This is a genomic window from Mucilaginibacter sp. 5C4 (genome assembly GCF_034345625.1).
GTDB classification, from domain to species: domain Bacteria; phylum Bacteroidota; class Bacteroidia; order Sphingobacteriales; family Sphingobacteriaceae; genus Mucilaginibacter; species Mucilaginibacter aurantiaciroseus.
The window spans coordinates 2,989,811-3,105,153 of the sequence record NZ_CP133775.1; the positions used below are offsets into that span (position 1 = coordinate 2,989,811).

At 40.1% G+C, this 115,343-nt stretch carries 116 protein-coding genes and 5 pseudogenes (2 of these 121 running past the window's edge); 59 read left to right on the forward strand and 62 right to left on the reverse strand.

Annotated elements, in window-relative coordinates:
• The 18 genes and pseudogenes from RHM67_RS13990 to RHM67_RS14070 form a co-directional block, all read right to left on the reverse strand.
• Positions 1 to 801, reverse strand: the start of a protein-coding gene (locus RHM67_RS13990; RefSeq protein WP_322227413.1) for an aconitate hydratase. 1,173 nt of this gene lie to the left of the window's left edge; 801 of the gene's 1,974 nt are visible here — the first part of the coding sequence; its start codon is at positions 799 to 801; its stop codon lies off the left edge, out of view.
• 64 nt (positions 802 to 865) lie between these two features.
• Positions 866 to 1,087 (reverse strand): CDGSH iron-sulfur domain-containing protein, encoded by a 222-nt coding sequence (locus tag RHM67_RS13995; RefSeq protein ID WP_322227415.1) that lies wholly within the window; start codon positions 1,085 to 1,087, stop codon positions 866 to 868.
• A gap of 39 nt (positions 1,088 to 1,126) precedes the next feature.
• Positions 1,127 to 1,993: a lipoyl synthase gene (lipA, locus tag RHM67_RS14000; protein ID WP_322227416.1), complete on the reverse strand. Its 867-nt coding sequence runs from the start codon at positions 1,991 to 1,993 to the stop codon at positions 1,127 to 1,129.
• Positions 1,994 to 2,014: 21 nt separating this feature from the next.
• Positions 2,015 to 3,100 (reverse strand): tRNA 2-thiouridine(34) synthase MnmA, encoded by a 1,086-nt coding sequence (gene mnmA / locus RHM67_RS14005; RefSeq protein ID WP_322227417.1) that lies wholly within the window; start codon positions 3,098 to 3,100, stop codon positions 2,015 to 2,017.
• Between the two features lie 69 nt (positions 3,101 to 3,169).
• Positions 3,170 to 3,790 carry a NifU family protein gene (locus RHM67_RS14010; RefSeq protein WP_322227418.1) on the reverse strand — a complete coding sequence of 207 codons (621 nt, stop codon included), beginning with the start codon at positions 3,788 to 3,790 and terminating at the stop codon, positions 3,170 to 3,172.
• A complete protein-coding gene (locus RHM67_RS14015) occupies positions 3,787 to 5,034 on the reverse strand; it encodes an NAD(P)/FAD-dependent oxidoreductase (protein ID WP_322227419.1) in 1,248 nt (415 codons plus the stop codon). The genes RHM67_RS14010 and RHM67_RS14015 overlap by 4 nt, the downstream gene beginning before the upstream one ends.
• Positions 5,035 to 5,150: 116 nt before the next feature.
• Positions 5,151 to 6,080, reverse strand: coding sequence for a WD40 repeat domain-containing protein (locus RHM67_RS14020; RefSeq protein ID WP_322227420.1), 930 nt, complete (start codon positions 6,078 to 6,080; stop codon positions 5,151 to 5,153).
• On the reverse strand, positions 6,077 to 6,427 hold the full coding sequence (locus RHM67_RS14025; protein ID WP_322227421.1) for a 4Fe-4S dicluster domain-containing protein: 351 nt from the start codon (positions 6,425 to 6,427) through the stop codon (positions 6,077 to 6,079). Before RHM67_RS14025 ends, RHM67_RS14020 begins: the two co-directional genes overlap by 4 nt.
• A gap of 11 nt (positions 6,428 to 6,438) precedes the next feature.
• Positions 6,439 to 6,903, reverse strand: coding sequence for an Rrf2 family transcriptional regulator (locus RHM67_RS14030; RefSeq protein ID WP_322227423.1), 465 nt, complete (start codon positions 6,901 to 6,903; stop codon positions 6,439 to 6,441).
• 113 nt (positions 6,904 to 7,016) lie between these two features.
• Positions 7,017 to 7,568 carry a BrxA/BrxB family bacilliredoxin gene (locus RHM67_RS14035; protein WP_322227424.1) on the reverse strand — a complete coding sequence of 184 codons (552 nt, stop codon included), beginning with the start codon at positions 7,566 to 7,568 and terminating at the stop codon, positions 7,017 to 7,019.
• A gap of 23 nt (positions 7,569 to 7,591) precedes the next feature.
• The gene (locus tag RHM67_RS14040; RefSeq protein ID WP_322227426.1) at positions 7,592 to 7,912 is read right to left on the reverse strand and encodes an iron-sulfur cluster assembly protein; all 321 of its coding nucleotides are present in this window, start codon (positions 7,910 to 7,912) and stop codon (positions 7,592 to 7,594) included.
• 61 nt (positions 7,913 to 7,973) lie between these two features.
• Positions 7,974 to 9,074, reverse strand: a complete 1,101-nt coding sequence (locus tag RHM67_RS14045; protein WP_322227427.1) for an Mrp/NBP35 family ATP-binding protein — start codon at positions 9,072 to 9,074, stop codon at positions 7,974 to 7,976.
• An 8-nt stretch (positions 9,075 to 9,082) separates the two neighbouring features.
• A complete protein-coding gene (gene sufD, locus RHM67_RS14050) occupies positions 9,083 to 10,459 on the reverse strand; it encodes a Fe-S cluster assembly protein SufD (protein WP_322227428.1) in 1,377 nt (458 codons plus the stop codon).
• A gap of 66 nt (positions 10,460 to 10,525) precedes the next feature.
• Positions 10,526 to 11,290, reverse strand: a complete 765-nt coding sequence (gene sufC, locus RHM67_RS14055; protein ID WP_322227429.1) for a Fe-S cluster assembly ATPase SufC — start codon at positions 11,288 to 11,290, stop codon at positions 10,526 to 10,528.
• Positions 11,291 to 11,314: 24 nt separating this feature from the next.
• Positions 11,315 to 12,766, reverse strand: a complete 1,452-nt coding sequence (gene sufB / locus RHM67_RS14060) for a Fe-S cluster assembly protein SufB (RefSeq protein ID WP_322227430.1) — start codon at positions 12,764 to 12,766, stop codon at positions 11,315 to 11,317.
• 349 nt (positions 12,767 to 13,115) lie between these two features.
• A pseudogene (locus RHM67_RS14065) lies at positions 13,116 to 13,339 on the reverse strand (single-stranded DNA-binding protein); the annotation flags it as partial.
• A pseudogene (locus RHM67_RS20645) lies at positions 13,326 to 13,499 on the reverse strand (sigma factor); the annotation flags it as partial. The pseudogenes RHM67_RS20645 and RHM67_RS14065, both read right to left, overlap by 14 nt.
• A 15-nt stretch (positions 13,500 to 13,514) precedes the next feature.
• Positions 13,515 to 13,655 (reverse strand): hypothetical protein, encoded by a 141-nt coding sequence (locus tag RHM67_RS14070; RefSeq protein ID WP_322227431.1) that lies wholly within the window; start codon positions 13,653 to 13,655, stop codon positions 13,515 to 13,517.
• A 384-nt stretch (positions 13,656 to 14,039) separates the two neighbouring features.
• Between RHM67_RS14070 and RHM67_RS14075 the strand changes: the two genes are divergently transcribed.
• Genes RHM67_RS14075 through RHM67_RS14085 form a run of 3 tightly spaced genes read left to right on the forward strand, consistent with a single transcriptional unit; the run spans position 14,040 to position 18,190 of the window.
• Positions 14,040 to 16,199, forward strand: coding sequence for an ATP-binding protein (locus tag RHM67_RS14075; protein WP_322227432.1), 2,160 nt, complete (start codon positions 14,040 to 14,042; stop codon positions 16,197 to 16,199).
• 9 nt (positions 16,200 to 16,208) lie between these two features.
• On the forward strand, positions 16,209 to 16,649 hold the full coding sequence (locus tag RHM67_RS14080; RefSeq protein ID WP_322227434.1) for a response regulator: 441 nt from the start codon (positions 16,209 to 16,211) through the stop codon (positions 16,647 to 16,649).
• A gap of 5 nt (positions 16,650 to 16,654) precedes the next feature.
• Positions 16,655 to 18,190 carry an ATP-binding protein gene (locus RHM67_RS14085; RefSeq protein WP_322227436.1) on the forward strand — a complete coding sequence of 512 codons (1,536 nt, stop codon included), beginning with the start codon at positions 16,655 to 16,657 and terminating at the stop codon, positions 18,188 to 18,190.
• Between the two features lie 93 nt (positions 18,191 to 18,283).
• On the opposite strand, the gene RHM67_RS14090 is transcribed toward RHM67_RS14085, so the two are convergent.
• From RHM67_RS14090 to RHM67_RS14105, 4 genes are all read right to left on the reverse strand, one after another.
• On the reverse strand, positions 18,284 to 18,613 hold the full coding sequence (locus RHM67_RS14090; protein ID WP_322227438.1) for an NAD(P)H-binding protein: 330 nt from the start codon (positions 18,611 to 18,613) through the stop codon (positions 18,284 to 18,286).
• Complete coding sequence (locus tag RHM67_RS14095; protein WP_322227439.1) at positions 18,561 to 18,842, reverse strand: Arm DNA-binding domain-containing protein; 282 nt, start codon at positions 18,840 to 18,842, stop codon at positions 18,561 to 18,563. The genes RHM67_RS14090 and RHM67_RS14095 overlap by 53 nt, the downstream gene beginning before the upstream one ends.
• Before the next feature lie 73 nt (positions 18,843 to 18,915).
• The gene (locus tag RHM67_RS14100) at positions 18,916 to 19,413 is read right to left on the reverse strand and encodes a nucleotidyl transferase AbiEii/AbiGii toxin family protein (RefSeq protein WP_322227440.1); all 498 of its coding nucleotides are present in this window, start codon (positions 19,411 to 19,413) and stop codon (positions 18,916 to 18,918) included.
• A gap of 1 nt (position 19,414) precedes the next feature.
• On the reverse strand, positions 19,415 to 20,215 hold the full coding sequence (locus RHM67_RS14105) for a hypothetical protein (protein WP_322227441.1): 801 nt from the start codon (positions 20,213 to 20,215) through the stop codon (positions 19,415 to 19,417).
• Between the two features lie 365 nt (positions 20,216 to 20,580).
• Here RHM67_RS14105 and RHM67_RS14110 point away from each other — a divergent pair, with 365 nt between their 5' ends.
• Together RHM67_RS14110 and RHM67_RS14115 are read left to right on the forward strand one after the other, a co-directional pair.
• Entirely contained in the window at positions 20,581 to 20,919 is a 339-nt protein-coding gene (locus RHM67_RS14110) for a zinc ribbon domain-containing protein YjdM (RefSeq protein ID WP_322227443.1), read from the forward strand.
• A 203-nt stretch (positions 20,920 to 21,122) separates the two neighbouring features.
• Positions 21,123 to 21,875, forward strand: coding sequence for a YoaK family protein (locus RHM67_RS14115; RefSeq protein ID WP_322227444.1), 753 nt, complete (start codon positions 21,123 to 21,125; stop codon positions 21,873 to 21,875).
• A gap of 3 nt (positions 21,876 to 21,878) precedes the next feature.
• Here the strand turns inward: RHM67_RS14115 and RHM67_RS14120 are convergent, their stop codons facing one another.
• Positions 21,879 to 22,586: a Crp/Fnr family transcriptional regulator gene (locus RHM67_RS14120; protein WP_322227446.1), complete on the reverse strand. Its 708-nt coding sequence runs from the start codon at positions 22,584 to 22,586 to the stop codon at positions 21,879 to 21,881.
• A gap of 162 nt (positions 22,587 to 22,748) precedes the next feature.
• Between RHM67_RS14120 and RHM67_RS14125 the strand changes: the two genes are divergently transcribed.
• From RHM67_RS14125 to RHM67_RS14175, 11 genes are all read left to right on the forward strand, one after another.
• Positions 22,749 to 23,354 carry a class I SAM-dependent methyltransferase gene (locus RHM67_RS14125; RefSeq protein WP_322227447.1) on the forward strand — a complete coding sequence of 202 codons (606 nt, stop codon included), beginning with the start codon at positions 22,749 to 22,751 and terminating at the stop codon, positions 23,352 to 23,354.
• Positions 23,355 to 23,394: 40 nt separating this feature from the next.
• Positions 23,395 to 23,988, forward strand: a complete 594-nt coding sequence (locus RHM67_RS14130) for a class I SAM-dependent methyltransferase (protein WP_322227448.1) — start codon at positions 23,395 to 23,397, stop codon at positions 23,986 to 23,988.
• On the forward strand, positions 23,988 to 24,449 hold the full coding sequence (locus tag RHM67_RS14135) for a DUF983 domain-containing protein (RefSeq protein WP_322227449.1): 462 nt from the start codon (positions 23,988 to 23,990) through the stop codon (positions 24,447 to 24,449). The genes RHM67_RS14130 and RHM67_RS14135 overlap by 1 nt, the downstream gene beginning before the upstream one ends.
• Entirely contained in the window at positions 24,446 to 24,751 is a 306-nt protein-coding gene (locus tag RHM67_RS14140; protein ID WP_322227451.1) for a hypothetical protein, read from the forward strand. The genes RHM67_RS14135 and RHM67_RS14140 overlap by 4 nt, the downstream gene beginning before the upstream one ends.
• A complete protein-coding gene (locus RHM67_RS14145) occupies positions 24,736 to 25,722 on the forward strand; it encodes an aminotransferase class I/II-fold pyridoxal phosphate-dependent enzyme (RefSeq protein WP_322227452.1) in 987 nt (328 codons plus the stop codon). Before RHM67_RS14140 ends, RHM67_RS14145 begins: the two co-directional genes overlap by 16 nt.
• Entirely contained in the window at positions 25,713 to 27,320 is a 1,608-nt protein-coding gene (gene pckA, locus RHM67_RS14150) for a phosphoenolpyruvate carboxykinase (ATP) (RefSeq protein ID WP_322227454.1), read from the forward strand. Before RHM67_RS14145 ends, pckA begins: the two co-directional genes overlap by 10 nt.
• Before the next feature lie 16 nt (positions 27,321 to 27,336).
• A complete protein-coding gene (gene gcvH, locus RHM67_RS14155; RefSeq protein WP_322227455.1) occupies positions 27,337 to 27,711 on the forward strand; it encodes a glycine cleavage system protein GcvH in 375 nt (124 codons plus the stop codon).
• Positions 27,712 to 27,730: 19 nt separating this feature from the next.
• Complete coding sequence (gcvT, locus tag RHM67_RS14160; protein WP_322227456.1) at positions 27,731 to 28,825, forward strand: glycine cleavage system aminomethyltransferase GcvT; 1,095 nt, start codon at positions 27,731 to 27,733, stop codon at positions 28,823 to 28,825.
• 7 nt (positions 28,826 to 28,832) lie between these two features.
• Positions 28,833 to 31,709: an aminomethyl-transferring glycine dehydrogenase gene (gcvP, locus tag RHM67_RS14165; protein ID WP_322227457.1), complete on the forward strand. Its 2,877-nt coding sequence runs from the start codon at positions 28,833 to 28,835 to the stop codon at positions 31,707 to 31,709.
• Positions 31,710 to 31,738: 29 nt separating this feature from the next.
• The gene (gene spt / locus RHM67_RS14170) at positions 31,739 to 32,956 is read left to right on the forward strand and encodes a serine palmitoyltransferase (protein WP_322227458.1); all 1,218 of its coding nucleotides are present in this window, start codon (positions 31,739 to 31,741) and stop codon (positions 32,954 to 32,956) included.
• Between the two features lie 67 nt (positions 32,957 to 33,023).
• Complete coding sequence (locus RHM67_RS14175) at positions 33,024 to 33,995, forward strand: beta-ketoacyl-ACP synthase 3 (RefSeq protein ID WP_322227459.1); 972 nt, start codon at positions 33,024 to 33,026, stop codon at positions 33,993 to 33,995.
• A gap of 311 nt (positions 33,996 to 34,306) precedes the next feature.
• Here the strand turns inward: RHM67_RS14175 and RHM67_RS14180 are convergent, their stop codons facing one another.
• Positions 34,307 to 34,630: a hypothetical protein gene (locus RHM67_RS14180; RefSeq protein WP_322227460.1), complete on the reverse strand. Its 324-nt coding sequence runs from the start codon at positions 34,628 to 34,630 to the stop codon at positions 34,307 to 34,309.
• A gap of 351 nt (positions 34,631 to 34,981) precedes the next feature.
• Here RHM67_RS14180 and RHM67_RS14185 point away from each other — a divergent pair, with 351 nt between their 5' ends.
• Positions 34,982 to 35,296, forward strand: a complete 315-nt coding sequence (locus RHM67_RS14185) for a hypothetical protein (protein WP_322227461.1) — start codon at positions 34,982 to 34,984, stop codon at positions 35,294 to 35,296.
• Here RHM67_RS14185 and fabF read toward each other — a convergent pair.
• Positions 35,293 to 36,543 (reverse strand): beta-ketoacyl-ACP synthase II, encoded by a 1,251-nt coding sequence (gene fabF / locus RHM67_RS14190; RefSeq protein WP_322227462.1) that lies wholly within the window; start codon positions 36,541 to 36,543, stop codon positions 35,293 to 35,295. The genes RHM67_RS14185 and fabF overlap by 4 nt on opposite strands.
• A gap of 253 nt (positions 36,544 to 36,796) precedes the next feature.
• Between fabF and RHM67_RS14195 the strand changes: the two genes are divergently transcribed.
• The 4 genes from RHM67_RS14195 to RHM67_RS14210 are packed head-to-tail and all read left to right on the forward strand — an operon-like array spanning position 36,797 to position 41,445.
• Positions 36,797 to 37,129: a DUF3732 domain-containing protein gene (locus tag RHM67_RS14195; RefSeq protein WP_322232192.1), complete on the forward strand. Its 333-nt coding sequence runs from the start codon at positions 36,797 to 36,799 to the stop codon at positions 37,127 to 37,129.
• 9 nt (positions 37,130 to 37,138) lie between these two features.
• The gene (locus RHM67_RS14200) at positions 37,139 to 38,065 is read left to right on the forward strand and encodes a restriction endonuclease (RefSeq protein ID WP_322227464.1); all 927 of its coding nucleotides are present in this window, start codon (positions 37,139 to 37,141) and stop codon (positions 38,063 to 38,065) included.
• Positions 38,065 to 39,729, forward strand: coding sequence for a DUF6035 family protein (locus RHM67_RS14205; protein WP_322227465.1), 1,665 nt, complete (start codon positions 38,065 to 38,067; stop codon positions 39,727 to 39,729). Before RHM67_RS14200 ends, RHM67_RS14205 begins: the two co-directional genes overlap by 1 nt.
• 33 nt (positions 39,730 to 39,762) lie before the next feature.
• A complete protein-coding gene (locus tag RHM67_RS14210) occupies positions 39,763 to 41,445 on the forward strand; it encodes an SIR2 family protein (RefSeq protein ID WP_322227466.1) in 1,683 nt (560 codons plus the stop codon).
• Between the two features lie 279 nt (positions 41,446 to 41,724).
• On the opposite strand, the gene istB (RHM67_RS14215) is transcribed toward RHM67_RS14210, so the two are convergent.
• From istB (RHM67_RS14215) to RHM67_RS14225, 3 genes are read right to left on the reverse strand one after another with little or no spacing between them, the layout of a single operon-like run.
• Positions 41,725 to 42,471, reverse strand: a complete 747-nt coding sequence (gene istB, locus RHM67_RS14215) for an IS21-like element helper ATPase IstB (protein WP_322227467.1) — start codon at positions 42,469 to 42,471, stop codon at positions 41,725 to 41,727.
• A gap of 19 nt (positions 42,472 to 42,490) precedes the next feature.
• Positions 42,491 to 43,261, reverse strand: coding sequence for a Mu transposase domain-containing protein (locus RHM67_RS14220; RefSeq protein ID WP_322227468.1), 771 nt, complete (start codon positions 43,259 to 43,261; stop codon positions 42,491 to 42,493).
• Entirely contained in the window at positions 43,261 to 44,013 is a 753-nt protein-coding gene (locus RHM67_RS14225; protein WP_322227469.1) for an IS21 family transposase, read from the reverse strand. Before RHM67_RS14225 ends, RHM67_RS14220 begins: the two co-directional genes overlap by 1 nt.
• A 239-nt stretch (positions 44,014 to 44,252) precedes the next feature.
• On the opposite strand from RHM67_RS14225, the gene RHM67_RS14230 reads away from it, so the two are divergent.
• Both RHM67_RS14230 and RHM67_RS14235 read left to right on the forward strand, forming a co-directional pair.
• Entirely contained in the window at positions 44,253 to 44,750 is a 498-nt protein-coding gene (locus RHM67_RS14230) for an integrase core domain-containing protein (protein ID WP_322232193.1), read from the forward strand.
• 571 nt (positions 44,751 to 45,321) lie between these two features.
• On the forward strand, positions 45,322 to 45,462 hold the full coding sequence (locus RHM67_RS14235; protein ID WP_322227470.1) for a hypothetical protein: 141 nt from the start codon (positions 45,322 to 45,324) through the stop codon (positions 45,460 to 45,462).
• Here RHM67_RS14235 and RHM67_RS14240 read toward each other — a convergent pair.
• Complete coding sequence (locus RHM67_RS14240; RefSeq protein ID WP_322227471.1) at positions 45,445 to 45,609, reverse strand: hypothetical protein; 165 nt, start codon at positions 45,607 to 45,609, stop codon at positions 45,445 to 45,447. The genes RHM67_RS14235 and RHM67_RS14240 overlap by 18 nt on opposite strands.
• A 49-nt stretch (positions 45,610 to 45,658) precedes the next feature.
• Here RHM67_RS14240 and RHM67_RS14245 point away from each other — a divergent pair, with 49 nt between their 5' ends.
• From RHM67_RS14245 to RHM67_RS14260, 4 genes are all read left to right on the forward strand, one after another.
• A complete protein-coding gene (locus RHM67_RS14245; protein ID WP_322227472.1) occupies positions 45,659 to 46,768 on the forward strand; it encodes a HAMP domain-containing sensor histidine kinase in 1,110 nt (369 codons plus the stop codon).
• Between the two features lie 146 nt (positions 46,769 to 46,914).
• The gene (locus tag RHM67_RS14250) at positions 46,915 to 48,048 is read left to right on the forward strand and encodes a PAS domain-containing sensor histidine kinase (protein WP_322227474.1); all 1,134 of its coding nucleotides are present in this window, start codon (positions 46,915 to 46,917) and stop codon (positions 48,046 to 48,048) included.
• Between the two features lie 48 nt (positions 48,049 to 48,096).
• Positions 48,097 to 48,291, forward strand: a complete 195-nt coding sequence (locus RHM67_RS14255; protein ID WP_322227475.1) for a hypothetical protein — start codon at positions 48,097 to 48,099, stop codon at positions 48,289 to 48,291.
• 55 nt (positions 48,292 to 48,346) lie between these two features.
• Positions 48,347 to 48,640 (forward strand): hypothetical protein, encoded by a 294-nt coding sequence (locus RHM67_RS14260; protein ID WP_322227476.1) that lies wholly within the window; start codon positions 48,347 to 48,349, stop codon positions 48,638 to 48,640.
• A gap of 1,018 nt (positions 48,641 to 49,658) precedes the next feature.
• Here RHM67_RS14260 and RHM67_RS14265 read toward each other — a convergent pair.
• Positions 49,659 to 51,329 (reverse strand): molybdopterin-dependent oxidoreductase, encoded by a 1,671-nt coding sequence (locus tag RHM67_RS14265; RefSeq protein ID WP_322227477.1) that lies wholly within the window; start codon positions 51,327 to 51,329, stop codon positions 49,659 to 49,661.
• A gap of 547 nt (positions 51,330 to 51,876) precedes the next feature.
• Between RHM67_RS14265 and RHM67_RS14270 the strand changes: the two genes are divergently transcribed.
• The 3 genes from RHM67_RS14270 to RHM67_RS14280 all read left to right on the forward strand — a co-directional run bounded on the left by RHM67_RS14270 (position 51,877) and on the right by RHM67_RS14280 (position 53,186).
• Positions 51,877 to 52,008 (forward strand): hypothetical protein, encoded by a 132-nt coding sequence (locus tag RHM67_RS14270; RefSeq protein WP_322227479.1) that lies wholly within the window; start codon positions 51,877 to 51,879, stop codon positions 52,006 to 52,008.
• Positions 52,009 to 52,230: 222 nt separating this feature from the next.
• Positions 52,231 to 52,500 (forward strand): hypothetical protein, encoded by a 270-nt coding sequence (locus RHM67_RS14275; protein WP_322227480.1) that lies wholly within the window; start codon positions 52,231 to 52,233, stop codon positions 52,498 to 52,500.
• 80 nt (positions 52,501 to 52,580) lie between these two features.
• Entirely contained in the window at positions 52,581 to 53,186 is a 606-nt protein-coding gene (locus RHM67_RS14280; RefSeq protein WP_322227482.1) for a hypothetical protein, read from the forward strand.
• A 235-nt stretch (positions 53,187 to 53,421) separates the two neighbouring features.
• Here RHM67_RS14280 and RHM67_RS20650 read toward each other — a convergent pair.
• Positions 53,422 to 53,781: pseudogene (locus tag RHM67_RS20650) on the reverse strand (ATP-binding protein); the annotation flags it as partial.
• Between the two features lie 248 nt (positions 53,782 to 54,029).
• On the opposite strand from RHM67_RS20650, the gene RHM67_RS14285 reads away from it, so the two are divergent.
• Genes RHM67_RS14285 through istB (RHM67_RS14295) form a run of 3 tightly spaced genes read left to right on the forward strand, consistent with a single transcriptional unit; the run spans position 54,030 to position 56,318 of the window.
• Positions 54,030 to 54,782, forward strand: coding sequence for an IS21 family transposase (locus RHM67_RS14285; RefSeq protein ID WP_322227469.1), 753 nt, complete (start codon positions 54,030 to 54,032; stop codon positions 54,780 to 54,782).
• Entirely contained in the window at positions 54,782 to 55,552 is a 771-nt protein-coding gene (locus RHM67_RS14290) for a Mu transposase domain-containing protein (protein ID WP_322227468.1), read from the forward strand. The genes RHM67_RS14285 and RHM67_RS14290 overlap by 1 nt, the downstream gene beginning before the upstream one ends.
• A gap of 19 nt (positions 55,553 to 55,571) precedes the next feature.
• Positions 55,572 to 56,318: an IS21-like element helper ATPase IstB gene (istB, locus tag RHM67_RS14295; protein ID WP_322227467.1), complete on the forward strand. Its 747-nt coding sequence runs from the start codon at positions 55,572 to 55,574 to the stop codon at positions 56,316 to 56,318.
• 117 nt (positions 56,319 to 56,435) lie between these two features.
• Here the strand turns inward: istB (RHM67_RS14295) and RHM67_RS14300 are convergent, their stop codons facing one another.
• Positions 56,436 to 58,043: a PAS domain-containing protein gene (locus RHM67_RS14300; RefSeq protein WP_322227484.1), complete on the reverse strand. Its 1,608-nt coding sequence runs from the start codon at positions 58,041 to 58,043 to the stop codon at positions 56,436 to 56,438.
• Between the two features lie 570 nt (positions 58,044 to 58,613).
• Between RHM67_RS14300 and RHM67_RS14305 the strand changes: the two genes are divergently transcribed.
• The gene (locus tag RHM67_RS14305; protein ID WP_322227486.1) at positions 58,614 to 59,024 is read left to right on the forward strand and encodes a winged helix-turn-helix domain-containing protein; all 411 of its coding nucleotides are present in this window, start codon (positions 58,614 to 58,616) and stop codon (positions 59,022 to 59,024) included.
• Here the strand turns inward: RHM67_RS14305 and RHM67_RS14310 are convergent.
• From RHM67_RS14310 to dinB, 9 genes are all read right to left on the reverse strand, one after another.
• Positions 59,021 to 59,329 carry a glycosyltransferase gene (locus RHM67_RS14310; RefSeq protein ID WP_322227488.1) on the reverse strand — a complete coding sequence of 103 codons (309 nt, stop codon included), beginning with the start codon at positions 59,327 to 59,329 and terminating at the stop codon, positions 59,021 to 59,023. The two genes, RHM67_RS14305 and RHM67_RS14310, sit on opposite strands and share 4 nt — an antisense overlap.
• Before the next feature lie 40 nt (positions 59,330 to 59,369).
• Positions 59,370 to 59,549 carry a hypothetical protein gene (locus tag RHM67_RS14315; protein ID WP_322227489.1) on the reverse strand — a complete coding sequence of 60 codons (180 nt, stop codon included), beginning with the start codon at positions 59,547 to 59,549 and terminating at the stop codon, positions 59,370 to 59,372.
• A 545-nt stretch (positions 59,550 to 60,094) separates the two neighbouring features.
• Positions 60,095 to 60,790, reverse strand: a complete 696-nt coding sequence (locus RHM67_RS14320) for a type 1 glutamine amidotransferase domain-containing protein (RefSeq protein WP_322227490.1) — start codon at positions 60,788 to 60,790, stop codon at positions 60,095 to 60,097.
• Positions 60,791 to 60,803: 13 nt separating this feature from the next.
• Entirely contained in the window at positions 60,804 to 61,799 is a 996-nt protein-coding gene (locus tag RHM67_RS14325; RefSeq protein WP_322227492.1) for an NADP-dependent oxidoreductase, read from the reverse strand.
• Positions 61,800 to 61,853: 54 nt separating this feature from the next.
• Positions 61,854 to 62,099, reverse strand: a complete 246-nt coding sequence (locus tag RHM67_RS14330) for a hypothetical protein (protein ID WP_322227493.1) — start codon at positions 62,097 to 62,099, stop codon at positions 61,854 to 61,856.
• A gap of 391 nt (positions 62,100 to 62,490) precedes the next feature.
• A complete protein-coding gene (locus tag RHM67_RS14335) occupies positions 62,491 to 62,703 on the reverse strand; it encodes a cupin domain-containing protein (protein ID WP_322232194.1) in 213 nt (70 codons plus the stop codon).
• 687 nt (positions 62,704 to 63,390) lie between these two features.
• Positions 63,391 to 65,580, reverse strand: coding sequence for a DNA polymerase III subunit alpha (dnaE, locus tag RHM67_RS14340; RefSeq protein WP_322227495.1), 2,190 nt, complete (start codon positions 65,578 to 65,580; stop codon positions 63,391 to 63,393).
• Positions 65,581 to 65,582: 2 nt separating this feature from the next.
• On the reverse strand, positions 65,583 to 66,332 hold the full coding sequence (locus RHM67_RS14345; RefSeq protein WP_322227496.1) for a PHP domain-containing protein: 750 nt from the start codon (positions 66,330 to 66,332) through the stop codon (positions 65,583 to 65,585).
• Between the two features lie 4 nt (positions 66,333 to 66,336).
• Positions 66,337 to 67,494, reverse strand: a complete 1,158-nt coding sequence (gene dinB / locus RHM67_RS14350) for a DNA polymerase IV (RefSeq protein ID WP_322227497.1) — start codon at positions 67,492 to 67,494, stop codon at positions 66,337 to 66,339.
• 199 nt (positions 67,495 to 67,693) lie between these two features.
• Here dinB and RHM67_RS14355 point away from each other — a divergent pair, with 199 nt between their 5' ends.
• On the forward strand, positions 67,694 to 68,149 hold the full coding sequence (locus RHM67_RS14355; RefSeq protein WP_322227498.1) for a hypothetical protein: 456 nt from the start codon (positions 67,694 to 67,696) through the stop codon (positions 68,147 to 68,149).
• On the opposite strand, the gene RHM67_RS14360 is transcribed toward RHM67_RS14355, so the two are convergent.
• Both RHM67_RS14360 and glf read right to left on the reverse strand, forming a co-directional pair.
• On the reverse strand, positions 68,133 to 69,032 hold the full coding sequence (locus tag RHM67_RS14360; RefSeq protein ID WP_322227500.1) for a glycosyltransferase family 2 protein: 900 nt from the start codon (positions 69,030 to 69,032) through the stop codon (positions 68,133 to 68,135). The genes RHM67_RS14355 and RHM67_RS14360 overlap by 17 nt on opposite strands.
• Before the next feature lie 43 nt (positions 69,033 to 69,075).
• The gene (gene glf / locus RHM67_RS14365; RefSeq protein WP_322227501.1) at positions 69,076 to 70,203 is read right to left on the reverse strand and encodes a UDP-galactopyranose mutase; all 1,128 of its coding nucleotides are present in this window, start codon (positions 70,201 to 70,203) and stop codon (positions 69,076 to 69,078) included.
• Between the two features lie 57 nt (positions 70,204 to 70,260).
• Here glf and RHM67_RS14370 point away from each other — a divergent pair, with 57 nt between their 5' ends.
• Positions 70,261 to 71,214 carry a beta-1,6-N-acetylglucosaminyltransferase gene (locus tag RHM67_RS14370; RefSeq protein WP_322227503.1) on the forward strand — a complete coding sequence of 318 codons (954 nt, stop codon included), beginning with the start codon at positions 70,261 to 70,263 and terminating at the stop codon, positions 71,212 to 71,214.
• A 70-nt stretch (positions 71,215 to 71,284) separates the two neighbouring features.
• Here RHM67_RS14370 and RHM67_RS14375 read toward each other — a convergent pair whose 3' ends face one another.
• The 3 genes from RHM67_RS14375 to RHM67_RS14385 form a co-directional block, all read right to left on the reverse strand.
• A complete protein-coding gene (locus tag RHM67_RS14375; protein ID WP_322232195.1) occupies positions 71,285 to 71,665 on the reverse strand; it encodes a sensor histidine kinase in 381 nt (126 codons plus the stop codon).
• Positions 71,666 to 71,701: 36 nt separating this feature from the next.
• Positions 71,702 to 72,052, reverse strand: coding sequence for a hypothetical protein (locus RHM67_RS14380; RefSeq protein ID WP_322227505.1), 351 nt, complete (start codon positions 72,050 to 72,052; stop codon positions 71,702 to 71,704).
• 530 nt (positions 72,053 to 72,582) lie between these two features.
• Complete coding sequence (locus tag RHM67_RS14385) at positions 72,583 to 73,302, reverse strand: porin family protein (protein WP_322227507.1); 720 nt, start codon at positions 73,300 to 73,302, stop codon at positions 72,583 to 72,585.
• Positions 73,303 to 73,591: 289 nt separating this feature from the next.
• Here RHM67_RS14385 and gmd point away from each other — a divergent pair, with 289 nt between their 5' ends.
• The 12 genes from gmd to RHM67_RS14445 all read left to right on the forward strand — a co-directional run bounded on the left by gmd (position 73,592) and on the right by RHM67_RS14445 (position 87,610).
• Positions 73,592 to 74,707, forward strand: coding sequence for a GDP-mannose 4,6-dehydratase (gene gmd / locus RHM67_RS14390; protein WP_322227509.1), 1,116 nt, complete (start codon positions 73,592 to 73,594; stop codon positions 74,705 to 74,707).
• On the forward strand, positions 74,700 to 75,647 hold the full coding sequence (locus RHM67_RS14395) for a GDP-L-fucose synthase (RefSeq protein ID WP_322227510.1): 948 nt from the start codon (positions 74,700 to 74,702) through the stop codon (positions 75,645 to 75,647). Before gmd ends, RHM67_RS14395 begins: the two co-directional genes overlap by 8 nt.
• Before the next feature lie 136 nt (positions 75,648 to 75,783).
• Positions 75,784 to 76,146 carry a helix-turn-helix transcriptional regulator gene (locus RHM67_RS14400; protein WP_322227511.1) on the forward strand — a complete coding sequence of 121 codons (363 nt, stop codon included), beginning with the start codon at positions 75,784 to 75,786 and terminating at the stop codon, positions 76,144 to 76,146.
• Between the two features lie 426 nt (positions 76,147 to 76,572).
• On the forward strand, positions 76,573 to 77,367 hold the full coding sequence (locus tag RHM67_RS14405) for a polysaccharide biosynthesis/export family protein (RefSeq protein ID WP_322227512.1): 795 nt from the start codon (positions 76,573 to 76,575) through the stop codon (positions 77,365 to 77,367).
• A 28-nt stretch (positions 77,368 to 77,395) separates the two neighbouring features.
• Positions 77,396 to 79,720: a GumC family protein gene (locus RHM67_RS14410; RefSeq protein ID WP_322227513.1), complete on the forward strand. Its 2,325-nt coding sequence runs from the start codon at positions 77,396 to 77,398 to the stop codon at positions 79,718 to 79,720.
• A 135-nt stretch (positions 79,721 to 79,855) separates the two neighbouring features.
• A complete protein-coding gene (locus RHM67_RS14415) occupies positions 79,856 to 81,376 on the forward strand; it encodes an MATE family efflux transporter (RefSeq protein WP_322227514.1) in 1,521 nt (506 codons plus the stop codon).
• A gap of 32 nt (positions 81,377 to 81,408) precedes the next feature.
• Positions 81,409 to 82,185 carry a glycosyltransferase family 2 protein gene (locus tag RHM67_RS14420; RefSeq protein WP_322227516.1) on the forward strand — a complete coding sequence of 259 codons (777 nt, stop codon included), beginning with the start codon at positions 81,409 to 81,411 and terminating at the stop codon, positions 82,183 to 82,185.
• A gap of 39 nt (positions 82,186 to 82,224) precedes the next feature.
• Complete coding sequence (locus RHM67_RS14425) at positions 82,225 to 83,520, forward strand: O-antigen ligase family protein (RefSeq protein WP_322227517.1); 1,296 nt, start codon at positions 82,225 to 82,227, stop codon at positions 83,518 to 83,520.
• Positions 83,521 to 83,538: 18 nt separating this feature from the next.
• A complete protein-coding gene (locus RHM67_RS14430; RefSeq protein WP_322227518.1) occupies positions 83,539 to 84,606 on the forward strand; it encodes a hypothetical protein in 1,068 nt (355 codons plus the stop codon).
• A gap of 27 nt (positions 84,607 to 84,633) precedes the next feature.
• Positions 84,634 to 85,479 carry a glycosyltransferase family 2 protein gene (locus RHM67_RS14435; RefSeq protein ID WP_322227519.1) on the forward strand — a complete coding sequence of 282 codons (846 nt, stop codon included), beginning with the start codon at positions 84,634 to 84,636 and terminating at the stop codon, positions 85,477 to 85,479.
• 5 nt (positions 85,480 to 85,484) lie between these two features.
• A complete protein-coding gene (locus tag RHM67_RS14440; RefSeq protein WP_322227520.1) occupies positions 85,485 to 86,417 on the forward strand; it encodes a hypothetical protein in 933 nt (310 codons plus the stop codon).
• A gap of 14 nt (positions 86,418 to 86,431) precedes the next feature.
• Complete coding sequence (locus tag RHM67_RS14445) at positions 86,432 to 87,610, forward strand: glycosyltransferase (protein WP_322227521.1); 1,179 nt, start codon at positions 86,432 to 86,434, stop codon at positions 87,608 to 87,610.
• 119 nt (positions 87,611 to 87,729) lie between these two features.
• Here RHM67_RS14445 and RHM67_RS14450 read toward each other — a convergent pair whose 3' ends face one another.
• Both RHM67_RS14450 and RHM67_RS14455 read right to left on the reverse strand, forming a co-directional pair.
• Complete coding sequence (locus RHM67_RS14450; RefSeq protein ID WP_322227523.1) at positions 87,730 to 89,109, reverse strand: exopolysaccharide biosynthesis polyprenyl glycosylphosphotransferase; 1,380 nt, start codon at positions 89,107 to 89,109, stop codon at positions 87,730 to 87,732.
• A gap of 36 nt (positions 89,110 to 89,145) precedes the next feature.
• Positions 89,146 to 89,844: a WecB/TagA/CpsF family glycosyltransferase gene (locus RHM67_RS14455; protein WP_322227524.1), complete on the reverse strand. Its 699-nt coding sequence runs from the start codon at positions 89,842 to 89,844 to the stop codon at positions 89,146 to 89,148.
• Positions 89,845 to 90,808: 964 nt separating this feature from the next.
• Here RHM67_RS14455 and RHM67_RS14460 point away from each other — a divergent pair.
• From RHM67_RS14460 to RHM67_RS14475, 4 genes are all read left to right on the forward strand, one after another.
• Positions 90,809 to 91,414 carry a response regulator gene (locus RHM67_RS14460; protein ID WP_322227525.1) on the forward strand — a complete coding sequence of 202 codons (606 nt, stop codon included), beginning with the start codon at positions 90,809 to 90,811 and terminating at the stop codon, positions 91,412 to 91,414.
• Positions 91,415 to 91,486: 72 nt separating this feature from the next.
• Positions 91,487 to 94,672 (forward strand): CheR family methyltransferase, encoded by a 3,186-nt coding sequence (locus RHM67_RS14465; protein WP_322227526.1) that lies wholly within the window; start codon positions 91,487 to 91,489, stop codon positions 94,670 to 94,672.
• Positions 94,673 to 95,291: 619 nt separating this feature from the next.
• A complete protein-coding gene (locus tag RHM67_RS14470) occupies positions 95,292 to 96,674 on the forward strand; it encodes a PA14 domain-containing protein (RefSeq protein ID WP_322227527.1) in 1,383 nt (460 codons plus the stop codon).
• Positions 96,675 to 96,808: 134 nt separating this feature from the next.
• Positions 96,809 to 98,800: a PA14 domain-containing protein gene (locus RHM67_RS14475; protein ID WP_322227528.1), complete on the forward strand. Its 1,992-nt coding sequence runs from the start codon at positions 96,809 to 96,811 to the stop codon at positions 98,798 to 98,800.
• Positions 98,801 to 98,942: 142 nt separating this feature from the next.
• Here the strand turns inward: RHM67_RS14475 and RHM67_RS14480 are convergent, their stop codons facing one another.
• Complete coding sequence (locus RHM67_RS14480) at positions 98,943 to 99,245, reverse strand: DUF4142 domain-containing protein (RefSeq protein WP_322227530.1); 303 nt, start codon at positions 99,243 to 99,245, stop codon at positions 98,943 to 98,945.
• Here RHM67_RS14480 and RHM67_RS20655 point away from each other — a divergent pair.
• Positions 99,244 to 99,405: an ATP-binding protein gene (locus tag RHM67_RS20655; protein ID WP_369124768.1), complete on the forward strand. Its 162-nt coding sequence runs from the start codon at positions 99,244 to 99,246 to the stop codon at positions 99,403 to 99,405. The two genes, RHM67_RS14480 and RHM67_RS20655, sit on opposite strands and share 2 nt — an antisense overlap.
• Before the next feature lie 192 nt (positions 99,406 to 99,597).
• Here RHM67_RS20655 and RHM67_RS14485 read toward each other — a convergent pair whose 3' ends face one another.
• The 11 genes and pseudogenes from RHM67_RS14485 to RHM67_RS14525 form a co-directional block, all read right to left on the reverse strand.
• Complete coding sequence (locus RHM67_RS14485; protein ID WP_322227532.1) at positions 99,598 to 99,759, reverse strand: hypothetical protein; 162 nt, start codon at positions 99,757 to 99,759, stop codon at positions 99,598 to 99,600.
• Between the two features lie 166 nt (positions 99,760 to 99,925).
• Positions 99,926 to 100,678 (reverse strand): transposase, encoded by a 753-nt coding sequence (locus tag RHM67_RS14490; RefSeq protein WP_322227534.1) that lies wholly within the window; start codon positions 100,676 to 100,678, stop codon positions 99,926 to 99,928.
• Positions 100,679 to 101,255: 577 nt separating this feature from the next.
• Entirely contained in the window at positions 101,256 to 101,972 is a 717-nt protein-coding gene (locus RHM67_RS14495) for a DUF3307 domain-containing protein (protein ID WP_322227535.1), read from the reverse strand.
• Positions 101,972 to 102,649 (reverse strand): hypothetical protein, encoded by a 678-nt coding sequence (locus RHM67_RS14500; protein ID WP_322227536.1) that lies wholly within the window; start codon positions 102,647 to 102,649, stop codon positions 101,972 to 101,974. The genes RHM67_RS14495 and RHM67_RS14500 overlap by 1 nt, the downstream gene beginning before the upstream one ends.
• Before the next feature lie 130 nt (positions 102,650 to 102,779).
• Positions 102,780 to 102,947 (reverse strand): annotated as a pseudogene (locus RHM67_RS20660) (lantibiotic dehydratase C-terminal domain-containing protein); the annotation flags it as partial.
• Positions 102,890 to 103,087 (reverse strand): annotated as a pseudogene (locus tag RHM67_RS20665) (ATPase domain-containing protein); the annotation flags it as partial. The pseudogenes RHM67_RS20665 and RHM67_RS20660, both read right to left, overlap by 58 nt.
• Positions 103,088 to 103,208: 121 nt before the next feature.
• Positions 103,209 to 103,592, reverse strand: a complete 384-nt coding sequence (locus RHM67_RS14505) for a class I fructose-bisphosphate aldolase (protein ID WP_322227537.1) — start codon at positions 103,590 to 103,592, stop codon at positions 103,209 to 103,211.
• 10 nt (positions 103,593 to 103,602) lie between these two features.
• Complete coding sequence (gene mgtA, locus RHM67_RS14510; RefSeq protein ID WP_322227538.1) at positions 103,603 to 106,167, reverse strand: magnesium-translocating P-type ATPase; 2,565 nt, start codon at positions 106,165 to 106,167, stop codon at positions 103,603 to 103,605.
• Entirely contained in the window at positions 106,155 to 108,524 is a 2,370-nt protein-coding gene (locus RHM67_RS14515; protein WP_322227539.1) for a phosphoketolase family protein, read from the reverse strand. Before RHM67_RS14515 ends, mgtA begins: the two co-directional genes overlap by 13 nt.
• Before the next feature lie 2 nt (positions 108,525 to 108,526).
• Positions 108,527 to 109,729, reverse strand: coding sequence for an acetate/propionate family kinase (locus tag RHM67_RS14520; RefSeq protein ID WP_322227540.1), 1,203 nt, complete (start codon positions 109,727 to 109,729; stop codon positions 108,527 to 108,529).
• A 186-nt stretch (positions 109,730 to 109,915) separates the two neighbouring features.
• On the reverse strand, positions 109,916 to 110,050 hold the full coding sequence (locus RHM67_RS14525) for a hypothetical protein (RefSeq protein ID WP_322227542.1): 135 nt from the start codon (positions 110,048 to 110,050) through the stop codon (positions 109,916 to 109,918).
• A gap of 219 nt (positions 110,051 to 110,269) precedes the next feature.
• On the opposite strand from RHM67_RS14525, the gene RHM67_RS14530 reads away from it, so the two are divergent.
• Positions 110,270 to 111,073, forward strand: a complete 804-nt coding sequence (locus RHM67_RS14530) for a DUF2252 family protein (protein ID WP_322232196.1) — start codon at positions 110,270 to 110,272, stop codon at positions 111,071 to 111,073.
• A 69-nt stretch (positions 111,074 to 111,142) separates the two neighbouring features.
• Here RHM67_RS14530 and RHM67_RS14535 read toward each other — a convergent pair whose 3' ends face one another.
• A complete protein-coding gene (locus RHM67_RS14535) occupies positions 111,143 to 111,358 on the reverse strand; it encodes a hypothetical protein (RefSeq protein ID WP_322227543.1) in 216 nt (71 codons plus the stop codon).
• 413 nt (positions 111,359 to 111,771) lie between these two features.
• On the opposite strand from RHM67_RS14535, the gene RHM67_RS14540 reads away from it, so the two are divergent.
• The 3 genes from RHM67_RS14540 (at position 111,772) to RHM67_RS20670 (ending at position 113,523) form a co-directional block, all read left to right on the forward strand.
• On the forward strand, positions 111,772 to 112,323 hold the full coding sequence (locus RHM67_RS14540; RefSeq protein ID WP_416182858.1) for a KUP/HAK/KT family potassium transporter: 552 nt from the start codon (positions 111,772 to 111,774) through the stop codon (positions 112,321 to 112,323).
• Positions 112,324 to 112,528: 205 nt separating this feature from the next.
• Positions 112,529 to 112,963, forward strand: coding sequence for a TlpA disulfide reductase family protein (locus RHM67_RS14545; protein WP_322232197.1), 435 nt, complete (start codon positions 112,529 to 112,531; stop codon positions 112,961 to 112,963).
• A 350-nt stretch (positions 112,964 to 113,313) separates the two neighbouring features.
• Positions 113,314 to 113,523 (forward strand): HipA domain-containing protein, encoded by a 210-nt coding sequence (locus RHM67_RS20670; protein WP_323514199.1) that lies wholly within the window; start codon positions 113,314 to 113,316, stop codon positions 113,521 to 113,523.
• Between the two features lie 429 nt (positions 113,524 to 113,952).
• Here the strand turns inward: RHM67_RS20670 and RHM67_RS14555 are convergent, their stop codons facing one another.
• Positions 113,953 to 114,660 (reverse strand): Crp/Fnr family transcriptional regulator, encoded by a 708-nt coding sequence (locus RHM67_RS14555; protein ID WP_322232198.1) that lies wholly within the window; start codon positions 114,658 to 114,660, stop codon positions 113,953 to 113,955.
• A 98-nt stretch (positions 114,661 to 114,758) separates the two neighbouring features.
• Between RHM67_RS14555 and RHM67_RS14560 the strand changes: the two genes are divergently transcribed.
• Positions 114,759 to 115,064 (forward strand): hypothetical protein, encoded by a 306-nt coding sequence (locus RHM67_RS14560; protein ID WP_322227545.1) that lies wholly within the window; start codon positions 114,759 to 114,761, stop codon positions 115,062 to 115,064.
• Positions 115,018 to 115,343: the 5' portion of a hypothetical protein gene (locus tag RHM67_RS14565; RefSeq protein ID WP_322227546.1), read on the forward strand. 76 nt of this gene lie beyond the right edge of the window; 326 of the gene's 402 nt are visible here — the first part of the coding sequence; it begins with the start codon at positions 115,018 to 115,020; its stop codon lies off the right edge, out of view. The genes RHM67_RS14560 and RHM67_RS14565 overlap by 47 nt, the downstream gene beginning before the upstream one ends.

Consider the following 115,343-nt stretch of genomic DNA (forward strand, 5'->3'; position numbering starts at 1 on the left):
CAATTCGGATAAATTAATTACATCATAAAGGTCATATTTTGCTTCTTCATCTGCTTTTAACTCTCTCCAATCCTGTTCCCGCTCTTGTTGTCGTAGAAATTTCAGTACCTGGTCATCTGATGGAAAAACGGTAGTGGTTGCTCCCAACTCAGTACCCATATTTGCGATTACATGCCTGTCCATTGCACTAAGTTCTTTGAGCCCCTCACCGTAATACTCTACTATCATACCTTTACATCCATGGACATCATACTTTCTTAGCATTTCAAGTATCACATCTTTTGCACTTACCCAATCAGGCAGTTTTCCTGTTAAGTTTACACCAAGAATTTTCGGCATTTTAAAATACAAAGGTTCTCCTGCAATAGCGAAAGTAACATCGAGCCCACCTGCTCCAAGCGCTAACATTCCTAAAGCTCCGGCGGCAGGGGTATGGCTATCTGAGCCTACGAGAGTTTTTCCAGGAATCCCAATTCTTTCCATATGCACAGGATGGCTTACCCCATTGCCAGCCCTGCTGTACCAAAAGCCGAATTTTTGAGCAGCAGATTTTAAAAAAAGATGGTCATCAGCATTCTTGTGATCTTCCTGCAATAAATTATGATCTACATACTGCACAGATATTTCTGTTTTAACCTTGTCAAGCCCCATCGCTTCTAATTCAAGCATTACCATTGTTCCCGTAGCATCCTGCGTTAATGTTTGGTCAATTTTTAATCCTATTTCTTTTCCTGGATTCATTTCACCATAAACCAAATGAGATTTTATAAGTTTCTGCGATACATTTAATGGTAGGTTCATGTTTTTATCGTATTGATGTTCGCCTTTATTATTGTTCCACGCGATTGGTTTTGAAAACTAATGCCTATTTTTTGGGAGGTAGGTCAAATGCAACAGCAACATGTTCAAAATGTCCGTTATGAGAACCGTCACAAAAAGGTTTATTTTTAGAATGACCACAACGGCAAAGAGAAACGACCTCCCTTCCTGCTAAATTATATACATTTCCGTTTTTATCTACAATCTCAAAATCACTTTCTATTCTCAGAGACCCATTGTTATTTACTGTAATTGTTGTTTTAGCCATAATGATTTGTTTTTAAAATGAATACCAAATAAATTTTATTTAAAATAAATGTCTTTCTGCGTGATAAGATGATCTTATTAATGGTCCGCTTTCAACAAATCGAAACCCCTTATTCAATCCTGTTTCTTTATACTTTGCAAATATTTCAGGCTTGATAAATTCTATGATAAGTAAATGGTTTTTAGTGGGCTGCAGATACTGGCCTATAGTTAATATATCAACACCCACATTTCGCAAATCGTCCATAGTTTCATATACTTCTTCTTCTTTTTCACCTAAACCCAACATGATACCTGATTTTGTTTTCATCCCGGCTTCCTTTAATCTTTGGAGAACTTCAAGACTTCTGTCATACTTTGCCTGTACTCTAACTTGTTTCGTTAATCTGCGAACGGTTTCAAGATTATGCGAAACTATTTCGGGGTGCACATTAATAACTCGTTGGAGGTTTTCCCATTTACCCTGAAAATCTCCAATAAGCGTTTCCTGGGTAATTCCTGGGCTTGCCTTTCTTACTTCATTTACGGTTTCTTCCCATATCATAGAACCACCATCTTTTAAATCATCTCTATCAACTGAAGTTATTACAGCATGTTTCAACTTCATTAGTCGAATTGATTCGGCAACCATTTTAGGTTCATCCTGGTCAACTGGCAACGGTTTACCGGTATCTACATTGCAAAATCCGCAGGATCGTGTACAAACATTTCCTAATATCATAAATGTAGCAGTTCCGGCTCCCCAGCATTCGCCCATGTTAGGACAATTGCCGCTCTCACATATTGTATGTAATTTGTGTTCGGTTACTATCTGTCTTACTTGGGTATACTCTTTTCCTATGGGTAGTTTTACACGAAGCCAATCCGGTTTTTTATAATTTTTTTCTGCCGCAATTTTTTCTGACATAAATCTATTTTTTGAGCTATTTTAAACAATGTATCCCCCACCAATTAAATCGTTTCCTTCATAAAATACAGCGGATTGACCCGGGGCAATTGCAGAAACTTTATTATGAAACAATACCTTAATCATTCCATTTACCTCTTTAACAGAACTCATTGTACCGGCATCCTTATATCTGATTTTCGTTAATAGTTCTTTATTTATTGGAAAAGACGGATACTTAATCAGATTATAGTTACGAACCCACATCTCTTGTTGCTTTAAATCTTCTTTTGTTCCCAGTACAACGGTATTGGTTTCGGGGATTATCTTAGTTACATATCTCGGTTCGCCCATAGCTATATCCAATCCTTTACGCTGTCCTACGGTATAAAATGGGTATCCTTTGTGTCTGCCTATTACCGTTCCATCTGTCAATATAAAGGCTCCACCATTTACTTTTTCTTGTAATCCTTCTGTTTTTCTTTTTAAGACCCCCCTGTAATCATTATCTGGAATAAAGCATATTTCATAACTTTCACTTTTATAGGCAAGCTCAGGGTATCCGCTTTCTATTGCTATTTTTTTTATTTCACTTTTATGAAACTTACCTAACGGATATTTGGTGCGTTTAAGGCTTTCCTGGCTCAATCCCCACAACACATACGATTGATCTTTTTTTTCATCTACCCCCTTCGAAACAACATACCTGTTGTTTTCATAACGCACTTGAGCATAATGCCCCGTTGCAATAAATTCGCAATCTAACCGATCTGCTCTTTTCAAGAGGGCGTCCCATTTTATATGTGTATTGCATAAGACACAAGGGTTCGGTGTCCGTCCAGCAACGTATTCATCAACAAAATTGTCGATAACATAATTGCCGAATTCCTTTCTAATGTCAAGAACCAAATGAGGAAAACCACATTTAACGGCGAGCATGAGTGCATCATTAATTGAATCTAAGCTACAGCATCCTGTTTCCTTTTTTGAACCACCTGCGGTAGCATAATCCCATGTCTTCATGGTAATTCCAATCACTTCATATCCTTCTTCATGTAGCATTATAGCAGCAATGGAGCTATCAATTCCACTGCTCATTGCTACCACTATCTTTCCATGTTTACTCATTTTTATTTTTTATCCTTATTGCCTTTTTATGGCTTTGCTTGAACGGAAATTAAAGAAATGCCGAATATTTCAAGCAGTCTCAGCAATCACTTCTTCCACTTCTGGAACCATTCTACGCAGAAGATTTTCAACAGCCTGTTTCAAAGTTGTTTTGGTAGAGGGGCATCCATTGCACGCACCTTTCAGCACGAGCGTTACCTTGCCGTTGAGGAATGATTTGAAGTGAATAGTTCCACCATCGCCTTCCACCGAAGGACGGATAAACTCGTCCAACAGATCCATTATTTTTTTATCGAGATTACCCGAAATTGTTTCAGGAGCAACCTCCGAACCAACCTGTGTAATCATTTCCTCACTAAAAATTTCTTCGCCTGATGCAATATGTAACTTGATGAGTTCTTTCAGTTCGGGAATAATTTCATGCCACTCTGTGCTTTCGTCCTGAGTTACTGTTACAAAATTTGCAGCGATGAAAACCCCTTTGACATAAGGAAATTCAAATAATTTTTTTGCCAATGGTGATGCTTCTGCCCTTTCGATGGTACGGAATTCCACGCTCTTACCTTCTTCCTTAATCAACAAAGAATTGAGAATAAATTTCATCGAAGCAGGATTTGGGGTCATCTGGGCATAAATAGTATGTGGTAACTGCACGCTTGCGTTCATCTCGTGAATTGTTGGAATGGTCATCTGTTATTTTCTTTTAGTATTAATCTTAATGACGAGTCTTTTGTAAAATAACTCCAGACCCAATTAATGAAAATTATTAATTTATTTTTTACACTTAGTATCAACGCCAGATGTACAAACATCCATGTTAACCAGGCAAAATATCCCTTGAATTTAATGAAGGGTAAATCAACCACGGCTTTATTTTTACCGATCGTAGCCATTGAAGCCAGATTTGTATATTCGTATTGCCGCAAGGGTTTATTTTGCAATAAAGAGGTAAAATTTTTTGCCAGATTTTTTGCTTGATTGATAGCTACATTAGCAACCTGAGGATGGCCTTTTAGGTAAGTGGGGGTTTCCATATAAGCAATGTCGCCTATTGCATAAATATTTGAATAGCCTTGTGCTAAATTATATCTGTCAACTTTAATTCGATTGTTCACAATTATTTTTTCATCAATGCCGCTGATTATATTTCCGGTAACTCCGGCTGTCCAAATTACATGCTTGCTTTTAATACATTCGCCATTATTAAGTGTTACAATTCTACCATCGTAGTTTTTTACAATTACATTTGTTTTTACTTCCACTCCTAATGTTTTTAAATAACTTTCTGAAGCTTTTTGTGCCATTTTACTCATGTTACTAAGTGTATGCGAGCCCCCTTCCAATAAAATGATTTTAAGATTTTTGAAATCAATTAATGGAAAATCTTTTGGAAGGATGTTTTTTTTCATTTCCGCATAAGCACCGGCTAATTCAACACCCGTTGGCCCTGCACCAACAATAACAATGTTTAGCAGATATTCTTTTTCACTTTCATCAACGGATAGCAAGTATTCAAAATTGTACAGAATTTTGTTCCTTATTTTGATAGCATCATAAGTTGTTTTAAGCCCATAAGCATATTTTTCGATCTCCCGGTTGCCGAAAAAATTCGTTTTACAACCGGTTGCTATTACCATATAATCGTAATTAAAACTTCCTGTTGTTGTGCTAATACTATTTGTGCCTGGTTCAATACTCAATACTTCAGTCATTCTAATTTGAGTGTTTTTTCTGTTTTGAAAAATTTTACGAAGTGGAAACGAAATACTACTTGGCTCTAATTGTGAAGTGGCAACTTGATAGAATAAAGGTTGAAACTGGTGATGGTTGAGTTTGTCAATAAGTAATACCTCAAATAAATTCTGGTCAAGATGTTCAATGAATTGAATGCCTGCAAAACCCCCACCGACAATCACTATTTTTTTTCTGTTCATAATAAAATTGACTGTTTTGTAATTTTATCTACACAAGGGGGGATCCGCCCATAAGTTATTTTAATTACCCCGACTTTACGTTGCATCAGCAGTAAATCAGGAATAATCGAGCTAATTCAGGCAATTTTCCATACCATGATCGCTTTGTCATCACCGGTTGAAACCAGGTAATTATTAAAATCACTCCATAAAAGCTTGTTCACTGAATGGGTATGACTTCCATGATGTGACTTATCAATGCGTAACAACAGCTCGAATTTTCCTGCATCCCATATTTTAATGGTTTTATCCCTGCTTCCAGAAGCAAAAAGGGTTTTATCCGGACTGAAAACAATGCTGTAAATAGCATAATTATGGGCAGGAATATGATGAATCAAGGTATAATCATTTTCACTATCCCATACATTTAAGAAGGCATCCCTTGAACCAGATAAAAGGTATCTTCCATTTGGATGATAGCGTACTGTATTTACCGAAAAGTCATCACAGTGGCCTTTAAGAATTCTCTTTTCGACAAACGTTTCAAAATCAAAAATCCGAATAGTTCCATCCCCACATCCCATAGCTGCCTCATTCAAAATAATATTGAAGTCTATACTTCGTATCTTTTTGTCACAAATTTTCAATGCTGTAATAAGTGAGAAATCGTTGATTGACCAAACTGAAAACGTACCATCGCCAGCTAATGCCCAAAAGCATTCTTTTTCCGGAAGATATTGGATATCATAAATGGATTGTCGATGAAGCTGTAAAAGCCTTATTTCTTCATTCTTGTTTAGGTCAATAACATGGATACCCCCTAATGACTGGCCAACAAGCAATAAGTTTCTATCTGGAATATATTTCAATGCCATTGCTTTGGCAGGCAACTTGGCAACAACTTTGTTTTGCTTTTGATCTTTAATATTCCATTCTACTACCAAGTTATCACCACTTCCAGAATAAAAATGGTGATCATGTGCAGGTTCTAAAGTAAAAATGGCTCCGCCATGCCCCATAAATTGACCAACCTTTTCTATTTGTATTTTTTCAAGTATAGTACTCATACGATATGCATAAACTCTTTCTTGTTTAGTAATTCTTCTTTTGTTTCTCTATGGTCTGGATCATCCACACAGCAATCTACAGGACAAACTGCGGCACATTGGGGTTCATCATGGAAACCAACACACTCGGTACACTTATCGGGTACTATATAATATATCTCATCTGATAATGCAGCCTGTGTTTCTTCGGTATTAAGGGTATCCCCATCACCTAAATCAATGATGCCAATTAATTCAGTACCGTCCGAAAATCTCCAGGCTGCTCCCGGATCATAAATTGCATTATTCGGACATTCGGGCTCGCATGCTCCGCAGTTAATACACTCTTCTGTTATTATTATAGCCATAGTAAAAAAATCTAAACTAAATTCCCAACAATAATATTCCGCAAAACAACAGTAACATCATTTTCATTTTTCACCATGTCTTCAAGAGTTACCTTATCCAACAACTTATCAAGCGAAGCCTGCATCATTGACCAGAGCGACCGGATGGAGCAATCAACTGAATTGGTGCATAACGTCAGCATTCCTGTATGGCTTTCACAGAATTTTTTATCGAAAAAGCTTCCGCCCAATGCTTTCAACGTATCGTTAACTGTTATAGCAGCAGGTGGCTTTGATAATATATACCCTCCCACATGCCCTCTTGTGCTGTTAATCAATCCCTTCATACGAAGGACTCTCGTTAATTTAGCAACATAGTTTGTAGATAATCCTTCTGCTTCACTGAGTTGCCGGATACTCAATCCTTTCTCATCCCTGCACGCTGTTATCCTCAACATTATTCTTAAACCGTACTCAACTTGGGCTGTTATTTTCATAATTATATTTATTTTTGCATCTAATTTACTATTTCAAGCAAATTCTCCAGAGAAAAACTTAGCTAATTTGACAGCTGTTGATGGTTTATACAAACTAAATAAACAATGTCAATTTATTCTTTAACCTTCGAGCGGTCAGTATAACAACCATATTTACCTTTTGTAACATTTTCAAAATCTTTCGCAGAAATTGATGGCCCTGTATTATTGCACTCTTGATTAAAAATAGATACCAATTCCTTTGAAATGCTATCTGCTGTATGTTTCTCAATGTCAGAACGTTGAAAAATGGCCACAGGCTCGCCATTTCGAAAAAGGGCAATTCCGGGCGAAGAAGGAATGTAATTTGGAAGATATTTGCTTCTGTAAAGATCGACCGCATCTTTTTCCATTCCGCCAAATAGCGTGTATAGCTCATCCGGAATAATGCCATTTTGCAATGCTACCATTACAGCAGGCCGTGCGCTACCCGCAGAACAACCACACACGGAGTTTAATACAACAAATACCGTTTTATCGTCCTGTCTTCCTAAGGCCTTATCCACGTCTTCCGGTGTTAATAATTCCTTGCAGCCTACAGCGGTCAGTTCATCTCTCATAGGTTGAACACTAACAGCATCATAAGTAGGTTGCTGGGTCATTTTTGTTACATTAAATAGTTCCATTTTTTCGGTTTTAGTTATTAAATTTATAGCATTCCAAGCTCAAATTGAGCAGTCTCGTTCATCATGTCTTTTGACCAGGGCGGTTCCCAGGTTACTTCTACCTTAGAACTGCTCACTCCAATAATATTCCTGATCTTATCTTCCACTTCTGGCGGAAGAATCCCTGCTACCGGACAGGAAGGTGACGTTAGTGTCATTATGGTGTGCACATTGGCTTCCTTATCAATCTTTATTTCATATATCAATCCTAAATCATAAATATTAGTAGGTATTTCCGGGTCAAAACAAGTTTTTAGAACATCTATGACCATTGTTTCTAATGCTATTTTATCTGCTACTTCCATTTTGTGTTTTTATAACCTTAATTATTTTTATTTTCTATGTCTTATGGTCCTTTTATGACCTTTAAACTCCGATTTTTTCTTTCGATGGAGCCGCACTCAAATTTTTTATGCACTCAATTACATTTCGGGCTAAGTCTTTAAACATTTTACCTTCTATGGAATTTTCATTCAATGCTGCCGGTATTCCAACATCGCCCGCTTCTCGTATTCGTGTTATTAAAGGTATTTGACCTAATAAGGGAACTTTCATTTGATCTGCTAATTTTTTTGCGCCATCTTGTCCGAATATGTAATCTTTTTTATCAGGATTACCCTCTGGTACATAATATGCCATATTTTCAACTAAGCCAAGCACCGCTACATTAACCGTAGGCATCTGGAACATGCTAATGCCCTTCCTGGCATCAGCCAAAGCTACTTCTTGTGGCGTACTGACTACAATAGCCCCTGTAAGAGGAATTTTATCTACCAGGGTCAGGTGAATATCGCCGGTGCCTGGTGGAAGATCCACAAGTAAATAATCTAAACTACCCCAATCTGCATCCTGAAATAATTGCATAAGGGCTTTAGAGACCATAGGTCCTCGCCAGGGAACTGCCTGTGATGCTTCAGCAAAAAAACCAATAGATAAAATTCCCACTCCATGGGATTGGATCGGTTCCATCATATTGCGGCCAGATGTATTATCAAAAATTGGCTTTCTATTCACTAAATTAAACATAAGCGGCATTGAAGGGCCATAGATATCAGCATCCAATAACCCTACCCTTGCACCTGAAAGGCTTAATGCCACTGCAAGATTCGCGGCAACTGTAGATTTCCCCACACCACCTTTGCCAGAGGCGATTGCAATAATATGTTTAACACCTGGTAATAATGAGCGCAGTTCTGGATTTCTATGTTTAACACCGGGGAGGGCTTTTATATCTATATTTAGCTGAATATGCTCACCTAATGATTGTCTGACAGCATTAGTACAGTCATCGTTCACTTGCTTTTTACTATGCATGGTGGGACTACTTATCATAACGCTGAAAGTGACTATATCTCCTTCGATATGAATACCGCTCACTAATCCTAACTCAATAATACTTCTTTTGAGGTCGGGCTCAATAATGGGAGTCAGTATTTTTATAATATCATCTTCGGTTATTTCAGACATATTGTTTATCAGTTTAATGGTTTATTAATTGTGTCCGCTAATAGCTTGAATTTATTAAGAAGCATCTGTTCTATTTTTTCCCTTACAGGTTCAATTTGAATCAACTCAGTTAACTCTGTTAAAAAAGCTTGTTTTAAAACTGATATAGCTTCTTTTTTAGAAAGCCCCCTGGAACGCATATAATACAACGCTTCTTCATTTAATTGTCCAATAGTTGCACCGTGACTGCATTTAACATCGTCCGCAAAAATTTCCAGCTGGGGCTTGCTATTCATCGAAGCGGCTTTTGACAACACGAGGGTATGGTTTTTCTGAAAAGCATTTGTCTTCTGAGCATCCGGCCGTACCATAATTTTACCATTAAATACCCCTTTAGCACTATCCGTAAGGATTCCTTTATACAACTCGTTACTGTTACAATTTGGATATGCGTGATCTATAAAGGTTTGATTATCTATATGTTGCTTATCCCTGCCAACATAAATACCATAAAAATTGGTAGTTGTCCCGCTACCCATTAAAATGGAACTAAGGTTGTTCCTTACTAATTGTCCGCCCAAATCGACGACATAAGAGCTGTATATACTTTCACGCATTTGCTCAACTTCTGTGTTATTAATAAAAAATGCATGCTCTCCTTCATCCTGTATCCTATAATGATCAACTACCGCATTTCTTTTTAGAACCATCTGGCTCACTGTGTTTGTGAAATAAGTTTGTTGTGGATTATTTAAATGGTGATAGGTTTCAATAACTGTAAGCTTACTATTTTCTCCAACTGCAATTATTTTCTGCGGGCTAATAATTATTGGTTCATCTTTTGTAAAATTTATATTGAGTATATGAATCGGCCGATCCAAAACAAGCCCGTCGGGTACATAAATAAAAGTTCCGTTTTGAGCAAAAGCAGTATTCAATACAATGAAAGGATTTTTTTCTTTTTTGGCCCATTTAGACAAATATTCAAACGATATTGCTTTTGTCAGGCCATCTTCTTTCAAACCCGAGGAAATATCCTGTACTATAATACTTTTCGGTAATTCGTCTTTTGCCGAAAGTGTTTTATTATATTTACCATTCACAAAAACCAGCAAGAATACATCCAGCCCTTTAAAAAGAAAAGGCCTGATATCTTCCATTGTCATATCAACAAGTTTAGGCTGCCGGTATTGCTGCTCAAGTACTTCAGCAACACTGGTGTATTTCCAATCCTCATTTTTTCTGGTCGGAAAATCTACGTCATTGCTCAATCGTTGAATAGCCGATTTTTGTATAGCATGCCCTACATAATCCTTCTGTCCATTTAACGTATTTTCGTATATACGGAATAGTTCAATAAACTTTGTCCTTCTATCTTCTTTATCTGGTGTATGTGGAGTTATCATAGTTATATTTTACCTTTTTAAGATGTTGCTTGTTCTTTTATTTTTAGACAGTAGCACATTTTAAAATCAATTTATTGTTAGCGCTTCTACTTCTTCTTTAATCCAATCATAACCTTTTTCTTCCAGCTTCAATGCTAAATTTTTATCGCCCGATTTCACGATTTGCCCATTATATAGCACATGTACAAAATCTGGGATAATATAATCGAGTAATCGTTGATAGTGGGTAATCACTATAAAAGCGTTGTCCTTTGTTTTTAATTGGTTAACGCCATTGGCAACTATTTTCAATGCGTCAATATCAAGCCCGGAATCAGTTTCATCCAATACGGCAAGCCTGGGCTCCAATACAGCCATTTGTAATATCTCGTTGCGTTTTTTTTCTCCACCCGAAAATCCCTGATTTAGGGAACGGCTCAAAAAATCATCCTCCATCTCCACCATTTTTGCCATCTTTTTAATAAAAGTGATCATTTCCTTGGCGCTCAGTTCTTTCTTTTGTTGATGCTTCCTAACCGCGGTAATGGTATGTTTAAGAAAGTTTGCAGTGCTTACACCCGGTATTTCTATGGGATATTGAAATGCCTGGAATATACCTTCCCTGGCACGTTCATCAACCGATAATTCAAGCAAGTCTTTACCCATATAGCTAACGCTACCCTCTGTAATCTTATAGCCTTCACGCCCTGCCAAAACATGTGCCAGCGTACTTTTACCACCTCCGTTTGGACCCATAATGGCATGCACTTCACCAGCATTTACTTGAAGGTTAATGCCATTTAATATTTTTTTTCCTTCTATTTCGGCGTGTAAATTTTTTATTTTTAACATTTGTTCTTTTTTATTTAATATTTATTATCCAACACTACCCTCTAAACTTACCGCCAGCAATTTTTGTGCTTCCACTGCAAATTCCATAGGTAATTCTCTAAATACATCCTTGCAATAACCATTAACAATAAGGTTAATGGCATCTTCCTGTTTCAATCCTCTTTGCATACAATAATATAACTGGTCTTCACCCACTTTAGAAGTAGTGGCTTCGTGTTCAATCTGAGCTGTTTCATTATCTATTTCGAGATAAGGGAAAGTATTTGCACCACATTTATCTCCCATTAATAAGGAATCACATTGTGAAAAATTCTTTGCATTTTCAGCATTTTTACCGACTTTAACCAATCCCCTATACGAGTTATTGCTTCGGCCAGCGGAAATGCCTTTGGAAATAATAGTACTACTAGTGTTTTTACCAATATGCCACATCTTAGTTCCTGTGTCGGCCTGTTGTAAATTATTAGTAACAGCAACAGAATAAAACTCGCCGGTTGAATAGTCTCCTTTTAAAATACAACTCGGGTACTTCCAGGTAATGGCAGAACCAGCTTCAACCTGTGTCCAACTTATTTTTGATCTCACTCCGGCACACAATCCTCTTTTAGTGACAAAGTTATAGATGCCCCCCTTCCCGTCTTTATCACCCGGATACCAGTTCTGAATGGTGGAATATTTAATTTGAGCGTCATCAAGCGCTATGAGCTCAACTACTGCCGCATGCAATTGATTTTCATCTCTCACCGGGGCGGTGCACCCTTCGAGATAGCTAACATAACTACCTGCTTCGGCTACAATTAATGTTCTTTCAAATTGCCCGGATCCTTCGGCATTGATACGGAAATAAGTAGATAGCTCCATCGGGCAACGAACGCCTTTGGGGATGTAACAAAAAGAACCGTCAGTGAACACTGCAGAATTAAGCGCGGCATAAAAATTATCAGTAGCCGGAACAACCATCCCCATATATTTTTTTACTAATTCCGGATGTTCTTTTACTGCATCCCCAAACGAGCAAAAGATGATGCCTAATTGAGATAATGCTTCTTTAAAGGTAGTAATAACAGATACGCTGTCGATTACGATATCAACCGCAACTCCTGTCAATCGTTTTTGTTCATCTATTGAAATGCCCAGTTTTTCAAATGTCTTCAAAAGTTCAGGATCTGCTTCATCCAGGCTATTGAGTATATTTTTCTTTTTCGGGGCGGCATAATAAATGATCTCTTGATAATTTATTGGTGGATATTTTACGTTGGGCCATTTAGGTTCAGTCATTTTCTCCCAGTGGTTAAAGGCTTTTAAGCGCCAGTCAAGTAACCATTGAGGTTCTTCTTTTTTAGAAGATATTAATCGGACGATGTCCTCATTTAAACCTTTTGGAATGAGTTCAGTATCAATATTACTAGTAAATCCATATTTATAATCACTTCTTGTATAATTTTCAAGGGTTGTTGTGGATGATTCTTTGCTCATAATTTATAGAATTTTATAATGGTAATTCAAATTACTATTACAAAGATAGATAAATAATAAATATATACAAAAAAGTATAAATTAATTTATACTAAAATATATATTTATAATCCTATAAGAGTTTATGTCATAGGATTGATCAAACAATGCATTTGATTCTCACTTCAGATATATTTTTTTCTACCAATTCTTTTAGTTTTTGAACCGCACCATCCGAGAAATTTTGCGTATTCCCTAAAAACACTTCACCTTATTTAAAAACGGAAAAGTCGCCCTGCTCTACGCTAAGGTCGGTTTTGGAGCCAACGGGCTGAAGCGGATATACAACCTGGTTATAGTCAGGGTAGCCGTAAACGAGGCTTCCTTTTTTTAACAACAGATAAGCACTTTCCGCTAGTCCCCGCCACATAACAATATTGTGCCATTCAGTGATTTCCGCACTCACGCCATTCTTGTTCAATTTTTCGGAGGTTGCCAGCGGAAAACTCAAGACCGCAACTTCATCAGCTATTTTTTTAAATCCGGTTCTTTTCCTGCGTGACCTACTAAAATCACTTTATTAATCCCTGACATTAGCTTCAGTTAGGTGTATGGTTTTCAAGATACTATTAGCCTCACAATGATTTATCACCTGATTTCTAGCAATCGTCATCATCCAGCTGAGCAAGGTGCTTTCATCTCTCCGATAGGAATTAATGCTCTGCCAGGCACAACGATAAGTTTCAAGAAGAACATCATTTGCTGAATATTAGTTGGGCACACGGCGCAGGATAGCCAACAAAAGAGCTTTCGCATAGCGGTCATACAGTGCTTCCGCATCTTCCCGGCTTTGGGCACGGACCTTGGCAAGCAGCTCATGATCAGTGAGCCGCGGATTTTTAATAATCATTGTAAGTCAGCCATATACGTTGTCGGTCTATAATGATGCCACGTTTTATTTAAAATAAGAAGCTTCTGCCGATACCGATCAACAGGGTTGGGTGTTTAGAAAAACAGCCCCTGCACAAACGCGAGTCGTTATGGTGTGTTCATTTTATCAGTCGGCTCAACAGGTGTAAAATACAGCTGCTCCTTAAAGTTATCGGCACCTCCTATACTGCTACACAACAGGATCATGAATGCTATCCGCATTGGAGACGTGATACATTAAATCCTAACGATTCTTTGTTATCGTTTTTAAAGGTTAACTTTAGGAACTTCTAAAAAAAAGCGACTGCGTTTAGGTCAGCATAAAGCAGCCATTTCCTCACCCATACTACTTCTTTACCAAGCTATGAAAAAAAACGATTCGGATGAATTGATGATCGCTAATGAACGTTTGGCTTTACAAAATCGTGAAAAGGAAAGCCGTGCGGCAGAATTAGTTATCGCCAATAAGGAACTGGATTACCAAAACGAAGAGAAGGAGAACCGCGCCGCGGAATTAGTTATCGCGAATAAGGAACTGAATTATCAGAATGAGGAGAAGGAAAACCGCGCGGCTGAGCTGGTCATTGCCAAAAAAGAACTGAAGTTTCAAAATGCGGAGAAAGAAGACCGGGCAGCCGAACTGATCATCGCTAATAAGGAACTGGATTATCAAAATGAAGAAAAAGAGAACCGGGCGGCTGAACTGATCATTGCTAATAAGGAACTGAAGTTCCAGAACGCGGAGAAGGAAGACCGCGCAGCCGAATTGATTATTGCCAATAAGGAACTTGTTTTTCAAAATGAAGAGAAGGAAAAGCGGGCAGCAGAATTAATTATTGCAAATGCGGAACTGGTTTTTCAAAATGAGGAAAAGGAAAAACGGGCGAACGAACTGATCATCGCCAATAAAGAGCTGGCTTTTCAAAACGAAGAAAAGGAGAACCGGGCGGCAGAACTGGCCGTAGCCAATAAGGAACTGGCGTTCCAAAATGAGGAAAAAGAGAAGCGGGCCAATGAATTGATCATCGCCAATAAAGAACTGGCTTTCCAAAACGAAGAAAAGGAAAAACGCGCCAATGAGCTGGCCTTTCAAAATGAAGAAAAAGAAAAGCGGGCAGACGAATTGATCATCGCCAATAAAGAACTGGCTTTCCAAAACGAAGAAAAGGAAAAACGCGCCAATGAGCTGGCCTTTCAAAATGAAGAAAAAGAAAAGCGGGCCAATGAATTGATCATTGCCAATAAAGAACTGGCCTTCCAAAACGAAGAAAAGGAAAAACGCGCCAATGAGCTGGCCTTTCAAAATGAAGAAAAAGAAAAGCGGGCCAATGAATTGATCATTGCCAATAAAGAACTGGCCTTCCAAAACGAAGAAAAGGAAAAACGCGCCAATGAGCTGGCCTTTCAAAATGAAGAAAAAGAAAAGCGGGCCAATGAATTGATCATTGCCAATAAAGAACTGGCCTTCCAAAACGAAGAAAAGGAAAAACGCGCCAATGAGCTGGCCTTTCAAAATGAAGAAAAAGAAAAGCGGGCAGACGAACTGATCATCGCCAATAAAGAGCTGGCGTTCCAAAATGAGGAGAAAGAAAAGCGTGCCAATGAATTGATCATCGCCAATAAAGAGCTGGCTTTTCAAAACGAAGAGAAAGAAAACCGCGCGGCAGAATTAGTCATTGCCAATAAAGAGCTGGCATTTCAAAATGAAGAAAAGGAAAAACGGGCGGAAGAATTGATCACGGCCAACCGGGAATTAAAAAACGCGGAAGAAGATATCCGGAAATTAAACGATGAACTGGAGCAAAAAGTGGTGGAACGTACAGCGCAGCTGGAATCGGTCAACAAAGAACTGGGTTCATTCTCCTATTCCGTTTCACATGACCTCCGGGCTCCGATCAGGGCCATTAATGGTTACACAAAGATCCTGGTAGAAGATTATGGGGACAAAATTGATGCGGACGGCACCACCATCCTGCAGTCGATCATCCATAACTCAAAAAGAATGGGTAACCTTATCGATGATCTGCTGGCATTCTCCAAACTGGGTAGAAAACAAGTGGCTATTTCCGCCATTGATATGGAAAGCCTCGTGGCTGCCGTCATCGATGAATTGATCACCGAGGAGGGTGAAAATATGCCGGTATATCAGATCGGCAGCCTATTACCGGCTAATGGCGATAAATCGCTCATCAAACAGGTTTGGATTAACCTGATCTCCAATGCGATCAAATATTCAAAGTACAAAGAAACAACAACGATAGAGATAGGCTCCAAATTACAGGGACATCAGGTCGTTTATAGTGTTAAAGATCACGGGGCGGGCTTTGATATGCAATATTACGATAAGCTGTTTGGCGTTTTCCAACGACTGCATTCCCAGGAAGAATTTGAAGGTACAGGGATCGGGCTGGCCATTGTGCAAAAAATTGTCAGCCGTCACCAGGGCGCGGTATGGGCAGAATCTTTATTAGATCAGGGAACAACCTTTTATTTCAGCCTGCCGGAGAGCAAGCACGAACTATAACCATTAATTATGAATTACAACAACGTGGAGATTTTATTTGCCGAAGACAGTAAGGATGATGCGATATTAACTATCCGAGCGCTAACCAAAAGTGGTTTTACGAATAAGCTACACCATGTGCTTGACGGCGCTGAAGCGCTTGATTTCATTTTTTGCCGGGGTGATTATGCCTCCAGAGATCCTAAGGAGTTCCCAAAACTCATCTTGCTCGACCTGAAAATGCCCAAAGTATCGGGAATGGAGGTATTGGAACAGGTCAAATCTAATCTCGAAACCAAATCTATACCGGTCGTGATGCTGACCTCTTCCAATGAGGGACCGGACATTGAAAAATGCTTTGCGCTCGGCGCGAACAGCTATATCGTAAAGCCCGTGGACAGTGATAATTTTTTCCAGGCGATCAAAGAAATTGGTTTATACTGGATGGTACTTAGCCAACCGCCGCACTAATAGCCATGATAGCCGATACCCGGATACTTATTGTTGAAGACAATCAAAGCGACGCAGACCTGCTCCGTCGTGAGCTGAAAAAGTCCGGCCTGCTTTTTATTGCAGAGGTAGTTCAAACCCGTATGGGCTTTGAAAAGGCACTGCTTGACTTCAAACCTGACATCATTTTATCTGATTATTCACTCCCGGCTTTTGATGCTGTCACTGCTTTCCGTATCAAACAAGCCAGCCATCCCCATACGCCTTTTATTATCGTTTCGGGGATTATCGGCGAGGAGAATGCAGTTGAACTGATCAAAGACGGGGTGACAGATTACGCTTCCAAGTCTAAGTTATTCAGCTTATCCGTAAAGATCACCCGGGCGTTGAACGATGCCAACGTAAAGAAAGAAAAGCAGGTGACAGATGAAAAGTTAAAGACCCTAAACAGCGAGCTTGTGCAATTAAACCTGGAACTGGAGGATAGGGTAAGCCGTCGTACCCAGGCTTTAACAGAAAGTGAGCACCGGTTCAGAAATATGATGGAAACCATTCCACAGATCGCCTGGACAAATACGACCGAGGGCAAATTTATTTTTTTCAATGTGCGTTGGTATGATTATACGGGCTTAAGCGCAAACAGGAATAATATAACCGGATTAAAAACAGTTGTTCATCCCGACGATTTGCCCAAGGGCTCAGCCAGGTTCAGCCTCATCCGGCAAAATGGCGACGGCGGGGAGTTTCAGCTCCGGCTTAAACGGGCGGACGGGTCATACCGCTGGCATTTATTACGGGTCATGCCGATCAAAAACGAAAATGGCGAATTGCAATTGTGGGTAGGGACTGCCACTGATATTGAAGAGCTGAGGTTACTGCAGCAACAAAAGGACGATTTCATCAGCATTGCCAGCCATGAATTAAAGACGCCGCTCACCAGCCTGAAAGCGGCGCTGCAGTTATTGGACCGGATGAAAGATAATCCTTCGCCTAAGATGTTGCCGATGATCGTCCAGGCCAATAAAAGCCTGGCCAAGGTAAATTTGCTGGTCGAAGACCTGCTCAATGCCAGTAAATTAAATGAGGGACAATTGAATATCAGTCCAAAAGATGTGGTTTTGGCCCATGTGATCATGGAATCTTGCCAGTATATTCGGTCAGAGGGTATCTATACCATCGCTACCGCGGGGGATATGGGCGTGGAAGTTTACGCAGATGCGGTAAGGATCGACCAGGTCATCACTAATTTTATTACCAATGCCATTAAATATGCGCCTGATTCTAAACTGATCAATATAGCTATTGAAAAAGCCAATGGCATGGTCAAGGTTTCCGTGAGTGATCAAGGTGCGGGTATCCCGTTCGAAAAGCAGCGTTTTATTTTTGACCGTTATTACAGGGTGGACAATAGTGGCAGCCAATATACAGGATTAGGGCTCGGGCTATTTATTTGCGCGGAAATCATTAAAGTCCATCATGGCGAAATCGGGGTGATCAGCGAAAAAGGGACAGGCAGCACTTTTTGGTTCTCTCTGCCTGTCGCCGCACGTTCTGTCGCTTAAATAAGGAAGGCCGAATTCAAATGGCGGTTAATTTCTGATTAACACCCAGGTTCGCACGGCTGTATTTTTCAGGGGATAGAATGATCGCTGTAATTAATGCAGCCAAGCTTTTCCGTGATATGGTTCCGCCTTTTCGGGGGCGCTTTTAGGAGTGGTCTCGTAATTGATCTGGTCGTCATTACTGAACCATTCCGGTCTGAGAATCATATAATCAAGCCCGGAGTCTTCAATGACATCAGCGCTTTTGCGGTAAGCGTTAAGTACCGGTTTTAGCGGCATACAGTATATGCCGATAGAACTGATGAAGATCACTTTGTTTACGCCTTTCTCTTTCATCGCAGCTACAATGTTTTTGGTCATGGCTTCGAGGTCACCGGCCAGGTTGATATAGACGATATCCTGTCCTTTTACGGCGGCTTTCATGTGCCAATTTAACTTCGTCGAGATAGCTGTTCAGTACTTTTACTTGTTCACGGTTTCCTTTGGGTATCCCTTTTTCAGCATCCCAGTTATTGAGGTCAATACTTTGCTTTAACCCGATCAGGCATTTTTCCTTATTAACGGTTACGCTGACATAAAGCGGCGCTTTTCCATTTTTGGCTAAATACGCCCTTAAGACAAAGTGAATTCGAAACGATTGTGCAGTTTTCATAAAATATTCTTTTAATTTGATCCTTTGTTTGTTATGGCCGCGCTGTATTGCGATGGCTATAATTTGCAATCATTCAGCAATAGCCATGCGTAACAGGTCGCACTATTACCGGGAACAGTAATTTTTCATATTGTATCATCTCAATTTTAATGCTGGTCGTCCATCGTTCTGGTGGCGGTACAGCCTGATCTTTAGAATGATCCGCTCCCCAAAACTTGACTATTGCCGCATAGCCCGTGGGGGTGTTCTTATGCCGTAGTTGGGTAAGCTGTTCAACATATAAGGGTAATTCCGTCCGTTCGGTAACTAATGTTGTGATCTCCGTCAGTAATGCCTTATCCAGTATAAAATCAGGACTGGTTACTGTAAAATCAAGATCCTCAGAAAACCGGTAATCATTGATGTAGCACTTTCTCAAACAGGTTCCGCCTTTAAACACGATACTGTTTCTGCACCGATGTATGGAAAAAATGGCGTCTATAAAATGGCCTAATACCCAATCCTTATCAATGGTACTCCTGGAAACCAGGTGTTCTTTGGCTTTATTATCTATTTCTCTTTTTAGTATCACACTAATATTCCTTTTGGGCGATGCCCTCCAATTGTTGTCTGCTGATATTTAATCTTAATCTCCAGGCTGATACAAAGTCGCCTGTTTCGCTACCTAAAGGATCAACCAGGCTGTACTTTTCATTGACCTGCGTTTGGGCATAATCCACAAATGCACTAAGTGACTTCTTTTCAAAAAATTCCGTCAGAAAGCCGATACGCTTTGTTACCGCAATGTTTGCCGCTGCTCTGCAATAAGCGATCATTTTGTCGGCCTTTAAATCAGCTTGTACGAATGCCCGTAAAAGTTCAGCATAGCCGCCGGAGTACTGTGGCTGATCAAAACAATCAATGACCGTCTTTTCTACGTCGGTTATGGGATACTTAAAATTTCCTTGTCCGTTCCACATAATTCCAATGCGCTTTGTGGGAATGATCTTCACGAACTTATAGGAGGTGCCAAAAATAACTTTGTCCTCTTTTTCCTTGGTCGTCTGTATAAAGACGGTATTGGAAAACTGTTCCGTTAATCCATGTTGATTTAATGCCGACCAGTAGGCGACCGCGCTATTCGTTACTACAAATGTCCCGATCACGTTTTCATCCGTAAAATTCGGGCGGCAAAACTTACCGCGCTCAATCCTGGCCAGCAACCCCTTGTGAACGAGATTTTCAAGCACTTCGTTCAGGTTGTCAAATTGTTGCGCAATTTGCTTTTCAATTTCATCAAACCTAAATAGCTGAATTTCATACTCATCCAGCAACTTCAGAAATGCTACCTGAGTTTCTGTTAAATTCTTCGATATGTACACACTGGCAGCCATTTTACCTCTTGTTCGGAGATAAGACCTAAAAAATGGGTCTTATCCTTGTTGTAAAGGTAATAACTATTTATCACAATTAGAAATTGAATAAATCATGCCTCCTATCAGTGCTGTTAAGCCTAACACATCGCATTATCAGAATTAAATTATCTAAAGGAGCTTGATCTGGATATTACCCTAAACTACGAAATCATAAAGTCATTTCAAATAACCCAATTTCAAATTGGATCAGATTGACTTCTTTGATATTTATAGTAGCAACCTAAATTGTAAGTGAATAAAATTACTTTAAGTCGTTAGCCGCTTCCATTGGCGCTTAGACACGAACTATTGTTACCTTTGCGCTCTCAATAAATTTAATCACCATGAGTAAACTTGTCCCTTGTCCCATTTGCCAATCCCCTTATACTTATGAATTGGAAAGCTTATTAGTTTGTCCTGAATGCGGTCATGAGTGGAGTCTGGGTGAAGAAACCGCAAATGAGGAGGGCTTCCTGGTGAAAGACAGCAATGGCAATAAGCTTAAGAATGGTGATACAGTGATCATGATCAAAAGTCTCCCGGTAAAAGGCAGCCCGCAGCCAATCAAAGCCGGCACCAAGGTAAAAAACATCCGCTTAGTGGATAGCGACCACAATATTGACTGTAAGATCGAAGGTTTTGGTGCTATGGCGCTTAAATCAGAATTCGTTAAAAAAGGTTGATCGGAAATCTGATAGATTTTGCACTGTAAGTTAGTGCTCGGGACTTTTTATTTTACCTGAATTTATACTTTGTACTGCAATTGAATTTAATGCGTGCATCTGATTTATTTTTTCTAAAGTTTACAATCAATAAATAGCTCTATCTTCACAAATGATTTTTGTATGTAACAGGTTTGCTTATTATATAAATTAAAAAACAAAAGATGCTAAGGCACTTAGGAGCAAAACGAACCTCGCAGCATAATTTAAAGTTAGCAACACTCCTGGGATTAACAGCAGGTTTTGTTAATGCAGAGGGGTTTTTAGGATTCTCCGTACTGACTACTAATGTCACCGGCCATGCCGCTTTATTTGCGGAAAGGATTGCATTTCAGGATTGGAAAACAGCGGTGGTTATTGCTCTTTGGATGTTTCTTTTTTTAGCGGGTGCTTTTTTTACCAGCATCGTTCTTTCCTTTACTGGCGAAAATCAGCGTTTTTCTTATTTTATCCCTGTGATCATTGAAATTTTAATTCTTTTAGTTTCTGCATTATATGGTTATAAATACAACGGAACGCTATCATCAAAAGAGTTTTTTGCGGGAAGTTTGCTTTTTGCAATGGGACTTCAAAACGCTTTGGTTTCCATGGTATCGGGATCGGTGGTCAGGACTACGCACCTCACCGGGACATTCACCGATCTTGGTATAGACCTTGCACAAATAGTACATGGCGATAAATCAAAGCGGCCAAATCTGAAATCCAAGATTAAACTCCGGCTGTATATTATTTTCTTTTTTATGACCGGAGCTGTAATAGGTGCTTACCTGTTTCACCGTTATGGTTTTCCATCATTTTTTGCGCCAATAACAATACTGCTCTTCGCATTGTTATATGACCTGCTAAGGATTAAGGCTAAGCGATATTATCGTACGGGCGTAAATGCCGTTAAGCGCACGATCAAACACACGGAATAAAGACTATTTATAATTTGCTCTTTTAACCAGTAATTTGATGTCTTTGATAACGATCTTACGGCCTTCTGTTTCTAAAATCCCTTCTGATTTAAATTCTTTCAAAAGCCTGATCACATTTTCCTGCGCTATACCTGCGATGTTAGCCAGGTCAGTACGGGATATATTGAGTACGATTTCTTCATTAGCCGGGCCGTCGTCCTTATATTTCTCTCTTAAAACTATAAGTGCGATAGCAAGGCGCTCTGAGGCTGTCCTTTGAGCGAATACGGAAATGCTGTTTGCAAGTACCGTAAATTCATGGCTCAGGGCTTTTAAAAGCCGTCCGCTGAAAGTGGGTGAACGGTGAATGACCTCAAAAAAATCTTCTTTAGGAATAAAGCTTAATGAACTGGCCTCTAAAGCTGATGCGGAATCAGGATACCTTTCCTCTGATAAAACAGCGTGATAGCCGATCAGTTCGCCCTGGTTGGCAACGTAAATGATCTGCTCTTTTCCGATCTGGTCAACTTTGTACTTTTTTATCTTTCCGCTTCTTACCAAAAAGATGCCGGACGGAACAGAACCCTCCCTGAAGATCACATCACCTTTCTGATATTTCTGCTCGCTTTGATTAGCCACCAGTAGCTGGTAGTCCTCCTCCGATAAAATATTTAAAATGGATTGCGTTGTAAAATTCCACCGGTCAATCGGAAAGATTCCTGATAAACTCATGCTGCAAAGATACGATAATATAAAAAACTGATAAATATCGTATTATGGGTTGATTTTATTCGGCAAATCGGCTATCTGAAGCGGGTAGATTTGCTTTCAATGGAAGCTTACCCTTTTTCTTATTTTCCGCCTATATATAAAGAGCAGGTTAAAACCGGTGTGATGGTACCTTTTAAAGCGGAACATATCAATTATTCTATTTTCAGAACGGATGCAGATTTTGACTGGCTTTATCCCGAACATTTCCAATTGATGTCACAAAAGCAATGGACACCGTTAGCTATTGCACGTAAGGCCGCGGAGTTTTTAGCAGAACCTGGCTCTAAAGTATTGGATATTGGCAGCGGCATAGGTAAATTTTGTCTCACCGGAGCCTTTTTTAATCCCGAAGCAACCTTTTTTGGTGTCGAACAAAGGCATGAATTACACCATTACGCAAAAGTCGCGAAAAATTACACACAACTGGATAATGTAGGGTTTATCCATGCCAATATTACCCAAATTGATTTTAAGGAGTTCGACCATTTTTATTTTTTTAACGCTTTTTATGAAAACATTGATCGTAAGAATGCGATAGATGATACCATAGAAACATCCTTCAGCCTCTACACCTACTATACGGAATATCTTTTATCTGCTTTAAAGGACCTCAAAGCCGGAACACGTCTGGTTACATACCAGGGTTTGGAAGAAGTAGAACAGATCAACTTCAAATTGGCTTGGGTTTCTGAAACGGGTTTGCTTCGAATGTGGATCAAAGAAAAATGATTTTTCTTACCCTATACAATTATCTTACTAATACTAAAAAATGGAAACTGATACCCTGAATTTCTACCTTTTCAGAAAAGACGCCTCTTTCGATTATCTGTACCCTGACCACATTAAGGAACTATCCCAAATGCACTGGACACCGATAGATATTGCAAAGAAAGCCGCATTCTTTTTGGCTATACCAAACGCGCGGGTGTTGGATATCGGCAGCGGAGTTGGAAAATTCTGCATTACGGCGGGTGCACATTTTCCGAAAACGCAATTTATTGGTATAGAACAGCGTAAGGAGTTATGTAACTACGCCGAGATCGCCAGGGAGGAAATTGGCCTTGATAATGTGAATTTCATTCATGGCAATCTGACTGATCTCGATTATGATGATTACGATCACTTTTACTTTTACAATTCATTTTACGAAAACATAGAACCGGGCAGCCGGATTGATTACGCTGTTAGAACATCGTTTGAGCTGTATGAACGCTACAGCCGTTTCGTTTACGCCATGCTCGTTGCAAAAAAATCAGGGACAAGGCTGGTAACTTACCACGCCAGGGAAACACAGATACCCTCAAGTTATAATCTCGTTGATAATAACTACAACAGCCTGCTAAAAATGTGGATCAAAAAGTAATGAAAACGACCGACTTACAAACGCCAAAATCCTGGGCTATGCTACATGCAAAATGTCCACGTTGCAGACGCGGAAATATGTTTGAAGGCGGGATGTATAGTTTCGGTGCCAATAAAATCAATATTCATTGCCCGCAATGTAAAATGACCTTTGAAATCGAGCCGGGATATTTTTATGCGGCGATGTATGTCAGTTATGCGCTTAACATTATGGAGGTGGGCTTCTTTTGTTTCCTCACTTATATCATTACTCACAATGCCGATTCACCCTGGCTGTATGTAAGTACGATCACAACAGGATGTCTGCTGACAGCTCCGGTCAATTTCAGGTATTCAAGGGTGTTTTTGCTGTACTGGCTTTCACCTAAGGTTCACTATCACCCGGAACTGGATAAGCCTGACTTGAAAACCACCACTGGAAAGGCCGTTAATAGTTTTACCAATTTGAAAATCATCAAATGAATTTATTAGAAAAAGCTTTGTCAAAATTAGGGCCTTTGGGTTCTCACGCCTATTACGCACACGGATACTTTGCTTATCCAAAGCTGGAAGGTGAATTAGGAAATAAAATGATGTTCAACGGAAAAGAAAAATTGGTATGGAGTTTAAATAATTACCTGGGCCTTGCGAATTGTCCGGAGGTCAGAAGAGCCGATGAAGAAGGGGTTAAACAATATGGGCTGGCTTACCCGATGGGTGCCAGAATGATGACCGGCAATTCCACTTTGCACGAACTCCTGGAAAAAAGTTGTCTGCCTTTGTAAGCAAACAGGATACCTTCCTGCTCAACTATGGCTATCAGGGCATGCTTTCTATTATTGATTGCCTTGTTGACCGCCACGATGTGATCGTTTATGATTCGGAAGCACATGCCTGTATCATTGACGGTTGCCGCTTACATGCAGGAAAACGTTTTGTGTTTAAACATAATGATATTGAAGATTTTGAAAAGCAGTTAAAACGAGCAGAGAAGTTGACCCAGGCTGCTAACGGCGGAATTTTAGTCATTACGGAAGGTGTTTTCGGTATGAGGGGTGATATGGGTAAATTGAAAGAAATAGCGCTCTTTAAAAAGACCTATGACTTTACTTTATTGGTCGATGATGCTCACGGTATTGGTGTTATGGGGCCAAATGGTGCCGGGACAGGTGAGCATCAGGGCGTTCAGGATTCTATTGATCTTTATTTCGGCACTTTCGCCAAAGCCTTTGCGGCTATAGGTGCTTTTGTTTCCGGAAAAAAGGAAATCATCCAATATTTACGCTACAATATGCGTTCACAGATTTACGCAAAATCACTGTCGATGCCCGTAGTATTCGGCTTGCATCAACGATTACAACTGATACAGGAGACGCCCGAATTGAGAAAGAAACTTTGGGAGATAACTAAAACCCTGCAGGATGGGCTAAGACAAGCAGGTTTAGATATTGGCGACACACAGTCGCCAGTTACACCGGTTTATTTACGGGGTTCGATAAAACAGGCAACCCGGCTGGTAGAAGATCTACGTGAACACCACAGTATTTTTTGCTCAATGGTTGTATATCCGGTAATTCCGCAAGGGTTGATCATCCTTCGCCTGATCCCTACTGCGATCCATTCCTTTGACAATGTTTTTCAAACAATAGAAGCTTTTAAAGCCATAAACGAAAATCTTGCTTTTGGGATCTACGATGGTCATGAAAAACCAACTTATCCATTAGATCAAATCATATCCAGACAATTATGCCAATAGATCAACAATATTCTTTAGCCTACCTGGGTTTAAATAATACCGACGTTAAAAGAAATCTGCCTGTCTCGGCCTTGGTTAAAGAAACATTGGCGGCCAAGCAGGGATTTATTACAGACACGGGTGCATTGATGTGCGATACCGGAGTTTTCACCGGAAGAGCGCCAAAGGATAAATATATTGTAGATGATGAATCAACCGAATATCTTGTTTGGTGGGGAGAAATCAATCAATCCTTTTCGAGCGTAGGATTTGAAAACCTTTTTCTAAAAGTGCTGACTTACCTGGAAGATAAAACGATATACATCAACGACGGTTATGCCTGTGCGGCTGAAGCCTACAGACTAAATTTAAGGGTTATAACAGAATACCCCTGGCAGGCATTATTTGCTCATAATTTGTTTTTAAGATTGAGGGAGGCTGAATTAGCAACCTTCAAAGAAGACTGGCTGATTGTTTCCGCGCCAGGCTTTTTTGCACTGCCGCAAAGAGATGGAACCAACTCTGCAAATTTTACGATCATTAATTTTACTAAAAAAATTATTCTGATCGGCGGCTCGGCTTATACTGGCGAGATCAAAAAAGGGGTTTTTACCATACTCAATTTTTTGCTGCCGCAAAAGAAAGTGTTACCGATGCATTGCAGCGCAAACATTGGTAAAGACGGTGAAACGGCAGTATTTTTTGGATTATCAGGCACAGGTAAAACAACCCTTTCGGCTGATGCCGAACGTCAGCTAATCGGTGATGACGAACATGGCTGGGATGAAAACGAAGTGTTCAATTTCGAGGGGGGGTGTTACGCCAAGTGTGTGAATTTGACTGCTGCTAAAGAACCGCAGATTTTCAATGCGATCAGGTACGGCACCGTACTGGAAAATACCTGTTTTTATCCTAATAGTAACCACGTAAATTACGCGGATATCTCCGAAACAGAAAACACCCGAGCGGCCTATCCGATCCATAATATGACAAACATTGCCGACCCCTCAGTCGGTAAAAGCCCTAAAAATATCTTTTTTCTTTCTGCTGATGCTTTTGGCGTATTGCCGCCTATTTCAAAATTAACGGTTGACCAGGCGATGTATCATTTTATTTCAGGTTACACCGCCAAAGTTGCGGGAACAGAAATTGGCATTACAGAACCGACCACTACTTTTTCAGCATGTTTCGGTAAACCTTTCCTGCCGCTTCATCCGATGACCTATGCTTTGATGCTGGGCGAAAAATTAAAGAAAGAACCGATAAATGTTTGGCTCGTTAATACCGGCTGGATCGGTGGCAGTTACGGTGTCGGTAACCGCATTTCTTTAGATTATACCAGAGCATTGATCGCAGCAGCCTTACGCAGCGAATTTAACCATGCTGAATTTGTGACCGACTATACCTTCGGATTAGCAATGCCAAAACAATGCACGGGTGTTCCACCGGAAATATTAAATCCGGAAACTTCCTGGGCAGATGCTTATCAATACCAGCTCACAGCAAAAAGGCTGGCGCAGGCATTTATTAAAAACTTTGACCAGTATAAAGATTTCTCGACACCGGCCATAATAGGCGGAGGCCCTAAGTTAAGACCGTGCATGATATCCCTTCACTAACATAATAAACATTAAAATGAATTTTCCACAAGAATTATTTTATACCAAAGACCATGAATGGATCAGCTTTGAGAATCAGTTTGTATTGATCGGAATTACGGATTTTGCGCAAAAAGAGTTAGGTGATATCGTTTATCTGGATATACCCAGCTTAAACAAGATCATTTTGAAAGAAGGTGTTTTTGGTACGGTCGAAGCGGTAAAAACGGTTTCCGACCTTTTTATGCCGGTAACCGGAAAGATCATTGAGGTCAACCCTATAATTGATAAAACGCCTGAATTAATCAATCAGGAACCTTATAACACCTGGATGGTGAAAGTACTTTTGACTTCTGACGATAAAGGGTCTTTATTATCGGCTGATGAATACAAAGAACTCATTGGTAAATAACCACGATTAAAAAATAAACATGAAAGAATCAGTTCTTACACCCGTTCACCAGCATTTAGGTGCGAAGATGGCTCCTTTTGCCGGGTTTAATATGCCTATACAATATTCCACAGGAATAAATGCAGAACATGATGCGGTCAGAAATGAGGTGGGCGTATTCGATGTTTCCCACATGGGTGAATTTATCATCACCGGTGATCAGGCATTGGATCTTATCCAGAGACTTACCACTAACGATGCTTCCGTTTTAGCTATAGGCCAGGTACAATATTCCTGCATAACCAACGAAAAGGGGGGAATTATTGATGATATTTTAGTTTACAGGTTAGCAGAGGAAAAGTATATGCTGGTGGTCAATGCTTCCAACATTGAAAAGGACTGGAACTGGATAGTGGAACATAATAACCATGGGGCTGAACTAACGAACACCTCGGAGTTCACTTCCCTGCTATCCGTGCAAGGGCCTTACGCGGTCGATACCTTGCAGAAACTAACCTCGGTATCGCTGAAAGATATTCCCTATTATCATTTCAAAACCGGCATGATGTACGGAATACCGGATGTCATTATATCCAATACAGGATACACCGGGGCAGGCGGATTTGAACTGTACCTGACCAAAAATTTATCGGTTGAACTATGGAACGCCATCTTTGCCGCCGGACGCAATTACCGTATCAGCCCTATCGGCCTTGGTGCAAGGGATACCCTTAGACTGGAAATGGGATATTGTCTTTATGGGAATGATATTGATGATATGACGACACCATTCGAGGCCGGTTTGGGCTGGATCACTAAATTCAGTAAAGATTTCACGGGCTGGCGCATCTTACAGGAACAAAAAAACAAGGGCCCAAAATTGGCTTTGGTTGGTATCATGATGGATGATAAGGGTATTCCGAGACACGGCTACCGGATCATGAACAGCGACCAGGAACCGGTTGGTATCATCACATCCGGAACACAGTCACCGAGTATTAAAACGGGTATCGGTTTAGGTTATGTGGACATTAATTTAAAACAGCCGGGAACGCCATTGCTGATCGAGATTAGGAACCAGTATTACAAAGCTAAAGTTTGCCGCCTTCCCTTTCTTCAAAGTAAAGTTAAATAAGAAACTTATGAAATTAACACAGCAATTTGCACACCGCCATGTTGAACCGGATGAACAGGAAAAAAAAGCCATGCTTGAAGTTATTGGTGTAGGTTCGCTTGAAACGCTCATTGATGAAACTATACCTGCTGACATCCGGTTAAAAGTGCCTTTGAATATAGCGCCTGCCATAACAGAGTACCAATATATCAGCAAGCTGAAAAAGCTGGCTGCAAAAAACAAAATATTCCGCAATTATATAGGTTTAGGGTATTACAATTCGATCATGCCTGCTGTGATTCAAAGGAATGTTTTTGAAAATCCCGGCTGGTACACGGCTTATACGCCGTATCAGCCGGAAATAGCACAGGGACGTCTTGAAGCCTTATTAAATTATCAGACGGTAATCGCAGAACTAACAGGACTGCCCATTGCAAATGCGTCACTTTTGGACGAAGCAACTTCGGCAGCCGAGGCCATGCTTATGTTTTATCATGATCAGCAAAAAAACAATATCGGTACAGCACGCAGTAGGTTTTTTGTTTCAGACAAATGTTTTCCTCAAACCATCAGTGTTTTAAAGACGCGCTCGGAACCACTTTCTATTCAATTAGTGGTAGATAATATCGAAAAGGCGAAGTTTGATTCCTCTTATTTCGGCGTATTGCTGCAATACCCTGATGCTTACGGAGAGATCACCGAATATCAGGAGGTAATTGCTAAGTTGTCATCACTGGACATCAAAGTTTGCGTTGCTGCCGATTTGATGGCTTTGGTATTACTTAAACCTCCAGGTGCCTGGGGAGCAGACTGCGTAGTAGGCAACACCCAAAGGTTCGGAATGCCACTTGGTTTTGGCGGACCTCATGCAGGTTTCTTTTCCTGCAAAGAAGATTTTAAGCGGCTGGCACCCGGACGTATCATAGGCATATCTAAAGATTCCCATGGGCAGCCCGCCTTGCGTATGGCTTTACAAACCAGGGAGCAGCATATTAAGCGTGATAAAGCGACATCCAATATTTGTACAGCCCAGGCGCTTCCGGCGATCATGGCTTCGATGTATGCCGTATATCACGGTGCTGCTGGCTTAACCGATATCGCGCACCGCATACATTTAAAAACACTCACGCTTGCAGCAGGATTAGACCGTTTGGGCTACGTTCGTAAAACACGGATCTTTTTTGATACGCTGGCTTATGAAGGAAACACGATAGCTATCCGTGCCCATGCTGAAAAGAACGGGATCAATTTCAGGTATATTGACGGTTCTATGTTTGCGATCTCCCTTGACGAAACAACCGAGCCGGAGCATATCGCCACGATTTTAAATATTCTGGCATACGTTAACGGCCAGCAGTATGAGCAACGTAATAATTTCAGTACCTCTCCATTTTTAAACTCTTCCCTGAAAAGAAATAGCGACTTTTTACAACAGGATGTATTTAAGCTGCATAGGAGTGAAACCGCAATGATGCGCTATATCAAGCATCTGGAAAACAAAGACCTTTCATTAGTTCACAGTATGATACCATTGGGTTCCTGTACAATGAAACTCAATGCGGCTGTTGAACTCATACCGCTTACCTGGCCTGAATTTTCAGAAATGCACCCGTTTGCACCGCTTAATCAGGCAGAGGGATATGTTGAAATTATAAGGGAGCTTGGGCAGGATCTTTGTGAGATCACCGGGTTTGAGGGTATCAGTTTTCAGCCAAATTCAGGTGCTCAGGGTGAATACGCCGGTTTGATAGTCATCCGTGCCTATCATAAACACCGGGGTGATGCTCACCGTAATATTACGCTGATCCCTTTTTCGGCCCACGGAACAAATCCGGCATCGGCAGCAATGGCAGGTATGCAGATCGTTGTAGTGGCTTGCGATGCTAACGGAAATATTGATGTGGCGGACTTGAAAAAGAAAGCCGAGCAGCATAAAAAGGAACTGGCCTGCCTGATGATCACTTATCCTTCTACACATGGTGTTTATGAAGAGTCGGTAAAAAAAATAACGAAAATCATCCATGACGCGGGCGGGCAAGTTTACATGGACGGTGCAAATATGAATGCCCAGGTGGGGCTGACCAGTCCCGGTTTCATCGGGGCAGATGTTTGCCACCTGAACCTGCATAAAACATTCGCTATACCACATGGCGGTGGCAGGCCGGGTATGGGGCCTATCGCGGTAGCCGGTCATTTGGTGCCTTTTCTGCCGGGACATTTTTCAGTAGCCAAAAATGACGGCGCACATGCGATATCTGCCATCTCAGCCGCCCCTTTCGGCAGTGCACTGATACTGCTCATCTCTTACGGCTATATCAAATTACTGGGTGCTAAAGGGCTTACCGTTTCCACCAAAACTGCCATCCTCAATGCAAACTATTTAAAAGACAGCCTCAAAGCAGATTTCAAGATTCTTTATACCGGTGCAAAAGGCCGCTGTGCCCACGAGTTCATTATAGATTGCCAGGAGTTCAAAAAGGCGGCAAATATTGAAGTGGGTGATATCGCCAAAAGATTGATGGATTACGGATTTCATGCACCCACAGTGGGCTTCCCGGTTCACGATACCCTGATGATCGAACCTACAGAAAGTGAGAATAAACAGGAACTTGACCGGTTCTGCCAGGCTATGATAGCAATCCGGCAGGAAATAGATGAAATCATCTTTTATAAATATGATCAGCTGAATAATGTTTTTAAAAACGCCCCGCATACCATCGACGATGTTACGGCAGATGACTGGAACAAGCCCTACAGCAGATCGAAAGCGGTATTCCCTTCGGCATGGGTAAAAAGTAATAAATTCTGGCCTTCAGTCAACCGCATTGACAATGCCATCGGTGACAGGAACCTGATCTGTACCTGCCCGGCAACAACAGACTACCAGGAAGAAACCATCTCTTAACCAATGACTAATTGTAGCACTGACTAAATATGCAAAAGAAACTACATCAAAAAATAGCACAATTCACTGATGCTTTGGCTATTAAGGAGAAAGGTTTGTATCCGTATTTCAGGGCAATAGAATCAGCCCAGGATACAGAGGTGATAATTAATCTAAACCCGGTTTTGATGTTCGGCTCTAATTCCTATTTAGGCTTAACAGATCATCCTTATATAAAGGAGGCCGCTATACGTGCAGTTAATAAATACGGCACGGGCTGTGCCGGTTCCCGTTTTTTAAACGGCACACTTGATATTCATATTGAACTGGAAGAACGGTTAGCCAGATTTGTTGGTAAGGAATCAGCCATATTGTTTAGTACCGGGTTTCAGGTTAACATAGGGGTATTATCATGCCTGACCGGGAGAAGCGATTACATCCTGCTGGATGACATGGATCATGCCTCTATCATTGACGGCTGCCGCCTTTCTTTTTCACGGATCATCAAATACGGGCACAATGATATGGCTGATCTGGAACGTAAGCTAAACGGTTTGCCTGAAGAGGCAGTTAAGCTCATCGTTGTTGATGGAATCTTTAGCATGGAGGGCGATTTTGTTGCGCTACCGGCAATTTCTTTTCTTGCCGATAAATACGGAGCCAACATTATGATAGACGATGCCCATGCCTTGGGCGTGATCGGGGTTAACGGTTCAGGTACAGCTTCACATTATAAATTGACCAGCAAGGTCGATCTGATTTCAGGTACTTTCAGTAAATCCCTGGCCTCGATTGGCGGGTTTGTGGCCTCCGACAGCGCGACCATTGATTATATCAAACACAGGGCACGTTCGCTGATCTTCAGTGCCAGTATGCCGCCCTCAACAGTAGCGAGTACGCTTGCCGCGCTTGACATTATCGAAACAGAGCCGGAAAGAATTGCAAAATTGTGGGATAACACTCATTATGCCACTAAACTGATGTTAGCTGAAGGTTTTGACCTGGGTGATTCGGAAAGTCCCATTCTGCCCATTTACATCCGTGATAACGATAAAACGTTTCTGACAACCAAATATCTCCAGGAGGCCGGTGTCTTTGTTAACCCCATAGTTTCCCCGGCGGTGCCTTCCAATTCATCATTGTTAAGGTTCTCGCTCATGGCTACTCATTCTTTTGCACAGATCGAGCAGGCAGTAGAAAAGATCGCAAAAGCGTTCAGAATTTACGATGTTGTGCCATCAAATGAAAAATTAGAGAAAGCCTCTTAATCTTACTTATCCTAATGAGGGGATGAACTATGCAGTTCATCCCCTCATTAGTTAATTTTTTTATTAAATGATAGAATCGAAAATAACCGCGTTAAGCGCCTATGTGCCGGACCAGGTAATTAGTAATAAATGGTTTGAAGACAAAATTGAAACCCAGGATGAATGGATCGTATCAAGAACCGGTATCCGGGAAAGGCGCTTTGCCGCCGATAACGAGTTTACCAGCGACCTTTGTATTGAGGCAATAAAGAACCTCCTTAACGAAAATCCTGAGATAGATCTGCAAGAAGTAGATTTTATTATCGTGGCAACCACCACCGCCGACCAGGTTATGCCCAGTATGGCAAGCCAGGTGCAATATCATTTTGATATTCCCGGCTGCGGCTGTATTGATGTGATGGCTGCCTGCGCCGGGTTTGTTTATGGGGTAATCTTAGCGAAAGGGTTGATCGCGTCCGGGACACATCGAAAGATCATCGTATTAGGTGCGGAAACCTTGTCGAAATTCACAGATTATAAAGACCGCAGTTCCTGCATCCTGTTTGGCGATGCCGCAGGAGTAGCCCTGATAGAGGTGGCGGATAGACCCGGATTGCTCAAAGGTGTAAACGGAACTGATGGCAGTCATGGCAAAGACCTCTATTTAAGTCAGAACGCTCAGCACATCGATAGTAATGCGGTTGTCGCAAATGGCAAAATCCATCAAAACGGAAAGGTTGTTTACAAATGGGCAGTTCAGAACATGAGCCAGAAAATCCTTGAATTGCTGAAAATTAACAATATGCAAACGGAAAACCTGGATTGGATAATCCTGCACAGTGCGAACCTGCGGATCATCGAAGCAGTTGCTTCAGCGATCAGCTATCCGATGGAGCAAATGCTCACCAGTATAGAGCACTTTGGAAACACTTCATCAGCATCCATCCCTTTAGCCTGGGATATCGCCGCTAAATCAGGTAAAGTTAAAAAAGGTGACAAAGCTCTTTTGCTGGGCTTTGGGGGTGGATTAACCTATGCAGGAATTATTGTTGAGGTGTAAATAAGTTAAACTTCCTCAATTATAATGATGCTTTTTGATGTGAAAGTGGCTGATTATGGCTTTGCCGATCAGCTGGATCAATTCGATATCAAAACTTGCTGGGCCTGATTCGTCGCTTTCGACCCATATCTTTTCCGCGTTCAGGTAAATCTTACAGTTCTTTCCTTCCAAAAGAATTTCAAAGGTTGAGTTTCTTTTGCAAGGCGGGGATAAGATGTAATACAAGTATGCCCGTTGCTGATATTTTACCCATAGCGGTAAGCCTATCATTACTTTATTTTTTAATAGTCAGTTAAGCTGAAAACCGTAGTTTAGATCTTTTGAAGTTCTTCAACAAATAAGTTGTTGAACAATGGACTTGTCCTGTTAATGAACTTTAAAGTTATCGTTGAACTGCTCGTAATATATAGGATCATTACGGGTTCACCGACTGTTAATGCCGGGATAGCTTCGTAAAACCTGTAAAATATTTCCTCTTTATCGCATTTGATCCCTGCCTTATGATTTGAAGCTTTTACAAAAGCTTCTGCAATTCCGTTGAGTAATTCTATATTATGGTTGTTTCTTTTATTTATAGCAGCAAAATCAAAACCTGCCAGCTCTAAGTCGTAACCCATATGAAATGTATCTTTCATATTATTTGTTGATTTCCCGCCTTTGTTAATTTAAGCGGATACTTGAAGGATATTACTGCGTCTTGAAACGCATTTCTTTGATACAAAAGTACGATTGCGCTGTACCCGAAAGACCGTAAAACATCAGCCGGAATACTGATTTATATCATAAGGCAATTATGTCTTTAAAGCAGCTAATAAGTTAAATTTGTACTATGTCAAAAGGTAAAACAGATTATTCTTTCTGGACAAAATATAAAAAGTTTGCTGGAAATGAGATACTCCTCTATGTAGTGATGGTTGTGGGGATCATAGCGGGAATTATCATTGTCAGCTATTTTCAGAAATGATAGTTAATAAATCGCACTGCCGATGACCATGTTTAACGTATTAACCGTAACTGCCTGCATTTTCATCGCCGCCCACATTTTACTTTTGAGCGGCTTCTTCTCCCGCAAAAAATTGATTACTTCCCGCTACGCCTATGCACATTTTGCTTTATGGAGTGCGGGCTTGGTTGCCGTTCTGTTAGCTTCTTGTTTCGCTACCACGGGCCAGAATGTTTTTGTAGCTTTTTTTAACACTCCCCTAAAAAGGACATCCATCATTTTTATCACATTCGGACTTTCCATTTTTGAACATGCGATGGTAAGATGGGTCATCTTAACATCAATTCGCAAGAGTTAAATTCCTCTGAATATTAGCGTTGCATTATGGCCGCCAAAACCAAAGGTATTGCTAAGGACAACATTCACTTTGGCCTGAACGGCATCTTTTAATAAGATGCGCATGTCCGAAGGAATTTCAGGGTCGATATTTACGGTATTGATCGTTGGTGGCACGATCTGGTCACGAATGGAGAGCAGGCATATTACCGCCTCAATTGCTCCGGCAGCACCAAGCAAGTGACCTGTCATGGATTTGGTTGAACTGATCAGCGTTTTAAGTTTTCCCGAACCAGCCAGTGATTTGATTGCTCTCGTTTCTGAAAGATCTCCCATAGGTGTTGATGTACCATGAGCGTTGATGTAATCTACATCGCTCATGGTGATTTCGGCCTCTTTTAAGGCAATTTTCATGGCCTTAGCTGCACCGATTCCTTCCGGGTGAGTGGAAGTAATATGATAGGCATCTGCCGTCATTGCCGCCCCTTTCAATTCCCCGTAAATAGTTGCTCCCCTGGCAACAGCATGATCGTAATCTTCGAGTACCAGTGCTCCGGCACCTTCACCCATCACAAAGCCATCCCTGGAAACGTCAAAGGGCTTGGAGGCTTGTTCTGGATTATCATTTTGGGTTGACATTGCTTTCATAGCGCAGAAACCTCCAACTGATGCTTCAGTGATCGGCGCTTCGGAACCTCCTGTAATAATAATTTTGGCCTTGCCCAGCCTTATGTAATTAAATGCATCCATAATGGCGGTATTGGCCGTTGCACAAGCAGATACTGTTGTATAATTGATTCCCATGAATCCGTGCCGGATTGAAATCATAGCTGAAGCCATATTGGAGATAAGTTTAGGTACAAAGAATGGGCTATGTCTCGGTTTCTTCCCGCCTTCAACATAATCGGTTACCTGTTGTTCAAAAACACCCATCCCTCCCTGACCGGAGCCCCATATTACACCTACGTCATACGGCGATAGCTTATTCATTTCAAATCCAGAATCTTTAATGGCCTCATCAGCCGATATTAAGGCATATTGAGTGAAAAGATCTGATCGTTTAAGATCATGTTGGTTTAAAAAATCAGCTGCTTTAAAATCTTTAAGCTGACAGGCAAACATCGTCCGGAATAAGTCGGGATTAAATCTTGCTATTCGCGATGCTGTACTTTTTCCGTTAATTATATTTTGCCAAAAGGATTTGATATTGTTACCAGATGGAGCCAGTACACCAAGCCCGGTAACTACTACGCGATGAAGTCGATTCATGTTTTTTCTAAGATGTGTTGATTGAAGATAAGAGGGAACTAACCTAAGGCAAAATCCCAAAACCGTAATTATGCGCTAAGTTATCAGTTGAGCATTACAAAATTCCGATAAAACATCAGCTGGGTACCTGATATTTATCATGGTTAAATTGATTTGACAATAGTGATGATTCAACCCGATGGCCTCAGTTTCCAGAGAGTACGTTCGTTGGCTGTATTGGGTACCCAGCAGGTAAATGAAATTCCGATTAATCATGTGCGCCTTACAGGAATATTTTCTCAGCCAGCCACTGTCCTGCGTCCCAAGTTTTGTGATCTTTGACCAGCCGAGCCAGGTCTACTTTCCTAAACTCAAACGTAACCAGATTCCGGCCGAGAGCGATCTGCAGTTTCCCGACGAAGACGTCGAAGCTGTTAAAGGCATGTTCAGAACTATCGCGGACTCGATCCGCGCTATGAACGGTAGATGGCAAAGCATTATCCTTGATCACGCCGACGATACCATTTACGGTAACCTGGAAGGTGTCCATGAAGTTGAAGTTTGGCGTGATGGCAATAAGCTGATCCCCGAGGCCTGGTATAGTTAAGCATCGGTTATGGCCTATCAGGAAGAAGATATCGATTTTGACCGCCTCGATTGGAAACAATTCGAAGAACTTTGCTACGACCTCCTAGTCAGGTTCCGATTTCATAGCATGGCCTGGCGCCAGGGAGGCGCAGACCACGGCCGTGATATCGAAGCCCGCCGTACTGTGACCGATACCATCACTAGCCCTTATATCGAAAAATGGTTTATTGAATGTAAAAGGCATAGTCAAGGCCTTTCCCTTGACCAGGTTGTCGAAAAAATCAATTGGGCCAGGGTGGAAAAAGCAGACCATTTCTTGCTGATCGTATCATCTTATCTAACCACCGCCACCCGCGACTGGTTGGATAAAGCCCGGCAGACCGAATCATTCCCGATCCATATTATCGAAGGAAAATTCCTGATGCAGCAGTTACTGTTGTTTCCCGATATTGTCATTAAATATTTCGCCGACGATCACGTACGCCTGGTCCGTAGCTTACTCCTGCAATGGGTAAGTCATCACATCCTACCCGGGCCTAAAGCCTTATATGACCTTTACTGCCAACTTGATTTCAGCCGCCTGAACCACGAAGAATTGGCTTTTATGTGGCATGCCTATACCCGTTCCGAAGAAATCCTGGAACAGTATTACCACGATCAAGACCTGAAACCCATTCCCTCGGACATGATGGTGCCTTTTAATTTCCTGATTCCGCATTTACAAAAAGTACAGAATTGGGAATATCCCGCCATGAAAGCGTCCGAAGCGGAACGGTTTGGCATGATTAACGGCTTGGGCCAGGCCTGGCTTGATCCGCAAGGCAGCGATTTCGCATATGCCCATATCCAATACCAGCTGGCGGGAGGCGAACGCGTGCAGGTACTGCTGGTAAAAGAAAATAAGATCCTCGAAGTCAGGATCGCTTCTGGCTATAAATCCGAATCTTTGTTGTAATGGCATTTCAACGAACGATAGATTTAGCTTACGACAGGGATACTGGTGAATGCTATGACGCAGCGACCTCATTCAAAGTCGCTAAGGAAGCCTATGAGTTGCGTAAGCGTTATAATTCATGGGAATTGAATTTGGGTTGTTACCGATGTAATCAACCCTTGCTCATTTCAGATAGCAAAAATGACAACGTGCATTTCAAGCATTTTCCCAATGCCGATGATTGTCCGCTGAAGAATGGTAAAATGACCGACGAAGATGTTCAGGATTTTACCAATATCATAAGAGCGCACGAACGGCCAAGGCATATCTTCTTAAAAAATCGGATAGCTGAACTATTGAAACAAACAGATCTTGTCGATTCCGGGTCGGTCATTGCCGATACCCGTTATTTTTTCAACGACATCGAAAAACGACGGCCAGATGTTTACTGTATTTACCAGGGCAGGCAAATGGCATTTGAGATCCAACTCTCTAAGTTATCACAGAAGTACCTCTTAGGCAGGCACAAGTTTTACAAAGCATCGGGCATTTACCTGGTCTGGATCTTGGATGATTTTGATGTTTATGGCCAGTCCACCATGGAACGGGACATCAAATACCTCACGCCCTCTCAGAATTTTTTCAAACTGGATGAAAAAGCAGTAGATTTTAAGCTGTCCTGTACTTATAAATCGCCATTTATTTCGGAAGAAGACCGGGTGATCGCACCCTGGCAGACAAAGTCGGTGAGTTTGTCCCAGGTAACGTTTGACGCGCAAAGCTTCCAGATCTATTTCTTGAACTATGAGCAAAAACTGAGGGAAACAGAAGAATTATTGAAAGCCCAGATCGAGGCGAACGAGCAAAGGGAGCGCGAAGAGCGGAACGCTGAACGGCGGGCACAAGCGGCCCAAGATGCTGACGTCGTGATCAAAAAACTAAAAAAATACAAAAGCCTTAACTGGAGCTTTTACAAGTTCAGTGAGGAACTGGATAAACTTTCAGCTATGGGTTTAGAGATCCTGAATTCCAGATTTCGCTTTGCCGACAAACGCGTGCAAGGCAAAAGTCTCATCAATCACTACATAGCTAACGCCATACCAGGACAACATTCTTTTATTCATTATCTGTTGAGTGATGACCGTATCATTTTCGATTCCAACATCAGTGACGACGATGGCACCACGACCTTCCAGCACATCCTGAACAATGAGCATTTGAGCTATCGTCAGCCCTTGATCAAAAGCTTGTTCAAGCGAGGCTACCAACTGACCCCCGCCGACGTTGATGCGCATGATACATTAATCATGGATGTTAAAGAAAAAGCCAGGGAACTACAGACCTATAAATGGTGTAACCAGCTTAAAAGCAAAACCTTAGTGGATAGCGTTTATCAGCACCTCAGCTTTTTGTTTGCCATAGAAAGCGCCCGCAGGCAAGAGCGGTTCGGCTCCGATTATAAAGATTGGATCAGTTTTGGGGTTCAGGCCATCCTTAAACACAAGCAATTTTATGTATATGTTGAGCGCGCTTTCAAAAGATACGGTCTTTGGGCCATCATTGAAGCAAACGATAAACACAAAAGCTTCAAAAAGCAGATCGCCAAACTGCAAGCCAGTCTACCTAAACAAGACGTTACCCCGGTTTATTCATTGATGTATGAATTATATCATGATATCGCCTGATTGTTTTGGCTAATAACTTTAGTATATTTGATTATGGCTTTAGAAAGATTGTTTGAACTAATTAGAAAAGAAGATGTAGTATTGTTTTGCGGAGCGGGAATGTCCATATATGCGGGATATCCCTCTGGTTACCAGCTTTCTCAACTGATCTATGAACAGTTGACCGCTGCCGAGTCGACTGAAATAGGTAAAGGATTGACACTTCCGGAATTAACGGAAGAACTGGTCAATTTGCGCATGAGCCGAAATTCGTTAACCACCATATTAAAAGACATTTACGCCAAAGCGCCAAAGGATCAAAGCCTGCATCATAAACTAGCTGGGATTCCCCATATCAAAACAATCCTGACTACAAATTATGACCGGTTGTTCGAACTGGCGTTTGACGAGGATCACAGTTTGATACGCTCTTCTGCTGACCTGCCTTATATCAAAAAAGACAAACCGGAGATATTTAAAATACATGGTGATCTATCATTGCCGGATAGCATTTTGATCACAAAAACGGATTACACCCGTTTTTTTGATTCCCAAAAAGAAGATGTGCTTTGGACCGTGGTGAAGGAACGCTTGACTACACACCATGTCTTGTTCATCGGTTACAATTTGGACGACGTCAACATGGAATCCATCTTCCGAAAAATGAAGGAGAACCTGGGGGACAATCACAAAGAACTATTTCTATTGGCTCCATCTTTGAAACTACCCAAGGTGCAACGGTTGATCAAAGATGGTATTCATTATATTGACAGTACTGCTGAAATATTTGTGGATGGTCTTTTGGCCAATATTAAAGATCATATTTATGAAGATTTCCAGCGTAAATGGTGCGGACCGGACACCTTCCGCATTTTCCTCCAAAAGAACGATCTCGCGCCTACTTTAAAGACAGAGGAAGATCAGTTCAAAGTTTCGGGATTAGCGGGTTTGAGCAAGCCCTTAACGACCCGAATGACCTTTGGTGTGCCTATCGATAAGCAGGAATTTATTGAACGCCTGGAAAACGTGTTACAAAACAAAGAACTGGGTACAGTCACACTCGACGCAGAAACAGTGCTGAACTTGAACGTATATTTTAATGATATTAAGATCTCAGCACCGGATGGCGGCGGCCCAATGACCTTTAGTTCCGCACCAGTGCGTAAGGCGGTGATCGCTATCGTGTTCGATGATGGTACCGAATACGATAACCTGGAAGTCGAATTGTTCAAAACCCAAACACACTTGATCTTTTCTTTTCCGTTTCCAAACGTCGATCTGAAATTTTACACTTCGCCTGAGGAAATGGTCAATTTGCAATATGAACTTAAGCTTTTGCGCACGGGCGATTATGGCGCCTTGAACGATGAACTCCGGACGATCACCTTTTTGAGGGATATTGGATCGGGTAAGAAGTTCACTATACATATACCGGGTTCTACGCCTACTACATTGCAAATGGCTCCGGCAGAATCCTTACTCGCCCTAGCTAAAAAGCATCTTTATTATTTTGAACGTTTGAAACTAATCGAAAGGCATTTTGCGATCCGTTTTGATTATATCGGGGAAATCACTAAGGAATCTTATAATACATTGAATCTGTTGATCGCACATATGGAAGGTAAACCATTTTTAGGTGTTTTTGAGAACGCTTGGAGTATGCAACAGTCGGAATCTGTGAAAATAACTGAGCATCAAAAAGCAGAAAACATAATAACACCAGTAGGACGCGAATAAGATATTTCATGAATATATAACTTGTTACTTTTCAAACTTCGTTTCAACACCGGAAAAAACCCACTCGGGTAAACCATATTTCCTCGCTAATTTAACTATTAATTTTTTCGTTCGTTTACCTATAACATCTCGTTGATAGCGTGGATATACCAATTTAATTGACCCCTCTCGCCAATCGTTCGTGACCCCTTTGAGTTAAGGGTTTAAAAGAGCATAAAGTTATTGTACAGACAGGCTCCTGGGAGCGGATGCTTTTGTCCGGTTTAACAACTATTATTTTTACAAAAATACATTTTCTGATTTAGAGTTTCTTCTCCTTAGTGATTCGCCATACAGTTCAACCCTTAATGAGTGATGAACAATGCGGTCAAGGATAGCATCGGCGATTGTTTTTTCACCGATAACATCATACCATTCCTTGACTGGGATCTGCGAAGTGACCACCGTAGAGCGCTTTTGGTGCCTGTCTTCTATAATATCCAGTAAAGAAGCCCGGCTCTGGGCATCAAAAGGCTGTAGACCGAAGTCGTCCAATATCAACAGATCGGCCCGTTCTATTTTTTTCAGTTCTGCCAGAATGGTACCTTTTGCTTTGGCCAGCTTCAGCTGGCCCATAAGCTTGGCCGTATTGACGTATAAGACCTTGTACCCATTCTGACAGGCCTGATAGCCAAGCGCTGTCGCCAGATAGCTTTTGCCTGTTCCGGTGGAACCGGTAATAAACAGATCCTTGTGCTCCTTAACAAAGTCAAGCCCGGCCAGCCTGTGTACCTCATTCTTGTCCAGACCACGATCTATACCGTAGTCAACCTGCTCCAACGAAGCTTTATACCTAAAGCCTGCTCCCCTGATGGCTCGTTCTACGTAACGGTTTCGCCGGTCGTCCCATTCACTGGCGACCAGCAGGGCGATGAACTGATCGGCTGTAAGCGATTCTTTTACTGAACTCTCCAGATTGGTTTTAAAGGCATCATACATGCCATAAAGGCGAAGCTGACGCATCTTGTCTAATGTTTCATTATTCATTTGTTCTATGTTTTATGGGTTACTGGTAATATTCTTTTCCTCTGATATTGTTATGGGCGGGGATCACTGATGTCTCGTCCTCTGGCTGAAGCTGGTCCAGGCGTTTCTTGAGTATCTCTTCGATAATTGGATAGTTATACTGGTGGAGGTTGTAGGCCCAGCGGCAGGCACCAGCCAGCCTTCCGGCACCAACACGACGGGCAAAGCTTAGAATGCCAGCGCATGATTTGTAAGCCTGTTCCGGATAGACCTTATGTTCCAGTACCTTGGTAATGTAGCGGGCTACATCCTCATGAATAGCTTCGGCCTCCTGAATAAACTTTTCAGGGCACCATTCAGTAAGGAAACGATGCTGCGAGGCCAGGTGATTGTCATCTGTTGTGTGGCGATACTTGATACGGACACGTGGATGGGCTGCGATCTGAGTGTACTGGTAATAGATCTTAACGGAACCGGAAGTATATAAGACCTTGACCTTCTTTCCGATATAAGTGTAAGGCACGCTGTAATAGTGAATATCCTCGCCCAGGCGGATATATCCGTTCTTCATAACGGTAACCATTACCTGTTTATTAACCTCGTAACGCAATGGGTTCAGTGGTGCCAGTACATCCCGTTCGATCTCTTCGAACTGTTCCCTGCGGGAGTAGGTCCGCCCGGAGAAGGGTTTGTTGTTATGGATCTCTAAAGCGGGACGTATAGCCGAGTTCAGCGATCCCAGATCGCTGAACCTGCGGCCTTCCAGCCTGGTGTATATGCTCCGGTAGATCAACTTTACCGCTCCTTCCACTAAGGACTTATCACGCGGCTTATAAACACGTGCAGGCACAACGGTAACGGAATAATGTTCAGCGAAGGAAGCGAACTCGTCATTAAGTATGGCTTCGTATTTACTCCCCGGGTTACCGCAGAACGCAGGTTGTCCGGCACCATGGCAACAGGAACCCCGCCAAAGTAATGCAGCGCATTCTCACAGGCTTTGATCAGATCTTCTTTACGCTGGCTTTCCACCGCTTCTACATAAGTAAGCTGACTGCAGCCCAGGATAGCTACAAACACCTCCACATCCTGTACGCTACCTTCGGATAGGGTGATCTGCAGCTTACTTCCTGTGAAGTCAATATACATCTTATCGCCGGCCTTGTGATCAATGTGCATGACCGGCCGCGAGAGTTGTAGATAAGTGTGGACCGCATTATTGAACCGCGAACGGCCATAGCCATCAGGATACTTTTCGATATACTCATTATGCAGCATCTCGCGGGTTACGCCCTTCTTTTTGAGCTTCTTGCATATCTCGGGAAGCAAGGCCTCCAGCGTCTGCATACGGGGATTGTTCTCGGTCTTGCCAACCGGGGTAGTGAACAGCACGGCAAGCTCGCTATCGCTCCTGGCGCCAAATGCCTCGTGGCTTATGCCCAAATCGTGCCATACACGTACGTACTTTTTAATGGTGTTACGGGAAATACCTACCATCCCGTGAATCGTTTTGACCCCGGTACCCTGACAGTATAATCGAATGATCTGCCTTAGTTTATTCATCTTGATCGGTTTATTGGACATTGTATTCGCTGGTTTTCGTTTATCTAAAAAGTAAACAAAAACTTTGTCCGCAGGTACCGTCAATACAAAAACTTCGAGCTCTTTTAGGGGGTCACTTTCGCGTGGCGAGAGGGGTCACTTTGCTTTGGCGAAGTGGGGTCATCATCACGCGGCAAAAGGGTACTTCTTCAATCGGTCTGATGGGGGCATTTTATTGAGTTTTATCCAGCTTCAGCTACCTGAGCCTGATCACAGATGCCTATTCCAGAAAAATCGTTGGATATGCCCTGCATCCCAGCCTGGAAGCAGTTGGATGTATTGGAGCCCTGGAAATGGCAGTAGACGGAAGGAAACGGCTATCTCCATTTATCCTGATACATCATTCTGACCGAGGAATACAATACTGCTCCCAGAATTATACAGCACTGCTAAACCAGGATAGGATCGCCATTAGTATGACTCAAAGCGGCAGTCCTTATGAAAATGCACTTGCCGAGCGCGTTAACGGAATTATCAAGAATGAGTTCTTTCCTAAAAAGGTTTATCAGAACCACAAGGAAGCAAAGAAATGCATTGTAGCAATCATTGGTCATTATAACGATAGGCGTCCACACGCAAGCTTAAATTACCATACACCGGAGCAGGCTCATGGCATGTCCGGTGAAATCAAAAAGCGTTGGAAGGGATATCCACGCCCCAAAAAAGGAAAGGAGGAAAATCAGGTTACTGGCATTTAAGACCGTGCTGGCAAAAAGAAAAAAAGAAGCAAAAAAGAAAAACGCATTAGGATATGGAAAACTGAAGGAGTTTCCCACATCCTAACACGCTAATAATAACAATAAGAGGTAAGCTTTCAGCTATTAAGAAAATAAAAGGCGTACCCTTGTAAAGTAAAAGCAGGACTAATGAAATATCGGTGTAAACCGATTCCAGTATTACTACTCAAAAACGACAAGTAAAACCAGGACGAGACAAACTGAGTGCAGTCCTGAATGATGCTCTTAATTGCATCTTCCGGCAGGTTAATCAAGCGGATGCTTTTGCAGCGCAGCGAAAATGCATTAGCAGGATATTTAAGCAGACCATCTTTTAAAATCCCTGTCAAGGATAATAGCGGCATTCTTCCGGGAAAGATATAGCGTATAGCCTGGTCATAGGGACAGCATAAAACGAATCAGAATATTTATGCTTAAAATATCCATCATTAAGTGCTTATTTATCTATTAATGATGTAAAAAGCAATCATTAAGTGGTAACGAAAAAAGACAGGGAATAGACCGGAAAGACCTACTGGAAGTGGCCAAACAAATGACCATAAAAAAGCCCAACGAGATCATCAGGCAAATCGAAGGCATCCTTAAACTGTGGACGGATTATGCAAATCAATGTGATGTTGAAACTGTTTTGCAAAAAACGATAACCGAAACTTTCTTATTTCTGAAAGTTTAACTTTCCTAAAGCCGGTTCCTTAAACGCGTCGCATTGCTTCACATATAGTTCCATCTTATCCATATCTTCCTGATGCACGGTCGCGCTAAATTCATAGGCACGTAATAGCATCCTGATATAGGCAGCCGATTCTCCCTGTTTGGTCAACTTTTTATTGTATTTTTGCAACAAAGGTACTGTATCAGATTAATTTACGATGGATAAGATTAATGAGCAAAACGCGTTTCAAAAAAGTGTTCCGGAAGCAGAGATGTATAAGCCTTTCCAATCTTTAGATATAGCACGCATTGCCCTTGAATCCACGAACGTTGGTATTTGGATCATAGATATTACGACTAGAGCTTTTCTTCCTTCCCCCTGTGCAAAAGAATTATTCGGATGTGCGACTGATAAAGAAATGTCATTCGATGGGGCGATGCACCAAATACCTGAGAGACACAGACCGGAGGTGATCGCGGCCATCGAAAATGCTTTTACAAAACGCAAAAGTTTTTCAATCGTATTCCCTATTGCGGATGGTGGTACCAAACAACGGTGGTTAAGCATTTTAGGTGGCTGCAATAATATGGAGGACGACAACTGCTATTTTTCAGGTGTTGTGATGGATATCACCGAACAAAAGCACAATGATCTAAGGAAAAGCAAATTTATCGGCATGGTAAGTCATGAACTAAAAATACCCCTTACTGTATTAAAGGCTTATATCCAAATGCTGAATACCTGGGCAAAAAAGCAGAAAGACCATTTCACAATTGGCGCATTATCGAAAGCCGAGAGACAGGTTAAGAAAATGCTGAATATGATCAACAGGCTACTAAACTTATCGGGAGCTGAATCAGGGAAGATTCATTTAAATAAACAAGATTTCCTAATCAACGATTTGATCATAGAGGTGATAGAAGAAACTCAATTTATAACTGCATCAGATAGCACTGTTTTAGCTCCTTGTGAAACGATTGAAGTGCATGCTGATCAGGAGAAAATTGAGCAGGTACTTATTAATCTGTTAAGTAATGCAGCGAAATATTCGAGCAAAGACTCGCTAATTGAAATATCTTGCCACAAGGTTGACGATAAGGTCCAGATTAATATAAAAGATTCGGGTATGGGCATTAGTCCCGAAAATATTGAAAAGCTGTTCGACCCACACTATAGGGTTGAAAGTAAAGAAACCGAAAGGATATCAGGGTTTGGAATAGGCCTTTACTTGTGTTCGGAAATAATTAAACGGCACCAGGGAAAGATATGGGTGGAAAGTGAATTAGGTAAAGGGAGCATATTCAGTTTCACCCTACCCTTAAATTAACCTACAACTTTAACGAGAGAGCTACTAACCGTTTTACTACCTAAACTAATTAAAACAATACGGCCATTTTTATGCTTATATGAGGGAGCGATTATCCACTTCTGCTACATTTACATTGTTGGAATCTAAGGACAGTACTCATACTGATGGATACTATCGAATCGTTAAAGAAACAGAACGCGGCCTTAAAGCTGGAAACCCAACGGCTTAAACAAAAAGATCGTCAAAACAGATTTCGGACAATTTTTGAATATTCGAGATTGGCAAATAAGGTAATCTCGCCCGACCTAAAGATACTTCAAGCCAACATGGCTTTGGTTAGGCTGCTGGGATATGACACCAAGGAGGAAATTATAGGCACGCGAATATTGGATTATTCTCCATCGGCAGATCATTCGCATTGGCAATCACTTCAAGAGCAACTTTGGCAAAAAGAAACTCCTTTTTTTTCCTTAGAAACGCGCCTTATAAAAAAGGACGGGACAATGATCTGGTGCCAGGTGACTTCCATATTGTTTCCGGACGAATCCGGATCACTAGGCTATACAATTATTGATGATGTATCGGCGCAACATCAGTTAAAAGTGCATAAGGAAGAATTTATAAGCGTGGCAAGCCATGAACTCAAAACACCCATCACCAGCCTGAAAGTAAACCTACAGTTAATGAGCCGGATGTTAAAGACGGAAACAGTTGTCACAGAACGTCTCATTAAAATGACAGAAAATGCAGAAAGACATGTAATTAAGCTTAGTTTTCTGGTAAGTGATCTGTTAAGTTCTACCAAAATAGAGCAAGGTCAATTGTCTTTAAAAAAAACAACTTTTATTTTGAAGGAATTGGTTGACGAATGTTGCAGTCACATTCGTTTGGAGGGTAAATATCATATAAATTATACGAGTAGCACTTCCTATACCATATTTGCAGACCGGGAGAAAGTTGACCAAGTGCTGGTAAACTTAGTTAACAACGCAGTGAAGTATGCATCCGAGTCTTTAGAGATCACCATCAATGCTCAACATATCAATGGAGCAACTAAAATATCAGTTAGCGATAAGGGTAAAGGTATCGAACTTGAAAATTTAGGTAACCTTTTTGACCGCTACTTTAGATTGGCGAAAGATAATAACCGTGCATCAGGTTTGGGACTTGGTTTATATATTTCTGCTGAAATTATCAGATTACATGGCGGCGAGATGGGGGTAGAAAGTGAATTAGGTAAAGGAACTACTTTTTGGTTCACCATACCCGATGCGGACTCCGCTATTGGGTTAAATTAATTTTAGAAAGCGAATAAAGTTCAACTTATCATTAAATTAAAATAGCATATGTTAAAGGATAAAGGAACCAGTATTGAGAACAAAGACCTGGAAAAGACGGGTAAAAAGAAACACAAAAAATCGCTTAATGACGGAATGAATACCCCTGTACCAGATAATACATCCACTCACATTACCTCAGAAAGTGAAGCCGCCTTACTCAAGCAAGCGGAAAACCCATTAGGCGATCCCAATAAAATCTAATGAATTATGCCCAACTACGACAACCAAACTAATAATACCCTATAATTTACAAACTATGACAACTATTAAAAATGTACATCCGTTAAGTGCTGAAGTGCTTTTCAATCTTTTAAAGAGAGAGTTCGCAATCGAGATCAATACTAAACTGAATTCCAGCCTGAGCATAGAATATGCGCACGTTTACGATGTAATCAATATTTCATTTCCGGAAATAATAGAAGGCACAGTTTTCACCCTTATCGTAAATGAAAATGAAATTGAGCTTTCTAACAATGGTGACAATACCGAATACAATTCTGACTTACTTGAACAGCATCTTGTTGAATTTCTGAACGAAAAATGCAGTTAGGAGTAAACAGGTTACTGAAACCTAAAAGATAATTTACGACAATAGAACAGCATTTCATGGTAGTTTAGATGTGACCATTTGCATATTTAAAATATTTTAAATATGCAAATGGTCACATCTAAACTTAGTTAGGATTTTCTCGCCAACAACAAAGTTTAGCGAAGCAGTTGATTCAGAAAGCATACATAAACTACGCAATAAACTTTCTTACGGCTTTATGAAACTGAAATACTTTTGAAAGTCAGTAAATCTTTGCATACTGTACCCCTTACTGGTACATATATACCAGTAAGAATGGGCTTAAATATATCAGTTGATATACATTATGCTAATCACTAAATTCACGATATAAACTTTAAATTACTTTTGTCGCAATTGTTGCCACGCACCCGTAGACCATAAGGCCAGTATTATAAGGATTATCTGAAACGGTAACCTCAGCCATCTGGCCAAGTCTGAATCCAGGCCAAAAGCATTTCTGTATTCAACCAATTGGGCGATATTTCCTGGGAAAACCAAAACAAAAAAGATCGCAACTATCCAACCAACTTTACCACCGTGCTTTTTGTAATAAAATTAGACATAGCCCGAGTAGTATTTCTATAACTCCATATAAAATAACTACCAAATCCGGGTTTATGGGCAACCACGGTGGAACTTATGCTTAAAAAAATCTTACAAAAGTAAGATGACCAATGCCTGCGAAAAGCAGAAGCAGGCTGAATACGATAAGTGAGGTTTTTTGAGCTAACGCTGACCTTTGCATTCCAATTACTTATACAAGTTGTAATTTTGTTCGCAATAAGCTATTGCCATAATGTCAACCCTCAAACAATTTATCTTTTCCATAAAGGAGAAAAACTGTTTATAAACCCTACTAATATTTCATTTTGACTAAAGGCATAAAAACGACTTTAAATAAAAAGGCGGAGGTTTCTTCTCATTTTAAAGCCAGGTATGCTGATATGATGGTATCCATTTTTTCAAAAATCCGGTTGGGCAGTTTCGACCTATGCGTCTATGTATCAGCCAGCAGGTCAAAATATTCATCATCTTCATTTTTACCGCCGTAACCTTTCCCTACATGATTAGGGCTGTCTACAAACTCAATTTTGCAAATCCATTTAACCATCTTATAACCTAACTGATTCTCTACCCGCAAACGGAGCGGAGCGCCATATTTTTCCGGAAGCGGCTGATAGTTCATTTCCCAGGCTAGTATAGATTCCGGCTTCAGGCAGTTATCTAAACTATGGGTATCATAATAGGTCCCACCATATAAGCCCTCACCAAAAGAATAAAACACTACAGTTTTAACAGATGGTTCAGGTTTAACGAGTTCTACCAACGCCTTAATAGGCAAGCCACCCCATTCCGCAATACCCGACCATCCTTGTATGCAATGGTGCATGGTAATATTTTGTTCCAACCCCATTTTCCTAAGTTCTTCAAGTGATAGCTCTACCGGGTTTTTAACCAGGCCACCTACCGAAAGCTTAAAATCTATAAATTTATCCGCAGCTAATTTTTGCCACTTTTCCGACACCGGCATTTTCCCATTTACCCAAAAATAAGGCGATATATCTTTTTTCTTGTAGTAGAGCTTAGGCTTAAATTTATTGATTGTATTTAGCCATAATGTTCCATTAATCGTAGCTTCAGTTTGCTGTAAAGACCGTGGACGTTGCCAGGAGACCCAATGTGCCAGAAATCCAAACGTAATGGTAAATAAAACAATACCTAATACAATATATAAACCGGTATAACTAGTTTGACTATCTGTATTTACTGTTATATGGTTCATGTTGCGGGTAAAACCAGTTGCTGCGACCATAGCTACATGAATGATAATAAATATTACATAAGCCAGCATAACTAAAAAGTGAACCGAACGTGCACCCTGCCGGTTACCGAACAGCTTTGGTAGCCAATGGAAACGATTTTCTATTGCAGGTGACATAGACATACCGCTTAACATGGCAATAGGAGCCAAAAGAAAAACCACTGTGAAATAAGAAACTTGCTGCAAGGCATTAAAATGATAATAACCGTTAGGTTCAACCGGCATGTGAAACGTTGCATAATGCACAAAAACGTTCCAGGAATCAGGGATGACCTGCCAAGACACCGGAACCAAGCGTTTCCATTGGTTTGTAAAAAATAACAGCGCGATAAAAACTACACCATTAAGCAGGAAAAACGGAACAGTTATAAAATGCCATGAACGGGCTATGCCTACAGAATGACGATAACCCGGCAGTCCAACAATTGGGTTTAAATAACGGCTATCTTCTTTTGCTGTATAAATCCGGTCGTTAGGCACCTTTGTAGGTGTAAATCTGAGCCATTCCGAGTTTGGCGAACAGCCCCGGTTCCAGTAAAGGCGGGGATGGTCTGCTAAAATAGAAAGTCCGCTTCTGACGATCATAATCAAAAAAAAGAAATTCACCCAGTGGCTTAAACTTACCCATAAAGGAAACCCCTTTGGGTCTGAAAGCGATAAAGCGGGGAGTTTTACAGGAGGGTCTGCTGGTAAACCAAATGCTATAAATTGAAACCAGGCAAGCCCAACAGTTAACAGTAATACGGTTAAAATGATAACAAGCGCATAAGGCTTTATACTAATAAACCATCTTCTATCTTCTGGGTAGCGTATTTCCTGTTCTGCTTTGTTAAAGTTGGTAAACATAGTTTATATAATTAAATGCGCAAATCCTTATTTTCTTTCCTTCTTTTTCATAGTTCAATTTTCCATTTATAATTCTTGCAGGCGCTGTATCAGGATATTCGTTATCTTTAACAATGCCCATTATCTGCATTACTTTCCAATTACGAACTTTTAAATAATCAGAGACCATAGAACACCGACAGCGCCACAATACAGATTTTGAACACATGTACGCTGTGCGTTGTTTTAATGACATCTCTTTAATATCTCTTATTCCTTCTGTAAAACCTCCGTTTCCATATACTTAAAAGCGCCTACAATAATTTTGCGGATGATATTGGAGCGAAGATTGACGCCGATATTGCTACTAAAACAGTTTACTGGAGATTCCGTATTCATTGACCATGCGATTCCGTGCGCTCAGAACACCGATTTGTGTAGGCAGGTAGAAAAAATGAAATTAATAATCAAGGATTTAATATGGTCAACGTGTTCCGGAATCATCTGCCTGAAATTTCGGAACGAGGTGTCAATGGCGGCGGAATCTCCATTTATTCGACTAAAAGGCTTGGAAAAAGCTGTCAGGAATTATAATTTCCTGGATGTGGGCGTACACAACGGCTTTATGTTTAAGCCGGCGGCGATGGCTATCGCCAATGCCAATAAAACCGATTTCGAATTAGTGCAGAGGGCTACTTAGGCTCGAACATATCTTTGTTATTAGCTTATTATCAATAACTTATGTAGAAAAGAAAACTTCAGGTACTTAGTTAGGTACCCACTTTATTGACTGTTCAAATATACTATTTCCCCTGTAAAATGCATTGGACCAAGAATTAAAATGTAATAATTTTACATGAATTTTCAATAACAATTCTTACATTTTAAACTTTGGCCTATCTTTATGTTCAAACAGATTGTCATGGCCAAATTAGATGAACTTAAAAAGCATTTAAAATGTGGTAAGGTATATTGCAGGTCCGACTTAGTTAAATGGTCTAAGTCGGTAGACCGGCACTTAGAAGCGCTTGTTGAAGACAGGGCATTACAAAAACTATCGCAAGGGCTTTATTACTTTCCAAAAGAATCTTCATTCGCTAATACACCCCCTGAAGAAGAAACATTAATAAAAAGTTTCTTAAAAGAAAGTCACACCCAATTTAAAGCTTCCGATCAATTCCTGGGCTTATGATAACGCAAAAACAACGGGCGGCATTGATATTATAGATAATAGCGCCTTTGATTTCACTATAACTACATGGGAACCATCAAATGGATAGATTTATAGAAACAAACAAACTCCTAAAAAATAGCAGTTTTTTCTACACCATCGCCATAGGTATGGATAGCAAATATTCCTATGTGAGTGATAACTATAATAAGAACTTTGACTTTATAAAAGATTCATTACTCGGAAAATTATTTTCTATCACCCTTCATCCTGATGATATAAGCATTTGCGCTGAAGTGGCTATGAAGTGTTTTCAAAGTCCTGGCGGGCTTTTTCCTGCTACTTTGCGCAAACACAATGGTCTTGGAGGTTTTGTAATTACCCAATGGGAAATGCAGGCCATGTTTGATGAGCAAAACCAACCGGTGGGGATTTTTTGCATCGGGTATAACATTACGGAGTACGTAAAATCCCGATCAGACCTTGTTGATGCCAAAGCCGAAATAGTGACAAAAGACGGTAAACTAACGGAGATCGGCTTATTACAATCACACGTGATCCGTAAGCCATTGGCAAATATAATGGGGCTTGCCAATATATTAAGTACTATGGAAATGGACACCAACCTAAAGAACATCAATCAAATGATGATAAATAGCGCAAATGAGCTGGACAAGGTAATCGTAGACATTTCTAATATGATCTAATACCTCGTGTTGAGGCAATGCCTTATTCTGCGCAAGTTGTAATGGGATCAGCCTTTTTGATCGAGGAATGTTTCGGAGAGCTCATGAATTAGCCAAAAGGCAGCTTGAGTTTATCATTTCGGTAAGTTGATATGACATTAGCTATCCTTTCCATTTTGGGTAAAAAAACTACTGGTCTTATACGGCTATAGGTTGACAAACGACAAGTAAAACTAGGACGAGACAACTTGATGAATTAGCTAATAAAACGAGTGTTTGGTACAATAAAGTCCTGTTTAACCAAGGTATTCGGAAAAAAAACCTTAAAAGTGGTCCCCTCGCCTAACTGACTTTTCACTTCTATTCGCCCTCTCAATGCTTCAATTTGTGTTTTTATAATAAATAAACCTAAGCCCTTTGCATCCTTATTTCCGTGGAAGGTATTATACATACCAAAAAGCTGACCATAGTGCTTTTTTAAGTCAATGCCCAGACCGTTGTCATTAAAAGTTAAAATTTTAAAGTTACCCTCTACAAACAGATTAATATTGATGATTAACGGTAGTGTGGGAGATTTATATTTGATAGCATTCGTTATTAAGTTTAACAGAATACTTTCAAAATAAGTAGGGTTTGTGGATAAAACTCAATAAAATGCCCCCATCAGACCGATTGAAGAAGTACCCTTTTGCCGCGTGATGATGACCCCACTTCGCCAAAGCAAAGTGACCCCTCTCGCCACGCGAAAGTGACCCCCTAAAAGAGCTCGAAGTTTTTGTATTGACGGTACCTGCGGACAAAGTTTTTGTTTACTTTTTAGATAAACGAAAACCAGCGAATACAATGTCCAATAAACCGATCAAGATGAATAAACTAAGGCAGATCATTCGATTATACTGTCAGGGTACCGGGGTCAAAACGATTCACGGGATGGTAGGTATTTCCCGTAACACCATTAAAAAGTACGTACGTGTATGGCACGATTTGGGCATAAGCCACGAGGCATTTGGCGCCAGGAGCGATAGCGAGCTTGCCGTGCTGTTCACTACCCCGGTTGGCAAGACCGAGAACAATCCCCGTATGCAGACGCTGGAGGCCTTGCTTCCCGAGATATGCAAGAAGCTCAAAAAGAAGGGCGTAACCCGCGAGATGCTGCATAATGAGTATATCGAAAAGTATCCTGATGGCTATGGCCGTTCGCGGTTCAATAATGCGGTCCACACTTATCTACAACTCTCGCGGCCGGTCATGCACATTGATCACAAGGCCGGCGATAAGATGTATATTGACTTCACAGGAAGTAAGCTGCAGATCACCCTATCCGAAGGTAGCGTACAGGATGTGGAGGTGTTTGTAGCTATCCTGGGCTGCAGTCAGCTTACTTATGTAGAAGCGGTGGAAAGCCAGCGTAAAGAAGATCTGATCAAAGCCTGTGAGAATGCGCTGCATTACTTTGGCGGGGTTCCTGTTGCCATGGTGCCGGACAACCTGCGTTCTGCGGTAACCCGGGGAGTAAATACGAAGCCATACTTAATGACGAGTTCGCTTCCTTCGCTGAACATTATTCCGTTACCGTTGTGCCTGCACGTGTTTATAAGCCGCGTGATAAGTCCTTAGTGGAAGGAGCGGTAAAGTTGATCTACCGGAGCATATACACCAGGCTGGAAGGCCGCAGGTTCAGCGATCTGGGATCGCTGAACTCGGCTATACGTCCCGCTTTAGAGATCCATAACAACAAACCCTTCTCCGGGCGGACCTACTCCCGCAGGGAACAGTTCGAAGAGATCGAACGGGATGTACTGGCACCACTGAACCCATTGCGTTACGAGGTTAATAAACAGGTAATGGTTACCGTTATGAAGAACGGATATATCCGCCTGGGCGAGGATATTCACTATTACAGCGTGCCTTACACTTATATCGGAAAGAAGGTCAAGGTCTTATATACTTCCGGTTCCGTTAAGATCTATTACCAGTACACTCAGATCGCAGCCCATCCACGTGTCCGTATCAAGTATCGCCACACAACAGATGACAATCACCTGGCCTCGCAGCATCGTTTCCTTACTGAATGGTGCCCTGAAAAGTTTATTCAGGAGGCCGAAGCTATTCATGAGGATGTAGCCCGCTACATTACCAAGGTACTGGAACATAAGGTCTATCCGGAACAGGCTTACAAATCATGCGCTGGCATTCTAAGCTTTGCCCGTCGTGTTGGTGCCGGAAGGCTGGCTGGTGCCTGCCGCTGGGCCTACAACCTCCACCAGTATAACTATCCAATTATCGAAGAGATACTCAAGAAACGCCTGGACCAGCTTCAGCCAGAGGACGAGACATCAGTGATCCCCGCCCATAACAATATCAGAGGAAAAGAATATTACCAGTAACCCATAAAACATAGAACAAATGAATAATGAAACATTAGACAAGATGCGTCAGCTTCGCCTTTATGGCATGTATGATGCCTTTAAAACCAATCTGGAGAGTTCAGTAAAAGAATCGCTTACAGCCGATCAGTTCATCGCCCTGCTGGTCGCCAGTGAATGGGACGACCGGCGAAACCGTTACGTAGAACGAGCCATCAGGGGAGCAGGCTTTAGGTATAAAGCTTCGTTGGAGCAGGTTGACTACGGTATAGATCGTGGTCTGGACAAGAATGAGGTACACAGGCTGGCCGGGCTTGACTTTGTTAAGGAGCACAAGGATCTGTTTATTACCGGTTCCACCGGAACAGGCAAAAGCTATCTGGCGACAGCGCTTGGCTATCAGGCCTGTCAGAATGGGTACAAGGTCTTATACGTCAATACGGCCAAGCTTATGGGCCAGCTGAAGCTGGCCAAAGCAAAAGGTACCATTCTGGCAGAACTGAAAAAAATAGAACGGGCCGATCTGTTGATATTGGACGACTTCGGTCTACAGCCTTTTGATGCCCAGAGCCGGGCTTCTTTACTGGATATTATAGAAGACAGGCACCAAAAGCGCTCTACGGTGGTCACTTCGCAGATCCCAGTCAAGGAATGGTATGATGTTATCGGTGAAAAAACAATCGCCGATGCTATCCTTGACCGCATTGTTCATCACTCATTAAGGGTTGAACTGTATGGCGAATCACTAAGGAGAAGAAACTCTAAATCAGAAAATGTATTTTTGTAAAAATAATAGTTGTTAAACCGGACAAAAGCATCCGCTCCCAGGAGCCTGTCTGTACAATAACTTTATGCTCTTTTAAACCCTTAACTCAAAGGGGTCACGAACGATTGGCGAGAGGGGTCAATTAAATTGGTATATCCAAGTTACCTCGGTGGCAATAATGGCCACACCTACTATTTCGTCATCTATATCTCTTTGTGCCTGGTAAATAAAGGTATAATAAGATAATTCTTTTTCTCCGTTACGTACTACGTAAACCGGGACCTCGTAACCGTAGTATGGTTGCCCTGTGGTATATACCTGGTGAAATAAATCGGCAAACCCTTGTTCAACTATTTCGGGCATAACCGTTAAAAGTGATTTGCCAATTATATCTTTTCCCTTTCCCCAAGTTTCTAAAATAGCATCATTGGCAATATCAACGAGCATTTCTTCTCCTTTTAAGATAGCGATCATGGAGGAAGAAGAAAATACCATTTCACGATAACTATGTTCACTTTCTTCTATTTTTTTGCGTGATATTACCTGTTCGGTGACATCTGTAGCTATAACCATTACCCCGGTAATAGTTCCATCATCCTCTCGATAAGGCTGGTAAACAAAGTTGAAATAAATGGTTTCCGGTTCGCCGTTTTCGCGTATAAAATAAGCAGGCTCTTCGTTGCCGTAATGGGTTGTGCCGTTGTGATAAACAGCCAGTAGCCATCCCATAAAAGGCTGTCCCCGCATTTCAGGAATAATATCCAAAAACGGTTGGCCAAGTGCTTCTTTATCTACGTTCCAAACTTTAAATACCTGTTCATTGGCCACTTCCAGTATCATGTCTTCGCCTTTTAAAATATAAACCGGGGAAGGCGACTTTTCTACCAGGTTTCGGAACCGTTCTTCGCTTTCTTTAATTTTTTTGCGTGTACGCACCATTTCCGTCACCTCGTAAGCAATCGTTGTAACGCCCGAAATTGTTTCATCGGCTTCGTAATAAGGCTGGTAAACAATATTAAAATACCGATCCTCCATTTTATCATTATGTTTTAATTGTGCCAAAATTTCATTGGCATAAACAGGGACGCCGGTATTTAAAACAGAAATGATCATGGCCGGAAATTGCTGACCTTTTAACTCGGGTAATACCTGGAGCAAGGGTCTACCTTCCACATCGTTTCCCTTTCCCCAAAATGCTTTCATCAGATGATTAGCAAGGGTTACGACGAGGTTTTCGCCCTTCATGATGGAGAATGCGAATGGCGATTCCATTAGCATCATATAGTAACGTTTCTCGCTTTCTGCAATTTGCATTAACGTTGCTTTTTTTATTTCGAGCCGGGCTTTCAATGTTTCTATTTCTGTTACATCTTCAAGCCGTTGGGTAATATATTTTATATTGTTGAACTCGTCCAATGCTGGTGAATGAATGAGCTTGTAACGCTTTAAGTTGACAGTTGCTTCAGATGTAGCATTGGGGGGAATAAAAAAAATTAAAGTGTCTATAGTTTTATATTGAAGCACACGTTTTAAAGAAGCCTTTATATCATCTATAATACCGGCAAAGGTTTCGTAGGACCCATTTGTAAACACCTCAAAAATATTTCTACCTGCAATGGCTTCGGTTAATTTGTCAACAGCTTTCAAATAGGCCTCCGTAGCAGAGAGAATAGTAAAGTCTGCATCAACAACTAATAACAACTCAGAAGAAGTCTCGAATAAAGCTTTATAATCAGGAGTGTCCAAATTTCATTTTTTTGTAGTAGTAAACGACTTTAATTAGTTGATTTCTTTCCTCGTATTGAAGATAATTTTTATTTGAGAGTAGGTGTTTTACTGTTTTTTTTCAAGCTATCAGCCATTTATAAGAGCTTTTTAGTACTATTCATAACGTTATTGCACAGTTTGAAAAAGTTAACCTCACAGATTGGTATTAATCACTTTATTTAGACAATTTACAGCAAATTTTGTTTTAAGGTAAAGGATGCCTAATCAGATAAGGAATTGCCATTAGAGTAGACATTCCGGAGTGCTTGACCAGGCGATTCCGTAGGCTTTAAATCATCCATTTGTGTAAGTAGATTAAAAAATAAAATTAGTAATCAAATATATCATGGTCAAAGTGTATCGGAATTAGCAAGATGGAATTCCGGAACGAGGTGTCAATGGCTCCAGAATCTCCAGTTCGATAGCTATTTTACTTTTCAAAAATGTTTAAAGAGAAAACCGGAATCCCCCCTACTGATTACCGTAAAAGGGCATTAGGGCCGTTGTAGCTATTCAAAAACCAAAACAACTGGTATATTCACCGTATCAATGAGAAATTACTTAAAAATACTACTTATTGACGAATATTCAATTACGCCCTATTACGCGCAGATTTATAATTCTATCATGCGGGCTATTGAAGATAAACTGATTGATAAAGATGATATCCTGCCCTCTATCAATGATCTGAGCATCGCGCTCGATATTTCAAGAAACACCATCACACGTGCTTATAACGATCTTAAAAAGATCGGCGTTATTAATTCTGTACCTGGTAAAGGTTATTTTATATCCAATACCCGGGTGGATCAATTCGTTAAAGTTCTGCTACTATTTAACAAACTAAGCAGCCACAAAAAATTACTGTACGATGCCTTTGCCGGGGCTCTCTCTGAAAGGCATCTATTGATTTTTATTTCTATAACAGCAACTTTAATTTCTTTAAAATACTATTGTTAGAGAAGCAGGAGAAATATGATAAAGTAGTTATCGTACCCCATTTTAGGGACAAAGCCGATAAAAACCACGGTGCGCTTTTCCGCCAATCCGCATTCATCGCCTATTGTGACCTCATTGACTACAATATACTGAGCTACACCTGCAAGGAACGCTGTTTCTCCATCAACTAAGGTATCCAGCATACCCATGTCATTGATCCCTATTACCGGTTTTTCACAGACTCCTGCTTCTACCTGCGGCATCCCAAAACCTTCCAGGCGGGAAGAACGTTCGTAAATATCATAAGCCCCAATTAGGTTGGGCATAAAATCTCGTGAGGTAATACTCGTAGCGTAAATTACTTTTTTAAATGTCCAGCTTTTTCGCCAGTTGCATATCTTCCTGGTTCTGTTGTGAGGTAAGGGGCTGTGGCCATGTTTTACAAACGTATGTCCAATCCGGTACCTGATTGCCAATGGTGGCAAGTGCTTGCATCACTTCCCGCGCACCCTTGGATGCCGTATCTCCACCTACCGTCAATATCATTAGTTGATCAGCGGTATGCCCAGGGATTCCCCAACTGCGGTGATTTTTGAATCATCTTTGGAAAAAGGAAAAAACTATCGGTATTACATCTAACTGGCAACACCTCAATATTATGGGCACTGATGCCATCACGGACGTACATCTCTTTCACCCAGTTTGAGGTCACTAAAATGAGGGAAGCTCATTATCATTTTTTCTGCAAAGGCAGACTACGAAGCATTGCCATGAAGGATTGTTTAATATCGCCCCCTGCCCATAACGTTTCATCGTCAAGATGAGCAACAACCAGGCCTACTTGCTTAAGCTTTTCCTGATACATTTAAAGGCTTTAACTAGGATTGTCCAAAGTGTAACCTTCAAACCATGTTATTGTTAGCTATTCGAGAATATAATTACATTTGCTGTTAAAAAAACTATAAAGATGTATGTAATAAAGTTCTGCAATCAGTTAAGCTATGACTTACGGATAGTTGCACGAACGCTAACGTATTTCTTTACAATAACCTATCAGTATATTGCTTGAAGCATTAAATTATTGAAACTCTTTAAATTTCGCTATTTATTTCCTTAAGCGATGCTAAAAGTAATTTGGCTGCCTCTTCTGATGAAGCAGGATTTTGACCTGTGATTAAAAGACCATCTTTTTTTACATATACACCCCAGTCAGGCCCTTTGGTGTAAATACCGCCCAGTTTTCCTAATTCGTCTTCTAGCAAAAAAGGAACTATTGCAGCTAATTTAACGGCTTCTTCCTCAGTATTAGAAAAACCTGTTATAGTCTTTCCCTTTACCAAAGGTTCGCCGTTAGGTGCTTTGACTTTTATCAAGGCACCAGGCGCATGACATACAAAAGCTATGGGTTTGTTATGTTTATAAAAGTTTTCAATTAAAGCAATAGATGTTTCATCGTTTGCCAAATCCCATAATGGGCCATGCCCTCCGGGATAAAATACTGCATCGTAGTCAGTTTGCCCAACATTACTTAAGTTAATGGTATGAGCCAGTTTATCTTTTAAAGCCTGATCATTATTAAACCGTAGCGTGGCCGGTGTTTCTGCACCAGGAGCCTCACTCTTCGGATCAATAGGGGGCTGGCCACCTTTTGGAGATGCGATGGTTAATTCTACACCGGCATCGGCCATCACATAATAAGGAGCGGCAAATTCTTCTATCCAAAAACCGGTTTTTTCACCTGTATTTCCCAATTCACTATGCGATGTTAATACGATCAATACCTTCATAAGTAAGTTTATTTTAAATTTTAACAATCATTTTACCTTCGTTCTTTCCCTCAAACAGATCAAGAAATGCTTGCGGAATATGATCAAATCCTTCCACAATGGTTTCGGCATAAGTGAGTTTGCCTTCTTTTAGCCAGCTTGCCAATTGTTTTATGGCTGCGGGAAATTTATCGGAAAAATCAGAAACTATAAATCCACGCATTAAGGAACTTTTAACCAAAAGCACTGGTTGAATACGGGGTCCGACTGGCGGCTTTGTTTCATTGTAAAGAGATATTGCGCCACAAAGTGGTATGCGGGCATATTTATTTATGTTGGCTAAAACAGCATCAGATATCTCACCCCCAACGTTATCAAAATAAACATCAACACCGGCAGGGCAAGCATTTCCAATTGCTTCTTTCAAATTTCCTGCAGTTTTATAATTAATAGCCTGGTCAAAATGAAACTTTGATTTTAAAAGGCCAACTTTTTCATCTGCTCCCGTTATTCCAACTACCCTGCAACCGAGTATTTTACCGATCTGTCCAACTACGCTCCCTACAGCGCCAGCGGCTCCTGATACTACAATATTTTCACCTGCTTTAGGAGTTCCAATCTCTGTCAGCCCACAATAAGCAGTGAGCCCCGTCATGCCTAAGATGCCCAAGTATTTACTTAAATTATCAGCACTATCATTTATTTTGGTCAATCCGCTACCTACAGATATCTGGTATTCCTTCCATTCCAGATTTCCGGAAACGAAATTACCGATTTTAAAATCTGTATGATTTGACCTGATAACTTCTGCTATAATACCTGATTGGATTGGTTTGTTTAATTGAAAGGGAGGAACATAAGATTTAGAATCACTCATTCTTCCACGTAGATAAGGATCTACTGAAACATATAATGTTTTCAGTAATAGTTCGCCCTCATCCGCTACCGGATCCTCTTCAATGGCAAATTTAAAATCACTTAAGGCAGGTTTTCCAACGGGCCTTTTATGTAACAGAATTACTTTATTCATTATTTAAATTTTTATAAAAGAATTACACATTCCTGAGTACGAATCTTTAAAGTCCTAATTATCGAACAGTAGTGATGGATTTTTCAAACTATGCTCGTCTATATATTTACCTATAGCTATTAAAAATTGAATTTCAAGTTGATCTTCAATACGTTGCATCCATTCATTTCCACATTTATAAAGCACCGCTTCCTTTCCATCATGAAATTGAACCCGCCAAATTTTCCAGGTTTTAAAAGTAGCAGACGTAATGTGTACGATTTTTATGACTTCGTCTTCAAGTATGATTTCATAACTCATTTTATTACACTTAAATCAATGATAAAAAGGATGAATTGGCTGCATTTTTTTAGATAATTCTTTATTTTAAGCGAAAGCATCTATTTTATTAAAAGTGATAGTTGCTGTCTGGTTATTTTTAGAGACACTATCATTGATCATACAATCGGCAATAAATATTTTTTATGATATGCTGCACGATGCGCCTTTTATTTACATTTTGTTTCTGTTAGTAAAACAAATACAAATAAGAGAACAATGCTAATTGGAATAATCCACATCCTCCAAGCCGAAGAATTATCGTGCATCATGTTTAATTAGTTAAATTTACCTTCAGATACCCAACAATATTATCAGAATCCCTATCAAGTGTTTTTGAATTTACGATTGCTTTTAAAGCGTTTTTATCAAACTACTCTGTCGTTTTACCGTCAAACTTTTCTTTAATAGTTTCTGCTTCCATTTTAGTTTGTCGTATTATCCCATCTTTATGGTTTGGCGGGGAATAAATTGTATAAAGCTTTAACGCTTCTGAATCTGACGTATTAATTACGTTATGTTTTGCGCCCGCAGGTGCAATAACAGCATCCCCGTTTTTAACCCCATATTCATTACCATCTATAATGCATTTACCCTGTCCACTTTCAAAACGGAAAACTGATCATTTTTTTCATGGGTTTCCATGCCTATTTCCTCTTTAGGCTGAAGGCTCATTAAACAATCTGGCTATACTCTGCAGTATATAGAACTTTACGAAAACTGTTGTTTTCCAATGTCTCCTTTTCAATGTTGGTAGTAAATCCTTCCATGATAATTTATTATCTATTTAGATACTTGTAATTGTAAAATCGTGTACTAATTCAACGGTAAAATTCTGCTCATCAATCCAATATATTACAGTATTTCCAGCGTATGTGGTATTTTTTTTTTGGTTAATAATGACTCAGAATCGACTTACCGCCCGTATCCGGGAAGTAAAAGACTGAATAGGTAATTTGATAGATTACTATGATAATTAACAAAAGTTTTTGGCTTAAGTTTCATTAAAAGAAAAAAGGCTTTCGTATCACCTAATAGGAAATGGTATCCTCAACTGGCTTATAGAAGGTCAAACATATAGATACAAGTAATAAAAAAATTATTTTAATTAACGTGGTTACTATATTTTATTAATAGTGATGAATGTAGCTCTTAAGCTTTATAATAATTAAGTTTAGGATACTTGCAGATTTTAGGAATTTTTTAAAGCAAAATAATATGTAACACTAGGAAGCAGTCTAAATTGTAAAACTGGGACAAGTAATAAATTGAATTAACTGATTACCGGGTTACCGTATATTGGGAGTTTTGCAAATTTAAGAACCTCTAAACTTGCAAAACCAAATTCCTGAACAACCTTACCGGCCATTAAGTAACACCCCGCTCCTCTGAACGGATAAGCGGGCGTAGAATTTGGAAAATGGACGGTATCAAAGAAATTGCCCTCAACATCTAAAAAGGTCCCGAACCACATTTTTTTGTTTGTTTTAGTGTGAACCGTTTTTTTACAAACATATAACCCAACCATTCTAACCAATTGTCCAACGTGGTTTATCAAATCACTTGCACAAACCTCGCCCCGGTATTCCGTTTCCAAAAGGTCAAACATGGACATGCTCAAGGAAAATCCTAATATTTCTAATTCATGATAGGCGTTTTCTAACTTGGTGTTTATCAACACCGGCAGGCTATAATTCTTTGCTTCCAGACAAAATAGTTCTATTTCATTATCAGGCTTTACTTTATTACCCATTAATAAATGAACGCCCCATAGCAATTCCTTTTTGTTTTTTCCAGTAAAACGCAATGCACCAACACGTATCAATATTATCGTCTGTTCCAATCCTAAACCAGTACGTTTTATCAAATCCTCCAGGCTTTGATAAATACCATTCTCGCGCCGTTCTTCGGGAATAAGCATTATGAAAGTATCATTTAAGCCGTGGACACCAACAAACCCCAAATACACATCTACTCCGGTGATGTTAACAATGCTATCGCTGTTATTCACACATGGTAAATGTATGTGGGCCCCTGATTTCTGCAATTCATGCACATATAGGGCACGGTTGTAAAAACCTCCATAATTATTGAGCACTGCGACCATAAATTCCCTGGGATAATAGGTCTTTAAAAATAGGCTTTGGTAGCTTTCGACCGCGAAACTGGCAGAATGTGCTTTAGAGAAACTGTAACCCGCAAATGAGGATACCTGTCGCCATACTTCTGCGACAACATCATCCGGTCTGCCCAACTTCTTTGCTTCTTCAAAAAATCGTTCTACCAATCGGTCAAATTCTTTTTTTGAGCGGTATTTGCCACTCATACCCCTGCGCAATATATCCGCATCAGTACCGTCCATACCGGCGAAATGAATGCAAATTTTAATCACATCCTCCTGATACACCATTACCCCATAGGTTTCTTTCAGTTGTTCCTCCATTACGGGATGGAGATAGTTAACTGTGTCAGGAGCATGATGGTATTTAATATATGCACCCATCATGCCTGAACTTGCAACACCGGGCCGGATAATGGAGCTTGCCGCAACCAATATCAAATAATTATCACAATCCAATTTCCGGATCAATTGCCGCATGGCTGGCGATTCGATATAAAAGCAGCCAATGGTATTTCCGTTTTTTAATTGGGCGTTCACTACCGGGTCTTTCATAAATGATTTGACCTGGTGAATATCAATTTTGCGCTGTTGGTTTTCTTCGACCAATTTAACCGCCATCTTAATGTGCCCGATACCGCGTTGACTTAAAATATCATACTTGTCAAAACCTATCTTTTCAGCCTCATACATATCCCATTGCACGGTAGCCATGCCTTTAGGGGGCAAATCAAGGGCTGTGTAGTAGGTGATCGGGTCTTCCGATATAAGCACACCACCCGCATGAATGGAGCGCTGGTTAGGCATATTGGCCATGCGCTCGTAAATGGCTGTGATTTTTTTAAAGGTATCATTATTCCGGTTGATAGCTGCCCGAGTTTGGTCTGTAAAACCATCGATTTCAGATTTAGGTAAACCCATTACTTTGCCGATTTCCCTAATTATACTGCGGTCTTTAAATGTTGACATTGTACCTAACAACGCTGTATGCTGGCTACCATATCTTTTAAAAATATAGTCCTGCACATCTTCACGTTCATCCCAGGAATAATCAATATCAAAGTCGGGTGGCGAAGTACGCTGCGCGTTTAAAAACCGTTCAAAATATAAGTTGAGTTCTATGGGGTCAACGTCTGTTATTTTTAAGCAATAGGCTACAATGCTATTGGCACCGGAACCACGTCCAACATGGTAATAGCCCTGTGAGGAAGAATAACGGATAATGTCCCAGGTAATCAGGAAATAAGCACAAAAGTCGAGTTCATAAATAACTTTTAATTCGTGCTTTATCTTTTTTAAGGCTTCTTTGTTAGTTTTACCATAGCGGTACTCCATACCGCTCATGGCTAACTTTTCGAGTAACTCTTTGTCGTTTTTTTATTGCCGGTAAATGTTTTACGATTGAGATTGATACGGCCTTTGGGGTAGTCCATTATGCAACGGTTCATTAGGTTGCGGGTGTTATCCAAAATAAAGGCGTAACGTGCAAATTTCGCCTCTAATTGGCCGGGGGCTAAAAACATATCTGTTGGCATACATTTGTCTTCCGGCTTAACCATCGTCAGGACGGCATTCAAGTCAATGCCACGCAAATATTCATGTAAGCGATACTCGATCCGGTCTAATACAAACACCGGCTGTAAAGCCAATAACTTTCCTTTAATAGCTGCAATGTCTTTATTAAATAGTTGGTTCAACTGGTCGAACCGAATACCTAAGTATTCATTATTCTTTAATTCGCCTTGATATCCATAAGGGTAAACCACAAAGGCGTATTTGAAATCAGGTGAAGTATTTGGTAACGGTTTTTTTTCTAAGTTATGCTCGGTCAGGAAATCATTCAGTTCTTTCATCCCTTCTCTATTCTGAGCAATACCAATATAAAGAAGTCTTTTTTCTCTCCTAAATTCCAATCCACCAATAGGCTTTAATCCCTTTTCGTCACATTCCCGCATAAATTCCATAATGCCGGTGGAATTATTAATATCAGTTAATGCCATTTGCGTGATACCGCGCGCCAGTGCCTCATCCACTAATTTAGGGATAGACATTGTACCATAGCGCAGACTATATTGAGAATGGACATTGATGTACATGACATTACAAGTTTAAATCCATGCCGGAGGCCAGCTTAATGGAATGAGGGCCGAAACGGCGGCGTATCTTATCCATCGCCTGACAAAGACTGTATTGTTCCTCCGATGCCGTATATAGATCAATTTGCTCAAATCCGTTTACCAGGTTAGATAACCTAACACCAACCAACCGGATCAATATTCGCTTTTGATAAGCTTGTTTGAAAAGTTCTTTGGTTTTTTTGATCAGTGTGCCATCTAAAGCAGTATAGGGTATGCTGGCTTGTTTGGTCACATCTTCGCGTGTCGAATAACGCACTGTGACGGTTATACAAGCAGTTTGTTTCTTCTTTTGACGAAGTTCAAACGCTAAATCCATCACCATTGAGGTGAGTAAATAATTAATGGCAACCAAGTCAATACTATCCTGTTTAAAAGTCATTTGGCTGCTGATCGTCCTTTGCTCCTGGTAAGGAATAACCGGGGAATCATCTATTCCCTTTGCTTTCTGCAATAACCAAATCCCATTCTTACCTAAAATACTGGTCATATATTCCGGGTGAACTTGTACAAGTTCATGTATTCGTTTGATGCCCATATCACTTAACTTTATAAAGGTCTTTTCTCCAAGTCCTGGAATTTTACGGATAGATAAGGGATTCAAAAAGGGTTGTACCCCAATATATTCTATAGAAAGTTCGCCATTAGGTTTACATTCATTGGTCGCCATTTTAGAAACAGTTTTGTTTACCGATAACCCAAAAGAAATAGGTAATCCAGTTTCTTTGATAACTTTTAGCCGTAATTCTTTAGCACATTTCAGTGTGCCATAATGCTTATCCATCCCCGTCATATCAATATAATGCTCGTCGATACTGGCTTTTTCAATGAGCGGCACCTCCTGTTTTAATATTTCGGTGATCTCATGCGAGGCAGTCGTATATTCATCCATATTTCCCCTGATCCAAATGCCGTGCGGGCAAAGCATCCTTGCCATATGGGCGGGCATGGTAGAATGAATACCGAATTTGCGCGCTTCATAACTACAGGAAGCTACAACACCACGGTCAGACAGACTGCCAATGATAATGGGCTTCCCGATCAATGACGGATTTTTACGTACTTCTACTGACACGAAAAAGGCATCCTGATCCATGTGTATGATTTGACGGTTCGTGTTCATGAGTTCGATAGTTAAAGGGCTATAAAATTATGCTAATATTTTTAGCAATTCAATCGTTAACGACAAATAAATTTTCACACTTGTATTGATAGATTGTTATTCAGTAAATTAGAGTTATGGAAACAGAGAATTTTCAGATAGCCATTGAACAAGTCAACGTACAAACTTTTGAGGTGCGCGTATTCAATTCATACTGGAAATGGCCAGAAAATATAAGCCCTTTATGGTTATTACTGACCGGATATTTCCAACCCTTAAAGAAACATTACGCGAAAATAAAATAGGTTACCTTGATGCTGCTGGTAATATCTACGTAAATACACCGGAACAATTTGTATGGCTTGATGGCCATAAACATACCGAAACAGAAAAGTCGGTTACCAACCGAGCTTTTACCAAAACCGGCCTTAAAACCGTGTTTTATTTAATGCTCCACCAGGATAGGATAAACTGGGCCTACCGCAACCTCGCTAAGGCCACTCAGGTAGCTTTAGGGAATATCAATAACATTATAACGGGACTAAAAGAGGCCGGCTTCGTTTTACCCATTAATGATAAAGAGGTACAACTACAAAATAAAAAGGCCTTATTGGACAGATGGATAGCAGTATACCTTGAAGCCTACCCTACAAAACCGGCTATACTTTTTCGATAGTTGGACGGAAGCGAAGAGCCTGCAGGCTTGTTTCCCATATCATTTTAATAAATGGCCATCGATGGTTTTTACGGTTTATGGCGAGGCGGAATGGCATAATGAACATGCGGTGCACCCACGTGATCCAAAATTGAAACTCACCTTCATGCAAGCGTTTGGTAAAGAGTTCGTTTCGCATCCCAAACCGGTATTTCCAAAGCTGAGCATACGTATCAGTAAACACGCTGCTCATACTATTAATTGGTGTTTCATGAAGTGTTATGCTGCCGTCAACCCGTAAACCTGCCAGTCCGTTTGCAATAATGCGCTTGGAATATTCCACGTCGTCATTCCATATAAAATAATCTTTTATAGGTAAGCCGACCTTCTCCACAGCTTTTGACGAAATGAGCATGGAAACAAAAGTGCCAAATTGTATCAAGGGTAAGTTTACACCGCTGCTTATCTTAAGCTTAGCAATTTTACTTTTATCGTTTAATAAATAGGTACGATTCATTTCATGGATATTTCCGTCCGTCCAGTGCACGTAACTCGACAAAAATCCGATATTATTATGCTTGGACTGAAACTCCTTTAATGCCGACGCCAATTGTTGTAAGGCATCTTTTTGCGGAATGGTATCATCATCCATAAGCCATATCCAATCTGCACTATGATCATAAGCCAATTTGATACCGGCAGAAAATCCACCCGCACCGCCTTCATTTTTTTGGGTAAAAGTGGTAACAGTTTGCTCCAAAAGCCAGGCTGCCGTACCATCCGTTGAACCGTTATTGATAACAATTATTTCGTTGGGCGCCATTGTTTGGTCTATCACCGCATTTACGCATCTTTTTAATAACTGCAGGCGGTTATAGGTAACTATAACAGTTATAACTTTCATAGGAATTGAGTTCTTGCTTGATAATATGTTACGCGGAACCAGATTAGCCCTCAACTGCCTGCTTATCAAACTGCCTGGAAACTTCCTTTAAAGCCGAACCAATAATTTGATGCATATCATAATACCTGTATTCGGCCAGCCGGCCGCCAAATATTACATCGTATTCCTGGTCTGCCAGTTCCTTGTATAGTTTAAATACTGCAGTATTTTTTTCGTCGTTTATCGGGTAATAGGGCTCGTTTTTTAGCGACCCCTCCACAGGGTATTCCTTTGTTATAACAGTATTGGGCTGGGTGCCAAATTCAAAGTGCTTATGCTCAATGATACGGGTATAGGGCACTTCACGTTCGGTATAATTCACCACCGCATTGCCCTGGTAGTTTTCAATATCATGCACTTCGTGCTCAAATTTCAGGCTGCGGTACTCTAGTTGCCCGAATCGGAAGTCGTAATATTGATCTATTTTACCTGTATAAACTACTTGGTCTGCTAATGCACTCCAGCCTTCCCTATCTTCAAAGTAATCAACATTTAATCTCACTTCAATTCCTTTTAGTAAACCTTCAGTAAGTTTATTGTAACCACCGATCGGGATGCCCTGGTATTTATCGCTAAAGTAATTATTGTCGAATGTGAACCTTACGGGCAGACGCTTTATGATAAATGCTGGCAGCTCTGTAGCAACCCTTCCCCATTGTTTCTCTGTGTATCCCTTGATCAACTTTTCATAAACATCTGTACCCACCAATGACAGGGCCTGTTGTTCCAAATTGTCGGGGTTATTAATATTTAACTGATCAATTTGCGATTGGATCTTTTCTTTAGCTTCGGCAGGCGTTTTTACTCCCCACAACTGGTAAAAAGTATTCATATTAAAGGGCAGACTGTACATATCGCCTTTATAATTTGCAATGGGGCTATTGGTGTACCTGTTAAACTCTACAAATGAATTAACATAGTCCCAAATGGCTTTATCGTTAGTATGAAAAATGTGTGCCCCGTATTTGTGAACGTTGACCCCTTCCACATTTTCGCAATATACATTGCCGCCTGCATGGTCTCGTTTATCTATTACCAGGCACTTTTTTCCCTGCAAATAAGCCTCATGGGCGAACACACTTCCAAATAAACCGCTACCAACAATAAGGTAATCGTAAATTTTATTATTCATAATGACATTTTATTAATTATAGATTAAACATTTTTTCCGATTTATTGTTTTACTTGCATGATAAAAGCATACATAATTATAGCGCATAAGGCCCCAGCTCAGCTTCACCGGCTTATTTCCCGGTTAAGTGATGGTAAATCGGAGTTTTTTATACATATTGATAAAAAAGCAGACCTCAAGCAATTCGACAACCTGAACGACTTTGGCAATTCACTGCATTTTTTAGAACGATTTGATTCGAAATGGGGTAGTTTAGGCACCATACAACCATTTTTAAGCGGCTTGATAGCGATAAAAGACTCAGAAACCGAATTCGACCGAATTATGCTGCTCAGCGGCCAAGATTACCCGATAAAAAGCAATGACGAAATAGATGAATTTTTTGTATCCTCTCCATATTCGGTGTTTATAAACTATTTCCCTATACCCAATTATGAACGGTGGCCGGGCAGCGACCGGGGTGGCTTATACCGGGTTGACAAATATTATTTTGGATTGGAATGGTATGACCTGTTTAGCTCAAAGTTTTTGAACCTGGTATCTGCTTATATCCCTTTTTTAAGGAGAAAGATACCTAACGGAATGAAACCCTTTACCGGGCAAACCTGGTGGAACCTTGATACGTATGCCCTTAATTACATTTTAAATTATGTAGCCCAACATCCTGAATACCTGCATTTTCACAAAAATACCTTTGTAGCAGATGAGGTGTTTGTGCAAATGATAATAGGTAACAGCACCGACGAAAGACTTTTAAGCAGCATTGAGAATAGCGAAAAGCGTTTTACAATTTGGGAAAAGGTGAGTAACCCGCATCCGGTAATATTAAAGGTAACCGATTTTATGGCCATTGCATCCTCAGATGATCTTTTTGCAAGAAAGTTTGATGAAACTGTGGATTCAGAAATTTTAGATTTGATCGACGCAAAAATTTTGGGCGCTACAACCACTGGCATGGGGAAATTTAACCACCGAGAAACGGAGAACGCTCCTAGTAAACAGAGTTTTTAAGAAGAAGCTCTGTGGTGAAATTATCCATACAGGCATCGTTATGGAGCCGGTTTATTGATCCCACCACACATCAGGCAATTGGAAAGTTAAAGTAAAATGTAGATCCCTTATCCGATTCACTCTCCACCCATATCTTCCCTTTATGGCGTTGGGTAATTTCGGAAGAAAGGTACAGGCCCAGGCCAAAGCCGGAAATGTTTTGGGTACTGGCTCTCTCAATCCGGTGATAACGTTCAAATAACTTCTCCTGGTCCTCGGGTTTAATGCCCATGCCTTCATCTTTTATACTTACCTGTAACATCTTATTCACGTTAGCGCACGAAACCTCGATATTTTCCTCCTTTGGTGAATATGCAAGGGACTCCTTCGCTCCGCCAGTGGTGCGGATGGCTTTGCCATACTCCGCTCCGTGATCGACACCACAATAAAATCCGGATTGGATGTCTTTTATGTACTTTCTTTAATCGCAAAATTGGCTACTAAATAGTTACAAAAAAAGATAGATATTTACAATTTTGCTTTTATAGTTGCGAATTCCAATTAAATCGAGGTTTAAATCGCTATCCATTTTTAGCAATTTGGCATCCTTATACTCAAATTTCATACAACTGTCGGCATCAACTTTCTTCTCTCCATCCAAAAGCGCCAGTTTATAGTTTGGTATCATATTGAAGTCGGTCCCTAATTTAATTCCATTAGTTCCATTACAATATTTCAAATATTCAATTGAGCCAACCTTGGTTAATTGGCCAAAGGCATAAAATGGTAAGCACAGAGTTGTTACCAACAGTATGTTAACTAAGCTGTAACAGGCTATTCTTTTAAAATTTGTTTTCATTGTCAGTTATTTTATTGAATAAATTGTTAATTACTTATTGTGGATACTCCCTGATAAGAAGTCATAAACATTTCTTTAAAAATATTTTGTCAAGTTTTTCTTTGAAAGTAATTTAATATAATTGACAATTAATTAACTCAGATATTTCTTTGAGGTAAAAAAAAATAATATTTTTTGAATCGGCTCATAAATAGTGCCTCCGCGGTAATGCGCGGGGTTTTAGCTGTGGAAGCAAACTGAAATGAATTTAAAGTTTGGCAGACAGGTATTTGGGTATATACTGGCAAGCGGCTTTTGGCGATGCAGGTCGCCAAACAAAGTACCCAAATTTAAAAGTAAGCTGATATTCAGTGAATTATGAAAAAGTCGATAAAAGTTTGAAAACGATACCTTGGATCATCAGATAGTTGCCGTAATTTAATTATTTTAAAAAAGAAAAGCTATTGATCATCAAAATATTCCACAGCGTTCAACCCGTTTCTAAATGGAACACCGGGGACGCAGTGAAAATATTCTAATTTATTATAAAGTTATAACCTAATAGGGTTGTTTGATGTGCGGAAGTCGGCGCCTAACCAATAACTATAACCAATAGAAATTATAAGGGAACCGGTGTTGTTTTTATCAGCTACTATAGCCTTTTGTATTCTAAGTGATCCAAAATTGCCGCCGCCTTCAATTGATAAGTTACCCCTGCCCAAAATGTATATCAAGCCCACCTTTGCTTGGATGCCGGCATTGAAACTATGTAGATATGCTCTTACATCTTCGCCATTTACAGCATTTGGTGAACTATCGAAGACAGTTTGTTTGGCCGAAAGCAATACGCCGGCGAAGGGCCCGGCGGCTATATAAAATCTAACTGGCGATTCCTGTAAGTTCCATCCAAATTTGGCCAAAACCGGTAATATCAAATAATTTAATTCAGCCCGGTTACTGCTGTTTGTGTTTTCCTGATGTAGGGTATTTATACCTGTCTTGAAGGTTCCATTTTTACTGCCTTGGGCACTATATTCAATCGAAGGTTGCAGTGAGAACGTGGCTGAGTATTTAAACTCTGCAAAAACCCCAAAGTTTGGGGCTATTACAAAATGGTTTCCGGATGTTACTAATTGTGATAGAGATGCACCATTGGTTAAATTCCGGCTGCTCACCCCGCCTTGTATCCCAATGGCTGTTTTTTGCGCAAGTACCGAAAAATGAAAAAATACTAATAGCGCCGTTATTGGCATGTAAAGTTTGATAGACATTATGTTATTTGTAAATATAGCGGCAAGCAATACTCCTGCTGATATAAATCAGAACTGAATAATGGGGCAAATTGTTTATTATATAGTTATTATAATTTAATTAAAAGAAGAATTTATCGAATTAATGGAGAAATAAAAGAATTATAGTCTTTAATTGAAATTATAATTCCAAATTAGAAAATTTATAAAACAAAAGTTAAATTATTGACATTATTCATGTAATGTTTCATTCATGTAAAATCTTAATGTTTACAGCACGCCCCAGGAAATTTAATATACGAAAATTATTATGAAAAAAATCGCCTTAATCACAGGTATTACGGGCCAGGACGGAGCATACCTGGCAGAATTATTATTAGCAAAAGGTTACATTGTACATGGTGTTAAAAGGAGGAGTTCGTTGTTTAATACCGACCGGATCGATCATTTATATCAGGATCCGCATGAATCCGACTTGAATTTTATTTTACATTATGGCGACCTATCCGACTCGACAAATCTGATCAGGATCATAAAACAAACCCAACCCGATGAAATCTATAATTTGGGTGCAATGTCGCACGTAAAAGTAAGTTTTGATACGCCTGAATATACGGCCAACGTTGACGGAATAGGGACTTTGAGAATATTAGAAGCCGTAAGAATTTTAGATCTAACGACGAAAACTAAAATATATCAAGCGTCAACGTCCGAGCTATATGGCTTGGTGCAGGCAGTCCCCCAATGCGAAACTACTCCGTTTTACCCACGGTCGCCTTATGCAGTTGCCAAAATTTACGCATATTGGATCACTGTAAATTATCGGGAATCGTATAATATGTTTGCTTGTAATGGTATTTTATTTAACCATGAAAGCCCGCTTAGAGGTGAAACCTTTGTGACACGTAAAATTACGAGGGGAGTTGCTAAAATAGCCATGGGTTTACAGGATAAGCTTTACCTGGGTAACCTGGATGCACAACGCGACTGGGGACACGCTAAAGATTATGTGGAAGCCATGTATCTGATATTACAGCAGGAACAACCCGAAGATTTCGTTATTGCCACAGGTATCACCACACGCGTGCGAGAATTTGTAAGGCTGGCCTTTGCAGAACTTGATATTACTGTAGAATTTAGAGGAAGCGGTGTTGACGAAAAAGGATATGTGGCCTATTGTAACAACCCTAATTACTTAGTAGAATATGGTAAAGAAGTGGTTTGTGTCGACGCCCAATATTTTAGGCCAACTGAGGTTGACTTATTAATAGGTGACCCAACCAAATGCCAGCAAAAATTAGGTTGGAAACCCAAATACGACTTAAAAGCGCTGGTAAAGGAAATGGTAAACGCCGATGTGGAACTCTTCATTAAAGAAAAGATTCTCAAAGACTCGGGATATTTGATTAAAAACCAATATGAATAAAAGCGATAAAATTTATATAGCAGGCCATAAAGGCATGGTTGGTTCAGCAATATTAAGGAAGCTTGAAAGCGAAGGATACACAAATATTCTGATATGCAATTCATCTGAACTGGACTTAAAAGACCAGCGCCTGGTAGCTGACTTTTTTGAGCATGAGAAACCTGAATATGTTTTTATGGCCGCAGCGCGGGTTGGCGGTATAGTCGCAAACAATACCTATCGGGCTCAATTTTTATATGATAATCTACAGATCCAAAATAACGTAATACATGAGTCATTTCGGGCAGGCGTTACAAAACTTTTGTTTTTAGGATCGAGTTGTATCTATCCTAAAATGGCGCCCCAACCTATAAAGGAAGAGCATTTGCTAACCGGCCAGTTGGAAATAACTAATGAACCCTACGCAATTGCTAAAATAGCAGGTATAAAGCTTTGTGACGCGTATAGAGATCAATATGGATGTAATTTCATTTCCGTAATGCCAACAAATTTGTATGGATATAATGATAACTATCATCCCGAAAATTCGCACGTATTACCCGCACTGATGCGGCGGTTTTATGAAGCCACCGAACAACAGGCTCCATCAGTAATCATTTGGGGGTCGGGAGCGCCTAAAAGGGAGTTTTTATTTGCTGATGACCTGGCCGATGCCTGTTTTTATTTAATGGACAATTATAACGAGGCTGGTATTATTAATATCGGTACCGGCGAAGACCTTTCAATTGCAGAATTGGCGATATTGGTTAAAGAGGTAAGCGGTTTTAGCGGAAACATTGAATTTGACACATCAAAACCAGATGGTACCCCGCGCAAATTATTGGATGTTTCTAAACTGCATAAATTGGGCTGGAAACATAAAGTATGCATAGAGCAAGGGATAAGAATGGTGTATGATGATTTCCTTCAAAAAAACCTACCGATACAGCTTCAGAAATAAAAATCTTAAATTGATTAAATAAATTAACAATAAATTAAATTAATGGCAAAAATTTGAAATTATTGAAATTAATAATTACTTTGCAAAACTTATTCGTATCAATTAATAATTAACCAACAATTTGCTAATTGTACTTATGTCAAAATCTATGCACGAAATCGGAAAAAAAATTAAGTCACTGCGGCAAAAAAAAGCTTGGTCTCAGGGTGATGTTGCGAAACTGCTAGACATATCAGTTCCTGCCTTTTCCAAAATCGAAACAGAGATCACCGATCTTAGTTTATCAAGACTTGAAAAAATTGCTGAAATTTTCGGGGTAAGTCTTCCAGATATGTTATTACCAGCTTCGGAACAAAGTAAAGAATATACCGACGAACTGGTAAAGGCTAAGGAAACTATAACCGAATATTCCTTCAAGATACTTCATTTGCAGGAATATGTCATTACGCTTTATGAAGAACTGCACCAATTTAAAAAGCACAGTATCAGCGATAAATAACCTGGTAATTGTAAACCCCTAACCATCCTGGCATGGTTGCTACCGTAATCAATCTTAGCGGATAGTAACCCCTGTATTCTTTTTGTAATTGATCATTTGATACCCACCCTGCTTTTTTGCTAATCCCCGTGGACACGATCCTCTGTGCCTTTCCCTGAAATTCAGCCCCTCAATATAGAATTTCATTTAATCTGCTGTAAATAATTTAAGGTTATTGTTTAATAATTATACCTCATATAAAACAATTGCCCATTTATTTTCTTTTGTATTAATATGATTTCTATTATTGAAAATATATTAATACAAAAAATGAATAAATAATCCATGAAAAGTTCAACCACTACAACTAAAAATTCATTTTCTGTTATCGCAGCGATACCGGATCCGATAAATAAACCTAATTATTATCAACTAAATTAAAATATCATGAGCTTGAAATCCATTTTACAATTAGCTGCAGCAACATTTTTATTTCCATTGTTTTTTTCTTCCTGTGCCAACGTTAGAAAAACAGAGTATTTTGCAGATCAGCAAGATGCAATCATTAAGTCATCCAACACTGCGGCCCAATCCATTATTCAACCTAATGATATATTCAGTATTACCGTAAGTAGTTTAAACCCAACAGCTACAGCAATTTTTAACACGCCAAATATTTCGAGTGTGATTGCAACAACAGCGACGGGAAGTAGTCTGCAGTCACCGGGATACCTTGTGAATTTGGACGGTATTATACAATTTCCAGTTATTGGTGATATCAAGGTTTCTGGTTTGACCACCAACCAGCTAAGGTTAATGATCACAAAAGAGTTGCTTGACCGAAAGCTTTTAGTTGACGCTGTTGTGGTAGTACGCCAATTAAATTTCAAAGTTAGTATTTTAGGCGAAGTTGGCCATCCTACAGTTATAAGCGTTCCGAGTGAAAAGATCTCACTGTTAGAAGCCCTCGGTTTGGCCGGAGATATAACTATATATGGTAAAAAAGATAATGTAATGGTTATCAGAGAGGAAAATGGCGAAAAAAGAATAAAAAGACTAGATCTTAATTCGAAAGATCTTTTTACGTCACAATATTATTATTTGAAATCAAATGATATAGTATATGTCGAAGCCAACAGGGCAAAAGTTAATAACTCATCACAGACCACTCAGTTAATACCTATCGGCTTAAGCATACTCTCTTTTGTTGCCATCATAGCTACTGTGATCATAAGGAAATAATTAATTAGAATACAATTCAGCTAACGTTATGAAATTGATAAGAAAACCCATAGAGGAAAATAGTAATAGTTTGTCACTAGTACATTATGTTTTTAAGCTTATCATTTATTGGCCTCTTTTTTTGACTCTTTTATTAATTGGGGTTGGAGGTGCCTGGCTGTATATTCAATTTACAATTCCGATATATCAAACTACATCCAGGCTTTTGATAAAAGATGATAAAAAAGGCAGTCAGGACACTAAGGCTTTTGAAGCGTTGGATATAATTTCGCCTAAGAAATCTATTGACAATGAGATCGAAGTAATTCAGTCAAAAGACCTTATCGGTAATGTGGTTAATGATTTAAACCTATATGCTCCGGTATACTCAGAGTCCAAGTTTAAAAATGTGTTGGCTTACCATAGTTCTCCAATTATTGTTTCAACAAATAATATGGATAGCCTGACACAAGTTGAAAAGGTATATTTCAAATTACAAGACTCAACAGTTTTAATTAATAACAACAGATATCCTCTTAATAAATTGGTTAGTACGCCCTATGGAAACCTGATATTTAAGAGGAACCCTCACTTAATAAAAACATCATCTAACGATGAAATTTTCTATTTTTCATTACTTACACCTAAAAAAGTTATTTCATCCGTTTCTGCCAGATTGAAAGTCAGTTCGGCTAATAAGTTAACTACTATTATAGATATCGCATTTACAGATGAGAACCCGGATCGGGGCGAAGCGATCGTGTTGGATATTATCAGATCGTATAACCGGTCTATAGCCGAAGAAAAAAATGTTTTGGCAGCGAATACCGAAAAGTTTATTGATGAACGTCTGACCATATCACAGAATAATTTACTTGCTATTGAACATAAGCAACAAAATTACCAGGCTGATCGGGGGGCTATTGACATAAGCACACAAGGAAAGCTATTTTTAGAAAACGTAAGCAACAATGATCAAAAAGTGGGCGAAATAAACATGCATTTATCAGTTTTAGATCAAATCGAGAATTCTGTAAGATCAAAAAATCTGTCCAGCGGAATTGTTCCTTCAACCATTGGAGTTGATGATCCCGGTCTGACACAAATGGTTAAAAACATTTACGAATTACAACTGGAAGTTGAAAGTCTTAAGAAAACAACAGGCATCAATAACCCATTGATCGTTTCGTACGTGGATAAAATTGAAAAAATAAAGCCCCAGATACTTCAAAATCTTAACAACCAACGGCGAAGCTTGTTGGCCAGTAAAGGTAATTTATCCACAACGAATAAAACCTACTCATCTAAATTGGAATCGATGCCGGAAACCGAGAAAACACTTATCGATATAAATCGTGAATTGACTATTCAAAGCGGCATATACACATTTTTACTTCAAAAGAAAGAGGAAACCGGATTGTCTTTTATCTCGAACGTAGATGGCAGTAAAGTTATACAAAAGCCGGCTTCATCTGAATTTCCGGTTACGCCGCAAAGAAAGATCATCTACCTCGCGGCTATGTTGATCGCATTTATTTTAGGAGGAATTATGATCGCGGTCAAAGAATCATTAAGGAGTAATATTATGCACCAGTCGGATATTGAGGTTCTTACGGATATTCCGGTGATCGCTGAAATAAGTTCCGGTAATTCAAAAGATCCAATTGTAATAGGGAGTAATCAACGAACGCTTATAGCTGAGCAATTCAGAAAACTAAGGATAACACTGGCATATTTAGGAATTGGAGGAGTAAAAAAAAGAGTTTTAGTAACATCTGGTATTGCAGGCGAAGGGAAGAGTTTCGTAGCGCTTAACTTGGCGATAAGTCTTGCCATAACAGGCAAAAAAGTGGTCATACTTGATCTCGACCTTACTAACCCCTCGTTACACGTTAAATTCAAAGTAAAGAAAAGCATGGGGATCACTGACTTTTTGGAAGGAAAAGTATCGGCTGATGCTATAATAAACCGTACGGAAGTGAGTGATGATCTTTTTTTCATCTCAGCCGGCAACTTATCAAATGACCCTTCTGAGCTTTTAACCAATGGTAGGGCTGAGGAATTTTTTAAATATTTAGATGGCATATTTGATTTTATCATTATTGATGTAGCACCTGTTGGGCCGATCTCTGATGCTTATATTATTTCACCACTGTGTGATGCCACCCTTTATATCGTCCGGCATGGTTATACACCTAAGGCATTTGTCGGCCGAATTGATAAAAACAATGTGTTAAATAAGTTAAATAATGCGGCCATCGTGTTCAACGACGTATCAAGTAGGAGTTTCGGTAATTATGGTTACGGCTACGGTCATAATTATGGCAATGGTTACGGCGATACTAAAAAGAGGCTAAGTGGTTCGGCAAGTTGATGGCTTTCGTTACTATCCTAATTAAAAAAAATCGCATGATCTTACCACGTACGACCCGGTCAATTGAAAAGATCATTTGATCACCTGGAATACTCAATAAAGAAACCTCTAAAACATCGATACGGTTTACGCAAAATGGACAAGAAGACATTAAGGTGGAATTTTATTTTTCAATATGGATATGTAATAACCAACATTATCAACTCCATTATTTTGTTGCCTTTTTATTTGAAGAAAATTGATGCCAGTACTTTAGGTGTTTGGCTTGCAACAGGCAATATACTTGCGTGGATGACATTGATAGATCCGGGGATCGGAGAGGTACTACAGCAAAAAATTGCCGAGTTAAGGGGTAAGAAGTTAAATGATGAAGTTAGCAAAACCATAGGATCGGGCCTTATTGCCGCAGGGTTAATATTGTTATTGGCCATAGTAGCAGGCTTTGTATTTTATTCGCTCATTGGGCTTATTATTAATAAGGACGTTTCCAAATATCCCAATTTGCAAATTGCACTTTTCATTACTATCATCTCTACCGGAATGACGCTTACTTCCTTTAGCATGTCTGGCATCAACCAGGGGTTGCAAAATGCGTCGCAGGTGGCTATAAGTTCTATACTGGCTAATATCTTGTTCTTTGTTATTAATATAACATTGCTCATATACGGCTTTGGTATTATATCCATAGCATTTGCCAATTTGTGCAGGGCGGTATTTATAAATATCTACAACTTTTCTACACTTAAAACTGTGCTCAATAGGAATGGTATGGAGATCATTTTTGAAAACGCTCATTTCAAAAAATTCATCCGTATTTTTTCATTTACATCATTGGCAAGTATCATTGGTGGCTTTTCGGCAAGCATGGACACCATTGTGCTAGCCCGGTTTATACCTCCCTCAATGATCACCATATTCGAGATCAATAAACGGCCTATCCAAATGACTCAATCGCTTGTCGGCCGCCATTCGGTGGCCTTAATGCCCTCTATATCTCACGCCAGCGGAACGGGAGACCGGGCGGGTATCATCAACTTAATTACTACACAATTTAAATATTACTCGTATGCCGCTCTTTTCATGGCGTTGGTATTCTGTTTTAACTACCGCGAACTGATTACGGCATGGACAGGAACAGGGAAGTATGCCGGCGATACTATTATTTACTTATTGGTTGCCAATTTCTTCTTCGGCTTAATAGGATACTTTATGGCAAATATAGGTTACGCGCTGGGCGATATAAAAATGAACAGCCTGGTAAATATTTTAAAAGGTTTAATAATTGGTGTTTTATATTATGTATCCGCCAGGCAATATGGCATCCCGGGTATATTATCAGTAATGCTGGCCGGGAATATTTTAATAGACTTTTCCCTTTTCTCCTTCAGGCTTATTAAGCTTGGCTACCTGGAGCCTGCAATAATTAAAAGCACCCTTGGCCTTTGGGCCATATTGGTCCCTGTGATGCTCATAGTGGAAATGGGATGCAATTTTGCTGTTAACCAACTGATTCAACCCGATATGCATATAATTAGGTTAATGCTCAACGGCGGAATATTTATGCTGCTGTTTATAACAATTGTTCTAACTGCCGACCAGGTGTTGCGCACCGAAGTCATAAATATTATTAAAAGTATGCGCCCGGGAATTTGTTGACAATAAGAAATAATTTTTTACATAACTAACCCATGGCAAAATTAGTAGTGATGTTACGCATTAAGGATGGAATACTCTTTGTTGATGAATGGCTTGCCCGTATGGAAACGATTGCAGATGAGATCGTTGTTTTGGACAATGGATCGACCGATGGTACTTATGAAATATTAAAGGCGCATCCCAAGGTAGTCGATATTATACGCACCGGGGGTTTTAACGAAGGCCGGGATAAAAATTTGATGTACGATCATGCCCGTAAGCGTGATCCCGATTGGTGTTTGTGGATCGATGTTGATGAGATTTTTGAACCACAACTCACGAGGCAGCATTTTGATAGGTTAATGAGCAGCCGGGTCATTAACAAATACGCGTTCAGACGCTTTCATTTTATCGACCGTGAACATTTTGCAGGATCATGGTTCAGGTTAAATTATTCATCTGGGCACGACAGACTGTTGTGGCGGGAAGATCCATCCGGATATTTCCAGGATTTAATTATCGATTCGCCAAATGTTAAGGGCATTAGTGGTTTAAGAATGGGTACGGACTACCGGATAAAACATTTGGGATACATAAATAAAGAGATAGTGGATAAAAAGGCCGAACTGTACCGGAGTATTACACCGGAGAAAGAGGATATTCTTCAAACTATGTACCTGGAAAACGAAAAGAAAATTGAATGGATCGATGACCGGGGCAGCATCAAGGTTATCATGCTAAACACCCTTTTGAATTTAATACAGGTAACACATTTAATTCCAAAGGTAAAGAGAAGGCTCTTTGGTTATTTGAATTTAAACAAGGCGTAAACAACAATTGAGCTACTCATGACTAACAATCAAAATTAAATGAACCGCATTATTAAAATATTTGGCTACCAGTTTTATGTAAAGGAAATGCTGGTCATACTCTTCACTTATTTATTAATGGAGAATATTTTCTCGTGGTTGGTGGCCCCAAATTCGGTTATCGAACTTGCCTTTGAAAAAGGGATGAGCCTGCTGATTTTTAGTTTTGTGCTTTATAATTTCACCAACCTTAAAAGAAACGAGAAAATGTACGTCGGGTTATTTTGCTTCGTTATAATCAGGCTGGTATTTGAATCCCTTTTTAAATTCAGCAAGCCGTTTGAGCAGCTTACTATGTTCACCATATTATTTCCGGTGGTTTATACCATATTCATTAAGTGCATATGTCGGTCACTTGAATTGGATCTATTAGAGTTTTTGGCCAAGTTCTACATCAGTGTCTACGTGATTTTTATGATTATTTATGGCAGGGGATTTTCCTTTAGCCTCGCAAGTGTTGATATGGCTGATTATGGCCCCTTCTCCGGCGATAGCCGTATCATCCACGCACACTCCATATTAATGATGATCATACCATTGTTATGGTATTTCAGCAAGTTTTTAGAAACTAAAAAGCTTAATCATCTTTTTCCTTTTGCGTTTTGCTTTATAGTTATTGTAATACACCAGCACAGATCAGTTTGGGCAAGTGCAATTGTGGCAATGGTTATATTTTTAATTGCCACCATCCGGAACAAGCAATTAACCATCCTCAAGTTCTTTAATATCATGGCAATTGCGCTGGCTGTAGGGGTATTTGCAGTACTCATTTTATCCATAGTATCGCCTGGATTTACAGGCTTCCTGTCCAATAGGTTCAGCGAAATTTTTAACCCTACACAAGAAGGGGGAACAGGTAGATTTAGGGCCGATCAAAGTGATATTTATCTGGCTCTTTTTACAAAGAAGCCTATTTTCGGCTGGACTTTCGAAGGCTTCGAAATGTCAAACCCGTTAGTTGACTGGTGGCCCGAAAAATCAGGGCAGCATTTCCACGAAGGGTATGTAGAAATGCTTTTTTACGAAGGAATTATTGGCTTATTATTAAAATACTGGTTCTTAATATATCTATCATTTAAAGCTTTCAGCAAAAGACTTAGCCGGGATTCAATAATTCTCATTGCCTTTTCAGTGTCGGGGCTCGTTTTTTCATTCAGCTATGTTTTGACGCTGATATTTTGGGGCCATGTTGGTTTGTGTTTATACTATTTAGAGAAAAGGCCACCTATGGAAACTATTGATGACCAGGATCAACCGTATGAGGAAGTACACACAGAAGAATTAGCGATCTATTAACATTTAAAAAACACTGTAATGAATTATATATGTACCTGGTTTTGTGCCGATGAAGAAGGGGAAGAAAGCATCTTTCCGCAAACAGGGCAAAAATCATCCAGCAAGCAGCATCAGGATATCTACTGGCGTTGTATCGTTTTATTTTATGCTACCAGTAAACGCTTTAATAAAAATGAAAGGCACCTATTATTTACCAATGTAAAGCTACTGCCTTTTTTGGATGATAGAAATGTGGTTGATATGCTGGCCGACCTGCAGGTTGAAGTTGTATATACCGACTTTAAATATAAAACGCCAAAGGGATATTTCGAGATGTTCCAAAATCAATTTTACGAGTTCTCTATCCTGGAGTACATCTCAAAAAACAACAATAACCCTGCTGATACCTACATGATTTTAGATTCTGATTGCATTTTTCTTAAACCGGCGGCAGCGTTGTTCGAGGCAGGTGATCAGAACAATGGCTTTCTATCTTTTGAAGACGATTGTACTACGGACCTGATAATACATGGACTAAGCCGGAAAGATATGAAGGTTTTGTACCAGTCGTTGTTAAGAAAACCTATCGATACTATACCCGGCTATCATTTGGGAGAATTTTTTTTAGCGAATGTTAAGAATATTCAGATCATCTTCTCTGAATTTTTAATAGTGTGGGCCAAAATGCTGGTTCGCTTCAGTTTAAACCTGCCCAAGTTTAATGAAGAGGCCCAAACGCTAAGTTATATCTATTACAAAAATGGTTTTAAGGCAAGCCCAAGCCGCAGCTTAATGAAAAGAATATGGACCAACCCGGTTTTTTACAGAAATGTAGATGAGTCGGATATGGATTTGGTTGTTTGGCACTTGCCCTCGGAGAAAACGTATGGCCTGACAGATCTATACCGCATGATAATTAACATGCTGCCAGATTATGGCTTGAACTTAACCAGCCATGAATATATTAATATAACTTCAAAAACTCTTGGCATACCGTATTTATCGCCATTAATGAAAATAAAATATTACTCAAGCAGCTATTACAGAGCGATACGCAAACGGGCAAGGAAGGCGCCGTTTATAAGCAAACTACTGGAAAGTGTTTAATCAATATATATCAAACAGCTTCGAATTATGAAAATCGCAATACTCTTAGCCACCTTCAACCGGAGGGAAAAAACACTATCGTGTTTAAGCAGCCTGGTCAAGCAAAAAAATATAGATCATGTTGAGTTCGATGTATTTATTACCGACGATGCATCGACAGATGATACTGTCGAAGCGGTGATCAGCGAGTTTCCATTCGTTAATATTTTCAAAGGAAGCGGTTCGCTTTTTTGGGCTGGCGGCATGCGCAATTCATGGAATGAGGCACGGAAGACAGCTCCGGATCAGTACCTGCTGCTTAACGATGACACCATTTTAGATGAGTTGGCAATAGCAAGATTACTGGAATATTACAACTCAGACAAAGAGGCATTACCGGCCATATGTGTAGGAAGTACGAGGGATGATCTATGGGGAGAAATATCCTATGGCGGACAAAAGCTTTACAATAAAAATAAAGTTCAGTGTTATAATATTTTCAGTGACAATGAATACCTGGAGTGTGACATGGCAAACGCCAATATTATGCTGGTTCCGCAAGAGGTGGTGGATAAAATTGGAATACTGTCTGATAAATACACGCATTGCATAGCCGATTTTGATTATTCATTAAGCGCAAAAAAAGCAGGGTTTAAGGTTGTTGTTGTGCCTGGCGTACTTGGCCATTGCACTGACGATCATGACCAAAACTGGCAGCCGGAAAAGGTATCCTTAAGTGAGCGTTTAAAATACCTTAAAAGCCCTAAGGGCTTGGCTTATAATGAGTATTTGCAGTTTGTGAAATTACATTTCCCGCTGCATCTTCCTGCGGCATTTATTAAATTATGGATGAAAACGCTGTTCCCGGTAATGTGGGCAAAGCTTAAAGGTTAGCTGAAATGGAAAGAAAGATAATTATCGGTATTTTTTGCTACAGCAGGGCAAATAAACTTAAACGATGCATAAGCTCATTGTTAAAAAACCCCGAATGCAGTAATATGGATATTGTATTTTTTAGCGATGGGTACAAGGGTGAGGTTGATAAACCCGGCGTGTTGGAAACGCGCGATCACATCAACACCATAACAGGATTCAGAAATGTAATTAAACATTTCAGGGATAGGAATTTTAGTACAGGTCCAAATTTTCAGGATGGGCTTAAATTTTTATGCGACAATTATGACGAGTTTATAATAGTAGAAGATGACTTGATAGTTTCTTCTAACTATATAAAGTTCCTGATGGACGGGCTTAATTTTTACCGTAATAAACAAACAGTTTTTTGTATAACGGCCTACGTGTATCCTATCAACGTAAGTCACTATTCCTACGATACCATTATCTATAAAAGGTTTTGTTCTTATGGCTGGGCGGGGTGGTCTGATCGTTTTACTAACGTTATTTGGGACCCTAAAGAGCTTCAAGGCCTGATAGACCATTCACCAGGCTTTATATATCGTTTGAATGAGGAAGGATATGACTTGGGGAGAATGATCAAAAAGCAACTCTCCGGAAAAATTTCTACATGGGACGTGCAGTTGCAGGTGCATGTGGCGGAGAACTATTTAAAAGTAGTTTATCCGGTATTATCTAAGGTAAATAACATTGGTTTTGATGAAGAATCGACAAATACATTTGGGGTGGATTTCCTGAAAACACCTTTAGATAGTGGGGTTAACCGAACCTTTAAGTACTGCGATGACGATCTAATTATTAATGATCTGCAGCGACAGATCAAAAAACCTTTTGGATTGAAGGCACTAATTACCAGGCAAATAGTAAACAGGTTTATTAAGGCTACCAGGAAAATTAAAAAGGCTATTACGCAATAGCAGGAAGATATAAAATGAGAGTATTAGTTATTCATACTACCTATAAGCTTAGAGGGGGGGAGGACACCGTAGTTGCTAATGAAGTGGAGCTATTGCGCTCTGTCAACGTGGAAGTGGACGTTTTGCAATTTTCAAATGCCCATCATACCCTTTGGAAGGTTATCCAGTTACCATTTAATTATTCTTCTTATGTTAGGACCAAGGAAAGGATAAGGGATTTTAAACCGGATATCGTACATATTCATAATTTACATTTCGCCGGTTCACCATCGGTAATATATGCCATAAAAAAATGCAAGGTTCCGTTTGTTCTTACTTTGCATAATTACCGGCTGCTGTGCCCTTCGGCAACCTTGTTTGTTAACGGCAGCATTTTTACCGATTCGTTAACCCAGGCATATCCATGGAATGCCGTTTTAAAAGGTGTTTATTTGGATTCAAAGCTCCTGACTTTTTGGGTGAGCTGTTCAATGATATTTCATCAGTTAATAGGCACTTGGAAATATGTAGATAAATTTATCGCCCTTGGTCAGGATACTAAAAAAATATTCTCAAGATCAACTTTCAAATTTATTGAAGCTGCAACAATAGTTAAACCCAATTTTTGTTATACAAGCTCAAGTCCCAAGCGGGCAACCGGAAAGTATTATTTATACGTTGGCCGCCTTAGTATCGAAAAGGGAGTTAATTTATTACTTACTGCCTTTTCAGAAAGCGGGTTACCATTGAAAATTATCGGCACGGGGCCTATGGAGCAGGAGGTGATAAGTGCCAGCGCAAAATATCCAAACATCCAGTTTATGGGTGTTTTGGATAAGAAGTTTGTTAATGAGCAATTAGCCGACGCCACCGCGCTGATATTTCCGTCGCAGTGGTTTGAAACCTTCGGCATGGTAATTATTGAAGCGTTCGCTGCTGGTGTACCAATTATTGCCTCGGATATTGGGCAGTTAAAGTTTACAATTAAACAGCATTATAACGGCCTCCGGTTTGAAGCAGGTAATGTAACTGACCTAAAGGATAAGATCAATCTTTATGAAAGATTGAAATCAACTGATAAGTTGCTGTACAGGGAAAATGCTTTTGTCAGTTACCAAGAGTACTACACACCCCAAAAAAATGTAAAGCAATTAATGAGGATTTACAAGTTGGTTTTGAAAAATGCACTCATTCGTGCACTTCCTGCTGTTTAAAACCTAAAGACTATTTTGAACGTCACCCAACTGGTTAACACTTTGCCCTACACTTCAGCACACCAGAGGTGGTGAAGCGTTCCCCTTTTTTCATTTGTTGCAGCAAATCAATTTGATTGCTAAAACGCATTTTTATCGCCCTTGATAGTCGAAAATAATGTCAGGAAAACAATACGGATATCCAACCATATATTCCAGTTCTCTAAATACCATATATCATGCTCCACGCGGCTTTTTAATTGCTCATGGTGCTTAATTTCGCCTCGGTGACCATTAACTTGGGCCCAACCTGTTACACCAGGCTTTATGTAGTGCCTAACCATATAATCGTTCTGTAATTTTGAGTATTCTTCGGTGTGTTTAAGCATGTGCGGCCGCGACCCAACTATGGACATATTGCCAAGCAACACGTTAAAAAATTGCGGCATTTCATCTAAGTTTGTTTTTCTCAAAAATTGCCCAACCTTGGTTATACGGTCATCATCACGGGTAACCTGCAGGGTATCCGCTTCGCGGTTAACCTTTAACGTTCGTAACTTTAAGCACAGGAATGGAAGGTTCTTTTTCCCCGACCTGATCTGTGTAAAAAAAACGGGCCCGTCTGAGTCCAATAAAATAAATACTGCCAGTAAAGGGATCAACCACGACAATACAAAAACTATGATAAAACTACTGAAGGCAATATCGAACAATCGTTTTTTAACGCGGCCCGGCATACTCTCCAAAGGTTCGCGTCGTAATGATAATATAGGCGTATTTTCTATAAAATCAATATGGCAATTATGACTTACAAAGTCGCTTAAATCCGGAATAAACTTAAAGCGTATAAAGCAACGCTCTGCAATTTCGGCTATCGTATATAGATCCGGATGTATTTTTGGCGATAACGTGGAGTAAATTTCTGTTATTTTATACTCCTTAGCATAGGAGATACATTCGTTTATTTTTCCAAGAATAGGGAATTCTGAATTACTGCTACATTTATGGTCATCAAAAAAACCGTTTATTACAATTGCTGTTTTATTCGACTTAAAATGAGTGATCAACTGCTGAGAAAGGTCATTGTAACCTATAAATATGACCTTCTTTTGGTATTCTTCCTGTTTGTACAGGTAAATGGTAATAAGCTTAAACAGATATCTGCTTAGCAACAGAAAAGTGAGAAATAAGAGCAGGCTGTATAGTATAAATACCCTGTTATAATGGGATTGAGAAAAAACGATAAAAACGAAATCTATGCTTACAAAAATAGAGAAAGCAATAAATGTCCGGTAAAATAGCCTTTTATGATCCAGCATCTTATCCTGTATGTAAATACCTGTAGCATAGGAGCAGATCATCCATACCATATTATTAAAAAGACAGAAAACTGTATAATCATAGGAATTAGATACCAGCAGGTTAAACTGGTGTATTAAAATCAAGCTAATCAGGTTTAGCGCAAAAAGATCTGAAAAAGAAAAAAAGATTCTGAATAAGTTTGTGTTTTTACGGTTCATAAAAAGGCAGATAATTGAAATTAGAAATTTAATGAACTATATTTTTTTGAGCTTTATGAAACCTGTAATTACCGGCCTGATCTGGGCTAGATCTAATCTTAATTTTTCCTTCATTAAAATATATAAAAATACCGGCCCGTAATATAAATACCTTCTCCACATGCGTTTAGGCTCCTTGCCTAAACGCACAAACCATTCTAAGCCCAGGTTTATCCAAACATCAGCCGGCCTTTCAATAGTACCGGCATAGAAATCAAAAACAGCCCCAATTGAGCAAATCAGTTTTGCGTTAATTTTGTTTTTTTGTTGACTGGCCCACTTTTCTTGTTTGGGGGCTGTCATTCCAACAAATAATACATCAGGCTTAAAACTGTTAATTTTTTCAATTATTAATGCATTATCTTCGTCTGAGATCACTTCAGTAAAAGGCGGCGAGAAGTACTCACAAGTAATGTTGGGAAACTCAATATTTAACCTCTCTTTAATTTTACGCAATGTATTTTCCGACGATCCCATGTAAAAACATTTGCCGCTGTTTTTATCGAGTTCAGCTATAAGATGCTGATGCATATCAGTTCCTGATATCTTTTTTATAACCTCACCCGTAGTTGTTTTAACTGCTAAAACAATGCCTACCCCGTCGGGCAACAAAACATCCGAGTTTTGTAACGCTTTTTTAAAGTCTTTATCTTCTTCGGCTATGCAAAAAGAATACTGATTAATGGTATTGATCAATACCTTAGGTAAAGCAGGCAGGTTATTGAGGTTACCATTAAATATGTCATAACCCATATAATTACATTGTAAAGTATTCATCATTCAATTCTTTAGTTTTTAAATAAATATTAATTTATATTCTTTTTGGTTTATAAATTATAATATAGAGTAACTACATTAAGAATGAAGAAAAGTTTTATTTACATATAAATATATTTTCTTTTAAAGTAATTATATTATTGCATTGATAGTGGTTTAACAATTTGTGGTCTTTCGTTGCTTGTTAATAAACCTATTGAGCATTTCTGGTTTAGAAAAATAAATAGGGCTGAAGAAACCCGCTAAACTAATAGTGCTGGCAGTAGTAAGGATTTATTTAAGGTTATGTCAGCAAAATGAAATATTAGAGCGTCAATAGTAAAACACCCCTGTTAAAAGCTCACTGGTATGGGCTTGATCACTATTGAATTTCATGAAAGAGAACTAAAAATGGATTTGGAAGGGAGTATGTGTCCAATATTTTTTTTAAACAACTCGTTTAAAAGACTGTCCTTCAATTGCTAATTCCAATCTTCGGGTGGATCGATATAAAACATTATGGTTATCCAGCCCAATATCAATAAAACCATCGTGATAATAGTATAATTCCACAGAGCAGCTGCTAAAATTATTAAGATAAGTGATACGAATGCTGCCCTGCTAAATGCCTTTATCATTAATTGGTGGACCACAATTCTTTTTACCAGAATGTGCAAATTGTAGTTATTTTAGTATGCAGTTGCCGGTAGAATCAAGCTTTAAACAAAAATATTTTACTTAAAATAAACTTTTTTATAAATTAAGGCTTGTTTTTTATCATTTTAAATAATTATATTCTATAAATGAAAGTTGGTACGGGATTTGATTTATAGATGTAGTATTGATAACTTTAAATTTAAACCTAAGTTAATTTATTTTTGTTACCATTTAAAATAAGGATGATATGAAAGATACGATGAAGGCTGATGATAAAATTAAGTACTACTGTTTTAACAAAAAATGTAAAAGTTCTATTTTTAATGTTGATTCGTGTACGGTAGTTGAGGTTTCTACATTAAAAACCCGGGACAGCAGCTATTTTTGCCAGGATTGTTTTAAAGAACTGATCTCTAAACAAGATCTCAATATCAAAATACAAGTTAGCCATTTGTTAACCGAAGAGAGGCTTTATACGTCGTTAATAGTTGATGACGACATTGACTACCAAACTTCAGCTAAAGCGTTGTTCAATAGCTCCAGCACTTTTAATGGGCCGGAACAATATACTGATGGTAACATGGCGATCAATTACCTGGCCGAAAATAAAGGTAAAGTGAATGTCATCCCCGACTTTATTTTTGTTGATGTAAATATGCCAGATATGGATGGATGGGAATTTTTAGATGAATTGGCAGCAATTTATCCATACTTCAAAAAGGAAATAAATGTTTATGTTATTTCAAATCATATCCACCCTTCTTATAGAGAAAAAGTAAGAAATCGCCCTTTTGTTAAAGGTATAATGGCAAAAAATTTCGACTTGCGCTTTTTAAATAATGTAATGGCCTAATTGTTCTGTGCATACCTAAGTCAAACTTAACAAATTAATTTTAGAGCTGTTGTTTTCAATGCCGATAAAATTATGCATAAAAAGAGACCCACTTACATTATTGCCATCGGCGCCTCGGCTGGTGGGTTGGAAGAGATCGTATCATTTTTTGATCACACCCTCTTAGATGGTGTCTCGTACATTATTCTCCAGCATTTATCTTCAGACTTTAAGAGCCGGATGGTGGAGTTATTGTCCCGGCATAGTATGCTAGCGGTAAAGGAAGCCGAAAACGCTGAAAAAGTTAAAAGCAATGTAGTATATCTTATCCCCAATAATAAGTATATGACCATTAATGATGGGAAATTATACATCGAAGAAAAGGCAAAATCCCAAGCCCCTCATTTAACAATTAATAGGTTTTTCACTTCGTTGGCAGCCAGTAATGGTCAAAACGCCATAGGTATAATTTTTTCAGGATTAGGCTCGGATGGCACCGAGGGCATCAAGCTCATAAAAGAGGCCGGTGGTATGGCAATGGTGCGTAATCCGGAAACTACGCAATTTAGCAGTATGCCTTCGCACGCTATTGCTACAGGCATGATAGATTTTGTTTTGGAACCAGAATTTATGCCTGCTGCAATTGAAGATCATATAAAAAAGGAAAAAGTGTTATCTAATAAAAATGTTGATAATGAAAAATACCTGGAGATTATATTAAACCTTATTAAGGAGAGTTCTCCACTTGATTTTTTGGATTATAAACCAACTACTATTCTGCGGAGAATTAAAAAAAGGGCTGCACTTAAGAATGTCACATCACTTGCAAAATACTTTGATTTTTTAAAGACCGATCCCGAAGAGATAAAAGCACTTACTAAAGAATTTTTGATCAGCGTTACGTCGTTTTTCAGGGACAAAGAAGCTTTTGACGTTATTGCAAAGAAAGTAATTCCACTATTGCTGGAAGCGCTACCCCCCGGTGAGGAATTGAAAATGTGGGTAGCAGGCTGTGCATCCGGACAAGAAGCCTACTCGATGGCTATTACGGTTTGTGAATTATTGACGGGCGCTTTTGAAGATGTAGTGGTAAAAATATTTGCTACAGATATTGACGGCGATGCATTAGCTTATGCCTCTAAGGGGGTATATAGTTTGGAAGCCACTAAAAATATATCATCAGTGCAGCTTGACAATTATTTTTTAAAAGAAGGTGGAAATTACCGGATAAAACCAGCGGTGCGAAAAATGGTGATTTTTGCCCGGCACAATCTTTTCAAGAATCCGCCGTATTGTAATGTGCATTTTATAAGTTGCCGTAATCTGCTGATCTATATTAAGCCCGTATTGCAAAAAAAAATATTTGCCAGGCTGCTTTTTGGTCTTAAAACAGATGGTTATTTGTTTTTAGGTTCCAGTGAAGCACCCACTCCTGTAATCGAGAGCCTGGAAGTAGTAAATAAAAAATGGAAGGTATATAAAAACCTTAAATCAAAACAGGCAGTAAGTTTTGATGCGTTCACGATGCCCGCATTGATGGATATAAATCGTGTAAAGCACTATTCGTCTCGTGAAGATGTTGCTGACATCTCTAAAAATTCTTTGTTTGAGGTAATGCATCAAAGCCTGGCCAATGAGTTTGATTACCTTGTACTTTGTATCGATGAAAACAATACGGTGCTGAAGTCATTCGGCGACACCACAAAATATTTACTTCATAAACACTTTAATTCAAATCTCCAGGAGCTTTTACCAAAACAATTGGCGCTTGCATTTAATATATCAAGCAGCACGGTTTTAAAAACTGGTGTACCAGTTGCTGTTAATGATATTGTTATCAAAGGCGATAAAACTACTTTGAAAGTAAACCTGTCTGTAATCCCGTTGTCTACAAAAAATGGGGATCCAAAATTACTAATGGTCACTATTAAAGAAGATAAATTTTTTGACGCATCAGGGCATAGCGACTTTGATGAAAAGCAATTCCATGATCAATATACCAGGAACCTGGAAGAACAGCAGAAGGAGTTGAATGATAAGCTAAGGTCAGCTTACGAGCAATTGGATGCTTTAAATGAAAATATGCAGTCTTTTATATCTGCGAATGAAGAAATGCAAAGCACCAATGAAGAAATGCAATCCATAAACGAGGAGCTGGATATAATTAATACCGATTACCAGTTAAAAAACAAAGAATTGCTGGATATTAATGATGATTTAAACAATTATTTCAGAAGTAATATTAATGGGCAATTGTTTATTAACAATGAGTTGCAGTTAATAAAATTTTCGCCGGGTACCGTAAAGCTTATTAACTTATTAGATACTGATATAGGCCGGCCACTCAGTAATATCTCTACTAATATAAAATTTGAAACGATCATCGAAGATATAAAACAGGTATTTGCAGAAGGTGCCATTATAACCAAGGAAATTGAAACTAACGATGGTAATTGGTTCCAGGTAATGACCATGCCTTATTTACGGCAAGCAGATAATAAAAAGAATGGGGCAATAATCACCTTTAATGACATTACCGAACTGAAAAAAGCCCAGGCGGAACTTAACAAAAAGAACAATACTCTGTTGGTTATAAACGACGATCTGGAAAATTTCATCCATGCCGCCTCGCACGATCTTTTGGCGCCGTTAGGCAATATTGAAGGGAGTTTGAACATTGTGAATGAACTGGAGATAAATAATCCCGAAGCAAAGAAATTTTTAGGTTTGATCAATATATCAGTCAAAAAGTTCCAAACCTTAATTAAAGATATAGCTACCATTGCCAAAGTGGAAAGCGATATGGTAGCTATGGAAATGGTGGATCTGGACGAGATCATCGGTAATATTGAATGGAGCTTAGAAAATAAAATTAAAACATCCGGAGCGGTAATTATCAGGGATTTTAATGTTAAACAAATTGAATTTTCGAAAAAAAACTTGCGAAGTATACTCTACAATTTGATCTCAAATGGTATTAAATTCAAGGGGGAATTAGCGCCTGTTATTAAAATTAATACCGTACAATCCAATGACCGTGTGCTGTTAACGGTAGAAGATAATGGAATTGGCATGGACAAGCGGAGCATGAGTAAAATTTTTGATATCTACGGCAGGATAAATAAGAATGTTGAAGGGCAAGGAATAGGATTGTTTCTCGCAAAAAAAATAGTTAACGCCTCAGGTGGAAATTTTACTGTAGAAAGCGTAGCGGGTAAAGGGAGTAAGTTTATTATATTTTTCAAAGTTCATACGGAACAAAATGCTGTTCTTGTTTAAGCTGATCTGTTATCACTTCAATATTTATTCGGCCGCTCAAGGCTTAAATGCTAATGACAATTTCATTTTATTCAATACAATTTCTAAATCTCTTCAGGGTATTACTATTGTTTAATTTCTTTAAAAAGAGTATATCATCTATCACTTTTTCCACCATTCTGCTGCACTTTTTATTATAGTACCGTATCTCCACGGTACTTGGTCGATTTTGGTTAACTACTGGATAAATAAACTTAGCCTTTAATTGCTTTTGTTTTCCTTATTGGAAATTTATATCTAAATATTTCGATCCTGAATGATTTTATTTATGGTTTATACAAATCAGAAATAAAAAAGTTTCATTTATTTTCTTTAAAATTAAAATACTGTGAATTAAACACTTAAGCCTTAAAATTTCTTTTAAGGAAAAAAAAACTGTGTTTTCTGTAATATACAGGATAAAATAAACAGTGTAAATCAGCGTATAATTGGTCTAATTAATTTAACAATGAGCCCAAAACACTTATGCTGGCACCGCCATGCTTTTTTTTTATTGGTTATAGCGACACTTCCGATTTTATTTTCCTGTAATAAGGGTCCCCTTATTAAGCCAGACAGTTCAATATCAGCAAATGCTATAATGGCTAACTTGGCTACCACGAGTACCGTGGGGACAGGGTCGATTTTACGTGAAGAGTGGGACGGACTTACCGGGAACGACGTGTCAAACATTCCTTTGCAAACCACTCCAACATCCAGCAGCCAATTAACAGCGCTGGAGGGGCCCGTGAATAATGGGAGTAATTATGGCGATAGAATGAGGGGTTATATTTACGCCCCCACAACCGGAAATTATACGTTTTGGATAGCTGGGGACGATGCCGCCGAATTATGGCTTTCACTTGATGACGATCCGGCAAACAAAAAAAATATAGCAAGTACACTCAGCTGGACAAACTTTCAGGAATGGACTAAATTAGCATCGCAAAAATCGGCTTCAATAGCCCTGCAGGCCAACCACAAGTATTATATAGAAGTATTGCACAAGCAAGGCGGCGGCGGTGATAACGTTTCGGTACAATGGACCTTACCTAACAATATCACTGAAACGCCTATACCCGGTTACCGCCTTTCGCCATTCTTGCCAACTTTAGCTACTTCAGCTTACAAGCCGTCAAAAATAATTAACCTTATCGGCGCTCACGATATAACTATAAGCGGCGAATCAATTATCGGGGGCTCGGTACCTGCAATTACGTTAACTAACTGCTACAACATACACATCACACAAAATAAACTATACAACTCCACTGATGTTGGCATTTATCTTTACCAATGTAAAAACATAACCATCGACTATAATTATTTTAACAATGTAAGCAGCGGGGTTTATGCCGAAAAGACGACAAACGGCGGTATCGTTGTAAACTACAACCAATTTTTGAACATGGCTGGCCCTTTTCCGCGCGGTCAGTTTGTACAGTTTAACACCGTAAGCGGTGCTGGCAATTCTATAAGTAACAATAAGGGCGAGAACATTTTCGGGCAAAGTTATCCTGAGGATGCCATTAGCTTGTATCAAAGTAGTGGTACTGCTGCCAGCCCTATTACTATAAATGGCAATTGGATAAGGGGCGGCGGCCCAAGTTCAAGTGGCGGTGGTATTATGCTAGGCGATAATGGGGGTTCATACCTTATAGCATCTAACAATATCCTGGTCGATCCGGGCGAATATGGAATGGCCATAGTCGGCGGCGATCATAATTCCATTATCAATAATACCATTTACGGCAAACAACAATATTTTACAAATGTTGGCCTTTATGTGAACACCATAAACGGATATAAAATCACCAATGGCAATGTTTCAAACAACAAGGTAAATTATTATAACTCATCTAACTACAATAATAATGCATGGTTATCGCCTAATGATGTCAAACCGATAGGCTGGGATGGCAACAGCTGGGGCGCAAAAATTGATGCCTCAATTTTGCCAGCAGTTTTACTGAGTTACCATTAACGTCAATAATTTCCAACAAATTAATTAAATAAACTTAATTTTTTCTTTTAAATTAAAAAACAATCATTTTTTAAATAAAAATTTAACCAAATCTTAGTATCTATGCAAAAGATTTAATTTATTTAAAAATGAGCATGAAAAACTTAAAGTGCAGTGGCTATGCTTTTTTGGTGCCCTTGATCTCATTATTTGCAGTTGCTACATCATGTAACAAGGATTTTTCTCTAAAACCCGACAATGCAACAGCATTAAACGGAAAAATGGTAACTGAGGCCAGTTTCGCGGCGGTTGCTTCAGGGGCAATTTTACATGAACAATGGGATAATGTTACCGGTAATGATGTATCTAATATTCCGGTGCAAACTACTCCAAGCTCGAGCGGGCAGGTATCAACCCTGGAGGGCGCTGTAAATTATGGATCTAATTACGGCGAGCGTTTTAAAGGTTATATTTATCCGCCTATAGATGGGAGCTACACCTTTTGGATAGCCGGCGATGATGCAGCAGAGTTATGGCTGTCAATAGACGATAATTCGGCAAATAAAATAAAAATAGCAAACACCCTTAGCTGGACAAGCTATAAAGAGTGGACCAAATTCACGTCGCAAAAATCGCCTTCAATTGTGCTTAAGGCTAACCATAAGTACTATATTGAAGTTTTACACAAGCAGGGTGGTGGAGACGGTAGTGTTTCTGTAAAGTGTGCCTTGCCCGGTAACACAACGGAAACGTCGATTCCCGGCTCAAGATTCTCTCCTGCGCCCGTTACCATAAGCGGTACTGTTTTACGCGAAGAATGGGATAATATAACTGGTAATGACGTGGCAAATATCCCGGCGCAAACTACTCCAACCTCCAGCAAACAAATAACAACGCTGGAAGAGCAGTTAATTAATGGATCTAATTATGGCGAGCGAATAAGGGGTTACCTCAACCCACCGGTAAATGGAAACTATACTTTTTGGATAGCTGGTGATGATGCCGCCGAATTGTGGCTATCAACCGATGATGACACAAGGCATAAAATAAAAATAGCAAGCACACTTAGCTGGACCAACTTTAGAGAGTGGACGAAATTTCCGTCACAAAAATCGGCTTCCGTTGCTCTTAAGGCTAACGGGAAGTATTATATTGAAGTTTTGCACAAGCAAGGAGGCGGTGGCGATAATGTTTCGGTGCAGTGGATGCTGCCCGATAATACAATGGAAACACCCATTGCGGTTTCAAGGCTATCAACTTATGTAGCAACTGCTGTTACTGCACCAGCTTACGCAACTTCAAACCCAATATATTTGGATGGCGCTCACGATATAACTATAAGCGGAAAGGCTATAAGTGGTGGCAATGTTCCGGCAATTACCTTGATCAATTGCTATAATATACACATCACCCAAAATAAGTTTTACAATTCTACCGATGTGGGCATACACATGCTAAACTGCAAAAACATACTTGTTGATTACAATTATTTTACCAATGTAAGCAGCGGTGTTTATGCCGAACAAATATCGGGCGGCGGAATAGTGGTTAATTACAATCAGTTTTTAAACATGCAAGGGCCACTACCAAGGGGGCAGTTTGTGCAGTTTAATAACGTGAGCGGCCCCAACAACTCAGTTAGCTATAATAGAGGCGAAAATATTCCAAGGCAAAGCTCGACAGAGGATGGCATTAGTATGTATAAAAGTAACGGAAGCGCTGCGAGCCCGATAATTATAAATGGCAACTGGATAAGAGGTGGCGGCCCCAGTTCAAGTAGTGGCGGTATTTTATTGGGCGATAACGGTGGCTCCTACCTGGTTGCCTCCAACAATATATTAGTTGACCCCGGCGAATACGGGATAGGTATTGCAGGGGGCGATCATAATTCAATTATTAACAATACAATTTATGGCCGATCACAATATTTTACAAACGTGGCTATCTACGTTAACTCCATATATGGATACACTTGCACAAACCCTACAGTCAGCGGAAATAAATTGAAATACTACAGTCAAACTACCTGGGAGAATGACACATGGGTAGCTCCCGGAATTGCAACTCCCTTTGGCTGGAGCACAAATATATTTGGCGCCAATATTAATGATTCTGTGTTACCCGCTGTTATTATTACTTATAACTAAACTGCTGATAAAAGAAGAATATGTGACGAGCACAAAGCCGGGGTCGCTCTATACTTCCAGCTAAATTGGAAAACAGTAGAAGCGCCTTCCGGCCTGTAAATATCTTACACCGCAATAATGGCAAAGTTTGGCTAAAAACCAACTATTTAACCACGCTGTTTATTTGCATATCAACCATCTTTATCCCCTCCAAATGATGCTTCAAAATCGGTAACATTTGCTTCGCAAAAGCTTTCATATTGGCATCTTTACCGGTAGTTGCATAATTCTCGAAGGTTTGCACTGTGTTGCGGTTGTTTACCACCATTGCGTGAACATACATTTGGTTAAAACTATCGGTGGCGTCTTTTAGGTTTAAGTCGGACTGGATTTGTAAAACCTGCAACAGTTCGGGGCTAATTTCATTTTCGAAATCCAGCGCATCGCGGTAAGTCGTTAGTCCCATGCTTTATCAGGGGGTAGGCCTAGGATTATATATTACCTCGGAGATTATTAAAAAGCATAACGGCAAATTTACTATCAATAGCGAACCCGGCGAGGGAAGCAACTTTTACTTTAGACTACAAATGAGCAATATTGAGCTGGAAAACGTTCCAACAAATTGAAAATATTTTAGGGGGAATTATCTAAAAGCATATAAATCACTTATCAGGGCGCTTTTAGAAAGCTTTCAAGCACTTAAAATGCGGCAAATACGCTCATTACCGACCGCTAATTTGCTGACACGTTGGCTACAAGAATGCTTCCTGCCTCTTTTTTACCTTAAATACCCCCTACCCTATGCCTATAAAATTGAGTTAAGCAGAGCGGCTTATATCCACTATCTGCCCATTGTTGTCAATAACGCTTTTAAGCATATTACTTGCAAGGCTGATTTCAAAATCATCTATTTTGGTAACCTTTAAATGTAAACTGTTTATTTCATCAAGTTGTTTAAGGCATTTTGAACTAATTTCCAAAGCCTTAAAATCTGTTTTATCTGCTAAAACACTTATAATGATTGATTTACAAAGGTGGTGTTTAGCCAGTCATGGTCGGAAGAAATTCCGGCCATTTTTTATGTTTTAAGAAACAACCCAGGGTCTCCACCACATTGTACAACTATTAATGCAATATTGAGATTTCTTATTTCCATTGAAATCGTCGTTTTGCTGTTTTGTACCCTATGTTATTTGCTTTTTTATAGATCAGTACCAACATGGCAACAATTAATGTCATGTATAGCATTACCTGTATCCCGTTCTTGTTCAATGAAACAAGGTGGCTTAGGTTGAGTTCCTCCTTTAGAAACCTAAAAAACACTTCTATATCCCAACGCCGCCTGTATGCATGGGCAACCTCTTTTGCAGACAGGTCAAAATCATTAGTTAAAACCCAATATTTCTTTCCGTCCAACTTGCTTTCGGCAATAACAACACGGAAATGACTATCTACCAGCCCATGTCTGAAATGCCTATTACTCTCCTTATTATTTATTGGGATCCCGGCATACAATTGAACCTTACAGTCCTTTAACAGGATGGATTCACCTAAGTCCAGATCCTGACCCTCCTTGACAAACGACTCCAATTCAACTAACTTTTTGTTTTCTTTAGCCCGGCAAATGAATGTTATAGCATTGGGACTAAACGCTTTCATCGTCCTGATTGATTGCAGGCCTCTATCCATCACATAAATATTGCGATGACTACTTTCTTTCTTTACGTGTCCCATTACCACCTCAGGCAAGGCGAAATCTTCACTGCCATAGCTTAGAGAGGTAAATACAGCGGAATGACACGGCAATACACCATCAAAGGCAATACTATATTTAACCGCTCTTTTACCGCTTTTGTTATCCAACCCTTCCATCAGCTTGCCAACTGTTTCGCTCAGCAATTAAAAGGTGCCCACAGCAGGCAAAAGGAAACGGAATAAGTCCCGCAGGGTGAATTGGCGTTCATTATGCCGTAGTCCTTTGGGGATGTTTGAGAAGTCTTTTAGCCATGTGGGCAAAACCTTAGCTGCCTTTTTCTCCGTTTCGATTGGAAAATAGCTACTTAAAGTGTCTGATCATTTAGCAATAAATTAAGTGCAGAGCGAAGGCAAGCGCATTTTTGCCCGGCGTAATGCAATGGAGCGGGTAAACCAGTACCGTCCTGAATGATGCTCTTAATTGCACCTTCCGGCAGGTTATTGAAGCGGATGCTTTTTGCAGCATAGCGAAAATGCAGTAGCAGGATTTTTAAGCAGGTGATCTTTTAAAATCCCCTGTCAAGGATAGCAGCGGCATTCTTTCCCGGAAAGATATAGCGTATAGCCCGGCCGTAGGAACAGCATAAAAATAAAAAGTGACTTATACTACCAATGTATTTTACTTTTCACAACAAAATCAATTTAGCATAACGCAAGACAGAAAATTACGATTATTTGTAAAACAAATCATTATAGCGATATTGGTTATAGAAAGCATGCTTTATTTGTGTAAGAAGTAGTTTACTGCTGTGCCTATAATAGCAGCCGATGCAAAACTCATTAATGTCCCTACCAAAATGTATTCGGTCTTTTTCTGTGCCCGCTCTTCCGCGTCGCCAAAACGTAAAATCGATTTTGCTGCCATTAAAAACCCTAATGCTGTGTATTGATTGGTAATGATAAAAGTTAATATCAAAACCCGCTCACAACGGCCAATCCACATACCGGCTTTATCTAATCCTCCGGCATTCATAGCTGCATCTTCTTGCCACCTGGCAGTAGCACTGCCGATGGCAATGCCCAACGGTACCGTTACTACGTAATAGCCTATTATTAATGTCCAAAAATGTACCGAGTTTAAATATTTAACAGTCCAGGTACATACTGTATCGGTATCAAAATAAAACATTACCCAAACACTTACAATTACGAGCAGGTGTAACATTTGGTCAACTATAAAGTAGTTAAATGTATGGGGACGGTGGCTTTTCCAGATGTCTATCGCCAAATGGCTAACCATAATAATCAACGGTAAGTACCAATGGCTCCAGTCCCATAAAAACAGGTAGGTCAATAGTGTCACTACCATTATATGGTAGTACATCTCCGGTGCTTTTTCTTTTTTATTGTTTTTCGCGTTAACCCATTTTGTTGGCTGTAATAGAAAGTCACCGAGCAAATGGGCAAATATTAAACGTAATATAAGTGTGAGTTCCATTATAAGAAATATTGCTTTTCCAATTCTTTAGTAATATAATTAATCCCCTTTTCTACTTCTTTCCATCTTGCCGCACGTAAACTGGAAGCGATTGCGGGTTGGGTCATCTTTAATTTTTTTGCTATCTTATCTTGGGTATTATCGTCCTTGCCTAATAGTTCGAATATTGTTTCTGCCTGGCTGGGCGTCCAGGTTTTCATGATCGAATTGATAAATATCAATATCATTTCATAAACTTCATTTCTTTGTTCATCAAAAGTATTTAATCGGATGATTTCGTCTTTATTTAGGATGTCGAAGTTCCTGCCAGACAGATGAAATGCTTCTCCGTCTGAATCCAACACACTCTTACCTTCATACGCTATTTCTCCAATGCCGATTGATAACCGGGTGTCTAAATGGACACGACTATCTTTTTTAGTGACGTTTTCTCCCAAGCTAAAACGATCTGAATTAAGCTTGAACCAACATATCAACCGGATACACCTTTTTAATACCTGTGTAACATCCTCGGTTAGCAACTGGTAACTATCCCCACGGAATACTTGCGCGTCTTTAGGGTGTTTAACCATTTTCCTCATGAGCATTTCTGTTTCTACAACTAATTTGCTGCGTCTATCATCTGGAAGTTTGGTAAAGTTCTTAATATCTCCTGTTACTACAGCATAGATTTTCATATCTTTTGTATTTTGTTGCGCTAAGTTATAAGTAATTTTGTTTATATCATATTATTATAAGTTATTTCATTTATAATTTATATTTATAAGTAAATAAGCTTATATAAATTTACTCTAATACAAAAGTTCCTTAACTAAAAGTGGCAAGCTTGTAGGGTGCAAAAGCAGTAACTAAACATAAAAAAAGCAGTAAGGAGCAACCATAAAATAAGACCGGGCCGATTTGCGCTTCCTTTAAATTCAAGCGCAAGCGGATATGATAACCAGAATCACGGTAACGGATAAAAAACCAGGGTTGTAATTCACCACGTCTTCATAAAGTTGATCTTCTGTCTCTTCAAAAGACATAAAGACCCCTGATTCTTTGAATTTGACTGCACCATTGATTAAAAAATCAATCCCCAAAAGAGTTTTTCCGGAGCCGGCACTTCCACTAACTAAAGTGGTCCTGTTTTACGGAAGGCCGCCTTCCGTAATTTCATCAAAGCCTTTAATGCCGGTGGGGCACTTTTGCAGTTGCTTAGGAAGATTGGTGCTTTTTTTCATGTTATTTTTTCGCTTACAATTTTACTGTGCGCTCCAGCGGCAATATTTTAAATAGGAAAAACTTAATAAGGTCATTAAATATAAAAAAGCATACCGAAGTATAAACAATTGCAGCAAGGGTTTGTGTTAATGGAATTGGTTTAAATCCCAATAGAGTACCGCCTATGTTGGTTTGTCTGATCGTTTCATCAAACAGGATCGCACCGCTGATGTAGGCTTCCAAACCGGGCGTAGTAACGATCAGCTCACGGTATTTTCTGCGATATTCTTCCGTTTGCAGAATACCCAGCGCTTCGAAACGTTTATTGCAGGTCGCCGTACTTTCGTCCATCGCCAGTAGGCCCTTATCGCCGGACATCAAGTGGTTAACGGTGTTTTTCAACTCCTTTATATCCATTTCATATGTTTTACTTTTTCAACACCGTTAACATTTGCTTGTTTGCAGCAGCATTCATTTTTCTATAAAACCACCGCTTCGCCAGTTCTGCTGATCCCAGGTAAAACAAAATGATGAGCAGCATCCAGCCATAATAAGTTAAAGGCAGCCTGGTAAATCCGAACCAGGTGGCTAAAGGTGTCAATGGCAATGCCAATACGAGCATCAGAATCAATACCGTAGCAATAGCCAAATATTTGCCGGGCAGGCTTTTAAAAAAAGGCAGCCGTGTCCTTACCACCAAAACGATCAATGTTGCAGAAATGACCGATTCAGCGAACCAGCCGGTTTGAAACAACTTTTCATTCGCATGAAAAACAAATAGCAATACGCCAAAAGTCAGGTAGTCAAAAACGGAACTCAACAAGCCAAAGGTGATCATAAAGCGCTTGATAAAACCCAGGTCCCAGCGTTGCGGCGATTGGATATTGATCTGGTCAACCCTATCGGTAGCAATGGCCATTTCGGGAAAGTCCGTTAACAGATTGGTCAACAGGATCTGTTTCGGCAGCAAGGGCAGGAATTTCAAAAACAAAGACGCGCCTGCCATACTGAACATATTGCCAAAGTTCGCACTCGTAGCCATAAAAATATATTTCATGGTATTGGCAAAAGTTTTGCGCCCTTCAATAATTCCATCGATCAAGACTTCAAGACCACTGCTTAATAATACAATGTCGGCCGCTTCTTTGGCCACATCAACTGCGGTATTGACAGATATGCCTACATCGGCGCTATGGAGTGCCGGGGCATCATTAATGCCATCGCCCATAAAACCCACGACATGGCCTGCTTTTTTCAAAATGGTGATGATCCTTTCTTTTTGATTGGGCTCGACCTCCGCGAAGACATCGGTCAGGGGCGCTTTATGGAACAAGGCGGAATTGCTCATTTTCAGCAGATCGGCACCGGTCAATATCTGCGGATCTTTGATGCCTATCTGCAAAGCCAGGCTTTTGGCGACGAGGGCGTTGTCCCCGGTAATAAATTTAAGTTTTACGCCCAGGTCATTCATTTTAGCCATCAAGTCGGCAACATTGGCTTTTAGCGGATCAAATAGGGTGATGAAACCTAAAAAGACCATATCCTTTTCATCCGCTTTGGTGAAATCCTGTTTGGCATCGGCAGGCTTGTAAGCCACGCCTAAAGTGCGGAAGCCTTGGGCGCTCAATTGCTCGTATTGTAGTTGTATGGACGCTTTACTGTCCTTAATCGCTTCCTCTTTCCCATCGGCGTTTTCAACCTTGCTGCATACCGCTAAGATATTATTTAACGCGCCTTTCGTAATGGCAAAGTTCTCCTTGTTATTTTTTACTTGTATCGTGAGGCGCTTGCGGATAAAATCATAGGGGATCTCGGTCTGTACGGTGTATGTATTTGCCGGGCCTTTATAATCCGCACAAATTGCAGCGTCGATAGGGTTATTAAAACCTTGCTGCATGGAAGCGTTGAGCCAGGCATATTGTAAAACCTTATCGCTGTGCTTGCCGCTTATATCCAGCGTGTCTTTCAATTTCACTTTACCCTCGGTGATGGTGCCTGTTTTATCCGAACAAAGAATATTCATGCTGCCGAAGTTTTCAATGGATGATAGACGTTTAACGATCACCTGTTGCTTCGCCATGCGACGTGCGCCAGTAGACAGGTTTACACTGATGATGGCGGGGAGCAATTGCGGCGTTAAACCAACAGCTAATGCCAGCGAAAACAGGAAAGAATCCAGTACCGGCTTATGTAAAAATACATTAATGCCAAAAATCAGGAGCACCAGGACCAAGGTGATTTCCATCAGCATGTAGCCGAATTTCCGGATACCTTTTTCAAAATCAGTTTCCGGCATCCTGGCTTGCAGACCAGCTGATATTTGGCCAAACTCGGTTTGCTTCCCGGTTTTTACTATTAAGGCGTTCGCTTTGCCGCTGATCACGTGCGAACCCATAAACAGGGCATTGCTTCTTTTGGCCAATGGCGTATCAGCAGGCAAAACGCCTGAATTTTTTTCTACCGGGTAGGTTTCACCTGTAAAAGCCGCTTCATCGACAAATAGTTCCTGCGAGTCCAGTATCAGGCTGTCGCCCGGTATCACATCTCCGGCAGATAGGATCACTACATCGCCCGGAACAACCTCTTCGACCGGAATCTCCTTTTTTTTTCCATCTCTCAACACATCACAATGCAGTTGCACCATTTTCATCAGTTCTTTGACGGCATCCGAAGCGCCTTTTTCCTGCCAAAACCCAAGGAAACTACTGATCAGCACAATGGCGAGGATGATCAGTGTATCGGCTACATCGCCTAAACCGGCTGATAACAAGGCCGCCGCGATCAGCATCAAAGTAATCGGGCTTTTAAACTGCGACAAGAAAAGCAGAATGGCGGATGAACCTGTATCCGCTTTAATGGTATTGGGGCCGTATTGCTTTCTTCTTTTGCCCGCTTCCGGCTCATCCAAACCGTTTTCATTGCCGGATACCTGTTTTAGCGCATCCGCCTTGCTGAACTGCCAGAAGCTGTCCGGTGTTTTTAAAGCTTCCATTTCCAATCGAGGATTTCTGGCATATCTTTACCATGCGCACTGATATAATGCTTGTGTTCAGTGAGTTTATCCTCCAATAACTGTTTTAAATAAACACCCTTTGTACCCGTTTGCGGCAGGCGGTCGATCACGTCCATCACCAGGTGAAACCTGTCCATTTCGTTCAGCACAGTCATATCAAATGAGGTGGTGATCGTCCCTTCTTCTTTATAGCCCCTAACGTGCATATTGACGTTATTAGCCCGGTTATAGGTTAAACGGTGCACCAGCCATGGGTATCCGTGGAAAGCGAACACCACCGGTTTATTGGTGGTGAACAATGCATTATAATCAGGGTCGCTTAAACCGTGCGTATGTTCGCTGCTCTTTTGCAGCTTAAACAGGTCGACCACGTTAATAACCCTGATCTTTAGTTCCGGCAAATGTTCCCGCAATATGGATACGGCGGCCAATACTTCCAATGTAGGCACATCACCGCTGCAAGCCATAACCACATCCGGTTCTGCTTCCTGATCATTGCTGGCAAATTTCCAAATGCCAATACCACGCGTACAATGGTCAACCGCTTGCTCCATATTGAGCCATTGCGGTGCAGGATGCTTACCCGCAACGATCACATTGACATAATGATAGCTGCGCAGGCAATGATCCATTACGGATAACAGGCAATTTGCATCCGGCGGAAGATAAACCCGCACAACGGTCGCTTTCTTGTTCACCACATGATCAATAAAGCCTGGGTCCTGATGGGTAAACCCATTATGGTCCTGCCGCCATACGGTAGAGGTCAGTAAGATATTTAAGGATGCGATCTTCCTTCTCCAGGGAAGTTCTAAAGTTATTTTCAGCCATTTGGCATGTTGGTTAAACATCGAATCCACAATATGTATGAATGCCTCATAGCAATTAAACAAGCCATGCCTGCCCGTCAATAAGTAACCTTCCAACCATCCTTCGCACTGGTGCTCACTCAGCATTTCCATTACACTTCCTTCGGGTGCAAGAAATTCATCACTGGCGATTATCGGAGCATCCCATTGCCGCTGGGTTGTTTCGAATATCACATCTAACCTATTTGATACCGTTTCGTCCGGCCCGAAAATTCGAAAATTGCGGCTTTCGCTATTCTCTTTGATCACATCGCGCAGGAAGCGACCTGAAACATAGGTATCACCTTCACCATCAGCACCGGGAGTTTCCACATTTACGGCATAGTCCCTGAAATTAGGCAGGCGTAAGTCCCGTAACAACTGGCCCCCGTTGGCATGAGGATTGGCACCCATCCGTCTTTCTCCTTTTGGTGCCAGTTCTGCCAGTTCAGGCATCAATCGCCCTTTAACATCAAATAGTTCTTCCGGTTTATAGCTCTTCATCCAGTTTTCCAATAACTGCAAATGCTCAGGTGGGGCGGATGCAGAAACAGCAAGCGGTATTTGGTGCGACCTGAAATTACCTTCAATCTTAAATCCATCCACCTCTTTAGGCCCTGTCCAGCCTTTCGGTGATCTCAAGACGATCATCGGCCAGCGCGGACGACCGGTACCATTATTTGCCTTTATTTCTTTAATGGCTTCAATTACTTTCTCTAATGTTTCAGCCATCGCCTTATGCATGGCCATCGGCTCATCCCCTTCAACAAAGTAAGGTGTCCAGCCATAACCCAAAAACAATTGTTCCAGTTCCTCATGGCTGATACGTGCTAATACCGTTGGGTTGGATATTTTGTAGCCGTTTAAATGGAGTATTGGTAATACCACTCCGTCGGTAATCGGGTTTAGAAATTTATTGGAATGCCAGGCTGTAGCCAGCGGCCCAGTTTCAGCCTCTCCGTCACCTACTACACAGGCGACGATCAGATCGGGGTTGTCGAGTACAGCACCAAAGGCATGACTAAGCGAATAGCCCAATTCACCGCCTTCATGGATAGACCCGGGTGTTTGTGGTGAAGCGTGGCTGGAAATGCCACCCGGATAAGAGAATTGGGTAAAGAGCCTTTTTAAACCATCTTCGTCCTGTGTAATGTTTGGATAAACTTCGGTGTAGGTACCTTCCAGGTAGGTGCCTGCTACAACTGCAGGCCCGCCATGTCCCGGCCCGGACACATAGATCATGTTCAGGTCGAAGCGATTGATGACACGGTTCAGGTGCGTGTAAATAAAATTTTGCCCCGGTGTAGTACCCCAATGTCCGAGCAACATATTTTTTACGTGCTCCAGCTTTAAAGGTTCACGTAATAACGGGTTATGCCGCAAATAAAGCTGCCCTACGGACAAATAATTGGCTGCGCGCCAATAGGCGTTGATCTTGTACAACAATTCGGGCGTTAGCGTTTCCGGCTTCATCAAATCTGTTTCCATAATTATCTTTTTATATCCTGTTTTATTACCCGGCAAACCAGGCGGGCTATCATTAATTCTTCATTGGTTGGAATGACACGAACGGCGACCTTACTCGTGACTTTAGAGATTATCGCTTCATTTTTAGTATTCTTTTTTTTATCCAGGTCAATTCCTAAAAATTGAAGGTCCTTGCAAATCATTTCCCGTACCTCGGGCGCATGTTCACCAATGCCCCCTGAAAATACCAAAGTGTCTAAGCCGCCCAAAGCAGCGGCATAAGCGCCTATATATTTTTTCGTTTGATAGCAAAAGAAATCAATGGCTTCGGCAGCACGGTGATCGGTATGACGGCTTTGGAGCAGTTCCTGCATATCGGCGCTGGTTTCAGAAATACCCAGCAGGCCGGATTCGTGATTGACCAGGTGATTGAACTGATGCGGGCTCAATTTTTCGTGTTGTATCAGGTAAGCCGCCACCCCCGGATCAAGATCCCCTGTCCGTGTACTCATCGGTATCCCCGATGTTGGCGTAAAGCCCATACTGGTATCTATGCTTTTACCATTTTTGACTGCGGCAAGGCTGGCGCCGCTTCCAAGATGCGCTAAGATGACCCTGCTCTTCGTTGTTGCACTACCGGCAAGCTTTTCCAGTTCTTCCATCAGGTAGGAATAAGACAGGCCATGGAAACCGTAGCGCCTGATACCAATCTTACTGAAGGGGCGCGGAATAGGCAATAATTTAGCGACTAATGGCATGGCGGCATGAAATGCGGTATCAAAGCACGCTACCTGCACGGATGATGGGTAATGCTTATTGAACTGTTCGATCAGTTTAATTTCTTCCGGCAGATGTTCCGGGTCATAGGCGCTGATCTCTTTGAGTTTATCCAATAATTGAATGGTGATCTTTTCAGGTTTGGTATGGCTCATACCATGGACTACTCTGTGCCCGATGGCTTTTAAGGAATTAAAAACATCTTGTTTTCCCAGCCAATCCATGAAATCCTGGACAACGTCCTGATAATTGGAAGTTTTAATAGGAACCGTATGTTGTTCGCCCGTGGCAGCGTTAATGAAATTTAGTTTGGCATTTTTGGTACCGATATTTTCAACCGCACCTGATAATAAAAGCTTCAAAGCAATATCTGCGGTGTATAAAGCGAACTTGATACTGGATGAACCGCCATTAATGGTCAATACAGTGCCTTTGTTTGATCTCATCATAGCAGGTTTTAAATGAAAATAATAATGAAGCAGTAGTATTGGGCAGGAAAAAAGATAATTTAAGGGCCTTTTATGTTTGATTGCAATTTTATGGCCGTTAAGAACTGCTGTTCATACAAGACATAAAAGCAGTAAAAGTTTTAATTAAAATGAATATTTGGACGTAAGTTTATAACTGTTTTGAACTTACCCGGTCTTTGCGCCGAATAAATATCCTACCAAAGCGGTAATCCCCATGGCTATAGTTCCCCAAAAGCAGATCCTGATGATACCTTTTACCATGCTTGAGCCACCTGCTTTTGCGGCGATTCCTCCTGACAATGCAAGAAATAAATAACCATCATACCCTGCATCTTGGAGATTCCGGAGCCATTGACACCTCGTTCTGGAATGTCAGGCAGACGATTCCGGAACACTTTGACCATATTAAATCCTTGATTATTAATTTCATTTTTTCTACCTGTTTACATAAATAGGTGCTCTGAGGCGCACGGAATCGCATGGTCAATGGCTCCGGAATCTCCAAGTAAAGCCCATTAAATTGACCCGAGGACAGCCGAGGGGGTCGTGAAAAATTTCATGAAAACAGTAAAAAAAAGGAAAGAAGCCGATTTAATCAAAAGTGTAACTGATCCAAAATCCAGCCATTTAGAAATACACATCAATGCTAAAATCCATTTTAAAATTGAAAAAAATTTAAAAGCGGAACTCACCGGACATTTAACTGACTGGACAAAAAACACCGTGGAATGGCCCAATAATTATAAAGTTAAAGACGCTGCCTTCCGGGTTGCTGGTACAGGTAGTGTTGGCTTAAAACGATATATGTTTCTTTTGGAAAGTACCCGGACTAAAAAGAAATATATATTGGTGGAAATGAAAGAAAGCAGGGATTCTTCATCGTTCCCCTATAACGCGATTAAACAACCCGCCTGGAAGTCGGAAGCAGAACGGGTAATAACGACTACGCAAAGAATGCAAAATGTTTCACCCGCTTTGTTAAGCCCGACCATTTTTAAAGAAGATACTTATGTTCTTCAGGAAATGCAGCCTGCGGCAGATAGAATTAATTTTGAACTGATAGAAGATAAATATAAATATCTAGACCAGGTGATCAAAGATATGGCGATGTTAACTGCGGCTGCACAGATCCGAAGCAGTGGGATACAAAACGCTTCAATTACTGACGAACTAGTGGCGTTTGGTATGCAAAAAGATTGGCATAAACCGTTGTTAGACTATGCTATGAATTATTCAAAACAGGTTTCTGATGATTTTAATCAATTCCTATCAGCTTATAATAGCGGGGAATTTTCAACTGCGAATAAAGGGAATACCAATTAACAGGCTGCCCGAAAAACTATCCAAAACCCAAAAGCAGGCCACGATAGTGTGGCCTGCTTATTGTTTGGATTAAACTGTGTGAGTGTGAAGAGCTGCGTTTTCTGAATGCTTTTTAGCTGCTTCAGATGCATGTTCTCCAGCTTTGTCAGAATGTCCCTGAGCCGCATGGGCATGATGAGCGGCTTTTTCATCGTGCCCTTCAGAATGGTTTTTGTGAGCTTCTGTGTGATGCTTTGCAGACTCTGTGTGGTGCTTTGCAGCTTCCTCGTGATGTGAATGTTTCATAATTTCGTTTTTATGTTGTTATAATTATAAGGCGAAAATCGAATGAATTGTTTTCAATAATTTAAATAAATTTATCTATTATTAATATTATTAATATAAAGTTAAATTAACATGCACTTAACAGTGCATTACCCTATAAATCAAAAAGATTATGTTGGATTTAGGGTAAGAACTCTTAGTAGGCAATTGATCATAAAGGTTAAGGTAGGGTTCAAAGTTTTTAAAGCCTGAATCGAGAGAATTACCGTGGTCTTTTGGTGTATCTAAAATAAAAATCCTCTTGAATAAAACTATTCCTGAAATTTCAGATTGCTATGAAAAAGAAATAAATGAACCGTAAGGATTGGGTCTTTTTAATGCGCCAAGATCGCACTTTAGTGAATTTATCCAGGAACAACGATGAAAACTAAACTATGGATCAACAGTTAAAAAAGCTATCAGCTGCAGGAATGCTGATCACCCTCGGAATAGTTTTCGGCGATACTTCACCACTTTATGTGTTTCAAACTTTACTTATCGAAGGGGACAAAATTAATGAAAGCCTTGTCTTAGGATCTATTTCCTGTATTTTCTGGACGCTAACGCTGCAAACCACCTTCAAATATGTATTCATTACCTTAAAGGCGGATAACCGTGGGGAAGGCGGGATTTTCTCGCTTTATGCCTTAGTGAGGCGTTATGGCAAATGGCTAGCCATCCCTGCCATTGTAGGTGCCGGATCATTACTGGCTGATGGTATCATTACTCCTCCTATTTCTATTACTTCTGCAATCGAAGGCTTAAAACTGGTACATGGATTATCGCACACCATTGTTCCAGGAAATAGCCTGGTTTTAATTATTGTTATCGCTATCATTGTATATTCCGGGGAAATGGACCATGTGATTCCGTGGCAAGCTGACCAGGGGATTAGCTGGCGAACGTATGTAGCGAAAGGACGCGCTTGCCGAGCTGGCCCAGCTTAAATTACCACGATTCAATTACATTAATGACTTCATTACGATAAAAAAGTCTTCCATACAAGTTAAAGCCGGAAACATTAAAATTGCTTACGATAGCCTTGTTGTAAAATTTGCAAAGCTACCCACCGATCAGCTTTACACCGAGCTTGAATCAGTAGGGAAAAAAATCGGCAACAATGAGGGACAATTATTAAACGATATACAGGCGATTAGAAACGGTACGGCAGTTCCTGCTTATTCATTTGAACTGGGTCTTTATACCGGTAAGAATAAATTAAACTTGAACGACTTGAAAGGCAAAGTTGTACTACTCACCTTTTGGTTTCCCGGTTGCGGCCCCTGTAGGGCGGAATTCCCGCACTTTCAGGCTGTAATTAACAAATTCAAAGCGAAAGATGTTGTGTATTTAGGGGTAAATATAATACCTGCGCAAGATCCATATGTGTTGCCCTTTATGAGAAACACAAAATATTCCTTTATCCCCTTACGCGGTACGGCTGAGTTCGCTCAAAAATATTTTGGTGTAATAGATGAACCCGAAAATTTCCTAATAGATAAGAATGGGAAAATTATCTTTAAAAATTTCAGGATAGATAATTCCAATCAGCGCTCGCTTGAGCTGATGATATCTTCATTGTTATAACCGATAACTTATCTTCTGCCCATGCCTATTATACTATTCCAAACCTAATCTGAAAAGACGTTTACAGAAAAAAATTATCAGGCTGAACGGCATCGATGTTCACCTTCCGACCAACAGCAGCAAGTCGTACGCATCGGCGCGCTGCATATTCGTAAGTGGTCAGGATGTATATGTCGGCGGTCACGCAAGTATTGATGGAACCTCTCAGGAAGCAACATTTTGGAAAAACGGGATTGAAACGATATTGACTAGGTATACTTCTGCCTCGTCTGTAGAGGGAGTAGCCTTTGCAAATAATGATGTTTATTTAGCAGGTTTTATAAATAAGGCCGGGTATAACTCAGCGATTTATTGGAAGAACGGCACCGCAGACACAATTTCTACGGCAAACACAGTCGCACCATACGAAGAACTTTGCCTTTACAATGGATCAACAAGGAAAATGGGCAATATCCCCGGCTTATGATGTATGCCATGCTTACCGACCTGATAGCCCATGGGTTACTGTAGGCCACCTGCCCCTACCCTATGTAATGGCTTATGATACCAGCAATCATTAAGTGTTAACGGCAAAAGACAGGGCATAGACCGGAAAGACCTACTGGAAGTGGCCAAACAAATGACCATAAAAAAGCCCAATGAGATCATCAGGCAAATCGAAGGCATCCTTAAACTGTGGCCGCATTATGCAAATCAATGTGATGTTGAAACTGCTTTGCAAAAAGTCATAGCAGAAACATTTATTAAATTATTTGAATAGTTAAAGCTAAGGGTTCGATTCCCGTTCCGAGTACAAACCCTCGCAACTACCGGCGTACTTGCGGGTTTTTCATTTATATTTTTAATTTGCCAAAATTCTTCTTTTATTCAAAACAGGTTAGTGAATGGATATATTGAACACCTCCAGTTGCCAACCGGACGAACATTTTTCATGGATGTTGTTTAGGTGGCTTTTCTGATGAACCTTAACTGAGAAGTAACCAGTATTTTTATTTGTAATTTGATTTTTTGATCAGCAACTTGATGTCCTTGATCCGTATCTTCCGGCCATCCGTTTCCAAAATCCCCTCTGCTTTAAACTCCTTTAATAGCCGAATCACATTTTCCTGGGCGATCCCCGCCATACCAGCCAGGTCCATTCTGGAGATATTTAAAATAATTTCCTTTTCATCCGATCCTTCTTCTTTGTATTTTTCCCGGAGTACGATCAAGGAAATAGCAAGCCGTTCCAGTGCTGTTCGTTGCGCGATCACGGAAATACTGTTCGCTAATACCGTAAATTCATGGCTTAAAGCTTTTAATAACCGCTGTGTAAAAGCAGGGGAGCGGTGTAAAATACTTATAAAATCTTCTTTGGGTATGAAACTAATCAAACTGTCTTCTATAGCGGCCGCCGAATCAGGGTATCTTTCCTCAGATAAAACCGCGTGATAACCGATCAGTTCGCCATGATTAGCCACGTAAATGATCTGTTCTTTTGCCAAATTGTCCACTTTGTACTTTTTGACTTTACCGCTTCTTATTAAAAAAATACCTGCGGGTACGGAACCTTCTCTAAAAACAACATCACCTTTCAGATATTTCTGGTCACTTTGATTAGCAACCAAATCTGCATATTCTTCTTCGGAAAGGACATTAAGGATCGATTGCGTAGTGAAATTCCATCGGTCGATAGGGAAAATTCCAGACAAACTCATCATATAAAGGTACGAATTTTTTAAAACTGATAAATATCAGCTTCTGCATTGATTTCTTACGGTAAATCGCTTTCCTGCAACGGCTAAATTTGCAGGTCATGAAAGCTTACCCATTTTCTTATTTCCCGCCCTTCCCGGAAGACCATCAGGGCGGACCTGTTATAAAACTAAAGAAGGATAATTTAAATACATCCTTATTTACAAATGATGCTGCATTCGACTGGTTGGACCCAGAACATTTCCAATTACTGTCCCTTAAACATTGGACACCACTGGCTATTGCCCGCAAAGCGGCTGAATTTCTGGCGGAACTAGGTGCAAGGGTGTTGGACATTGGCAGCGGTTGGGAAGTTTTGTTTGGCAGCGGGCCATCATTTTCCCGAAACTTTTTTCTACGGTGTTGAACAAAGGCATGAATTAATTTACCTGGCCGAAGAGGCTAAAGGATATACAAAGCTATCCAATGTAACTTTTATTTACGCCAACATCACCCAGGTCAATTTTAAGGAGTGCGATCATTTCTACTTTTATAATTCTTTTCATGAGAACATTGACCCCGAAAATCAAATAGATGATAGCATAGAATTGTCAGTAAGCCTTTATAACTACTATAATCAATATCTCTGTGATGCACTGGATAAAAAGCCTTCAGAAACCCGGCTGGTTACCATTCATCGTTTTGA

What these genes read in the sequence shown, in the direction of transcription:
- pckA (WP_322227454.1), top strand. Translation starts at nt 25,713, where the DNA reads ATGCCAATAGATCAACAATATTCTTTAGCCTACCTGGGTTTAAATAAT.
- RHM67_RS14400 (WP_322227511.1), top strand. Translation starts at nt 75,784, where the DNA reads ATGTCAAAATCTATGCACGAAATCGGAAAAAAAATTAAGTCACTGCGG.
- RHM67_RS14225 (WP_322227469.1), bottom strand. Translation starts at nt 44,013, where the DNA reads ATGAATAAACTAAGGCAGATCATTCGATTATACTGTCAGGGTACCGGG.
- gcvP (WP_322227457.1), top strand. Translation starts at nt 28,833, where the DNA reads ATGAAATTAACACAGCAATTTGCACACCGCCATGTTGAACCGGATGAA.
- mgtA (WP_322227538.1), bottom strand. Translation starts at nt 106,167, where the DNA reads ATGGAAGCTTTAAAAACACCGGACAGCTTCTGGCAGTTCAGCAAGGCG.
- RHM67_RS14465 (WP_322227526.1), top strand. Translation starts at nt 91,487, where the DNA reads ATGCATAAAAAGAGACCCACTTACATTATTGCCATCGGCGCCTCGGCT.
- RHM67_RS14420 (WP_322227516.1), top strand. Translation starts at nt 81,409, where the DNA reads ATGGCAAAATTAGTAGTGATGTTACGCATTAAGGATGGAATACTCTTT.
- fabF (WP_322227462.1), bottom strand. Translation starts at nt 36,543, where the DNA reads ATGAATCGACTTCATCGCGTAGTAGTTACCGGGCTTGGTGTACTGGCT.
- istB (WP_322227467.1), bottom strand. Translation starts at nt 42,471, where the DNA reads ATGAATAATGAAACATTAGACAAGATGCGTCAGCTTCGCCTTTATGGC.
- sufB (WP_322227430.1), bottom strand. Translation starts at nt 12,766, where the DNA reads ATGAGCAAAGAATCATCCACAACAACCCTTGAAAATTATACAAGAAGT.
- RHM67_RS14045 (WP_322227427.1), bottom strand. Translation starts at nt 9,074, where the DNA reads ATGTCTGAAATAACCGAAGATGATATTATAAAAATACTGACTCCCATT.
- RHM67_RS14070 (WP_322227431.1), bottom strand. Translation starts at nt 13,655, where the DNA reads ATGATTATTAAAAATCCGCGGCTCACTGATCATGAGCTGCTTGCCAAG.
- RHM67_RS14125 (WP_322227447.1), top strand. Translation starts at nt 22,749, where the DNA reads ATGGTACCTTTTAAAGCGGAACATATCAATTATTCTATTTTCAGAACG.
- RHM67_RS14395 (WP_322227510.1), top strand. Translation starts at nt 74,700, where the DNA reads ATGAATAAAAGCGATAAAATTTATATAGCAGGCCATAAAGGCATGGTT.
- dinB (WP_322227497.1), bottom strand. Translation starts at nt 67,494, where the DNA reads ATGAACACGAACCGTCAAATCATACACATGGATCAGGATGCCTTTTTC.
- gcvH (WP_322227455.1), top strand. Translation starts at nt 27,337, where the DNA reads ATGAATTTTCCACAAGAATTATTTTATACCAAAGACCATGAATGGATC.
- sufD (WP_322227428.1), bottom strand. Translation starts at nt 10,459, where the DNA reads ATGATAACTCCACATACACCAGATAAAGAAGATAGAAGGACAAAGTTT.
- RHM67_RS14080 (WP_322227434.1), top strand. Translation starts at nt 16,209, where the DNA reads ATGAATTACAACAACGTGGAGATTTTATTTGCCGAAGACAGTAAGGAT.
- RHM67_RS14025 (WP_322227421.1), bottom strand. Translation starts at nt 6,427, where the DNA reads ATGGCTATAATAATAACAGAAGAGTGTATTAACTGCGGAGCATGCGAG.
- RHM67_RS14435 (WP_322227519.1), top strand. Translation starts at nt 84,634, where the DNA reads ATGAAAATCGCAATACTCTTAGCCACCTTCAACCGGAGGGAAAAAACA.
- RHM67_RS14120 (WP_322227446.1), bottom strand. Translation starts at nt 22,586, where the DNA reads ATGAGTTTATCAGGAATCTTTCCGATTGACCGGTGGAATTTTACAACG.
- lipA (WP_322227416.1), bottom strand. Translation starts at nt 1,993, where the DNA reads ATGTCAGAAAAAATTGCGGCAGAAAAAAATTATAAAAAACCGGATTGG.
- RHM67_RS14320 (WP_322227490.1), bottom strand. Translation starts at nt 60,790, where the DNA reads ATGAAGGTATTGATCGTATTAACATCGCATAGTGAATTGGGAAATACA.
- RHM67_RS14085 (WP_322227436.1), top strand. Translation starts at nt 16,655, where the DNA reads ATGATAGCCGATACCCGGATACTTATTGTTGAAGACAATCAAAGCGAC.
- RHM67_RS14325 (WP_322227492.1), bottom strand. Translation starts at nt 61,799, where the DNA reads ATGAATAAAGTAATTCTGTTACATAAAAGGCCCGTTGGAAAACCTGCC.
- RHM67_RS14175 (WP_322227459.1), top strand. Translation starts at nt 33,024, where the DNA reads ATGATAGAATCGAAAATAACCGCGTTAAGCGCCTATGTGCCGGACCAG.
- RHM67_RS14115 (WP_322227444.1), top strand. Translation starts at nt 21,123, where the DNA reads ATGCTAAGGCACTTAGGAGCAAAACGAACCTCGCAGCATAATTTAAAG.
- RHM67_RS14035 (WP_322227424.1), bottom strand. Translation starts at nt 7,568, where the DNA reads ATGGAACTATTTAATGTAACAAAAATGACCCAGCAACCTACTTATGAT.
- RHM67_RS13995 (WP_322227415.1), bottom strand. Translation starts at nt 1,087, where the DNA reads ATGGCTAAAACAACAATTACAGTAAATAACAATGGGTCTCTGAGAATA.
- mnmA (WP_322227417.1), bottom strand. Translation starts at nt 3,100, where the DNA reads ATGAGTAAACATGGAAAGATAGTGGTAGCAATGAGCAGTGGAATTGAT.
- RHM67_RS14475 (WP_322227528.1), top strand. Translation starts at nt 96,809, where the DNA reads ATGAAAAACTTAAAGTGCAGTGGCTATGCTTTTTTGGTGCCCTTGATC.
- RHM67_RS14495 (WP_322227535.1), bottom strand. Translation starts at nt 101,972, where the DNA reads ATGGAACTCACACTTATATTACGTTTAATATTTGCCCATTTGCTCGGT.
- RHM67_RS14285 (WP_322227469.1), top strand. Translation starts at nt 54,030, where the DNA reads ATGAATAAACTAAGGCAGATCATTCGATTATACTGTCAGGGTACCGGG.
- RHM67_RS14330 (WP_322227493.1), bottom strand. Translation starts at nt 62,099, where the DNA reads ATGAGTTATGAAATCATACTTGAAGACGAAGTCATAAAAATCGTACAC.
- istB (WP_322227467.1), top strand. Translation starts at nt 55,572, where the DNA reads ATGAATAATGAAACATTAGACAAGATGCGTCAGCTTCGCCTTTATGGC.
- RHM67_RS14410 (WP_322227513.1), top strand. Translation starts at nt 77,396, where the DNA reads ATGAAATTGATAAGAAAACCCATAGAGGAAAATAGTAATAGTTTGTCA.
- RHM67_RS14535 (WP_322227543.1), bottom strand. Translation starts at nt 111,358, where the DNA reads ATGAAACATTCACATCACGAGGAAGCTGCAAAGCACCACACAGAGTCT.
- RHM67_RS14275 (WP_322227480.1), top strand. Translation starts at nt 52,231, where the DNA reads ATGGCCAAATTAGATGAACTTAAAAAGCATTTAAAATGTGGTAAGGTA.
- RHM67_RS14470 (WP_322227527.1), top strand. Translation starts at nt 95,292, where the DNA reads ATGGCTAACTTGGCTACCACGAGTACCGTGGGGACAGGGTCGATTTTA.
- RHM67_RS14210 (WP_322227466.1), top strand. Translation starts at nt 39,763, where the DNA reads ATGGCTTTAGAAAGATTGTTTGAACTAATTAGAAAAGAAGATGTAGTA.
- RHM67_RS14075 (WP_322227432.1), top strand. Translation starts at nt 14,040, where the DNA reads ATGAAAAAAAACGATTCGGATGAATTGATGATCGCTAATGAACGTTTG.
- RHM67_RS14255 (WP_322227475.1), top strand. Translation starts at nt 48,097, where the DNA reads ATGTTAAAGGATAAAGGAACCAGTATTGAGAACAAAGACCTGGAAAAG.
- RHM67_RS14540 (WP_416182858.1), top strand. Translation starts at nt 111,772, where the DNA reads ATGGATCAACAGTTAAAAAAGCTATCAGCTGCAGGAATGCTGATCACC.
- RHM67_RS14405 (WP_322227512.1), top strand. Translation starts at nt 76,573, where the DNA reads ATGAGCTTGAAATCCATTTTACAATTAGCTGCAGCAACATTTTTATTT.
- RHM67_RS14425 (WP_322227517.1), top strand. Translation starts at nt 82,225, where the DNA reads ATGAACCGCATTATTAAAATATTTGGCTACCAGTTTTATGTAAAGGAA.
- RHM67_RS14140 (WP_322227451.1), top strand. Translation starts at nt 24,446, where the DNA reads ATGAATTTATTAGAAAAAGCTTTGTCAAAATTAGGGCCTTTGGGTTCT.
- RHM67_RS14180 (WP_322227460.1), bottom strand. Translation starts at nt 34,630, where the DNA reads ATGAAAGATACATTTCATATGGGTTACGACTTAGAGCTGGCAGGTTTT.
- RHM67_RS14130 (WP_322227448.1), top strand. Translation starts at nt 23,395, where the DNA reads ATGGAAACTGATACCCTGAATTTCTACCTTTTCAGAAAAGACGCCTCT.
- RHM67_RS14305 (WP_322227486.1), top strand. Translation starts at nt 58,614, where the DNA reads ATGAGAAATTACTTAAAAATACTACTTATTGACGAATATTCAATTACG.
- RHM67_RS14250 (WP_322227474.1), top strand. Translation starts at nt 46,915, where the DNA reads ATGGATACTATCGAATCGTTAAAGAAACAGAACGCGGCCTTAAAGCTG.
- RHM67_RS14480 (WP_322227530.1), bottom strand. Translation starts at nt 99,245, where the DNA reads ATGGGACTAACGACTTACCGCGATGCGCTGGATTTCGAAAATGAAATT.
- RHM67_RS14200 (WP_322227464.1), top strand. Translation starts at nt 37,139, where the DNA reads ATGGCCTATCAGGAAGAAGATATCGATTTTGACCGCCTCGATTGGAAA.
- RHM67_RS14445 (WP_322227521.1), top strand. Translation starts at nt 86,432, where the DNA reads ATGAGAGTATTAGTTATTCATACTACCTATAAGCTTAGAGGGGGGGAG.
- RHM67_RS14460 (WP_322227525.1), top strand. Translation starts at nt 90,809, where the DNA reads ATGAAAGATACGATGAAGGCTGATGATAAAATTAAGTACTACTGTTTT.
- glf (WP_322227501.1), bottom strand. Translation starts at nt 70,203, where the DNA reads ATGAATAATAAAATTTACGATTACCTTATTGTTGGTAGCGGTTTATTT.
- RHM67_RS14095 (WP_322227439.1), bottom strand. Translation starts at nt 18,842, where the DNA reads ATGAAAACTGCACAATCGTTTCGAATTCACTTTGTCTTAAGGGCGTAT.
- RHM67_RS14515 (WP_322227539.1), bottom strand. Translation starts at nt 108,524, where the DNA reads ATGGAAACAGATTTGATGAAGCCGGAAACGCTAACGCCCGAATTGTTG.
- RHM67_RS14030 (WP_322227423.1), bottom strand. Translation starts at nt 6,903, where the DNA reads ATGAAAATAACAGCCCAAGTTGAGTACGGTTTAAGAATAATGTTGAGG.
- sufC (WP_322227429.1), bottom strand. Translation starts at nt 11,290, where the DNA reads ATGTTAAAAATAAAAAATTTACACGCCGAAATAGAAGGAAAAAAAATA.
- RHM67_RS14415 (WP_322227514.1), top strand. Translation starts at nt 79,856, where the DNA reads ATGGACAAGAAGACATTAAGGTGGAATTTTATTTTTCAATATGGATAT.
- RHM67_RS14560 (WP_322227545.1), top strand. Translation starts at nt 114,759, where the DNA reads ATGAAAGCTTACCCATTTTCTTATTTCCCGCCCTTCCCGGAAGACCAT.
- RHM67_RS14105 (WP_322227441.1), bottom strand. Translation starts at nt 20,215, where the DNA reads ATGGCTGCCAGTGTGTACATATCGAAGAATTTAACAGAAACTCAGGTA.
- RHM67_RS14430 (WP_322227518.1), top strand. Translation starts at nt 83,539, where the DNA reads ATGAATTATATATGTACCTGGTTTTGTGCCGATGAAGAAGGGGAAGAA.
- RHM67_RS14235 (WP_322227470.1), top strand. Translation starts at nt 45,322, where the DNA reads ATGACCATAAAAAAGCCCAACGAGATCATCAGGCAAATCGAAGGCATC.
- RHM67_RS14020 (WP_322227420.1), bottom strand. Translation starts at nt 6,080, where the DNA reads ATGAGTACTATACTTGAAAAAATACAAATAGAAAAGGTTGGTCAATTT.
- RHM67_RS20655 (WP_369124768.1), top strand. Translation starts at nt 99,244, where the DNA reads ATGCTTTATCAGGGGGTAGGCCTAGGATTATATATTACCTCGGAGATT.
- gmd (WP_322227509.1), top strand. Translation starts at nt 73,592, where the DNA reads ATGAAAAAAATCGCCTTAATCACAGGTATTACGGGCCAGGACGGAGCA.
- RHM67_RS14010 (WP_322227418.1), bottom strand. Translation starts at nt 3,790, where the DNA reads ATGACCATTCCAACAATTCACGAGATGAACGCAAGCGTGCAGTTACCA.
- dnaE (WP_322227495.1), bottom strand. Translation starts at nt 65,580, where the DNA reads ATGAGCGGTATGGAGTACCGCTATGGTAAAACTAACAAAGAAGCCTTA.
- RHM67_RS14520 (WP_322227540.1), bottom strand. Translation starts at nt 109,729, where the DNA reads ATGATGAGATCAAACAAAGGCACTGTATTGACCATTAATGGCGGTTCA.
- RHM67_RS14265 (WP_322227477.1), bottom strand. Translation starts at nt 51,329, where the DNA reads ATGTTTACCAACTTTAACAAAGCAGAACAGGAAATACGCTACCCAGAA.
- RHM67_RS14380 (WP_322227505.1), bottom strand. Translation starts at nt 72,052, where the DNA reads ATGAAAACAAATTTTAAAAGAATAGCCTGTTACAGCTTAGTTAACATA.
- RHM67_RS14370 (WP_322227503.1), top strand. Translation starts at nt 70,261, where the DNA reads ATGATAAAAGCATACATAATTATAGCGCATAAGGCCCCAGCTCAGCTT.
- RHM67_RS14555 (WP_322232198.1), bottom strand. Translation starts at nt 114,660, where the DNA reads ATGAGTTTGTCTGGAATTTTCCCTATCGACCGATGGAATTTCACTACG.
- RHM67_RS14500 (WP_322227536.1), bottom strand. Translation starts at nt 102,649, where the DNA reads ATGAAAATCTATGCTGTAGTAACAGGAGATATTAAGAACTTTACCAAA.
- RHM67_RS14315 (WP_322227489.1), bottom strand. Translation starts at nt 59,549, where the DNA reads ATGATATTGACGGTAGGTGGAGATACGGCATCCAAGGGTGCGCGGGAA.
- RHM67_RS14135 (WP_322227449.1), top strand. Translation starts at nt 23,988, where the DNA reads ATGAAAACGACCGACTTACAAACGCCAAAATCCTGGGCTATGCTACAT.
- RHM67_RS14450 (WP_322227523.1), bottom strand. Translation starts at nt 89,109, where the DNA reads ATGAACCGTAAAAACACAAACTTATTCAGAATCTTTTTTTCTTTTTCA.
- RHM67_RS14360 (WP_322227500.1), bottom strand. Translation starts at nt 69,032, where the DNA reads ATGAAAGTTATAACTGTTATAGTTACCTATAACCGCCTGCAGTTATTA.
- RHM67_RS14280 (WP_322227482.1), top strand. Translation starts at nt 52,581, where the DNA reads ATGGATAGATTTATAGAAACAAACAAACTCCTAAAAAATAGCAGTTTT.
- RHM67_RS14260 (WP_322227476.1), top strand. Translation starts at nt 48,347, where the DNA reads ATGACAACTATTAAAAATGTACATCCGTTAAGTGCTGAAGTGCTTTTC.
- RHM67_RS14195 (WP_322232192.1), top strand. Translation starts at nt 36,797, where the DNA reads ATGTGCGCCTTACAGGAATATTTTCTCAGCCAGCCACTGTCCTGCGTC.
- RHM67_RS14040 (WP_322227426.1), bottom strand. Translation starts at nt 7,912, where the DNA reads ATGGAAGTAGCAGATAAAATAGCATTAGAAACAATGGTCATAGATGTT.
- RHM67_RS14245 (WP_322227472.1), top strand. Translation starts at nt 45,659, where the DNA reads ATGGATAAGATTAATGAGCAAAACGCGTTTCAAAAAAGTGTTCCGGAA.
- RHM67_RS14505 (WP_322227537.1), bottom strand. Translation starts at nt 103,592, where the DNA reads ATGGATATAAAGGAGTTGAAAAACACCGTTAACCACTTGATGTCCGGC.
- RHM67_RS14345 (WP_322227496.1), bottom strand. Translation starts at nt 66,332, where the DNA reads ATGTACATCAATGTCCATTCTCAATATAGTCTGCGCTATGGTACAATG.
- gcvT (WP_322227456.1), top strand. Translation starts at nt 27,731, where the DNA reads ATGAAAGAATCAGTTCTTACACCCGTTCACCAGCATTTAGGTGCGAAG.
- RHM67_RS14205 (WP_322227465.1), top strand. Translation starts at nt 38,065, where the DNA reads ATGGCATTTCAACGAACGATAGATTTAGCTTACGACAGGGATACTGGT.
- RHM67_RS14310 (WP_322227488.1), bottom strand. Translation starts at nt 59,329, where the DNA reads ATGCCCAACCTAATTGGGGCTTATGATATTTACGAACGTTCTTCCCGC.
- RHM67_RS14355 (WP_322227498.1), top strand. Translation starts at nt 67,694, where the DNA reads ATGGCCAGAAAATATAAGCCCTTTATGGTTATTACTGACCGGATATTT.
- RHM67_RS14440 (WP_322227520.1), top strand. Translation starts at nt 85,485, where the DNA reads ATGGAAAGAAAGATAATTATCGGTATTTTTTGCTACAGCAGGGCAAAT.
- RHM67_RS14110 (WP_322227443.1), top strand. Translation starts at nt 20,581, where the DNA reads ATGAGTAAACTTGTCCCTTGTCCCATTTGCCAATCCCCTTATACTTAT.
- RHM67_RS14090 (WP_322227438.1), bottom strand. Translation starts at nt 18,613, where the DNA reads ATGAAAGCCGCCGTAAAAGGACAGGATATCGTCTATATCAACCTGGCC.
- RHM67_RS14015 (WP_322227419.1), bottom strand. Translation starts at nt 5,034, where the DNA reads ATGAACAGAAAAAAAATAGTGATTGTCGGTGGGGGTTTTGCAGGCATT.
- spt (WP_322227458.1), top strand. Translation starts at nt 31,739, where the DNA reads ATGCAAAAGAAACTACATCAAAAAATAGCACAATTCACTGATGCTTTG.
- RHM67_RS14185 (WP_322227461.1), top strand. Translation starts at nt 34,982, where the DNA reads ATGACCATGTTTAACGTATTAACCGTAACTGCCTGCATTTTCATCGCC.
- RHM67_RS14385 (WP_322227507.1), bottom strand. Translation starts at nt 73,302, where the DNA reads ATGTCTATCAAACTTTACATGCCAATAACGGCGCTATTAGTATTTTTT.